Raw genomic sequence first — 115,343 nt, 5'->3', positions numbered from 1 at the left:
CAGGTAGACCGCCTGCGCGACGAGTTCGCGATCTACGCCGTCGGCACCGGCCGCATCTGCGTGGCCGCACTGAGCCAGCGCAACCTGGACTACGTGGCCCAGGCCGTGGCCACTGTCAGCCGGGTGTAATGCAGCGCGGAGCGCCATCGGCGACAGCGGCTGAAGTCATAAGCCGGGAGCGCGCAAGCCTCCCGGCTTTTTTGTGCTTGCTGCTGCACCCTCGCCCCGACGACGCACGGCGTGCTGGATGCGGTAGCGCGGGACAACCCCCCGCTTATCACACGCCATCCGCACATATTCGATCACCGGCGATGCAAACCGCGCATCAAGTGATCGAAATCTAACGCGGCAATGGCGACAATGGCGGCCCACTTCCTACACAGGCTGCCCGTTCCCATGTCGCGTCCCTCGCTGACCCGCTTCCTGATCGAAGAGCAACACGCCGGCCGTATCGATGCGGAATTGCGCCAGCTGATCACCATCGTCTCGCGCGCCTGCAAGCGCATTTCCATCGCCGTGAGCAAGGGCGCCCTGGGCGGCGTGCTCGGCGATGCCGGCACCGGCAACGTACAGGGCGAAGCACAGAAAAAGCTCGATGTGCTCAGCAACGACATCCTGCTCGAAGCCAACGCCTGGGGCGGCCATCTGGCCGCGTGCGCGTCCGAAGAAATGGACCACAGCCAGCCGGTGCCCGACCAATACCCCAGCGGCGATTTCCTGCTGTTGTTCGATCCCTTGGACGGCAGTTCCAACATCGACGTCAATGTCTCGGTCGGCACCATCTTCTCGGTGCTGCGCGCACCCAAGGGCACCGAAAAGCCGGGCGATGAGCACTTCCTGCAGCCGGGCACCCAACAGGTCGCCGCCGGCTATTGCATCTACGGCCCCAGCACCATGCTGGTGCTCACGCTGGGCCACGGTACCCACGCCTTCACCCTGGAGCGCGAAGAAGGCAGCTTCCTGCTGACCCAGGCCAACATGCGCGTGCCCGAAGACACCGCCGAATACGCCATCAACATGTCCAACCAGCGCCACTGGGAACCGGCGATGCAGGCCTACGTGGGCGACCTGCTGGCCGGCAAGGACGGCGCACGCGGCAAGGATTTCAACATGCGCTGGATCGCCAGCATGGTGGCCGACGTGCACCGCATCCTCACCCGCGGCGGCATCTTCATCTACCCCTGGGACAAGAAGGATCCGGGCAAGCCGGGCAAGCTGCGCCTGATGTACGAAGCCAACCCGATGAGCATGCTGGTGGAACAGGCCGGCGGCGCCGCCACCACCGGACGCGAACGCATTCTGGACATCCAGCCGACACAACTGCACCAGCGCGTACCGGTGTTCCTGGGCTCGAAGAACGAAGTGGCCGAAGCGACGCGATATCACCTGGATGCCGATAAGGCGTAAGGCTGCGGGTGCAGCTTGCAAGGCACGCAAACTGGATTCCACAAGACACCCGCCTAGTGCGGGTGTCTTGGTTCATGGCGCCCGCTGATTGCGGCGCTCTTTAGACGATGGCAAACGAGGGCCGCCGGCGCGACATGTCTTCATGGGTCGTCATTTGACTCCACGTGTGGCAGCAGTGAGTATCGCCCTCGGGCCGGAGCCGGAGTGGGACGGTCTACGCGAAGTCGATTCCAATCGCACTGCCTTGCACCAGTCGGCCGACTGACCGCAAGGATCACGTCTGGATCAGGGAGTTCTCATGAAGACCGCACGCGTTGCACTGGTGGCTGCCGTCCTGTTGCAGGCCACCCCCGCCTTCTCCGCATCAACCACGCCATCGCCACTGGTCGGAACCTGGCTGCTGGACACCAGCAGCCTGCCGATGCCGGAAGCTGTACGCCCCAAACGTGTCGTCCTGCAGTTCAAGCAGGTTCCGGGTAACAAATGGGCAACCACTGCCGAAATCGTCGAACACGACGACACGAAGTTGCAGGCGCAATCCACGCTACTGCTGGACGGCACACCGGGTCAGGCGTCGGGCACCTACCTGGTGGACCGTGCCGCGGTCAAAATGCCCGAGCCCGGCGTGTTGGTGATGCAGTTGATGTATCAAGGCGTCCCGGCCTCCACCCGCACCTATACGGTCAGTGCCGACGGCAAGGTCATGACCGAAATCGAAGCGTATTTCAAGGACGGCAACCCGATGATGCGCACGGCCTATTTCAAGCGCGCGGCAAGCCAGTCCAAGTAAGCACAATCGAGCCGACGCCGCATCGCGGCGCGGCTCGATTTACTTGAGGAGCAACGGCAATTTGAAGGCAGGGAGCCTGTATGCGACATCTTTTGCCGATCGATATTCCAGCCACATTACGGCGCAGCACGTCGGTCGAGCAATTTCTCGGAAAAAGCCCAGTCGATGCAGCATACGTTCGCCATGTCGAGCTACGGCCGGCAAACGATTGCATCGAGGTATGGATGTATGACGTCGAGGACATTGGCAGCGAAGACTATTCGGATCTGCATGACTTCGCATATTTCGAGCCAGACGGGCCTTGTGCCCCTGCCGCCATCTTTGCGGACGCTGCCGCTGCCGTGAAGTATGCCAGCACATTCCTGGCGGCGGACCCTACTCGCTGGACTAACCTCGGGATTGCCGAGTCCGAATACCTTGACTACATTCGGGCAGGGCGGCCTTCCCGCTGGCCGGTTGCCATCTGACCCTTCATCTCGATGCCGACCAGCAAGTGATTGGGTTCAACCGCCGGCAATCGCCCCAAGTTGCCGGTGTGGCAACGCAAATCGCCCCGATACCGTGGTTGAGCCAACCAGAGCATCCATGACCGAGATCAAATTCAGCGAAGGCGAGCGGGCGGCAATCACGCGCAAGATCCAGCTGTATTTCACCGAGGAACTGAAGCGGCAGATAGGACGCATGGATGCGGAGTTTCTGCTGGATTTCTTCGCCGAAGAGGTGGGAGCTTATTTCTACAATCGGGGTATCTGCGATGCGCAGGCCATCGTTGCCAAGAAGCTGGACGACTTGGGCGAATCGATATTCCAGCTGGAACGACCCACCGATTTCATAAGGTAGGACCCTCTCCGGTTCACGCGCATGCGCTAGCGTTTCCTCTTGAACGACAGATAGGGAAGACTGCAATGACTTTAGCGAGTGCCCGCTTCCTGCTCGTGATCGCCGGCGTGGTGCTGCCGTATGCGGCACGCCTGCCATTCGGACTGGGGTGGTTGCGCCAGTACACGGATGTCGGCCTCGGTGGTTGGCTGTTGTTGGGTGGATTCAATGCGATCGCCTGGGGTGCGCTGCTGTGCATCAGCTTTTTGTACCGGCGGCCGATTGCATTGTTGGTGCCGTGCCTGCTTGGCTTTGGTGTGCTCGCCTGGGCGCATGCAACCCTCGATTTACGCGCCGATGCACAGTCGGCATTGGCGCTGATCTTCATTCCGATTTACGCGTTGCTGCCGATCACATTGGGCGGCGTACTCGGCTATGTACTGGACCGAAAGCTCCGCCGTAGCGGGACGCCCTGAGACTGCGCTGAAGTGCCGGCTTCAACATCCCGTCCGACACTGTCCGGTAGTGCGCCTGCGCCCAGATGCAGTGCAGTGCAGTGATTCGAGGGTGTCGTCGAATTTCCCTGCGTACGATAGACAGCGCACGCCCCGCTGGAGCGCTGGTACATCCGCAGCCGAGTCAAGGTTGCGTCGTCGCGGCCCACCGCCATGCGCACGATTCACGCTTGCTCGCGTTCGCTTATGCGGGCCACGTTCGGTTTGCATTGCAGGGAACTGTTTGGATCGAACACCGCTAGCACTTGACCAAATCGGTGTACGCGGTAACGCTCGGATGCCGGTGTGCGCCTCTCGCGCTGCACGCATCGATTGGAGAGACCGCACGTGGACCGTCGTACCTTCCTCACCCTGTCCGGCATCGGCGCCGCCGGGCTGCTACTCCCCAACACGCGGCTAATCGCCGCCGAGCAGCTGCTTGCCCCAGTGGATGCAGCACGCAACCGGCGCCTTTCAGATGCCGCACTCACCACCGCCAAGGCTGCCGGTGCCAGCTATTGCGACGTGCGCGTGGGGCGTTATCTGCGCCAGTTCGTGATCACCCGCGAGGCGCAGGTGGAAAACGTGGTCAATGCCGAATCCATCGGGGTGGGCGTGCGCGTGCTGGCCGATGGCGCCTGGGGGTTTGCGGCCACCAACACATTGACCAGCGATGGCGTGGCCACCGCCACGCGGCAGGCGTTGGCCATTGCCAAGGCGAATGCGCGCTTGGGCGGCACGCCGGTGCAGCTGGCGCCGGTGACGCCGGCCGGACAGGTCAGCTGGAAGACGCCGATCAGGAAGAACGCCATGGAAGTGCCGCTGCAGGACAAGGTGGCGCTGCTGATGGACGTCAATGCAGCTGCGCTCAATGCCGGGGCCACCTTCGTGGCCTCGCGCATGTTTGCGATCAATGAGCAAAAGTATTTCGCCAGCAGCGATGGCTCCTACATCGATCAGGACGTGCACCGGTTGTGGCTGCCCTTCACCGTCACTGCAGTGGACAAGGCCAGCGGCAAGTTCCGCACCCGCGATGGGCTGTCCTCGCCCATGGGCATGGGCTACGAATACCTGGATGGCGATGCCGGCCAGAAGCACCAGCTGCCAGGCGGGCTGATCGGTTACGGGCACAGCTACGATGCGCGCGAAGATGCGATCGCCGCGGCCAAGCAGGCGCGCGCCAAACTCACCGCGCCGTCGGTGAAGACAGGCAAGTACGATCTGGTGATCGACCCGAGCAATCTGTTCCTCACCATCCATGAGTCGGTCGGGCACCCGCTGGAGCTCGATCGCGTGCTGGGTTACGAGGCCAACTACGCCGGCACCAGTTTCGCCACCCTGGACAAGCGCGATGCAGGTTACCGCTGGGGCAGCGATGCGGTGACCTTCGTCGCCGACAAGACCCAGCCGGGCAGCCTGGGTGCGGTGGGGTACGACGATGAGGGCGTCAAGACCAAACAATGGGAGTTGGTGAAGGACGGCATCCTGGTCGACTACCAATGCACGCGCGATCAGGCGCACCTGCTTGGCAAGACTGCGTCCGATGGCTGTAGCTACGCCGATTCGTGGTCGAACGTGCAATTCCAGCGCATGCCCAATGTGTCGTTGGCGCCAGGCAGGACGCCGTTGGCGGTTGCCGACATGATCAGGAACGTGGAGCACGGCTTGTACATCCATGGGCGCGGTTCGTATTCGATCGACCAGCAGCGCTACAACGCGCAGTTCGGCGGGCAGCTGTTCTACGAGATCGAAAACGGCCAGGTCACCCGCTTGGTGGAAGACGGCGCCTACCAGATCCGCACGCCGGAATTCTGGAATGCCTGTAGCGCCGTGTGCGACCAGCGCGACTTCCGCCTGGGTGGCTCGTTCTTCGATGGCAAGGGCCAGCCGAGCCAGGTCTCGGCGGTGTCGCATGGCGCGTCCACCGCGCGCTTCGATGGCATCAACGTGATCAATACCGCGCGTTCGTTGGGTTGAGGGTTGGTGGATCGACTGCGTGGTGATTGAGTTGTCTGCGTTGGCTCAGCACATTTAGGCACTGAGATTGTGTTTGTTGCGGTCGCTTAACTATCTTCAAGCTTGGTCAGTCGAGCGCGCGGTGCCCTCACCGCTCGCGGGACACGCCGTGAACCCGTCCATGGGGGCTCGATGGCGGCATCCATGCCGCCAACGGTCCCGCAATCGGCGAGGACACTGCACCAGAAAGTCCGCTGGTTGCTTGTTGAAGAACAGAGAGCACCGCGCGAGACCATTGCTGTTTGCTTGCTGAAAACTTTGCACACCGACCAACTTGACTGGTCCTTGCCTGCTCACCGTCGCGGGACCCTTGGCGGCATGGATGCCGCCACGGAGCTTACAGGGACGTACTTGCAGCGTGTCCTGTGATGGTGGGCGGGCAAGGACCCTGCAGTGAGCGCGCAGAGCATGCGCTCTGCACCTGATTTAAGGAATGGATCTGCGCATCCAACGTGCAACGATAGTCATCGCACACCGCCAGCCGCGCTCGCCATCCACTCGATGCACGCCGGTTGTGCCACGCCATCGGCCTGCGCACAACGTTTGCACACGCACCCCTGCCGAAAGTCATTTGACGCAGCATTCATCGCCCGGCAAGAATCGGCCGATACCGCGCGCAGAGCCATGTGCGTGTCACCACACCACCTGCGCGCCGCGCGGGACTATTGGGGAGTTGCCCGTGCAGCGACGTGATTTCCTGGCCCTCACCGGGCTGACCATGGGCGGGCTGATCGTGCCTGCCTACTTCGGCAAGGCCATTGCCGCCGAGCAGTTGCTCACGCCCTTCGATGTGGGCCGCAAGAAGCGTCTGGCCGATGCCGGCTTGAACGCGGCGCGCCAGGCCGGAGCGAGCTATTGCGATGTGCGCATCGGCCGCTACCTGCGCCAGTTCGTGATCACCCGCGAAGACAAGGTGCAGAACGTGGTCAACACCGAGTCCATCGGCGCCGGCATCCGCGTCATCGTGGGCGGCGCGTGGGGCTTTGCCGCCACCAACGAGCTCACCGAGCAGGGCGTGGCCAAGGCCGCCGCGCAGGCGGCGGCGATCGCCAAGGCCAATGCCAAGGTGCAGGGCACGCCTGTGCAACTGGCGCCGACGCCGGGCGTGGGCGAGGTGAGCTGGAAGACGCCGATCAAGAAAAACGCCATGGAAGTGCCGATCAAGGACAAGGTGGACCTGCTGCTCGGCGTCAATGCCGCCGCCACGGCCGCCGGGGCCAATTTCGTCAACTCGATGCTGTTCGTGGTCAATGAGCAGAAGTATTTCGCCAGCACCGACGGCTCCTACATCGACCAGGACGTACACCGCATCTGGGCGCCGATGAGCGTGACGGCCATCGACAAGGCCAGCGGCAAGTTCCGCACCCGCGATGGGTTGTCCGCGCCGATGGGGCTGGGCTATGAATATCTCGATGGCGCCGCCTCCGGCAAGTTCGTCTCGCCCAACGGCGTGGTCAATTACGGCCTGTCCTACGACATGAAGGAAGATGCGATTGCGGCGGCCAAGCAGGCGCAGGAAAAGCTCAAGGCGCCGTCGGTCAAGCCGGGCAAGTACGACCTGGTGTTGGATCCCTCGCACACCTGGCTCACCATCCACGAGTCGGTGGGCCACCCGCTGGAGCTGGACCGCGTGCTTGGCTACGAAGCCAACTACGCAGGCACCAGTTTCGCCACGCTGGACAAGCTCAAGGCCGGTTTCCAGTACGGCAGCGACAAGGTGCATATCCTCGCCGACAAGACCCAACCCGGTAGCCTCGGTGCGGTGGGCTACGACGATGAAGGCGTCAAGACCAAGCAGTGGGACCTGATCCGCGACGGCAAGCTGGTGGACTACCAGGCCATCCGCGATCAGGCGCATATCCTGGGCAAGACCGCCTCCGATGGCTGCTGCTATGCAGACTCGTGGTCGAGCGTGCAGTTCCAGCGCATGGCCAATGTGTCGCTGGCCGCCGGCAAGACGCCGCTGAGCGTGAGCGATCTGATCAAGAACGTGGAAAACGGCATCTACATCATCGGCGACGGCTCGTTCTCCATCGACCAGCAGCGTTACAACGCGCAGTTCGGTGGCCAGCTGTTCTACGAAATCAAGAACGGCGCCATCACCCGCATGCTCGAGGACGTGGCCTACCAGATCCGCACCCCGGAGTTCTGGAATGCCTGCAGCGCCGTGGCCGATCAACGCGACTACCGCCTGGGCGGCTCGTTCTTCGACGGCAAGGGCCAGCCGAGCCAGGTCTCGGCGGTCTCGCACGGTTCGTCCACCGCCCGCTTCGATGGCATCAACGTCATCAGCACCGCCCGCTCGCTCGGCTGACAGGAGAAACCCACATGAGCATCCTTACCGAAGCGCAGGCCAAGGCCATCCTGGACAAGGTCATCAAGCTGTCCAAGGCCGACGAGTGCACCGCCACGCTCACCGGCTCGATCGACGGCAATATCCGTTTTGCGCTCAACAACGTGTCCACCAGCGGCATCGTCGACAACACCGACCTGCAGGTGCAGGTGGCGTTCGGCAAGCGCGTGGGCGTTGCCACCATCAACGCGTTCGACGACGCCTCGCTGGAGCGCGTGGTGCGCCGTGCCGAAGACCTCGCACGGCTGGCGCCGGAAAACCCGGAATTCATGCCGGCGGTCGACAAGCAGACCTACAGGCCCAGCCCAACCTTCAGCGAATCCACGGCAGCGGTCGATCCGGCGTTCCGCGCGCAGGTGGCGGCCGACTCGATCGCCCCATGCAAGGGCAAGGGGCTGATCGCCGCAGGCTTCCTCGAAGACGGCCAGAGCTTTACCGCATTCGCCAACAGCAAGGGCAACTTCGGCTATCAGCGCGGTGCGCGCTTCGACTACACCTGCACCGTGCGCACCGAAGATGGTCGCGGCTCGGGCTGGGTGGGCCGCAATCTGAAGGATGCAGCCGACTTCAAGGCCGAGCAGGACATCCGCATCGCGATGCGCAAGGCCAGCGATTCGGCCGAAGCCAAGGCGCTGGAGCCGGGCAAATACACGGTGATCCTGGAGCCGGCGGCGGCCGCAGGACTGATCTCGTTCATGATGAATTTCTTCGACGCGCGCATGGCCGATGAGGGGCGCAGCTTCCTGTCCAAGAAAGGTGGCGGCAACAAGCTCGGCGAACAGGTCTACGACCCGCGCGTGAACATCACCGCCGACCCGTGGGACCCGCGTGCGGCAGTGATGCCGTGGGACGAGGAAGGCCTGCCGCGCGAGAAGATGTCCATCGTGGAGAACGGCAAGATCGCCAACCTGCAGTATTCGCGCTTCTGGGCGCAGAAAAACGGCAAGCGTGCGGTCGGCGAGCCGGGCAACCTGCTGATGGCCGGCGGCGACAAGAACATCGCCGAGCTGGTGCGTGGTACCGAGAAGGGCATCCTGGTCACGCGCACCTGGTATATCCGCATGGTCGACCCGCAGACCGTGCTGCTGACCGGGCTCACCCGCGACGGCACGTTCTACATCGAGAACGGCCAGATCAAATACCCGGTGAAGAATTTCCGCTTCAACGAATCGCCGGTGATCATGCTCAACAACATCGACGAGCTGGGCAAGCCGGTGCGCGTGGCTGGCGATGAATCCAACTTCGTGATGATGATTCCGCCGATGCGGCTGCGGGACTTTACGTTTACCTCGTTGTCGGATGCGGTGTGAGTAGGAGCCGGGAATCGGGAGTCGGGATTCGAAAATGGGAGAGCACAGCAGGCTCTCTGCATCCTGATACTTTTCCTGCACCTTCCGTTTCCGGTCTACGTCACTTGGCGGCGCCTGCGACGCGCCGCCACTTTCTCGGCCTGTTGCTCGGTAGCGTCGCTGCGTTGGCGCTGCCGCAGCGCGTGCGGGCGGCTGGCAATTACGATTTCTGGTTCACCCGGTTGCGCTACGACTCCGGCGATTGGGATGTGGACGCGCGCATGCCGTCCAACCTGATCACCTCGCTGATCGACTACACCCAGCTGCGGGTGGACCCGCAGGAACATGTGCTGGATCTGGCCGACCCGCGCATGTTGCAGGCGCCGTTCTGCTATCTGTCCGGTCACAAGCTGGTGGAGTTCAACCCGGCCGAGCGGCGCAACTTCGAGCGCTATGTGCGTAACGGCGGCTTTGTGTTCGTGGACGATTGCAACCACGATATCGATGGTTTGTTCGCCACCTCGTTCGAAGCGCAGATGACCTCGATCTTCGGCAAGACGGCGTTGCAGAAACTGCCAAAGAACCATCGACTCTACAGCGCCTTCTTCACCTTCCCCGACGGCCCGCCAGCCACCGGTTTCGAACTCAATGGCTGGGGCGACGACCTGGTGCACGATTATCTCAAAGGCATCAGCATCGATGGCCGGCTCGGGGTGCTCTACAGCAACAAGGATTACGGTTGCGAATGGGATTACGACTGGCGCAACAAGCGTTTTCTGGCCGAAGACAACACCAAGTTCGGCGTCAACATCGTGATGTATGCATTGACCAATTGATCGCCGCAGGGTGCTCGCCATGTCGAACCAGGCTTGCGCAATCAAGAATCACCGCTGAGGCCTCGTGCGCAAGCGCGCCGCGCATCAGCAACCATCCAACGAGAATTCGCGCATGACCTCCCCCAACGACGACATCCTCACCGCGCAGCTCTCCCAGCTGGGCACGTTGCGCGCCGCCCTGGCCCGGGCCGTGGTGGGCCAGGACGCGGTGGTGGAGCAATTGCTGATCAGCCTGCTCGCCGGCGGCCATTGCCTGCTGGAAGGCGCGCCGGGCCTGGGCAAGACGCTGCTGGTGCGCTCGCTGGGGCAGGCGCTGGAACTGCAGTTTCGCCGCGTGCAATTCACCCCCGACCTGATGCCCAGCGACATCCTGGGCACCGAGTTGCTGGAAGAAGACCACGGCACCGGGCATCGGCATTTTCGCTTTCAGCAAGGGCCGATCTTTACCAATCTGCTGCTGGCCGACGAACTCAATCGCACCCCGCCCAAGACCCAGGCCGCATTGCTGGAAGCGATGAGCGAACGCACGGTGAGTTATGCCGGCACCACCTATGCGCTGCCGGCGCCGTTCTTCGTGCTGGCCACGCAAAACCCGATCGAACAGGCCGGCACCTACCCGTTGCCCGAAGCGCAGCTGGATCGCTTCCTGCTGCATGTGCGGGTGGATTATCCCAGCGAGCAGGAAGAGCGCGACATCCTTAGCCAGACCACCGGCAGCGCAATCGCGCAGGTACCCAAGGTGATGGACGCGGCCAGCGTGCAGGCGCTGCAACAGCATGTGCGGCAGGTGCATGTGGGCGCAGAGTTGCTGACCTGGATCAACCGTCTGGTGCGTGCCAGCCGTCCTGGCCCGCAGGCCAGCGACGAGGTGCGTCAGTGGATCAAATGGGGCGCCGGCCCGCGCGCCGGGCAGTCGCTGGTGCTGGCGTCCAAGGCGCGCGCACTGCTGCATGGACGCTTTGCAGCCACCCGCGAAGACGTGGTGGCGCTTGCGGCGCCGGTGATGCGCCACCGCCTGTTGCTCTCGTTCGCGGCCGAGGCCGAACAACGCACAGCCGACGACGTGGTCGCCGCATTGCTGCGCGCCGTGCCATTCCCTACCTGAGGCGTCGCGCGGCGTGAGTGTGGACGTGCCGGCATTGATTCCCAGCGACGTACGCAGCCGCCTGCGTGGCCTGCAGCTGCGTGCGCGTCATGCACAGGGTGCGCACGGCATCGGCCAACATGCCAGCCGTAGCCGCGGCGCCGGGCTGGAATTCGCGCAATACCGCGCCTATGAACCGGGCGATGCGCTGCGCCAGATCGACTGGAAGCTCTACGCGCGCTCGGACCGCTTCTTCGTGCGCGAAGCCGAGCGCGAAAGCCCGCTGACGCTGTGGTTGTTGCTCGATGCCACTGCCTCCGCCGGCCAGGCCGATCACGCGCGGCCCGGCAGTACGCGCCTGCAGGCGATGGCAACCCTGGCCGCCTGCGCTGCAGAAATCGCGCTGCAGCAGGGCGATCAGGTCGGCCTGTTCGCGGTACACGGCGGCGGGCTGGTGGCAGTGCCGGCCGGCGCCGGGCCGCGGCAACGCGACCGGCTATGGCTGGCCCTGCATGGCTTGCGCGCCGGGGGGCGTTGGCCGGGCATGGCCGCCGTGCGCCCGCTGTGGGAACGCATCGCCACGCATGCGCTGGTGCTGTCGATCGGCGATGGCTTCGACGAAGACCTCAACGCTGCACTGGAAAAACTCGCCGCCGCGCGCCGCGAGGTCATGCAACTGCAGGTGCTGACCTGCGACGAACGCGATTTCAGTTTCAGCGGCGGGCACCGGTTTCGCGACCCGGAAACCGGCGAACAATTGCTGGGCGATGGCGCGGCCATGCGCGCCGATTATCTGCACCGCTTCGGCGCGGCACAGCGCGCGCAGCAGGCGCGCTGGCAGGCCGCCGGCATCGCGCACGCAGTGCAGTATCTGGACGCAGCACCCGAGGCGGCACTACGCCAGTTGTTCGGGCAAGGCGCGCGGCGATGAGCTGGCAGGTCGGCTGCGCGCATGTCGCCAGGCGGGTGCCGCGATGAACCTGCTGTTGCTTTTCCCTGCGGGACTGGCCGCGTTGGCCGCGTTGCTGCTGCCGCTGCTGATCCATCTGGCCCGGCGCAGCGAACACCGGCCGACCGACTTCGCCGCGTTGCGCTGGTTGCGTGCGCTGCCGCGCCCACGCCACCGCGTGCGTCTGGACGAATGGCCGCTGCTGCTGGCGCGCTTGTTGCTGCTGGTTGCGGTGGCGCTGCTGCTGGCCGAACCGGCCGTGCGCGATCACGACGATGCACGCCCACGCATTGCGCTCAGCCCGGGAGTCGATGTGGCCGCCGCACGCCAGCTGCGCCACGTCGCGGACGCGCGGTGGGTATGGCTGGCGCCGGGCTTCCCGCCGGTCGATGCCGATGCCAATGCCAAGACCCCCAAGACTCTCGCCACGCCTGTGGGCGCGACGCAACCGGTCTCCAGCCTGTTGCGCGAGCTCGATGCCAGCCTGCCGCCAGATGCGGCGCTCAGCGTGATCGTGCCGGCCCAGTGGGGCCCGCTGGATGCGCAACGGCTGCAGCTGTCGCATCAGGTGCGGTGGCAGGTCGTGCCCGGCCAGTCGCCGCTTGCGGCGCCCGCCGCTGCCGCGCCGCTGCGCCTGCAGGCGATTGCCGACGACAGCGCCGCGCCGGCCCTGCGCTATCTGCGCGGCGTGCATGCCGCCTGGGCGCTGCCGGGCAGCTTGCCGATAAGCACGCCGGCCAACGCACAGCCTTCGCGCTGGGGTCCCGGCACCGTGGTGGCGTGGCTGTCGCGCAGTGCCCCGCCGGCGCCGGTGATGGCCTGGGTCGCAGCCGGTGGGCAGCTGCTGGTGGATGCGCAGACACCTCTCCCGCCCAACCTCGCCGCGCTGCTGCAGCCCGTGCAACAGACCGCCTCTGGCGCGCCATGGCTCGATGCCGCAGCGTTCGGCCGCGGACGCATGCTGCGCTGGGCCGCACCATTGCAACCGCAGCAACTGCCGGCGCTGCTGGATGCCGACTTCCCCACCCGTTTGCACGACGCCCTGCAACCAGCACCCACACCGCAGCGCGCACTGGCGCAGACCCAGCACCCGCAGCGCGGTGCCGCCGCCCGCCTGACGACCACGCCGCGACCGCTGGCGCCGTGGCTGATCGGCCTGGTGCTGCTGCTGTTCGCGCTCGAACGCTGGCTGGCCACCGCGCCGCGCCGGGCCACTCCCGCATGAGCACGCCGGCACTGCAGCGCGCGTGGCAGGCGGCACGGCGGCGACAGGCCGCAGGCGTGCTGGTTTTCGGGCTGCCGTGGGCAGCGCTGCCGGCGGCGCTGGCGTGGCGCGCCGGTGCGCAGGTCGCCATCGTGGTGCTGCTGCTTCTGGGCCTGCTGGCACTGGGCGGCGTGGCGCTGCTGGCCGCGCGGCGTCTTGACCAGGCCTGGCTGATCCGCCGGCTGGACCGCGATGCAGATCTGGAGGACAGCAGCGACTTACTGTTCGCGCCGATCGCTCAACTCGGTCCGCTGCAGACCCTGCAACGGCAACGACTGGAGCAGCGCCTGCGCAGCACCTCGCGCGATCTGCGCCCGGCCTGGCCGTGGCGCCGCGCCTGGCCCTGGAGCGTGCTGGGTGCGCTCGCCTGCGGTGCGCTGCTGCTGTGGCCGCAACCGGCCACCCAACGCACTCCGCCAACCGACCGCGTTGCCGCCGCGCGTGCCAGCAGTGGCGCCCCCACGCTGCGGCAGGCGCAGCTACGCAGCAGCCCGCCGGCCTACACCGGTCTGCCGGCCGCGCGCCTGCCCGGCCTGGATGCGAAGGTGCCGGCCGGCACCCGGCTGGACTGGCAACTGCAGGTCAGCCCGGCGCCGCGCAGCGTGGCCCTGCGGCTTACCGACGGCCGCACCGTCGCGCTGGCGCGAGAAGGCAGCAGCGAGACGTGGCAAGGCCATTGGGTCGCCGAGCGCGCCACCCTGTACCGCATCCTCATCGACGGCGCGCCGGCCGACCGCCAGCTGCATCGGCTGGACGTGCTGCCCGACCGCCCACCGCAGGTGCGTGTGCTTGCCCCCGAACAGAGCCTGGTGCTGTGGTCCCCGGCCAACCGCAGCTGGACGCTACGTTTCGAAGCCAGCGACGACTACGCCGTGGCCGCCAGCGCCGAGCTGCGCCTGACCCTGGCCCAGGGCAGCGGCGAGAACATCACCTTCAGCACCCAGCGCCGCACGCTCACCGGCAGCGGCCCGGCCCGGCAACGCGGCTTCGCCGCCACCGTGCAGCCGCAGGCGCTGGGCATGGCCGCGGGCGACGACCTGATTGCCCAGCTCATCGTCCACGACACCCGCCAGCCCGGCCCGCAGGAAGGCCGCAGCGCCAGTGTGATCCTGCGCTGGCCGCCGCCCGAACAGACCATGGCCGCCGGCCTGGAAGCCAGCGTCAAGCAGACCTTGCCGGCCTACTTCCGCAGCCAGCGCCAGATCATCATCGACGCGCAGGCACTGCTGAAGGAGAAACCGCGCCTGGACGCGGCCAGCTTCCTCAAGCGCTCCGATGCCATTGGGGTGGACCAGCGCCTGCTGCGGCTGCGCTATGGCCAATTCCTCGGCGAAGAGAGCGAAGGCGCGCCGCAAGGTCCGCCGACTGCCGACGCGCCACCCACCAGCGACGCCCCGGCCGATGATTTACCCACCGCCGATGCGCCAAGCGCGCCGGCCGCTGCTTCGGACACGCACGCCGCGCATGACCACGACGCTCACGATCACGATCACGATCACGACGCCCACGCCAGCGAGCCCGGCGCCGCCGCACTGGACGACCACGACCATGGCGGCAGCAACGGCCGGCCCGAGCGCAGCAGCTTCGGCCAAGCAGAGAACGTGCTGGCCGAATTCGGCCATACCCACGACCACGCCGAAGCCGCCACCCTGCTCGACCCGCAAACCCGCGCCCTGCTGCGCGCGGCGCTGGACCAGATGTGGCAATCCGAAGGCGAGCTGCGCCAGGGCCACCCCGAGCGCGCGCTGCCGTACGCCAATAAGGCGCTGGGCTTCATCAAACAGGTGCAGCAGGCCGAACGCATCTACCTGGCGCGCGTGGGTACGCAGTTGCCGCCGATCGACCCCAGCCGGCGGCTGAGCGGCGATCGCACCGGCCTGGGCGACCGTGCCGCCGGGTTGGACACCCGCCCGGCCCCGGACCCGTCCGCGCTGCAGCTGTGGGATGCGCTGGGCGAGGCAACCCCGGTGCCCGACGCCACCCTGGCCCGCTACGCGCAGTGGCTGCAGACCCAGCACGACCGCCTGCACGACCCGCTGGGCCTGGCCGCCGCCGTGGAAACCCTGCGCGCCGAACCCGATTGCGCCCGCTGCCGCACCCAGCTGCGCGTCCAGGTCTGGCGCACCCTGCTCGCCCCGTCGGCAGCACCGCATCGCCGCGCCGCGCCCGACGCTCGGGGCCAGCGCTACCTGGATGCGCTGCGACAGGAGATGCAGCCGTGAGTCCCGCACTGATCCGCCTGCTCCCGGTGCACCGCTCGATCGGACCGAGGTGGTCTTTAGACCTGGCAGCAGGCGGTCCGCGGTCGTGGGCGCGGACCGCATCGCCAAGGCTGTACGGCGGGCGCTTTCAGGATGCATTGCGCCCGGAGCACCAACCATGACGCCCTCCTTGCCCTGGTTGGTCGGTGCGGCATTGCTGCTGATCGCCGTCATCGGCTGCGTGCGGCTGGTGCGGGCGCACCACCGGCAGCCCTATGCGCGCACCCGGCTCTGGCTGCTGTTCGCCGCCCAACCGTTGCTCGCGGTACTGCTCTATCCGGTGCTGCTGCCCCCGCCGCGCGCCGGTACCGGTGGGGAACTGCATGTCGCCACCGCCAGCACCGCCGCCGGGCAGATCTCCACCGGCGACCTCGCGCGCTGGGTCGCCCTGCCCGAGGCGCCCGCATTACCCGGCGTGATGCGCGTGCCGGACCTGGCCACCGCACTGCGGCGCGCACCCGGCACCACGGCGCTGGTGGTACATGGCAGCGGCCTGCCCGCGCGCGACCGTGAGGGCCTGAACATTCCGCTGCGGCTGAAGCTCAGCCCCGCCCCACGCGGCGTGGTCGCGGTCTCGCCCCCACCGCCAGTCGCCCCGGGCGACACCATTGCGGTGTCTGCGCAGGTGCAGGGCCTTCCCGACGCGCGCGTGGAACTGCTCGATCCGGCCGGGCAGGTGGTGGACAGCGCCGTGGCCGACCGCGCCGGCCGCGTGCGCCTGCGCGGCCTGGCGCGCGCGCCGGGCCAGGTGCTGTTCGCCGTGCGTGCACGCGATGCCGCCGGTGCAGAACGCAGCCGCGTGGAGGTACCGGTGCTGATCGCTGCCATGGCGCCGATGCGCGTGCTGCTCCTGGCCGGCGCGCCGCAGCCGGAGCTGAAATACCTGCGCCGCTGGGCCAGCGATGCCGGGCTGGACGTGCGTAGCCAGATCGCGGTCGGCGCTGGCGTGCAACTCGGCGAGGGCGCCGCGCTGGATGCGGCCAGCCTGGACCGGCTGGACCTGCTGATCGTCGACCCGCGCCGCCTGGTCGCACTGGGTGCTGCGCAGCGCCAGACCTTACGCGCCGCGATCCAGCGCGGCCTGGGTGTCTTGGTGCGCACCGACGGGCCGCTGGACGCCAACACCCGCGCTGCGCTGGCCGCGCTCGGCCTCGGCGTCAGCGGCGGCAGCACCAGCAGCCCGGTGCCCGCACCGCAGCGACTCTCGCCGCCGGCCGCGCCCGCGAATCCTGCCGGCGGCCCCGGCGACGCCCTGACGCTGGCGCCGCTGCAACGTCGCGACCTGCAACCGCAAGCCACCGACGCCCTGGTCGCCGCCCGCGCCGACGATGGCAGCGCCCTGGGCTGGTGGCGGGCCCAGGGCCGCGGGCGCATCGGCATCGGCCTGGTGGAAGACAGCTTCGCGCTGGTGCTGGCCGGCCGCAGCGATCTGCACGCCGCGCTCTGGGCGCAGTTGTCCGGCGCCGTCGCCCGCCCAGGCGGCGCGCTGCCCACCCCGGTGCAGGAAGGCTGGTCGCAACACCGCATGCCGCTGTGCGACCTGCACGCCGACGCCTTGGTGACCGACCCTGACCGGGCTCGCCACCCATTACTGCCGGAACGCAACGGCAATGGGCCGCGTTGCGCCGGCTACTGGCCGGCAACCCCCGGCTGGCATCGCCTGGAGAGCGGCAACACCCAACGCTGGCTCCATGTCCGCGCGCCCAATGAAGCGCCGGCCCTGTACGCACAGCAAAGCCGCCTCGCCACCATCGCCCTGGCGGCCGGCGCTGCCTCCGCACCCATTGCACACCCTGCTACCCAACCCGGCGCGCGCTGGCCGTGGCTGCTGGTCTGGCTCGGCGCGGCCGCCGCGTTGTGGTGGTTTGAGCGAAAGCGACCTTCGCAACGGGTGCCGTAACAAGCGCTTGAACGACCTAGGAAAGGCGGCGTTGCAGATCGACGTTGCCAAGGGCGGAATGGCCCGCTGCACAGAGTCGCGCGTGGTCTTGAATCCCGCGGTGCGATTCGCAGCAGACGGCTCACCGGTGCGTCATTTGCGCCTCGCGACGCAGCACGCGTTGGATTCCACACGCAAATGCGCAGGCTTGTCGCTACACGGTGAGACTTCGCGCCGAACCAACAACATGCCCATCAAGTCCGCCCAGCAGTGCCGGTGATTAACTCGCCGCCGTCAGGCGCCGCCACACCCGGCAATGATTGTTCGCCGGCAAGGCCACGTCATCGATCAACTGCAACCCCACCGATGCCGCCAACGCATCCACCGCTTCGGCATCGCGAATACCCGAGGCAGGGTCGCGCTCGCGCAGCATGGTGTCGAAGGCGCGATTGCTGTCGCTGGTGAATTGCCCATCGCGGTTGAACGGCCCGTAGATCGCCAGCACCACATCGGGCGCCATCACCGCGGGCAATCCGGCGAACAAGGCCTGCACCTGCAGCCAGCCCATGATGTGCAAGGTATTGGCGCTGTAGATCGCATCGAAGCCGCGCTGGCCGCCACGCAGCACCGGCAGGCTGGGCGGCGGTGCGAGCCCGGGCGTGGGCGTGGGCACGGCCTGCAGTGCAATCGGTGGCGGCGTGTTCGGCAGCGCCGCCTCGTCCAGCCATTGCCGCATGCCGGCAAGATGATCGAGGTGATCGCTGGCCTGCCACTGCAACCATGGCATCGCCGCAGCGAAATGCACTGCGTGTTGCCCGGTGCCCGCACCGATCTCCAGCACCTGCTGCCGGTCGGCGAAATGCGTGCGCAGTACCTCGAGAATGGGGTCGCGGTTGCGCGCGGACGCTGGCGAAAACGGTTTGGGCATCATCGGCATCTGTCGTGGTTGCGGCGATTATCGCGCCCAGGCATCGCTTGGCGGCAACCGTTCGGTGAACCGGATGCCGCGGCCCTTCGCCCGCAGCGCGTTTCGTTGCGTTGCGTTGCGTTGGGCCAGCGTCACCCGTGGCTGCGACACCTACTGCACGATGACCTTGCAGTCATCTGCGACCTTCGCATGCAGCGGCACGCATCACCGCGGCGGCGGCAATGCCTCGTACGCGCGCCGCACCGCATCTTCGCCGAAGCGACGCTCCAGCCGACGCACGATGAAATGTCCGCGCGCCATCGCCTGGAAGTGGCGCATGAACACGGTATTGAGCGTGGCGCCGCTGACTGCGCCGACCAGCGGCACTGCCTGCACGGCGAGTTTTTCGCCCACGTTGACCGAAAATTTCGCCGCGATGCGCGAGACCAGCGAGACCAACGCCGGTGCGCCCTTGCTGGCAAAACCGTGTGCGGCCACGTAGCTGGCCGCCGCACTCAATTGCTGCGCCATCGCCGCACGTACTGCGAAGTAGCCGGATTCGGCGCCGTCGTCGCTGGCGCTGCGCCCGCCATGCGCCAGCACTTCCAGGCACGCCAGCGCGGTGTCCGGGTCGTGCAGCGATTCACCTTCGGCACGGGCGATATCGGCGATGGAGCGCAGCATCACCGTGGTGGTCACCGGCAGCTCCACCATCAAGCCCGGCAGGCCGAAAAACCCGCCTGCACCGCCGGAAACCGCCACCGCCAGCGTATGCCGCGTCGTGGATGCCGGTTGCTGCGCATCGGCCTTGCCGCGCAGGCTCAGCAACGCCGATTTCATCGCCACCTGCAGTGCGCGACGGGTCACGCCATCGATGCTGCGGGTCACTACCTTGGGAAGCCGTTTGGTGATCAGGCTCTCGATCGGCGCGCCCAGCGCATTGGCCAGTTGCGCTGCCACGCCGGGGTTTTCCAGCAATGCGTGGGCCGTGGCCAGATCGCGCTGCGCGGCAGCGTCCATCACCGGTATCGGAAGCGTCGTCATGCCTGCTCATCATGGTTGGGGCCTGGCCGATGGTACCCAGCGCGATGTGAGTGCCGCACAAGCGAACCGGACCCTGTTGGGCCTGCAGCGCAATTGGCTGTTAAAATGCGGCAATCATCGGCGTCCAAGCAGCGAATGCTCACCAGATGAATTGCGAGATCCGCCACAGCATCGTCATTGCCGCCGCGCCTGAAGTGGTCTGCGCTGCGTTGTCCGAGCCCAGGCAGCTTGCGCGTTGGTGGACCCGTGAAGTGAGCCTGGCCGACGATCTGGTGCGCCTGGACTGGAGCCGGCAGGGCTGGCGTGTGGAACTGAGCATCGACGAAGGCGCCGATCACCAACTGGTGTGCTGGCGCTGCCACGACTCCAACATGCTCGACACCGACGCCTGGAAAGGCACGGTGATGCGCTTTGAGCTGCGCTCCATCAGCCAGGGCACGCAGGTGGATTTCGTGCAGTCCGGGTATCGCGATTCGCCGTGCAAGGAGGCCTGCGCGCGTGGCTGGCGTTTCTTTCTCGGCAGCAGCCTCAAACGCTATGTGGAAACCGGCGAAGGCGCGCCATCGGCCGATATGCGCATGCCCGTGTTGCCAGAGCACAACCCGTACACCGCACGCTAAAGGCAGCAGCGGCGAACTGCAGCATCGTGCAACGCGCTGCGTCGATCACGGGCAACAGCATGTGGACCTGAAACTTGGCGAAGCGAAGTTTCCACCCATCCTGTGCGTGACGAACAAGCACAGCCAACACCGCTGCTACGCAAACCGCCAAGCGGTTGCTGGCGACGGTGTGCTAGCCCGCCGACCGTCACCTTCGAAGGTTCCGGCCGTCGCCTGCCTTCACATTGGCGGCGATGCGCAGCGTCATCGCCCGCATCGCCTCTGGCGTGATCTCACCGGTTGCTGCAACCGCACCACATGCGCCTGAAGCCACAAATGCATGCCATGCGAATCGCCGACAACTCACGCCGTGCGCGGTTGGCCCATCGACGCTGTGGTGGTGACCGGCAATTGCGCATCCACCGTCACCGGGCTGTCGGCCTGCAGCAAGGCGCGCGCTTCGGCATCGCTGGCCACCGCCGGCGGCGAGCCGCGTAGCGGCAATCCCGCGGTTTCGCGCACGAACAGCATCGTCACCAGGCCGATCGCTGCCGCACCCATCAGGTAGTACGCCGGCACCAGCGGGTCGCCGGTACGCTCCACCAGCCAGGCGGTGACCAGCGGCGTGGTGCCACCGAACAACGACACCGACACGTTGAAGGCAATCGACAACGCGCTGTAGCGCACCGGCGTGTAGAACAGCGCCGGCAAGGTGGACGGCATCGAGCTGGTGAAGCACACCAAGGCTAGGCCAAGCAGCATCAGCCCGGCGAAGATCAGCCCGTCGTTGCCGCTACCGACCAGCAACAGGCACGGGATCGCCAACGCAAACAGCGCGATGCAGGCACCGATGATCATCGGCCGCCGGCCCAGCTTGTCGCTGAATATGCCGCCGACGATGTTGAGCGGCATCATCACCAGCATCACCAGGATGATCAGCAACAAGCCCTTGCTCTCGGCGTAACCCATCGTGACGCTGAGATAGCTGGGCATGTAGGTCAGCAGCATGTAGTCGGTGACGTTGAACACCAGCACCAGGCCCACGCACTTGAGCAGTTGCGGCCAATGCAGGCGCAGCAGCGTGGTCAGGCCCTGCGCGGCGGTCTGCCGTTCGCGCTGCTCGGATTGTTCGGTATAGGCGCGAAATGCCGGGGTCTCTTCCAGCTTCATGCGCATGTACAGGCCCAGCAACCCCAACGGCCCGGCGATCAGGAACGGCACGCGCCAGCCCCAATCAAGCATCTGCGCCGGAGTCACGCTCATGTGCAAGGCGGTCACGGTGGCGGCGCCGGCGATGTAGCCACCCAGCGTGCCGAACTCCAGCCAGCTGCCCATCAGGCCGCGATTGCGGTCGGTGGCGTATTCGGCAATGAAGGTGGCCGCGCCGCCGTATTCGCCGCCGGTGGAAAATCCCTGCAGCAAACGCGCCAGCAACAGCAGTGCAGGCGCCCATAAGCCAATGCGCTCGTAAGCCGGAATCAGGCCGATACTGAAGGTGCCCAGCGCCATCAGGATCATCGTGGCGGCCAGGACTTTCTGGCGCCCGTAACGGTCGCCGAGCGGTCCGAAGACCATGCCGCCGATCGGCCGCACCAGAAAGGCCACGGTGAAGGTGGCGAAGGTCGCGATCAATTGTGCGGTGGGGCTACTTGCCGGGAAGAACACCTGGCCCAGCGTCACCGCCAAATAGCCGTATACGCCGAAGTCGAACCACTCCATTGCATTACCGAGCGCCGCAGCGCCGACGGCCTTGCGCAGCATGCTGCGGTCCACCACGGTGACGTCATCCAGTTGCAGCTGGCGGCGGCGTTTGAACCAGCCAAAGTGCGAACGCATCGCGCGGGCATCGTGCATCTATGGTCTCCGTAAGTTGCGCCCGGGATATCTCGTCGGGCGCAGGCCGTCGCTACCCACACGCCCTGGCAACGCACAGGACACGGCACATCACGCAAGTACGGCAACGCATTGCACTTAGATGACACCGGAGGCATTCCCGGACGGCCGCGTGGATTCAACGACGCTGCGGGACAGACGACCAAGGGATGGGCATTGCCCAAGGGCTTGATCAGTGCGCTATGTTACTACAGCCGGCCGATCGATGCAGGCGCGACGGCGCCAGGCGCGCAAAACACCTTGTTTTCTGGCCGATTCATCTGCACTGGTGCGCGATGCGTACGCGCCCGTCCGCTGTGTACGCATCCGCTGCGACGATGTCGCGCACGCCCTGCGTGACGCAGCACCTGCAGCAGCACGATGCATCGCAAGCCCGCTTTTTACAGAGAATGAAAACCTGCTGCGCCTGCGTCAGACGACCGCACGCCAACGTTCGTCAGCGATGCTCAGCGCCGTGCAAGCGCATCTCAAGGCGATGCGATGTTGCGTGCAATCAGGCTGCATCCAGCAGCGACAACAGGTCTTGCAGGTCCTCACGCGTTTGCGGTCTGACTGCGCGTGCCAGTTCCTGCCCGTCGCGCAGCAGGATAATGGTGGGCCACAGTTTGACGCGAAAAGAGCGGCCCAGCGGCCGCCCTTTCCCGTCTTCGATCTTGCGGTAGTCGATCGCTTCGTATCCGCCCAACAGCTTTTGCAGCAGCGGCTGCGCGGCAATGCAGTGGCCGCACCAGTCGGTACCGAATTCCAGAACCTGCAAACCGGTCTGTGCCTCCACTGCGCTGCGTTCCGGGGCCTGGGAGGCGTACTGGCGAACGAAGCCCATCGTCTGGATGCTCCGCTTGATTACGACAAGGCGCGCTGGATATCTTCCAGCGGCAGGTTGGTCAGATCCTTGGCCAGGTCGCCCACCAGGCGCTGCTGGGTTTCCTTGTGCAGCAACGGGCGCACGCGGCCCAAGGTGGTCGGGTCGGCCACCAGCACCAGGTGCGTGTACTCGTGCTTCAAGGCGCCATCGTTCAAGGCGTGCGAGAGCTGCTTGGCGAATGTCATTTCGTCCAGGTCTGTTTCGGTGAGATCTTGCGGCGCCTTGCCGGCCGGGCCGTCGTCATCGACGTTCTGCACGTCGGTGCGCGCGTGCTGGCGCAACACCACCTTGGATTCGTTGCCGGTGTTGGTGAACCAGCGGGCTTCGCCGCCGTCGGCCACCACTACCAAGGCGCCCTGAGGAATTTGCAGACTCATCCCATTTCTCCTGGTCGATGTTGACGCTGCCACTGCAGCGCCAGTCGATCTCAACCTAGGCGAGAAGATGTAAGGATTGCGCCTAGCCGGTGTCAGCAGCGCGTTAGGGCTGCGCGTCGAACTTCGGCAACGGCAGCTGCGCTGCCTGCTGAAAAAAACGCGATGGCGCGTAGCGCCTGCTGGCTTTTTCCGTGGGGCGTGGGAAATGGAAGCTGTGCCGCGGCCGGCCCGCACCCGCACGGCGGCGAGCGCAGGTGTTGTTCGTTGCTGGGCATCCGCTCGGCAACGCGGCGTCATCGCGTGCGCTACGCCGGCAGTGTCCGAGCGAGGGACGTGGCGCCCTCACCTGAGCGATTGCATCGTCGTACACCGGGCACTGCATCAGCCCAGATAGGGGCGCTCGCTGGCAAACAACAGCTGCTGGGCGCCACGCCGCCATGCATCCGGGCAGCGCTGGCCCAGTAGGACCGCCGCCATCGTGTAGGCCAGGCCGCGGCCGACCAGGCTCACGCCGCCCAACGCCGCTTCGGCCTGCTGCTGGCTGCCGCCGGCCTGTACCGCGTCGAAGAACCGGGCGATGTAGGCGCCATCTTCGCCGGTCCCTTGCAGGGTTGCCGCACGCAACGCATCCGTCTGCCAGCCCTCGCGCGCGGCCAGTGCCCAGGCGCTCGGTGCAGTGATCGGGTCGAGCCCGGCGCTTTCGGGTAGCACGCGTGCCTGCTGCAGCAATGCGGCGCTGGCGCCATGGGACGCGGCCGCGAGCCGGACGATGCGCGCCTGCACGTCGGCATCGGCGGCCGCCTCTGTCACTGCCGTGTCCAGTTGCCCGTGGGCCAGGGCGTAATAGCTGTGGTACGGCGTGCCCTGGGTGCGCTCACCGCCCTCCAGTGCCACGATCGATGCCAGTGATGGCGACTGCTGCGCCATGCCTGGCAGGTCCGTCGCCAGGCCGCGGTAGCGCTGCAAACGCGCCAGCAGCGGCAGCACTTCATCGGCCAGTGCCGGCGCGCGCGCTGCCTGTTCGTACAGCGCCTGGGCTTGCGGCAGATGCAGCTGACCGACCTGCACGGCCGCTGCAGCGCGCTGCAGCCACGGGTCATTCGGCCAGCGCGCCTGTGCGGCGACAAACGCCTGGTCGCGTTCGGGGGTATCGCTGCGGCAGCGGATCGCCGCGTACTGCAATGCAGGCGCATCCGGATGCGCCTGCGCAGCGGTAGTCTGCTGGCCGCACACCTGCGCCCGTTGCTCGGGCGTGGCGATGTCCTGCTGCATCCGCAGCGCCACCACGTCTTGCCGGTTGCGCTGCAGGCGCTCGGTCAAAATGGCGGGCAAGGCCTGTGGCGCTGCGCTGCGCAATTGCTCCATCCACTGCTCCAGATACGCCGAGTCCGCAGCGTCCCAGCGCGCATGCGCGGTGATCAGCGCCAGATCGCGCTCCGGTCCCAGCTCGCCCAACAGCTCGTGGGGCGAACGCCCGGACACGGCCGTGAGCACGTCGCGGTACTGGCCGCCCTTGCCGCTGACCTTCTGCGGCGGCTCGCTGAAGATGTCCTGCGCCTGGGTGCGTTCCCAGCGTGTGGTGCTCAGACTGCGCGTGGTGTCTTCGCTGGCCGAGCCGTAGCTGGCACGCCAGTTCAGCAGCAGCGCGGCACCGGCCACGTTGTAGGCGAACTGGCCGCCGTGGCCGCCGCTGGGCGCATCGAAACGTTCGATCGCCGCGCCGTCGGCGGTGCGGGTTTCCACGTGATGGGTCGAACGCTCTGACAGGCGAAACACATGGCGCTCATTGGCCGGGATGGTGGCCGACTGCCCGTCGATGGCCACCGTCACGGTCTGCTGCAAACCGTTGTAGGCGACCACTTCGGCCATGCCCACCGCGCCGCCGGCCCACAACACGCCAGCCACGATCGATGCGGCCACCGCCACCCGCGCCACCGACGGAAACACGCCGTCGGCGGCCAGAAAGCGCTGCCACAGGTTCTGCCGCAGATCGCGTTGGCGCATCTCGCCCGGCAGGCGGATCGGGTAGTCGGTCGGTGCCGCCGGAGGGGTGGCGTCGGTTGGCGAGGTGTCGCCGCTGCGCAGTCGCTCGGCCACGGCGTTTTCTGCACGCAGCAACTCTTCCAGGCTGGCATCGCGCAATGTGCCCAGGGCGTCCAGGGTGACTTGCACCCAGCTGCCGGCGGCCTTCATCCAGGCATTGATGTTGTTCTCGTCGGCCTCGACCAGACCAAATTCCGGCAGGCACTGCGACCACTGCGGCTTGCCCAGGGCCTGCGCCAGCGGCGCGTTCATCTGCACCTGGCCGGCTTGCGCATACACCTGACCCAGCGCGCGTTGCACCTGATTGCAGGCCGCCACCAGCTTGCGCAATTCCTTGGACGAGACGCGGCCATCGGCGATCACGCTCTGGAAGGTCTGCAGGTACAGCAGATTGGCGTCTTCCAGATCGGCGATGGTGTGGTCGGTGTAATGCAGCACGGCCAGATAGCCACGCAGCAGCGCCGGCCAGCCGCCGCCGATACGGTTGGCTGCCGCCAGGTGCACGCTGCGGCAACGTTGATCATGGCCGCTGACGCGCGCACGCAGCACCCGCAGCTCGTCGTCCAGCTCGGCGATCACCGCCGGCAGCTGCGTGCGCGACAACGTGGTGCCCTTCCAGGTCACCACCCCGCCGCCGGCGCGCAACCCGCCATCCATCAGGCCTTGCAAGGTGGCGCGTTGGCGCTCGCGCTCGCGCAGTTGTTCGATCGCCTGGCCATCGTCGGGCAGGTACAGGCCGTCCAGCGCCTGCAGCAGGTCGCCGGACGGCAGCGGCGTGGCATACAGCTCGTCCAGGGTGCGCGCGGTACGCGTGCACGAGCGCCCCAGGTACAGCCCTTGGTAGCGCCGCGACAACGACAACGCGGCGAAGTCGCGTTCCAACTGCTCCAGCGAAACGGCAGTGTCCACGCAGGTGGGCGCCTGGCCGTTGAACATGCCCAGCGAGACGCGTTCACGCAGCGCCTGGGCGTCATGCAGCAGCTCCATGGCCGGGCGCGCATCGATGGGGCAGGCGATGTAGCGGCGCTTGAGATTCTCCTCGCGTGCGGCGCTGGGCGGATGCGTGGCCCACATCTGCGAGGGCTGTGCGATTTCGCTATGAAACAGCCGGTGCGTCGGCGCTGTCTCGGTCGGTACCGCCGGCACCGCCCCATGGCCGGGGTCGTTCAACACCACGCGCATGTGTTCGATGATGCGCGACTGGATGGCGAACAGATCCTTGACCGGGCGGTCCTGGGCGAATTCGCGCGCGGCAAAGCGCAGCGCGCGCTGGAAGCCGTCATCGGCCGCTTCCAGCTTGTGCAGCGCATGCACCAGCGCATCGCTGCCGGTGAGCGATGCGGCGACCAGGTCGGCCTGGTATTCCATCTCGCGCGAAAGTGCGCGCTGTGCCAGCACCACGCCGCGGAAGGTGATTTCGACCAGCGAGCGGATCGACCACACGATCAACGACAGCCCCCAGCCGATCCACGCTACGCGCAGGTCGATGCGCGACAGCGTGGCCAGTATGCGGTCCAGCGCATCGCGCTTGCCCACGATGTGCGCGGCGATCTGCTGGGCGATATACACCCAACGGCCGACCGCCATGGTGCGCTGGGCGAAATGCCCGAATTCATGGGCCAGCACCGCCTTCAATTCGCCCAGGTTGAGCACATTGACCAGGCCCAGCCCGATATCCAGATTCTTGCGCGAGGGCAGCAGCAGATTGATCAGCGACAGGTCGTAGAACACCCCGGCGTTGACCTGCGCCGACAGGTACACCTTGTGCGGGCGCGGTGCCCCGGCATCGTCGGCCAGCCGGTACAGGAAGGCGAACAGCGCCGGCTGCTCGGCGGGGGTGAGTTCCAGCGCACGGGTGTCGCGTTCGGCGCGCTTGTTGAACACCAGCGCCTTGGCCATGAACACCGCCAGAAACGCCGCGCCGGCGGCCACCACCCAAAGCCAGAACGCTTGCTCGCCGCCGGAACCCTGCAGCAAGCCGGCGACCAGCCGGTAGGCGGTCCAGCCGAACCACACCAGCAGGCCCAGGTACACGGCGATGAAACCGCCCAGGCCGAGCATGGCCAGCCAGGCGTTGCGACGATAGTTGCTGCTGGGCGCAGTGAGCTGTTCCGGCACCACGGCCGGGCCTTGCGGATAGAGCGATTCCATTCGTGTCCCCTGATGAGTGGCCGGGCGCCACGCAGTCGTTCGGCATCCCGGCCGTGCGATTCGATCCGCCGGGCGCGCTGTCCCCTCGCCCCGGCAGCGCAGAAAATAGCCGAGCGCGGCGACAAAATCCATGTGACCTGCGCGGCGGCGCACATGCCGCCGCAGGAGAGCCGCAGCGCGGCTGTCAGGCAGTCATGCCCGGGCTGCGGCGCGCTCGGCCTGCACCTGCTGCACCGCCTGCATGGCCGAGCGGGTCAGTGGCGTGGGCAGGGCATCGAGTGCGAACCAGCCGAGTTCCAGCAGCACCTGCGGTTCGCGCAGCACCGCCTGTTCCGGGCCCTGGATGCTGGCTAGATACACCGGCGCCACCCAATGCTGCGGCGGGTCCATGTCCGGCTCGAAGTGGCTGACCACGCAGAGCACGCGTTGCGGGTGCACCTGCAGGCCGGTTTCTTCGAGCACTTCGCGCACCACCGTGGCTTCCACGGTTTCCATCCAGTCCACCTTGCCGCCGGGCAGCCCCCAATGGCCTTGCTCGGGCGCACGCCCGCGCAGCACCAGCAACAGGCGGCCATCGGCGCGCTGGATGAAGGCACCGCAGCCAACGCGCGGGCGTAACTCGGAAGACATCGGCATCAGCAACTCTCGCAGACTCTGGCCCGTCAGTGTCCTAGATGTGGTGGCTGCGGGGAATGCTGGCCGGCATGTTCGATCGCCACGCCTGGCACTGAGGAGCACCACCCAGGAAGCAACGGCGGCAGCGCGCAACTGCGGAGGGCATGCGCCTGTCGCGGTATGGCGGTGCCGGCGCGCGATTACACCGCCTTAGCACCGCATTGGCGAGGATGGCCGCCTTTCCGCGCCATGTCGGCGCGCAGCTGTTGGAGAGGTGCATGTCTCGAATTCTCGTCATCGGTGGCCACGGCAAGGTGGCGCGCCTGCTCACGCCGCTGTTGGTGCAAGGCGGGCATCAGGTCACCGCGCTGTTCCGCAACCCTGCACACGAAGACGACGTGATGGCCGATGGCGCCACGCCGGTGGTGTTCGATATCGAACACGCACAGACCGATGCCATCGCCGCGCAACTGGCCGGTCACGATGCGGTGGTGTGGTCGGCCGGGGCGGGCGGCGGCGAGGCGGCGCGCACCTACGCGGTGGATCGCGATGCGGCCATTCGCTCCATGCATGCGGCCGAGCAGGCGCGCGTGCGGCGCTATGTGATGGTGTCCTATCTCGGCGCAGGGCTGGAACACGGCATCGGGCCGGACGATGCCTTCTTCGCCTATGCGCAGGCCAAGGCCGCTGCCGATGCGCACCTGCGCAGTACCACGCTGGACTGGACCGTGCTCGGCCCCGGCCGGCTCACCCTGGACCCACCCTCGGGCCGCATCACCCGCGACCCGGGCAGCGATGCCGAAGGCGGCGTCTCGCGTGCCAACGTGGCGCAGGTGATCGCCGCCGCACTGGCAACGCCGGGCAGCATCGGCAAAACGATCGGCTTCATCGACGGGCAGACCCCCATTGCGCAGGCGCTGTCGCAGCTGGAATGAACGCAACACCCCATGCGATCCGCACTGCACGCGGCCACCGGCGCCGGCTAACGAATTCCTAAAGCCGGCGCCCGCATAGTCGCTGGCGCAGCCATTGTGGAGGTCGCTTATGTCCGCGTTTGTCAGCGCGCGCCGCGCCGGGATCCTGCCGCCGTACCTGCTCGAACATGTGGCGCAGGCTGCGCCCGCACACGCGCGCCAGTGCGCGCTGCTGTCGCGGCAAATCACCGCCCAGCTACGGCAGCAGCGCGCACTGGGGCTGCTGGCACGCGCCGATGCGCCGGCGGCAGATGCCAAGGCGCAACAGACCGCCCCGGCGGTGCAGCGGCGCATCTACGATGCCCAGCGAGGCACCGCCCTGCCCGGCACCCTGGTGCGTGACGAAGGTGCCGCCGCCACCCAGGACGTGGCGGTGACCGAAGCCTACGACTACCTGGGCGCGACCCACGATTTTTTCCAGACCGTGTATGGGCGCAATTCGATCGACGCGGCGGGCATGCCGCTGATCGGCAGCGTGCATTACGAGCGCGGCTACGACAACGCGTTCTGGAACGGCGAGCAGATGGTGTTCGGCGACGGCGACGGCGAGGTGTTCAACCGCTTCACCATCGCCCTGGACGTGGTCGGGCACGAGCTCACCCACGGCGTCACCGAGCGCACCGCCAACCTGATCTATCAAGGCCAGTCCGGTGCCTTGAACGAATCGATTTCGGACGTGTTCGGCGTGCTGATCAAGCAGTACACGCTGCGCCAGAGCGCCGACCAGGCCGACTGGATCATCGGCGCCGGCTTGCTGATGCCCGGCATCAAGGGCGTGGGCCTGCGCTCGATGCAGGCGCCCGGCAGCGCGTACGATGACCCGGCCCTGGGCAAGGACCCGCAGCCGGCGACCATGGCCGGCTATGTCGACACGCAAGAGGACGATGGCGGCGTGCACTACAACTCCGGCATTCCCAATCACGCGTTCTATCGGGCCGCCGTCGCGATCGGTGGGGCGGCGTGGGAGAAGACCGGGCGCATCTGGTATCGCGCGCTCACCGGTGGCGAGCTGGCCGCCAGCGCGGACTTCGCCACCTTCGCCGCGCTGACCGTCGAGGTGGCCAGCGCCGACTACGGCGCCAACAGCAGCGAAACCGCAGCAGTGCAGCAAGCCTGGCGCGACGTGGGCGTGCTCGCATGAGCCCACAACGGCCACCGGTGGAAACCGGCGTGACCTTGCGACTGGCGCGCGAAGGCGGGGTGGCGGCGTTTCCGGCCATGCGCCGCGAGCGCCAGTTGGCGATGGATGCGCTGGACGATGCGCAGCGGGTGCGACTGCGCAGCGTGCTGGATCAGTGCATGGCGCACGCGTTGCCGGCGCCGCAGGCCGGCGGTGGCGATCGCCGCTATTTCAGCATCGTCTGGGATGGCGCCAGCGAGCCGCTGCGCATCCCCGAAGAACATGCACCTGCGGAAATCGTGCAGCTGTGGAAGCAGGGCACGCTGTAGCGCAGGTCGACGGCCGCGGTGTGACCTGGAAGGCACCGCCTTACAGCGGCGCGTGCGACGCGCGGCATTGGCTTCTTACCCAAACGAAGACACCGCGCGGTGCGCGGTGTCTGTCGGTGAGCGAATGTGGTCCAACTGCGGATGCCTGCACCCTTTAAGCTGCCTAGATGCTCTAGGGCTGCACAGCTGGTGATGCATAGTGGCGCGCACCGCGTTAGCGCGACGTGCAGCGCAGCGGTCAGTCTGAAGACATGCCCCTCATCGCTGCACTGCACCAAGCACGCGGTGCGCGGCAGCCGATCAATTCTCCGGATGCGCTTCCACCAGATGCGCCAACAGCATCAACGAATCCTGCCAACCCAGGTAGCAGGCGTGTAGCGGAATCTGCGCGGGAATGCCTTCCTGCACCACGTGCAGATCGGTACCGCACGGCAGCGTATGCAACTGCACCGTGGTGACCATGGTGCCAGGCAGCGAGGGGTCGTCGAACGCATCGTCGTAGCGCAACAGCACGTTGGGTTGCAGCTCGCGGTAGGTGCCGCCGAACGCATGGCGCTGGCCATTGGCGAAATTGGTGAACGCCATGCGGAAGGTGCCGCCGACATGCGCATGCAAATGCTCCACGGTGCAGGTGAAGCCATTGGGCGGCAGCCACTTGGCCACCGCATCGGCTTGGAGGAAGGCGCGATAGATCCGCTCGGGGCTGGCACGTATGACGCGGTGGAGCGTGACGGTGGACATGGGCACTCGCTTGGGCAGAGAACGTCTCTGCATGCTAGCCATGAACCGGCCGTTGCACATCATCGGCAGGCCATGGCCCGCGTGCGCCACTATCGCGCCCGGGCGGCGGCGGCTCGGCGAGGTATGAGCTGCTGCCTGCTGCACGCACTGCGTTGCCCCAGCCCGCAACGACGCGACGTTGGCCTTGCTACATGTGCGCGCCAGCCTGGCCGAGAGTCCGACGGCAATGCCCAGCGACACACGCTCGCATTGCCGCCGCGACCGGCTTCGCGGATAGTCGCCGCACTGATCGGACGATTTTTCCATGATGCTCGTCACTGTGTTGCTGCTCGCCGCCGGACTGCTAGGTGCCGTTGTGCTCGCCGGAGGTCTGTGGTGGTTGCTGGCGCGACGCCGCGACGCCAAGGCCGATGACATCGCGCCGCCGTCGGCAAGCAATGCGTCCACAGCACATGCGTCGCCCTCGCCGATTGCACCGGCACCATCGCCTGTCGCGCCGCTGCAGCAGCCCGTGCCGCCGCCCGCTGCGCAGACGTTGCAAATCGAACCGCCGCCGATGCGCCCGCTGTTGCGGCGCATGTATGCGGCGGTGATGGCCACGCCATCGCTGGCCGAGGGCACGCTGCCCACCGACCCCGCCCAGGCCGAGGTGTTGGCCGCCGTCGCCGCCGCGCTCGAACAAGTCGACCTGCGGCCGCAATTGCTGCCGCGTCGCCCGCACCTGTTGCCGCAGCTGATGCGTGCGGTAAACGACCCCGATGCCTCCGGCCGCGGCATCGCCGCGATCATTGCGCAGGACCCCGCGTTGGCAGCCAACTTGCTGCGCATCGCCAACAGTGCGCTGTACCGCCCGCAAGGCGGCCCGCTGGAAAGCCTGGAGCGCGCGGTCGTGCATATCGGCACCGAAGGCGTGCGCCAGATCGTCGCCGCCGCCGTCATGCAGCCGGTGCTGAGCCTGGATGGCGGGCTGTACTCACGCCTGCCTGCCGCCGTGTGGGATTACGCCCTGCGCACCGCCACCGCCGCAGCCGCCTATCTGCGCGAACGCGGCGGCGACACCTTGTCCGGTCAACTCGCCGGCTTGCTGCAGGGCCTGGGCGCGATCGTGATCCTGCGCGTCCTGCGCGACACCTACGCCGAGCGCCGCGGCGTGCCCTACAACCTGGAGGTAGCCGCCGCCCTGGTCGAACGCCATACCGCCGCCGTGGCCAAGACCATTGCCACCGCCTGGGACCTGCCGCCACAACTCGGCACCGCGCTGGACGAACAGCGCCCCGAACACGACACCAGCCTGCTCGCCACCCCGCTCGGCCTGGCATTGCGCTACGGCCGCCTCGCCGCCGCCCTGGCCATGCTCGCCCGCCACGGTGCCGAGCACGAAGACCACGCGCTCGGCATCCTGGCCACCCTGCAGCCGGACAGCGACGCCAACGCCGCACTGTGGCAGCGGCTGGTGGCCGCGAGCGTGGAGTGAGTTGCAGTAACGCTACGGCCGTTGCTTACCGCAGCATCCCAGCGTCAATCAGCCGATGACCATGTCCACTGCATGCCTTGAAGATTCGGCTCAGCCAGGCCCTGCTGGCTGAATGCGGCTGGCGCGAATGTAGTAACGCAACTAGTGCATTCGCAACCGGGGCATCCGGACGCAAGCGCACATCATGCTCACGCCGGCACGCACAGACTGGACGGGTTCCCCAAACGACGAGAAACATCCATGGATAAGAATCGTATCGACGGTGCCGCCAAGCAGGTCAAGGGCTCGGTCAAGGAAGCCATCGGCCGCGTCACTGGCGACAAGAGCACCGAACTGGAAGGCGCCGCCGAAAAGAATGTTGGCAAGGTGCAGCGCAAGGCCGGCGAAGTTGCCGATGACGTGCGCGACGCTGTCAAATCGAATAAGTAAATCGGGTGCATGATCGGTAGGCGGATGCCTGCCGTGCTGTAAACCGCATCAGGACTATGCGTCGCGTACATCGCACGCAGTGATGTAGCGCAAGCAGCGCTCGATCACCAACGCCCCGACCTGGTCGGGGCGTTGGCGTTTTGGCACGCGGCGCTGACGCTGTATCGCGCGTATAGAACAGCAGGCTGGCGTGCATACCGAACCGGGTCTGAAGGTGGGTATGCATATTGGCGAGCGCCTTGCCAGCACCGGGACTATGGGGGCTACTCACTGATGGCAGCGCCTGGCGTGACGGATGCGAGACGGAAGGTAACCATCTCATCACCCGCGGCCGCAGCTTCGCTGCCTCACGCCAGCTGCTACACGGTGCAGCACGCGGCAATGCGAACCGCACCAATGCAGCAGCCTGGGCGAAGGCTTCCGCATTGCAGAAGACATCGGCACCTGCACCTACAAGCCCATGTACCGATGCCGATGCAGGATTCGTGGCGGCGCTGGAAGCGGCGCAGCGGCATGAGCGCGACAGGCATGCCGTCGAGGCGACGCGATGAGTGGTGACGTCGGCTGCTTTGAAGGGCATGAGTTAGAGCAAGCGATACCGTTTGGAAGCCACGCTTTTCGAAGAATCTGCCTGTTGACAACAAGAGTTAGTATCCCTAACTTCACCAGCATCCGAAAGACATCGGAGCTGTGGTTGATGGAAGACAGCAGAGAGGAACGCGTAGTGTTCCCGCAGGTGACGTGGCTGCTCAAGATCATCGCGACTTCGACCCGGGCCGATTACGTTATGTCTGCGACGTCCCCCCAATTTTGAGTAGCACCTCAGTTTGGAGTCCAATTCCCTACCCCAAGGAGATTGGACGTGAAGAAGCGTTTTTCTGAAGAACAGATCATCGGCTTCCTGCGCGAAGCTGATGCCGGTGTGGCGATCAAGGATCTGTGCCGGCGGCATGGCTTCAGCGAGGCCTCGTATTACCTGTGGCGCAGCAAGTTCGGCGGAATGAGCGTGCCCGACGCCAAGCGGCTCAAGGATCTTGAGGCCGAGAACGCGCGGCTAAAGAAGTTGCTGGCCGAGCAGTTGTTCGAGAACGACCTGATCAAGGATGCGTTGCGAAAAAAGTGGTGAGCGCACCGGCGCGTCGTGCGCTGGTGCGCGAGTGGATCGGGCGTGGTGCCAGCGAGCGTCGCGCCTTGGCGGCGATCGGCATGAGCGCCAGCGCGCTGCGCTATTGCCCACGCCAAGACCGCAATGGCGAACTGCGCGAGCGCATTCTTGCGTTGGCGCATCGCCATCGCCGCTACGGCGTGGGGATGATCTATCTCAAGCTGCGACAGGAAGGACGCCTGGTGAACTACAAGCGCGTGGAGCGGTTGTATCGCGAGCAGCAGCTACAAGTGCGGCGCCGCAAGCGCAAGAAGGTGCCGGTTGGCGAGCGTCAGCCGCTGCTGCGGCCAGCGCAGGCCAACCAGGTGTGGTCGATGGACTTCGTGTTCGACCGCTCCGCCGACGGCCGAGTGATCAAGTGTCTGGTGATCGTGGACGACGCAACGCACGAAGCGGTCGCCATCGAGGTGGAACGCGCGATCTCCGGGCACGGCGTTGCGCGCGTGCTGGATCGGTTGGCACACAGTCGCGGTTTACCGAAGGTGATCCGCACCGACAACGGCAAGGAGTTTTGCGGCAAAGCGATGGTCGTCTGGGCACATGCCCGTGGTGTGCAACTACGGCTAATCCAACCCGGCAAGCCAAATCAAAACGCCTATGTTGAATCGTTCAACGGCCGACTACGCGACGAATGCCTCAACGAGCACTGGTTCCCGACGTTGCTGCACGCGCGCACCGAGATCGAACGCTGGCGACGCGAATACAACGAGGACCGACCGAAGAAAGCAATTGGCGGCATGACGCCGTCCGCTTATGCCCAACATCTGGCAAACACCGATATCATCAACCCCGGACTCTAAACCCGACCGCTACTCAGGGCGGGGGGACGTCGTCTGGACGGATTCGAGATGGTATGCGTGCACCGATCTGCCGCTGAGTCACATGCTCAGTGGAGCAGCGATGCTATGAGTGAATCCTTTGCGCGGAAGTGATCCCGCGACCTGCCTTGCTCAAGTACGATGACCTGCCTACGTGTACGGATCGCGTATGAGACCCACCAAGGTTGCAATGTTCTCAGTTGCCATCCTCTGCGTAACTTCGCTATGTGCATGCGCACATACACTTGTTAAACCTACTTCGCCACTTCCAAAAAAGCCGCGTGCAATGACGACGCCTGATACTTCAATGGTCAACCCTACGCTCAGCGCTGTTGAGATTGGCGAAAGATTTTTGAAACTGCTGGGCGGGTTGGACTCCAGGAAAGATCTGACAGTCGATCGGGTCCGCGAAGTCACTGGCATTTCTCTGAAAAAAGTTTCCTTCCCCTCTGAGGCTCTTGAGTCGTATATCCACGGCCAAGCGCTTAGTAATGGCTGGAGCTACTTATTGGAGCTTACTCCCGAGTCTCGTGCTCTCAAGCAGGGCATTGGTCTGTCTTTTGTCAACGAGGATGAAGGATCTTCAAGTCTTCAAGATAACTGCGTCGATTTTGAGGAATACAAAAGTTCGCTTATTGAGTTGGGATTTGTGGATTCGCCCGTGCATGGTGAGATCGGCCAACTACAAAGCTGGCGGTTTGCTAGGTTCGCGAAAGACGGAAGCGGAAACGACATTGTGATTTCGCTCCTTCCTCAAAATGAAGTGCCAGGTTCTCCCGGCAGGCTATGTGTCAAATCAATTGGAACACTGAACTAACCAAGGACGGAAGCTGATGGCAACGCCTAGCCCGCAACTCGAAGCAGCTCTCGCCAGCTTTTCTACGTATGAATTCACACATTGTATGCTGCGTCTGTCACCCCTTAGGATCTGCCAATGCGCTTCCCCCGAGCAGCCCTGCTCTTCCTAACCGCACTCTGCGCACCTGCACTAAGTGCTTGTGCCCATGGACCACTGAAGCCGCTTCCGAAGGAGCACGCTGACATGACTTTGCCAGAGGCTGTCACCGCCAACAAAATTACGCTTAGCGCTGAAGAAATAGGCAATCGGTTCTTGAAACTGATCGAGGGGCTAGAGTCCCGTGATGACCTGAGTCCCGAACGTATTCGGGAAGTTATGGGGATCACTCTTAAGAAACCAGATCCAGCAGAGCTGTCAGTGGCGTACTGGAGCATCGATCTGCAAGATGGGTGGCGCTATGCATTTACCTATGTTCCAGAATCGCCCTCGCTTTTAAAAGGCGTGGACTTGACTTTTCAAAACGATAAAGACGATTGGTCTAATATGTCTCCTGTCTGCGGGCTTGATTTTGATCATTATGACAAGGCACTTAAAGCAATGGGCTTTAATGCCTCACCCACTTACGGACCGATTGGTCAGCTTGAGGATTGGCGTTACACAAAATTTGCAAAAGATGGAGTTGGTGGGGATATCGTTATTTCCGTTGTCCCGAGGAACATTGTGGTCCGTGAGCCTGGTCGACTTTGCGTCAAATCTATCGGTACGTTGAACTAATCAACAAGGAACGAAAGATGGCAGCCGTCAGCCCCCAACTCGAAGCAGCGCTTGCCCGTTTCTCAACTGATCCAAGTGTGACGCGGGATCAAGCACAGCAACTGCGCACGGCAATTATCTCCAACACAACGCTTCTTAAAGAGTTCGAGAAAGAGGCTAAACAAGGGCATTTGCAGGGATTTTCCTTACAGTCATCAGCTAATAGAGCCCCAAATTTAGTGGGCAGTTACGACATGCAAAGCGGAGTTATCACGCTCCCGACGGCAAGCTTTCAGCCAGCAGGCACAACTCCTAGTAGTGATTTAAAGGCTACGCTGCAAGTCCAACATATGACTCTGGTGTTTGCTCGGAGCACGTATCAAGATGTGGCCAGAGTCAGTCATCCTGTGACGCAGGATATGGTGGACAACTTGCAGTCCACGCTAAACAGATCACCGTTCCTTGCTGATCAGCTTAAGAAAGCGGCAACCACCGTCGATCCTTCGGATACATCAAGCCCGAAACGTGCACAACTTGAGAGCTTTGGATTTGTTGGACCGGGTGTCTCCGCCGGCGGGACCTATAATGGCAACAACAAGGTTATGAATTTGCCGCCGATTGGCTTGCAGACAGCATCTGCCAACAACCCTCAGGGCAGATTCTCTGAGAAAGATATGGTGTTCGTACTTGGGCATGAAATTCAACACAGCTTTAATCATGCGGATAAAACAAAAGCTACCGCCAACTTTCTGAATGATGTAAGGAGTCAGGCAATCGCCAAGACTCCTGTGCACGACTACACCAACGAGCTGCGTTCATATATCCAGTCGGGACGCGAGGACGAAGCGAAAGCAGAAATCGCGGGTTGGAATGCGTTACTCAGCCACGAAAGACAGTCTAATCCGACTGCCAATGGCCTTGATCTCATGTTAAACACCAAGAATGCGAGGACGCTAGATTTCGTACACAGGGATCCGCTTACCACTAAGGCAGTGGCAAATCCTGGCCTCGGCTTCAATCAGGATGGCAGTTTGTCTCCAACGGTCAGCAACATCGCCGCAATGGGCCAGCATTACTTCGACCGTCCATCTCCCCTCTACGCGCAGCCAGGCCAGCACCCGGTAGGCCTCGGCGAGCACCGCAATCAAGCTGGCCAGCTGCAGCCCACTGCGGATTACACCAATTACTACGGCACCTGGGCTGTAGAGCAGATTCTGCAGGCCGAAGACCGTGCGAACGTGATGTATCAAGGTGCCCGGCCGCAGGTGACCATCGATATGGCAGCGCTGGGGCTCAAAGAACATTTGATCGAGAACGAAGGGCTCGACCGAGGCGTCAACAAGTCACCGTTTCCGTATCAGGACACAAGTACCAGGCCGTCCACGCTGCATCATTTCGACCATACCCAGGATGGAAGCGTCAGTCCCGCGCACGACCATACCTATGTTCCGGTCGTGCCCAGTGCGCCTGCTGCAACGGGTTCGCTTGGGCCGGACGATCCTGCGCACCCGGATCACCGCATGCTGGAGCAGATTCGCAGTGGCGTCCGCAAGATCGACGATAGCGTGGGCAAGCCGTACGACGACATGAGCGAGCGCGTCAGCCGTAGCCTGCTGGCCGTGTGCAAGGACAACCGCGAGGCCTACCCGGCTGCGGGGGATCGCTCGCTGGCAGACAATGCGTTGAGCCGCGTGGACCATGTTGTGATGGGCAAGACCGGCAACGTGTTTGCGGTAGAAGGGCGGCTGGATGACCCTGGGCACAAGCGTGTGCACGTGGAGATCGACCAGGCAATTCGCACCCCGGTGGAACAGTCGGACCAGAAACTCCTGGCGGCCAACCAAGCCATCGCGCAAGAAAGAGCCCTGACACAGCAGCAAGAGCTGGCACGTGGAATGAACGAGCCTAGCCAGGGCAGCCTGTCCCGCTAGATCGCACGCTTCCGGAGCGCTACGACACCATCGGAGCCGGATTACGGTCTGCGTTGCATCACCTCACGTCGCTCGATACACGCCCAACACGCAGTACGCGTATGCCAGTTGCGCACCGGCGCAGGGCGAGTGTTGCAACTTGCCCCTAGCCACCACCGCCCGCACACTCCCGTTCGGAGCCTAGAACTCCACACAGACAGCGGCACCCACCTCCGCGAATTTGGTGGGTTTTTTGTGTCCGGCCAAAAGGCCTGGTACTGCTCGGCGTTCTTGCGCCGGGAGGGCGACGAACACTACACCAAGCCCGCCAGCTGTCTGCGGTTCCTAGCCTCCCGGCATCCCGCTGCGTTGTGCAGCGGGAGCCACGCCATGGCAAGGAGAGCGGCATGCACGACGAACCCGCTACTGGATGTCCGAAGGCACGCAATACCGCCTGCTATGCGTATGCGACCAGCTGCGCCTGCTCGCTACCTTGGCCACACCGCGTTCGTGCGACGAAAGCACCATGGGCGTGCCGGCCATTCCACTACGGCAGTGGGCGCATTGCATGCAGCAGTTGGCTAAGCAGGTGGACGACGTATTGGACGCCTTGGGCACTGCTGGATAGTGCGCCTCCTTCGACGCACGCGAGGCGCCATGTGAGCGTGGTCGGGCGACGTCGCTGGCTTTGCTCGCTGACTGACCACATCACCTTTCGTGTTGACAGCGCTTTTGCAACGGGTCGTTAGCATTCTGTCGCGTTGATGCGGCTGCAGGTAAAGCCGTGCTTGTCTTCTCCCTGGAGTGATTACCTACATGCATGCCCTGATTGTTGTTGCACATCCCGAGCCGCGCTCGCTGACGCACGCCATTGCCGCGCAGGTGAGCGCTGGGCTGGAGGCGGCCGGCGGCGGCCACACGGTCGAGGTTGCTGACCTGGCGCAGGAGGGTTTCGACCCGCGCTTCAACCAGGCTGACATCGCGCTCTTTCAGCAGCGCGCGGCACCTGCGCCAGATGTAGCGGCCGAACACGCGCGGCTGGACCGGGCCAATGCGCTGGTGCTGGTGTTCCCGATTTACTGGTGGTCGTTTCCGGCGTTGCTGAAAGGTTGGATCGACCGGGTGTTTACGCTGGGCTGGGCGTTCGACGAAAGCGCCGACGGCAAGATCATGAAGAAGCTACAGCACCTGGACGTCCACATGCTGGCCATCGGCGGCGCAGACGAGCGCACCTACGCGCGGCACGGCTACTTCGGTGCGATGAAGACACAGATCAATCACGGCATCTTCGATTTCTGCGGTGCGCCGGTACGCACCTCGGAACTGCTGACAGTGCCGGATGCGGGCTTTCCGCAATCGCACTTCGACACAGCGCGCGCAATTGGTGCGCGGTTGTTTGCCGCAAAAGCAGCTGCATGTAGATGACCCGGCGCACACCAGGCTACGGCTGCCGCGTCATTGTGATTGGCAGGTCTGCAAGCTGCCTGCGTGCCTGCGTGCCTGTGTGCCGATGATGCGCGCGCGTCATGACCTCGCTTGCATGATGCCGCGCTGGTCATGACGTGCAACCGCACCAGCGTTTGCTGGCCGCGCATGCACCCTGCGCGGCCGCGCGTCCGGGGTCGTGCAGCAACCTGTCGCCCGCCATCACGCATCACTCAAACGGCCGCGGAGACGGGCGCGAGGAGTTGACAAAGGTCTGGTACAGCGCTGCCGCACGCTCATCTGCAACGACGCTTTCGATACCGCTCAAACCTCTTTGTGCGATGGCCGCCGATGCCTTGCGATCGCCGAGCAGATAGGCGAGCCGCAGATACGCTGCGCTCTCGACCAGGCTCTTTTGCAGGGTGTCGCCGTTGTAGACCTCGGACAGCCCATAGTAGGCGTAGATATTTCCGGTGGCTGCGGCCTTTCGCAATGTGGCCACGCCGCTCTCGAAACGGCCGCCAAGTGCGGTCTTGCTGCCGTAGAGCACAGTGGCCGCCGGATTGCCCGCCTGCGATTCGGCCTGCAACTGGGCCAGATCCAGCTTGCTCAAGCGTGCGTGCTCGGTCGGCGACGGGTAGCCGTGGGCAATCAGCCAGTGCGCTTCTGCCTGCGAGCTGGCCAGCAATGGGCCGCCAGCGATGCAGGCGCCTGAGCCGGGATTGCAGAGATACGGCGTTGTGGCGGCATGGGTCTGCGCTACACGCGTAGCCGGTGACCGCGAGACGTTGTTCGGTGCGGCACTGCCGCTGGCGGTGCGCGCGTGGGCCGTGGGCGCGATGGCCGAGGGTGTGTGCACTGGCGGCGGCGCGTCGGTGCAGCTGCTGAGTGCCACGACGGGGAGCGCGATCAGTGCGGTGCTAACGACGTTCATAGGGCTGTCCTGATGCATGCAAGATGTGCGGGGTGCACATGCCGCAGCTGCGTTGCTCCTTGAGCCTGCACCTTGCGCGGCAGCGATGGCGCGGTCAAGTCCGCTGCACGCTGCTGCCGCTTTTTATCTCAGCCATGCCATTGACCCGCTGCGCGTGGCGAAGGCGCAGCAAATACATGCCTGCATAGCAGCGTTCGCTGGCGGCGAGGCGGGCTGGCAGCAGACGGGCGCATGGCATTGCACTGGCAGGCGTTTGGACTTTGGCCGCGCGCAATGCATGGCTCATGGCTTTGGGTCTGATCGACCGCCGGTGGATGTCCCCAGGTTTTGGCGGTGGCGCCTGCACCTGCTTCCGCAACGCATCAAAGCAGACCCAACAGCCGGCAATTTCGGCATTTCTGGACCGAAAACACAGCGATGTTTGCGTAATTGGGCTGCTTGAGACAATGCGTGACGTTTGTCGTTCTTTTCTCGTATACCGTGGCGAACAACACACGAAAGTGTGATGGGTGTCTCATATTCGAGGAGGGAGCTGGCCATGGGCGAGAACGGAACGGGGCTGCACACGCGGCCGGTGGGTGCAGAGCGGGCGTCGGCCCAGCCATGGGCTGCACTGCTGCCGGGGTTGGCACGGCCAGCAGGGATTGGCCCCCCGGCCGCGCCGACGCGCACCACGGCAGACGCAGCCAACCTCAAGCGTCTGCTACGCAAGGGCGCGCGCAGCCTTGTACGCACCTTGCCCTGGCGGCACCAGGACCGGCTGTACTTCCTGCATACGTTTGGACGCCTGCCCGATCTGTACGCACCGAAATGCTTCAACGAGAAGATCCTCTACCGCAAGTGTGTGCACGGTGATTACCCGCAATACCAGCGGCTGGCCGACAAGTTCGCGGTGCGGCCGTATGTGGCGGCCAGGATCGGCCAGGCGCATTTGATCCCGCTATTGCTGGATACCACCGACCCGCAAGATTTGCTGCGCTTGCCGCAGTGGCAGCAGACGGTGATCAAGGCCAACCACGGCGCGGCCATGGTGGAGGTAGTGCGCGATGAGCCGGACGCGCAGCAGAAACGCCGCATCATCGCGCGTTGCGGCCAATGGATGCGCACCGATTTTTCCGACATGGTGCGCGAGATCCATTACCGCGATATTCCGCCGCGCATTCTGGTGGAAAAATATATCGGCGATGCGCAGCAGGTGCCGGTGGACTACAAGTTCCACATGTTTGGCCAGGCCGATGGCACGTTCAAATACGTGTTGCAGGTGATCTACGGCCGCTTCGACACGCCGAAATTGTCGATGACGTTTTTCGTCGGCAACTTGCACGATGCGTTCCATCGCATCCGCGACGACGGCCGCGCACCGCCATGTGCGCCGGAGTTGCTTGAGCAAGCGCTGGAACTGAGCAAGGTGCTGGCCAGCGACTTCGATTACGTGCGGGTGGATTGGTATATCCAGCACGGGCAGGTGTATTTCGGCGAACTCACCTTTACCCCAGGCGCCGGGTTGGTGACCGGATTGGGCCGCGGGCTGGACCGCATGATGGGCGATATGTGGGTGCAGCGGCGCGCGCCTGAAGAGCCGGGTCTGCCGATGCAGGGGTTTGGTGTGGGTGTGCGCGTGCCACAGCGGTGAAGCGTCAACGCAGGTGCCCTGCCCAGCCCATGCCGATGCAGCGCTCCAGCGCGACTACCCGACTGGCTGCGTCACGCCGGCCTGTTTGGCAAATTCGCCAGCGGCCCAGTCCAGAAACACGCGCACGCGTGGCGACGGCTGGCGGGCGCGGGAATACAGCAGCGACACCGGGTTGGACGGCGGCGGGGTATCGCGCAGGATCTCCACCAGAGTGCCTTGCTGCAGGTCGTGCGCCACATGGAAGCGCGGCACCTGCGCGATGCCCAGGCCAAGCCGGATGCCGGCCAGATAGCTTTCGGTCCCGGTGACGCTGAGCGGGCTGGGCAATGCGAAGGTACGCAGCCCCAGGGCGGTCTGGAATTCCAGCGGTGTGACCACGCCGGTGGTGATCGAACGCAAGCCAACCATGCGGTGGTGTTCCAGCGCTTCCAGCTGCGCAGGCATGCCGAAACGTTGCAGGTATTGCGGCGTGGCGCAGGTGAGGCGTTCGAGCATGGCCATGCGGCGTGCAACCAGTTCGCTGTCGCGCAGCGGGCCATAGCGCAGTACGCAGTCGATGCCTTCTTCCACCAGATCCACCCAGCGGTCGCTCTCGCTCATCACCAGCTGGATCTGCGGGTAGTGCGCAAAGAACGCCGGCAATCCGGGCAGCAGGAAGTGCCGCGCCAGCGTGCCCTGCACTTCCACCCGCAGCAGCCCCTTGGGTGCCACGCCACGGAAGCTGCCTTCGGCATCGTCCACGTCGTCGAGGATGCGCATGCAGCGTTGATGGAAGAGCTCGCCATCGAGCGTGGGCCGCACCACGCGCGTGGTGCGCTGTAACAGGCGCACGCCCAGGCGCGCTTCCATCTCGGCGATGACCTTGGTGGCGGTGGAGCGCGGAATTTCCATGTCGTTGGCCGCTGCAGTGAAGCTGCGCCGCTCCACGATCCGCACGAACAACCGCATGGCGTCGAACCGATCCATGACACTCCTTGCCCACTGTTCGGGCGCTGGAAACAGTGCTGTGCAGTTTAGTGTGATGATTATCGTGTCATTGCAGTGGATAGTTCCGCAACGCCGCAGCCCGCGGCATAACGGAAGAACATGCATGACTCAGCAGCACACTGTTGCAGTGATTACCGGGGCCTCCCGCGGTATTGGCGCTGCCATCGCGCAGCGATTGGCCGGCGATGGCTTTGCCGTCGTGCTCAACTATGCCGGCCATGCGGATGAGGCCGATCAACTGGTGCGCAGCATCGAAGCGGCCGGTGGCCGCGCGATCAGCGTGCAGGCCGATGTCAGCGACCCGGTCGCCGTCGAGCGCCTGTTTGCCGCGGCCGAGACTGCGTTCGGCGGCGTGGATGTGCTGGTCAACAACGCCGGCATCATGCAGCTGGCCACGCTGGCCGACAGCGACGATGCCTTGTTCGACAAACACATCGCGATCAATCTGAAAGGCACCTTCAACACGCTGCGCCAGGCCGCACGACGGCTGCGCGACGGCGGCCGCATCGTCAACCTGTCCACCAGCGTGGTCGGCCTGAAGCTGGAAACCTACGGGGTGTATGCGGCCACCAAGGCGGCGGTGGAAACGCTGACGGCGATCCTGTCCAAGGAATTGCGCGGGCGTGCCATCACCGTCAACGCGGTGGCGCCTGGCCCGACCGGCACGGCGCTGTTCCTGGACGGCAAGTCGCCGGAATTGATCGAACGCTTGTCCAAGGCCAACCCGCTGGAACGTCTTGGCTGCCCGGACGACATCGCGGCAGCGGTGGCGTTCCTGGTCGGCCCGGATGGCGGCTGGATCAACGGCCAGGTCCTGCGCGCCAACGGCGGCATGGTCTGACCCGCTGTGGCGCGCGGCAGTGCGCACGCTGCTGGCTTTCCCTCTCAAGGAGCAATGACATGCGCAAACGCATTCTGGTGACTGGCGCGTCCAGCGGCTTTGGCCGATTGGCCGCACAAGCGCTGGCCGCCGCCGGCCACACCGTCTACGCCTCCATGCGCGATACCGCCGGCCGCAATGCCGGCGTGGTGCAGGAGATGGCCGACTTGGCGGGCAAGCAGCAGCTGGCCTTGCACACGGTCGAGCTGGACGTGCAATCGCAGGCCTCGGCCGACGCGGCGGTGGCATCCATCGTGGCGCAGGCCGGTGGGCTGGACGTGGTGGTGCACAACGCCGGGCACATGGTGTTCGGCCCGGCCGAAGCGTTCACCGCCGAACAGCTGGCGCAGGTCTACGACATCAACGTGCTGGGCACCCAGCGGGTCAACCGCGCGGCACTGCCGCACTTGCGGGCACAGCAGCAGGGCCTGTTGGTGTGGGTGTCCAGCAGCAGCTCGGCAGGCGGCACACCGCCGTATCTGGGCCCTTACTTCGCGGCCAAGGCGGCGATGGATGCCTTGGCGGTGCAGTACGCACGCGAGTTGGCACGCTGGGGCGTCGAGACCTCGATCGTCGTGCCCGGCGCCTTCACCAGGGGCACCAACCACTTTGCCCATGCCGGTACGCCCGACGATGCCGCGCGCGCCGCTGCGTACGAGGCCGGCCCGTATGCGGGCTTTGGCGAACAGGTGCAGCAGGCATTTGCGCGCCTGGTGCCCGAAGACGCCGACGTGGCCGAGGTGGCGCAGGCGATCGTGCAGGTGGTGAACGCACCGTTCGGCAAGCGGCCGTTCCGGGTGCATATCGACCCGGCGGGCGATGGCGCGGACGTGGGCTTTGCGGTCCTCGATCGCCTGCGCGCAGAGATGCTGCACCGTGTGGGATTGGATGATCTGTTGGCACCGCGCGTGGTGGAATGATGGGATGCGGCAGTCGCTTGGAGTGCCTGCCGGCCGTAGAGCGGCTAACAGACGGTGGCGAGCAGTCGTCAGCTGGATGTGGACGGCGCACTCACAACCGACGTGTCGGCGCGGTGCATGCCGCACCGAGCACCGGCCGCGCCCGCCTGGTGGCTGTGCCGTGGTTTTGTTGGCCGCTCTTCTTAGCGTGAAAGACGGTTCCTGCGAAGCGCGCGCTCCCACCGCATGACGTGCACCAGCACAATGTGCTGCCCATCCACGCGGTAGAACACGCGGCAAGGTGGTTCGACAATCTGGCGATAGCGCGAGCGCTTGAGTTCCTGTGGCCGGCTTCCGCTGTCGGGGTGTTCAATTAATTGCTCAACCTGCGGCAACACCCATTTGACCAGCGCCGCCGCTGCAGCGGGTGCGTTATCGATTGCGATGTCGTCGGCAATTGCGTCCAGATCAGCCAATGCCGGCACCGACCAGATTATTTCAGCCATCGCGCCATGTGTTGCTGTGCCTGTTCATGGCGCAGCGTACGGCCTTGCGCGACTGCCATTTCTCCACGGGCGATTCCTTCCAGGAGCGCAATGCGCTGCTGCATGCGCTCATCGCTGGCAACATCCACCACATAGGCTCTGGGTAAACCGTGCTGTGTGATCAGGATTGGCTCCTTGTCGCGCTCTGCAGCTGCAAGGGGTTCGGTCGCCTGACGCTTGAGCGTGGTGACAAGTTCGGTGCGCATGCAGTGACATTAAGTATCACTTCGGGCGGGGCAAGCGGCCGGCCCGAGGACGCCACACTGCGTGGTCACCCCTCGCCCAACGGCCGCAGGCACAGCCAGATGGCGCACCAGTGCGACAGCGCGCCGCCCAGCACATGGGCGTGCCAGATGGCGCGGTTGTAGACCATGGATTTGCGCACGTAGAACGCCACGCCCACGGTGTAGAAGGCGCCGCCGGCAACGATGAGCCACAGCACCGCGCTGTCCAGCCCGGCGATCATCTGGTTGATCACCACGATGCCGGCCCAGCCCAGCAGCAGATAGATCGCCACCCAGAAGCCCTTGGCGATGCCGGGCAGGCACAACTTGGCGAACACGCCGAACAGGGCCACGCACCAGACGCTGAGGATCATCACCCAGCGCCAGGTGCCGTCCAGCGCCACCAGGAAAAACGGCGTGTAGGAGCCGGCAATCATGACGAAGATGCCGGCGTGGTCGAACTTGCGCAGCATCGGCTGGCGCTGCGGCGGTGCGAAGTTGTAGGCCGCCGAACAGGCGAACATCACCAGCAGCCCCAGCGCGTAGATGCAGGTGGCCAGCAGCATGGTCTGGTTGGCGTGCGCGCGCACCACCATCCAGGCGCCGCCGACGATGGCCAGCAACAGGCCGGCGGCATGCACCGCGATATCGGCGCGGCGGGCAGAAACGGACTTGTAATGCGGAGCAGTGACGTTGGCAGGCACGGGCACGGCGTTTCTTCGGTGTGGGGGATCCCACAGCGTGCAAGGCAGCCGTGACGCTGTGGGGGCGACAGGATACCCGGCTTGCTGAATCCGCTCAGTGAGGCAGGCTGGGCGCGGGCGCGCCGGTCTCATACCCTGAGACATCCTTTTCGTTTGATCTCCCTCTTTGGGAGCCCTTGCCGTATGCCTCCGTTTGCCCTCGCTCCCCGCACCGAAACCGCCGAACGCGCGCTGGCCACCACCGACGGCCGGCCCAGCCGCGACGGCGCGTTGCTCACGCAGCGCCTGGAACGGCGTTACCACGACCGCATCACCGGCAGCTTCACCATTCCCGGGCGCGCGGGCTGCTATGCGCCGATCCCCGATGATGTGCCCAGCGCACTGGCCGATGCGCTGCAGGCGCGCGGCATCAGCCAGCTCTACAGCCACCAGGCCGATGCCTGGGCAGCGACACAGCGCGGCGAGCATGTGGCGATCGTGACGCCCACCGCCTCGGGCAAATCGCTGTGCTACACGCTGCCGGTGGTGAGCGCGGCGATGACCAGCGGCGCCAAGGCCTTGTACCTGTTCCCGACCAAGGCGCTGGCGCAGGACCAGGTGGCCGAGCTGCTGGAGTTGAACCGCGCCGGCGAGCTGGGGGTCAAGGCCTTCACCTTCGACGGCGACACGCCCGGCGATGCGCGCCAGGCGATCCGGCTGCATGGCGACATCGTGGTGAGCAACCCGGACATGCTGCATCAGGCGATCCTGCCGCATCACACCAAGTGGGCGCAGTTCTTCGAGAACCTGCGCTATGTGGTGATCGACGAGATCCACACCTATCGCGGCGTGTTCGGCAGCCACGTCACCAATGTGCTGCGCCGGCTCAAGCGCATCTGCGCATTCTATGGCGCCACCCCGCAATTCATCCTGTGCTCGGCCACCATCGGCAACCCGCATGCGCACGCGCAGGCCTTGATCGAAGAGCAGGTGCATGCCATCACCGAATCGGGCGCGCCCACCGGCGACAAGCATGTGCTGTTGTGGAACCCGCCGGTGGTCAATGCGGATCTGGGCCTGCGTGCCTCGGCGCGTTCGCAGAGCAACCGCATCGCGCGCATTGCCATCAAGAGCGGCCTGAAGACGCTGGTGTTTGCGCAGACGCGCCTGATGGTGGAAGTGCTGACCAAGTATCTGAAGGACATCTTCGACCACGACCCGCGCAAGCCGGCACGCATTCGCGCCTACCGCGGCGGCTATCTGCCCACCGAGCGGCGCGAGGTGGAGCGTGCAATGCGTGCCGGCACGATCGACGGCATCATTTCCACCTCGGCGCTGGAACTGGGCGTGGATATCGGCGCACTGGACGTGGTGATCCTCAACGGCTACCCCGGCAGCGTGGCGGCCACCTGGCAGCGCTTCGGCCGTGCCGGGCGTCGCCAGCAACCGGCGCTGGGCGTGCTGGTGGCCAGCTCGCAACCGCTGGACCAATACGTGGTGCGACACCCGGATTTCTTTGCCGATGCCTCGCCCGAACATGCGCGTACCGCACCGGACCAACCGCTGATCCTGTTCGATCACATCCGTTGCGCGGCCTTCGAGCTGCCGTTCATTGCCGACGAGCCATTCGGCCCGATCGACCCGCTGGTGTTCCTGGAAGCGCTGGCCGAAAGCGAGGTGATCCACCAGGAAGGCGACCGCTGGGAATGGATCGCCGACAGCTACCCGGCCAATGCGGTGAGCCTGCGCTCGGTGGCCGATGGCAACTTTGTGGTGGTGGACAAGAGCGACGGCAAGCAGCAGATCATCGCCGAGGTGGATTATTCGGCCGCTGCACTCACCTTGTACGAAGGCGCCATCCACATGGTGCAGAGCACGCCCTACCAGGTGGAGCGGCTGGATTGGGAAGGCCGCAAGGCGTACGTGACGCGCACGCATGTGGACTACTACACCGACAGCATCGACTACACCAAGTTGAAGGTGCTGGACCGCTTCGACGGCGGCGTGGCCGGCCGTGGCGATTGCCACCACGGCGAAGTGCACGTGGTGCGGCGCGTGTCCGGCTACAAGAAGATCCGCTACTACACGCACGAAAACATCGGCTACGGGCCGGTGAATCTGCCCGACCAGGAATTGCACACCACCGCGGTGTGGTGGCAGTTGCCGCAGGCCACGCTGGGCAAAGCCTTTGCATCCAAGCAGGATGCGCTGGATGGATTTCTGGGCGCTGCCTATGCACTGCACGTGGTCGCCACGGTCGCCGTGATGGCCGATGCGCGCGATCTGCAAAAGGCGGTGGGCAATGGCGACGGCGCCTGGTTTGCAGTGGCCGACCAGACCGGGCGTGGGCAACTGCGCGGCGTGGAAGAAGGCGATGCGGCCACGGTGGAATTGCAGCAGGCCTTCGTGCCCACGGTGTATCTGTACGACAACTTCCCTGGCGGGGTGGGCTTGAGCGAGCCGCTGTGGCTGCGCCAGGCCGAGCTGCTGCAGCGCGCGGACGAATTGGTGCGGCGGTGCGATTGCAGCGCCGGCTGCCCGGCCTGCGTGGGCCCGGTGCTGGCCGCACATGAAGCCGCCAAAGGCGAATCGCCCAAGTCGCTGGCGCTGACGGTGCTGGCGTTGTTGTTCGATGCCGATGCGCCATTGCGGCATGCCACACAGGTGGACGAGGACCTGGCGCTGGACGTGCTTGCATGAGTGTGAGTGCGGACCGGCTGCGTTTGTTGCGGCGTCAGGCCGGGCAGGCGGATGTGCCTGCGCCGGCGAAGGCTGACGATGGCGATGGCGATGCGCTGCACGATGCGCCGGCGGTCGATGCGCAGGCTGCGGATGCCTCGCCTGTCGATGAGGCCGCGCAGCCAGCTTCCGGCGCCCACACGCAGGGCACGACGCCTGCGCCTGGTCATGCCACGGGCGTCAGCGCCGAACGTCTGCGCTTGCTGCGCCGTCAGGTTGGCGGCCTGACGCCGGCAGCGCGCAAGGACGATGCGGTCATGCCGACACGTGCACGGCGGGCCGCGGTCTCCAGCGCCGCGTTACCTACTGCGGGCTTGCCGCTGCGAGAGAACGCGGCTGCACGTCATGGCGCCGTGGCCGGTCGCCCCAACGAGGCGCGCGACGCATCAACACGCACGCGCCGCGCCTTGCAGGCGCCCATGCCTGCACCGCCTGCGCGCGAGGCATCGGTATTTGCGTGGGTGGAGCACGATGTGCGCCACAAGCCGGCGCTGCCTTCGAATGTCGATGCAATCATCGCCGCGAATACGGATAGCGCGCGCCCTTGGCCCACAGCGCGCAGCACAGCGACAACATCGCCCGCATCGATGTCGCCGGCACCACCGGTACAGCGCCGCACCGATATCGCCGGCCTGCGCAAGATGATCGGCCTGCGCGAACGCGCGGTTTCGGCGCATGCACCCATCCACGCGCCATCCACCGACCGATCTCTGCCTGGCAACGAGATCGCGCCCGGCCTGCATCTGATCCAGGCGTTCCTGCCACAGGCGATTCCCACCGAGGCACTCTCGCTGGCCTTCGCCAAACGCGACGATGCCGTCGACCCGATGGACCTGCTGTTCTTCGATACCGAAACCACCGGCCTGGCCGGCGGTACCGGCACCCGCGCCTTCATGATCGGCGTGGCCGATTGGGTGGTCGATGCCGTGCAGGGCAACGGCCTGCGCGTGCGTCAATTGATGATGTCCACGATGGCGGCCGAAAGCGCGATGCTGGATCTGTTCCGCACCTGGCTGACACCGCGCACCGTCCTGTCCAGCTACAACGGCCGCTGCTACGACGCCCCGCTGCTGAAGACGCGCTACCGCCTGGCACGTCGCGGCGACCCGATTTCTGCACTGGACCATGTGGATCTGCTGTTCCCCACGCGCCGGCGCTATCGCGGCACCTGGGAGAACTGCAAGCTGTCCACCATCGAACGGCGACTGCTGCGCGTGGTGCGCGAAGACGACCTGCCCGGCTCCGAGGCCCCGGCCGCCTGGTTGAGTTACCTGCGCGGCGGCAGCGCGCGCAACCTGCGCCGCGTGGCCGAACACAACCACCAGGATGTGGTGACGCTGTCGCTACTGATGCAACGGCTGGTGGCAGTGGACGCGCAGGAGCGCAATGCGCTGACGTTGGCGCGCACGCCTTGACCGGTCATGCGATTTGGGTGAGGAGTTGGTGCGGGGCAGGAGGTTGGCCGGACTTGCCCCACGACAGGGCGCTTGACGCACGCTGCGTGCACTCCACGACCACCCGTCCGGCCATTCATTGCGGCGTGTTGAGCCACGTGGCGCGCCAGCCATGGGTGGATGCTTGCGGTGGACGACATGCAACGCCGTGATGGCGCACCGCAGGCGTCTGCGGGTCATTCCGATCAGGCCACGCAGTCGCCTCCACCGATGAATCGATGGGAGGCAACGGCGGATGCGTATGCAGGTAACGCGGCAGCGCACGCCGCGGCACCTGCACGCAGGGCACTGCAACGCGGCTGATCGGCCGCCCCACCGCTCCCGGCGCCGGCTTGCCGGTACAGGCGCGTGATCTCTCCCAATCCCTGACGCTGCCCGAGCGTGGCTTGGAGCATCTGCATGCTGCCCCACACGCTCGACCTGCCAACCGAAGCCGTGATTGGAAGGTTCAATCCGTCTCCGTCTGCCTGGCCTGCTCATTGAGATAGTGGGTCACAGGCGCGCCACGGTATTTGTCGGTCAGCAAACCAAGCGCTTTGGCGCGCTTGTCCAGCGCACGCGTTGCCGCAGGGTCATTGACCATGTCTGCGGTGTGATCGTGTTGCTTGCCTTCGCGAACCGCGGAGATGTGGTTCGGGTCAGCGGGGATGGAGCTGGCCTGAAATTGCTGGGTTCGCTGCTTCACGATCTCGGCATCCCGGTTGATATCGATGGGCGTTTCCGGCGGCACGTCGAGTTCATTGCCGGTATGGCCCCGGGCCAGCGCGCGGTTTTCCAGGATGGCGAGCAATTCGGCCTCGGGCTGATCGGTCAACAGGCTTTCGCCATCGTCGCGAAACGCGCCGGCCGTGGTGCGCTTGACGCCGAAGGCCTCGTTGGTGAGCTTTTGCAGTTCACCGAAGTTGCGGTAAACGTAGTAGTCCTTGTCGTGATTGGCGCGCGGCACGGAAAAGTCCTCATACCGGTAGCTCACCGAATACGCGGCCTTCGCGTAGGCCGAGTCCGGCTGGCGCATCCGCGTCCGAGCCATTTCCATGGCCTTGCCGGCATCGCTGTCGTCGGTGGCTACCGCCTCCACGATCACCGGGCGCATCTTGGTCCAGCTGTCCAGCCACTGCATTGCGGTGTCTGCGAGCCCCGCGGCGCCCTGCTCATTGCTTCGAAAGAAGCCGCGCAAGCGCTCGTCGTTCAACATGCCCTGGCTCAAGACCGGCACCACGTTGATCTTGGCCAGCAAGCGATCCAGCGCGGCGCGGCGCGGCGCATCCTGCGAGTGCAACGGGTTGATCTGGTAGTGCTTGTACAAATTGGACAGGAATTGGTCAAAGCCGCCCGTGTAGTACTTGGCATAGACCTTGATCGCCGCAGCCTTGCGCAGGTCCGGCCGGCGCATCAGCAGCATCGCCACCGCTTCGCCGGTATTTTCCTTGCAATCCAGCGCCACCGACATCGGCTCGGGCTTTTTGAGCACGTGCTCCAGCATCTGCTCCACACCGGCGATGGTCTGGTCGGTCTTGACGTAGTTTCCATCAGACGGGTTGCGAATCACCAACGGCATTTCACGCAGCTCGGCAAACGGCACCTGCGACACCAATCGGTTCTGCGGGTCGCCTGCCATGCGGCCGATGCTGAAATCGTGCATCAACACCGGCACGCCATCGGAACTGACTTCGACGTCCAGCTCCAGATTGCGGTAGCCCTGCTCGTAGGCATGATCGATGGACGCCAGCGAGTTTTCCGGAATGCCGGCGTGATTATCGAACAGCCCGCGATGCACCATGACGTCCTTTCCGAACGCACGCGTGCTGGGTGCCTCGAAGTAGTGGTCGTGCACGAGCGATTTTCGATGATTGCGCAACAGCGCTTGCTTGCCTTCCAGCAGGCGATGGTCGTTGGCCTTGAAGAACCCGGCGCCACCGTCGCGGGCCGGCACCTCGTGGCCGTGATAGCGCGCGGCTTGCTGCAGCTTGCGCCGCCCCGGCGTGCCTGCGGCAGGCTGCAGCCAGTTCGGCGTTGCCAGCCCGTGGCCGGAGAGATTCAACTGCTTGCCAAGCGCGGCAAGCGCCGCGTCGCTGAAGGTGTCGCCAGGGGCAAACGCGCGCTGCAGATTGAAGATGATGCGACCTTGTTGTGCATCGATCAGCACCGGGCCTGCGGCCGCACGTGCGCGTGCGGGCAGCCCGCGCGACATGGCATTGAAGGCGGCGGTATCCAGATACACCGGCTCCAGTGTGCCGGCGGCAAAGCGTGCGGCAATGCTGTCGGGTTTGAGCGCCGTGCCGGCCTGCGCAAGATGCGTGGCAAGCTTGGCTTGCAGTGTCTGCACGGTGATCTGGCGCGCCTGCACTTCGGCCAGACGCTGCTCTGAGAATTCGCTGTCGAGCGCCACCAGGGCCGGCTTGCCGGTCATCGCGCTGTCGTTCAACGGCACCAGCGGGGGCATATTGGTGGCGCGGCGACGCGGCCTTTCTCGCAGTGGCGGAGTGTTGCCCGGCATGTGCGGCACCTGCGTCGGGCTGATCGCACTGGTGTGCGTCGGTAGTGCCGGCGCGGCAGTGTGCGCGATAGAAGGTTGCAGAGGACCGATACGCATGATGACCTCGAAAACGCGGCGGGCGGCCAGTAAAGCGCGTGGCATATGACAATTGGCAAATTAGGCGAAAAGTACCGCCCGGATGCGAAACGATGCCTGCGTTGCGCGCGCTGGCAGGCGTGCGGCGCAGGCCTTGTTTGGACGCGTTGCCAGCACTTGGCGCGCATATCGCCGCGCATGCGGTGCGCTAGAAAAGCGTTTCCTTGAACGGCAGCATGGCCGCGCCCAGCACGGTGGCATGCGCCGTCACCTGCCCGACCTGCAGCGTGGGATACGGCAATGCAACGCCACGCCGCGGCGCAGGTTCGAAGGCGATGCGGGCGATCAGCCGTTGCGCAAGATCGGTGGGCAGGCGCGCGCCAAAAACAATCACACGCGGATCGATCAACGCAATGATCGCCGCCACCGCAAGCGTCACGGTCGGCTCCACTGCATCCAGCCACGCATCGATCTGCGGCCACGCCGCATCGTAGTGCTGCAGCATGGTGTGCAGGTCCGGCAGCGCGTGGCCATCGGCGGCCAGCGCCTGGCGCAGGCTTTCCAGGGTTGGCCGCGCCATGCAGGTGATGGCCGAGATGCGCCCCAGTTCGCCCCCATTGCCGTGCGCGCCGCGGCGCACGTTGCCGGCCGCAATCACGCCGGCAGCAAAGCCGTCGGAGATCGACAGATACACCAGGTCCGGCGATTGGCGGCCAATGCCGTACACGGCCTCGGCCAGGGCGGCGCAATGGGCGTCGTTGTCCATCCAGACCGGTAGCTGCAGGCAATCGGCGACAAACCGGTCCAGCTCCACCTGCATCCATTCCGCTGCCAGCGACAAGGGCGGATTGACCCGGGTGCCGTCGCCGATGCGCGGGCCGGTCATGCTTAGACCGACGCCGAACACATGCTGCCGATCCACGCCGGCCGCCGTTAGCAGCGCCTCCACCAGGGTCGGCAGTTGTGCACGCACCACCGCCAGCGTCAGCGGGAAGGCCGTGAGCTGGCGCATGCCGCGGACCTGGCCGGCGAAGTCGATCAGCACCACCGCAAAGCCATCGACCATCACCGACACCCCCACGCTGTATGCATACCCCGGCACCAGGCTCACCTGCGCGCTGGGTTGGCCACGGCCACGCCGCAACGAGGGCCGCAGCTGCAGCAGGCCGTGCGCCACCAGCGGGTCGACGATGCCCTTGATGCCGGGCACGCTGAGCCCGCTGGCGCGCGGCAGATCCGCACGCTCGAATTGCCCTGCCCTGCGGATCAGATCCAGCAGCAGGCGCTCGCTGGAACCGGCGGCCTGCCCATCGCTGCGGCGGCGGTAATGCGAACGAATGGCTGCGTTTACGAACAAAGAGGGCATGCAGGGCGAAACGTCCGTCGTTGTCATAATTGCTTTAATTAAGCAGCTTAATTTAATCCGTCCGCGGCCCTGCGTTGGGGCCACCGACGTTGATATCGTGCCATGCGCCTGTTGCATCCCCCTTCCCGCCCCACTCGCATTGCCCCGTCTTGGCCACAGCCTCCGCATGCGCTGTCGCTTGCGCTGGGGCTGGCCTTGATCGGCTGGCTTCCCTCGCACGCCACCGCCGCCGACATGTCCGGCGGAGGCGACGCGCTGACCATGGACGCGGTGCAGGTGCGCAACCCGTTCCAGTCGCAGAACACGCGCGCCATCGCCACCAAGCAGGCGGCGCCCACCATCGTCGATTCGGTCGCCGCCGACAGCATCGGGCAACTGCCGGACTTCAATGTGGGCGATGCGCTGCGCCGGGTCACCGGCGTGAGCACGGTCGAGTACCAGGGCGAACCACGCTATGTGACGGTGCGCGGCCTCAACGGCAACTACAACAGCATGCTGATCGATGGCTTTGCCTTCGCCAGCAACGACATCGGTAGCCGCCAGGCGCTGATGGATGTGCTGCCGGCCAACTTCGTGGACCGCATCGATGTGGTGAAGTCGCTGCTGCCGGAGAACGATGGCGGCGCGATCGGTGGTGTCACCAATCTGGTCACCGCCACCGGCTTTGCCCGGCCCGACGGCCTGCTGACCGCCTCGGCCAAGGGCGGCGCCAACCTCATGGGAAGCCGCTATGGCGGCCGCACGCCGGTGGGCGAAGGCGAGCTGAAATGGGGCAAGCGCTTCGGGCGTGACGGCCAGTTCGCGTTTTTGGGGGCGGCCAGTGTCTGGCGCCGTGAGATTTCGGTGCCGCAGCAGGAAAATGGCGGCGCCCTCAATTGGTACAACGCCGACGGCACGCGCGCGTCTTCGGCCTATGGCGGCACCGGCGCGGCGGTGCCCAGCGAACGGCGCTGGTACAACTACGACAACACCCGCGAACGGCGCAGCGTGACCGCACGCGTGGATTGGCAGCCGGATGGTCCGCTCAGCGGCCATGTGTCCGGCTACACGTTCGACCAGCACGAATCTTCCGACCGCAATGCCCAGGTCGCCCAGGTGCAGAACAGCGCGCGCCTGACCCGCAGCGGCCCGCAAAGCGGCACGCTGGACAATCTCAACCAGCTCGTCGAGTTGGGGCAGCTGCGCTGGAAGCGCGGGCTGTCCGGCATCAACGGCGAACTGCTGGCCGAGCTGCCTGACCAGTGGCGCGGCGCGCTGCGCGCTAGCACCTCGCGCGCCACGGTGGACAACCCGCAGACCTGGGACCGGTTCCAGCAGAATGGCCTGGCTTACGGCTTCGATTGGAATGGCACCCTGCCGGCATTCACGGCCCTGGACCCGGCCCTGGCCGAGGACCCGACCCGTTACGCCAACCTCAACCACCAGCAGGAGCGCACGACCTACGCCGAACGGGTGAGCGACCTGCAACTGGAACTCCGTCGCAACATGGACGAAGACAGCCAGGGGCTGGGACTGGCCTTTGGCCTGCGACAGGTGCGCACGCACATGCAGACCGCGTTCCAGCGCACGACCTGGAGCGGGTTGCCTTATTCGCTGGCCGATGTGCTGGGCAACGCCACCTGCGCCCTGGGTTGCAATGCGCCCATGTTGATCATCGACCCGGACCTGGCCGACGCGCGCTGGGATGCGGTGTCCGGCCAGGCGCGCGGCGTGGCGGACATCACCGCGCAGAACAGCGGCACCTACAGCGTGGATGAGCAGGTGCGCGCCGGCTTCGCACAAGCACAGTGGCGCGGCGAGCGCTGGCGGTTGGCCGGCGGCGTGCGCCTGGAGCAGACCCGCTTCGGCAGCAGCGGCCAGCAATTGAGCGGCACCGTCTGGGCGCCTGTCAGTGCGCAACGCACCTACCGCAACTGGTTGCCATCGCTGGCCGGCCAGGTGCAGACCAGTGCCAACGGCACGTTACGCTTCGGCGCCTCGCGCTCGATCGGGCGACCGCGCCTGGACCAGATGGCGTTGAACGGCGGCGTGCTCACGCTGGGCAGCAACCCGCCCACGCTCAACCAGGGCAACCCGGACCTGCAGCCGCGTCGCTCGCAGAATCTGGACCTTGGCCACGACTGGACGTTCGACGACGGTGGCAGCCTGCTGTCGATCGCGCTGTTCCACAAGACCATCGACAACGAGATTTTCCGTTACGGCCAGCTGCAGAGCATCGACGGCGAGCAGGTGCTGGTCACCCAACCGCGCAATACCGACCGGCCGGTCCGCATGCGCGGCGCCGAACTCGGCGCGATCAAGGAACTGGGCCCGTGGCTGCCCGCGCTGGCCGGACTGTCGGTCGGTGCCAATGTCACCTTCCTGGACGTGGACTACCCGGTGGTGCTCGGCGATGGCAGCCGCACCACCTTGTCGGTGCTGCCGCAGCAGCCCAAGCAGCTGTGGAATCTGACCCTGAACTACGCCCGTGGGCCGCTGCGCAGCACCCTGGCCTGGAGCCGTACCGGCGAGCTGTGGGACGACCGCTACCCCAACTACACCAACCAGCAGGAGTTCTATCGCAACCGCTACCAACAACCGCTGGACCGTCTCGACCTGAAACTGGCCTGGGATGTCTCGCCGGCAGTGGCAGTGAGCCTGGATGTGCTCAACCTGACCGGCCAGGGCTACGAATACCGCATCGGCCGCCATCAGGAATACGTGCAATCGGCCTGGAAAATGGCACCCACCGTGATGCTCGGCGTCAACGTCAAACTCTGAGGGTTTTCCCATGTCGTCGTTTCTGGACACACGCATCAGCCGCCGTCGCCTGATGGCTGCCGCCGGCACCTCGCTGCTGGCCACCAGTCTCGCCACACCGGCCATGACGCCACCGCCCTCGGATGTGGGCCGCAAGTTTCTGCGCTCGCGACGGCCGATGCCGTTTGCCGGCAATACCTTCGTGGGTCATCTGGAACAACAGGGCGATGGCTACGACAGCTTCGACCGCGTGCTGAACATCTACCGCCAATTCCCCGAGCAGCGCTTTGCCCACAAGTTCGCCGTGCTGCCGCCGAGCAGCTACCACGTGACCTTGCTGGGCGGGGTCAACGAGATCGATCGTGCGCGTGGGCCCTGGCCGAGCGATCTGCCGCGCGACCATGCCTTGGCGGATATCAACGCGGCCTATCTGGCGCGGTTGAAGGAGCGCGCCGCACCGCCGCTGGGCGCTTGCCGCTTCCTGGTCAACCCGACGGCAGCCAGGACCGGCAATAACGACAATCTGCTGATTCCGTTGAAGCCGGCCGACACGCAAACCGCGCAGCGCCTGGAAGCTGCGCGCCAGGCGCTGATGCAACTGACACGCTTGCAGCGCCCCGACTACACCAACTTCCAGTTTCATATTTCGCTGGCTTACCTGTGCGACACGCTGGATGCGGCAGAACAGACGGCGTATCGCTCCGCGGTGCGCGGCTGGCTCACACAGCTGGCAGCCGCGGGGCCGATCACGGTGCCACGCTTTCATTTTTGTACGTTCAACGACATGGACGCGTTTCGCACGGTGCAAGAGGTCTGAGGTTGCGTGGAGTCGGCGGCGCAGCGATGTGCGCCGGCCACGTGGTTTCAGAACTCCCCGCCGCGCACAGAGCGCTTGGTTTTCTGCCTGGCGTGCTCGGCAAAGGCCTGGCGCTGCGCTCGTCTTGCGCATCGCCCGCTACCGGTGCGCTTGCGTCACCGCCGTGGTCATCTGCCACGCGGCACACTCCTGCTCGAACTCGGCCAGCGTCAGCAGCCCCATGCAGGCATGCGCACCGATCGGCAACCGATGCCCGGCGGCAAGTTTGCGTATCAGCAAGACCGCGGCGAAACACGGAATTTCCGGGCCGTGCAGCATCGCGGCGGTGAGGTCCCAGTGCAGCACCAGCGGGCGGCTTGCCCCGTCCGTGCCATCGCAGGTGCCGCGCAGCTCCACGCGCATGCCGCCCAGATCGGTGCCGAAGCGGTCGAACCAGCGCCCGGCGTTGGCAAACACATCGGCCAGGCGCTGCATCGGTAGCGGCACGCCGCGTCGACGTAGCCAGGCGACGCCGGCCAGGCAGCGCTGCAGGAACGGCACTTCCAGCGCCGCACGAAATTGCACGGTCTGCACGCCGGGATAGCGCTGCGGCAACAGGTCGTGATCGGGCACATCGCACGGCGAGGCCAGGCGTGGGGCGAGCTGCGCGAAGTGCACGCGCGTGGGGCGCGCCCAGCCCACCACCTGCTGCCAGCGGCCGGCGTGCCACCAGTGGAAGGGCGTGCCGCAATACGACAGCACCGCACGCACCGTGGCCAGGCCCAATGGCGTGCCCTGTGCGGGCGCGATGACGATGCCGATCTCGTGCAATGCCGAAAAGCGCGGCAACAGCGCATCGATCACCGCGCTGGACAACGCCGGCAAGGTACTGGCGCCGCTGATCGCCACGCGCTGGGCCTGCCGCGCGGCGGCATCCATCGCCGCGGGGAAATCGCGGACGAAGGCGCGGCCATCGGCCAGATCGATGTAGTGCATGCCGGCCTGCAGGCAACAGCGGGCCACCGCGTACTCCTGTCCCTGGAACGGCCCGGCGGTATGCACCACCGCATCGGCACCGGTGGCCGCCAGCTGCGCAGGGAAGTCGCTGGCATCGATATCCAGGCGACAGGTGGAGATGCGACCGGGTGCGGCACCCGGCCATTTGGTCGCGACATCGCCCGGATGCCGCCCTGCCGCGATGACATGGATCTGCGCCGTTGCCGCCAGCGCACGCACGATGCGTGCGCCGAAATGACCGAAGCCGCCCAACACCACTACCCGATACGTCATGGCCTGCTCGCCGCCTGTGTCTGTGCACAGTATCGGCGAGCGCACCGTCATCTGCGCTTGTGCTGTTGCGCGGCCGGCACTCTGCCACTAACCGTCGATACGCGTCGCGCGCCCGCTTCTCAGTGCTTCGCGCAATACCTTCAATGCCTGCTGCGTGGCCAGGCGGGATGCACCGGCCTGCTTGCTCGCCAACACGGCCTGCCGTTGCGCCAGTGCCTGTTGCTGCCTGGACAACGCCTGCAGCGCATCGGGGGTTGCAGGCGGCTGCGCCGAGGTGGAGGTCGTGGCCGATGCGGTGCGTGTCGAGGCCTGCAGCAGGCGCGGAGCGGCATGCGCAGACAGCTGCGCGGCGAGTGCGGCCTGCCGTTCGCTCAAGGCCTGCTGACGTGCGGCCAACCCGGCTTGCGCGTCGGCCAATTGCCGGCTGCGCAGATGCGCCACGGCCAGCTGATGGAGCAACGTCGGGTCGCGCACCAGGTACTGCTTGCCATCGGCGCGAAACCACAACACCCGTCTTCCATCGCCAGCGTAGCGGCGCGCCGTCTGCAGATCATCGGGCGTGCCGTGCATCACTTCGCGATCGCCATGTATCAGCACGTAGGCATCGCCTTGGCTCTGCGTGTTTGCAATGGCATGGCCGCAGGATGTCGGCATGCCCATGCGCGGCCGTGCCGGCACAGTAACTGCAGTCGGTGCAGCGGGAGCGACCGGTGGCGCTGGAGAAATGGCAGGCGCAGCGGGCGCTGCTGGTGCCGTCCGGGCACCGGCGACGGCAAGCGCAGGCGTCATCGAGACGGCCGGCGCTAGCGGAGCGATCGCAGGCGCGCGCCGTGCCGCGACAACCGGCACGGTTCGCGCAACGGTACTCTCCGGCGTGACTGGCGCAACCGTTGCAATGCCATCCACAGGCAAGACATCGGCAATGGATGCAAGCTGCGTTGTTGCTGACGCAGCAGAACCAGCAAATACCGGTGCAGCAGGTGAGCTGCGCACACCGGCAACTGCAGGCACGGCAGAGGCGTGTGCGATGGCCGCGCCGCCGGCAACTGCGGCAAGGGCCAACAGCAACGCCGAGCGCAGGCACAGCACGGGGGAAGTGGTCTGGATCATGTGAGATCTCCACGAAAGGCACAGCGAGTTGAGTGCCGCCTGCGCAGGGCACGCAGGCGGATGGAAACAGCGATCACGCGGCCACGGCGTTGCCGACGCTGCAGGCGTCGTGACGCAGGAGTGCCGGGCTGTGGCGGGCCCGTGGTGATGCAGGTGCTGCCGTTACCCAGGCGATGCCAATGCAGTGCGCCGGCCGCTGCTTGGCGTCGGGACCTGCGCCGAAAAGCAGCGAAAGGTGACTCCACTCACCGCCCGGTGGGTGCCGGGCGGTGCTCTGAAACGGCATGTACCGCGCCTACACTGCGATTCCGATCGCGCTGGCCACGCCCACCCGACGACTGCTCGCGACGCTCTGTTCTCCGCTGTTACTGCGGCCGCGCGTGTGCCGGCCGTGCACGGCCGGATGTGCAGCGGGCTGCATGCCATGCGTTGCTGCTCCGTGGCCAACGGAACCCCATCGCCGCGGTAACGTGCGGTCTACCGCGAGCCGCGCTGGTTCTCCTTACTGGACTGCTGCGGCAGCCGGCAAACCGGTGCGAACAGCTGTCGGCGATGGCGATCGGCTGGCGTAATGCGCGCGCCAAGAAGCGATGCGTTCCCGAACCTGCACGTGGTGCATGCCAACTGCTGGTACCGACCATGCGCCCCTGACGGTGAGCGCAGCCGTCTGGTCGATCGCGCCTAGTTGTTCTTCGCCCGCTCTGCTTCTGCTTGCGCTTGGTCTGCCTCTGCTTGCGCTTTTTCGGCCTCGACCTGCGCTTGCGCTGCCTCGCGTTGCGCTTGCGCCGCTTCCCGTTGCCCACGTTCGGCCTCGGCGCGGCCCTGAAGAGCGGCCTGCTTGGCCATTTCGACCTGGTGCCGCGACAGCGCGTCCGCCTGCCGCACCGCGGCCGCATACGCGTATTGCGCCTGACGATGCTGTTGCGTCATTTCGCGAATCTGCTGCTCGGCTTGCCGCGCTTGCTGTTGCGCTTCCTGTTTGGCCTGCGCCAGTTCCGGGCCTAACGAGGCCAGTTGTTCGCGTGCGTCCTGCAATGCGTCCTGCGCGGCCTGCATGCGGTCTTGCTGCAGTTCAAGGTCGTGGTTGTCGGCAGCGAGCGCATCGTGCACGGCGGCTTGCGCGTCACGGCGGGCATCGCGGCGGATGCGGTCCAGGTCGAGATTCCAGCCGCTGTCTATCGGGTCTGCGTCCTCGTCATGCAGCGGTTCGGCGCCCAGCACATCGGCGATGACACCGTGCGTGGCAGGGGCGGCCACTTGCGCCGGCGCAGCTGGCAGCGCCGGCAACGCGCGCATCGGCGCTGCGGCGTCGGCAGGCTCCGCCGTGCTGCTGACCTGTGCACGCGGCGCTGCCGGGGCCGTCACCACGACCGGCTGCATGCCGGCAGACGTCACCGGTGCCGGCACCGGCATGGCCACCAGGCGCAGCGGCAGCACACCGCAGACCGCCACCGCGGCCAGAATCATCGCGGCAGCCAGCCGCGGAAACGCGTGGGTGTCCTGCAACATCGACAGCCTGCGCTTCAAGCTGATGAACGAAGGCGAGGCACTTGCCACGCCACCGCGCGGGCGCGGCGCCACACCCAGTTGCAGCAACAAGCGGCCGTAGTCGTGGCGGCAATGGCGGTGCCCGGCGACCACGGCGGCATCGCAGGCGGCTTCGCGGGCGATTGCATATTCGCGCGCGGCCAGATGCACCAGCGGGTGGAAGAAGAACAGGTGCTGCGCCAGCGCCGGCAGCAAGCCCCACCACAGATCGCCACGACGCAGATGGATCAGCTCATGGGTCAGCGCCATGTCCAGATCGTCATCGGCCATGTGCGGCAAGCGTGCAGCGGGCAACAGCAACACCGGTTGCCACGGGCCGATCAACTGGGGCGAATCGATCTGCGCCGACAGCCGCAGCGCCGGCGGGCGCGACAAGCCATGCGCTTCAGCAGCCATCTGCAACGCCTGCACCAGGGCGCGGTCGTTGCAGGGCTGCGCGGCGCGCACCAATGCACGGCTGCGCAGATAGGCGCGCGCCGTGCCGGCAGCCAGCACCAGCACGCCGGCCGCCCACAGTGCCAGCAATGCCACCGGCCAGGTCGACCAGGCGCCAACCTGCATGGCCTGCGCGGTGACGCCTGCATGCGCGGCCGTGGATGCCGCGGCGGTGGCGTTTGCCAGTGGCGCCAGGCTGTCGGCCGAGCCCAGCGCCGTGGTCACGCTGTGCGCCGGCAGCACCGGCAACTGCACCGGGTTGCTCCACACCAGGCCCACCACCGCCTGCACGCCCACCAGCCACCACAACCAGGTCTGCGTGGCTGCCGGCAGGCGGCGCACGCCGCGGCACAGCGCCCACACCACCAACACCAGCACCGCGGTCTGCACGCTGGTGGCGCCAAGCTTCCATAACACCGCTTCGATCAGGGGCGACATGACTCAATCCTCCTTGCGCTGCGATTGCAGCTTGGCAACCAATGCTTCGAGTTCGGCCAGTTCGGTATCGCTGACTTCGGCGCGTTGCGACATCCACGCCACGAACGGCGACACCGAGCCCTGCAGGGTCTTCTCGACGAACTGCCCCACCGCCCCGCGCACCACATCGTCCTGGCCGGCGGTGGCGCTGTAGCGGTACACACCCTCGACCTGCTTGCGGCGCAGGAAGCCCTTGGCCCGCAGCCGCTCCATCATGGTCAGCACGGTGGAGCGGGCGAGCCCGCGCGGCTCGCCGAACGCCCCCGCCACTTCGCCCACGCTGGCATGCCGCTGTTCTTCGATGTATTGCAGCAGGGCCAGCTCCTGGTCCCCGATGGTCTTGCCGCGCATGGCGCTCTCCATGACTACAGTTGTCGCTACCGTAGGCCTGACGACAGCTGTAGTCAATAGGTCGGATGGCAGGGGGGCGTGTGGGTGGCCGTGGTGTCTGTGTGCCTTTGCCAAGGCCCGATGGCACGGGCAACCGCTTGCGCGCAGAAGTTCGCCACGCGCTGGCGGACCTGGCGCACGTTCAACAGAACCGCGCCACCGCCCTACCCCTTCAACACCAACGACGCGTCCGGATAGCGGGCGCAGATGAAATCCACGAAGGCGCGCACCTTCGGCGCTGCCAGGCGCCGGGAGGTGTGCAATACCCACAACGCCGGCGCCACGCCGGAGATCGTTCCCCACTGCAGCAATTGGCCGCGTGCGAGTTGCTGCCACGCGATCGACTGCGGAATCAACGCAACGCCGCCACCGGCAATCACCGCATCGCGCACCATCAGAAACGAGGAAAACCGCATCCGCGGAATCGGCTCCAGGACCAGGCGCCCACCATCCAGCGTCCAGGTCGTGGGCTCGAAGCTGGACATCACCACGCCGGGCACCGGATGCACCGCATCGCCAGACGGCATGGCGATGGACGGTGCGGCCACCACCACCAACCGGTCCTTGGCAAAGCAACGCCCGACCAGGCGGCTGTCCGGGCTTGGGTTGATGCGGATGGCGACATCGAACTGCTCTTCCATCAGATCGACAGTGCGGTCCTCGGCCACCACCTCCAGCGTGATCTCCGGATAGGCCGCACAGAAGTCGGCGCCGATGTGCCCCATCGCCAGTTGGGAGAACAACACCGGGGACGCCACGCGCAAGCGGCCGCGCGGCGATGACAACCCCTCGCGCGCGGCTGTCATCGCCTCGGCCACCTCGCTCAGCGGCACCTGGGTGCGCTCCATCAACTGCTGTCCTGCCTCGGTGAGCTTGAGTCCACGGGCACTGCGCTCGACCAGGCGCACCCCTAGCTGTTCCTCCAGCTCGGTGATGCGCCGCGACAAGGTCGCCTTCGATCTGCCGCTCGCGCGGCTGGCCTTGCCCAGCCCCTGGTTGGCGGCCACCAGCGAGAAATCGATCAGGGCATTGAGGTCCATGCTGTTCCACATCTGAAACGGGATGTCTACATCCTGGCGTCTTCGTACTGGCAGTGCAACGGCATATCGTTGCCCTACCCACCGGGCGGCCGCACCGGCAGCAGCACCACCGCACCGGCCGCTTCGCTCCGATCCAACCGTCCATCCAACGCAGGAGATTCACCATGAGCATTCTCGTCACCGGTGCCACCGGCACCGTCGGTTCCCTGGTCACCCAAGGCCTTGCCGACGCCGGCGCGCAGGTCAAGGCGCTGGTCCGCCAGCAAGGCAAACGCTCCTTTCCGGCAGGTGTCACCGAAGTGGTGGCCGACCTCACCGACGTCGCATCGATGCGCGCCGCACTGGCATCGGTGCGCACGCTGTTCCTGTTGAATGCGGTCACCCCCGACGAAGTGACCCAGGCGCTGATCGCATTGAATCTGGCCAAGGAAGCCGGCATCGAGCGCATCGTGTATCTGTCGGTGATCCATGCCGACACGTACACCAACGTGCCGCACTTCACCGGCAAGCACACCGTCGAGCGCATGATCGAAAGCCTGGAAATTCCGGCAACGATCCTGCGGCCGGCGTACTTCATGCAGAACGAAGGCATGGTGCAGCAGACGATCACCGAATACGGCCTCTACCCGATGCCGATCGGCGCACAGGGCATCGCGATGATCGATGCGCGCGACATCGCCGATATCGCAGTGGTCGAGCTGCTGCGCCGCGACCGTGCGGACGGTCCGTTGCCACGCGTCACGCTCGACTTGGTCGGCCCGCAGGCACTGACCGGGGTGGATGCGGCCAAGGTCTGGAGCGCAGCGCTTGGGCGCGAGATCGCCTACGCCGGCGATGACGTGGCCGCCTTCGAAGCACAGCTGGCGGCGTACGGCCCGTCGTGGCTGGCCTATGACATGCGCCTGATGATGGCCGGCATCCAGCGCCTGGGGATGCACGCGGCAGAGGGCACGGTGGCGCAGTTGCAGGCGCTGCTGGGACGTCCGCTGCGCACCTATGAAGCCTTCGTGCGCGAGGCGACTGCGCCGGCGTGAGCGCAGGCGGCGTAGCAAACGCGGGGATTCTCGCGCTTGCTACGCGATGTGCGCGGCGTCCGGTCGGTTCGCGGTTGCGTTAGTGCGCCTGCGCAGGCACCAGGTCGAAGATCTGTTCGGTTGCCGCATCTACCGCAGCGCGCGTGTACAGCAGCGGGAAATAGCTTCCATTGAGCCATAGCGGTGCGAGGTCGCGGTAATGCGGGCTGGCCGGGTCGCCGGACTGGCCGGGGTAATTCATGGCGCGAGAGTTATCCCAATTGCCCAGGTCGATGATCAATCGTGCAGAAGGACCGATCGTCTGGCGAAAATCGGCAGGGTCGTAGCTGGACTGATTCGGCGTATAAGGGCTGCCGCCCTTGGCGAACGGACCGACATCAAGCAGCGCGCGATCGGCCCCGGCCACCGCGCTCATCGCATGCGAGATCTTGTTGGTATGCAGTTTGCCCCATTGCCACTGCGAGGCATCGGGGCCTTGCAGCGAGACAAGCGCCTGGTAGGCACTGCGCAACGACTGCAGCAGCAACTGGTCGCGGCGTGCGGCCGGCGTTGCGCCGAACGCGGCGCCGGGATGTTCCAGCGCATCCAGCATGGCCGCGGCATCGGGCGCGCCGAAGCTGTCGGCCTCCGACGGCTGCAATCGCAACGCTTTGTATGCATTGCCCAGATAGCGACTGAACCAGACCTCTTCCAGCGCTGCGGCGGGCGACGTAGCGCTGACCTCGCCATTCCATGGCCGCAGCAGCGTCAGTGCGGCGCTGATATCAGGGTCCTGCGAACGCAGCGGTCGCAATAATGCGGCCAGGCGTTGCGCGGGCAACGAGACCTGATCGTTCTGCAGTCTTTCCGAATCCTCCAGCGTCACCTTGGGCAGCTGCGAGAGCACCTGGGTGATGCGGGCATGGCGAGCCTCATTGGCCCACTCAAAGCCAAGTTTGCGCTGCGCAACCGGGTAGCCGGCGGGCAGGTTCATCTCGTTGGAGGTGGTGATGAAGCCGGCTTTGGGATTCTTCGACCAGGGCAACACCGTGCTGTCCCAGAAGCCGTTCCATTCGTAGCGGCCATCGCCGGGCACGGGCAGCAATCCATCGCCGTGATCGCGGCGCGGGGTCATGCCGGCGGTGGCCCAGCCGATGGTTCCGCCGACATCTGCATAGACCTGGTTGACCGACGGCGCTCCCCAATGGGCGAGTGCGGCCTTGAACTGCACGAACGCGTTGCTGCGCAGGTAGCGTAGCGAGCCCAGATAGGGCGCCGCGCCGGGCTGGCTCCATACCGACCGCAGCGCATACGCCACATGTTGTTCGACATCGACATAGATCACCGGCCCGTGACGGGTGAATTGCAGCTCTGTTGTCACCGGCGCGGCGCCGCGCACGGCGATCTGTTCGTGCTCGCTGCGCAGCGGCTCCCATTTGCCCTGGTACCAGTACGCCGCGTTGTCGTCTGGACGCAACCGATACACGTATAAATCTTCCTGATCGATGTTGAAGATGGTCAGGCCGAACGCGCTGGTTCGGTTATGCCCGATCGCGATGCCAGGCGCGGTGGGCTCGCCGGCACCGATGATGTCCAGACCAGGGCTGTTGAGATGCACGAAGTAGCGAAGACTGGGCACGTTGTAGGCCCGATGCGGGTCGTCCGCCAGCACCGCGTGACCGGTGGCGGATTTCTGCGACGCGATGACCCAGTTGTTGCTGCCTTCGGCAGAGGCGTCATCGTCAATGGCCGATAACGTCGATGCGATTGCCGCAAGTTGCGTGCTTGCGCTCAGCTTGGGGCTTTGCGTCGCCAGCTCGTAGACCTTCAGCACGTCTTTCGGCAGACACGGGTCCAGCCCGTCCGGCAGCGTGGTGGTCCAGGCCGGCTGCAGTCTCAGGCGTATCGCATCGACAGCCAGCGAGGCCTTGCAGGCGACGTTCGCACGCGCCACTTCGCTTTTGACATTACGGCTCAGGCCGGTGGTGCGGATGCGCAGCACATCCTCCGGCGCCCAGCGTTCGGGGCGATACCCCAGCTTGTCGAATTCGTAGGGCAGTGCCTGCGGGTGACTGTCCAGCCATGCGATATACGCATTGATGCCGGCGACGAATCGGCCCACGTCGCGCCGGGCAGTGGGCCCGTAACTGCTCCATTCCTGTGCCATGTCGCCGCGATACAGAAACAGCCGCGCGGCACGGTCCTGTTCCACATAGGTTGGCCCGAACGCATCGGAGAGATGGCCCAGCCCTTTGCGGCGAAGTAGATCCAGCTGAAACAAACGGTCTCGCGCCACATTGAAACCCTGCACGAAGAACGCGTCGTCGTCGGTCTGCGCGTAGATATGTGCCAGGCCCCACCTGTCCACGCGGATCTGCGCCGGCCGTTGGAGACCTGCCACCGTCATGGTGGCTTGGCTGGGCGCGGGCGCTGCACGTGCAACCGAAGGCGGCAGCGCCGCGCAGGCAACGAATGCAAGCAGCAGCGGTTTGATGGTCATGCTACTGATCGTCTGGGTTGGAAGCAGGAGTCTGCACCTCTCGCGCTGCTGGGCGAGGCGCTGTCCGGAAACACTGGATTGGCAAGCGAATCCAGGTAGCCCAGCGTTGGCGCAGCGTGTCCGGCGCGCTGACGATCACCGGCAGACACGGGTGAGGCCCGTCTCTGACACGGTGCCGCGCAGCATCTTCATGCCATCCCGACAACGCCACCTTCACGCTTGCGGCATTCTTGCCCTGGAGCTTCCCGATGATCCGTATCCTCGCCCCACTCGCTGCCGCTGCGTTGTTGTCGGCCTGTGCCTCCAACCAGGTGGCACAGGTGCAGCCCATCGACGGCGCCATCTCCGGCCAGTGCCATAGCGACAAGGTGCGTGGTGCGGTGGGTCTGGCGGCGGCCGCGCAGACCATCGAACGTGCACGCGTGGATAGCGACAGCCAGCGCGTCATCGTGCGCCGCGGCGAGCGCGCGACCGGCGGCACCACCGCCAGCGGCCTGGCCGACCCGGCCCAGGGCGCCAGCGAAAGCGGCGGCGATCAGCTCACCATCGAAACCGGCCCGAACAACAGCATCACGGCCATCTATTGCGGCTGAGGATTCGGGATTCGGGAATCGAAATTCGGGATTCGGTACGGCACTCGCTGCTGTCTGCGTCCCGAGGCGCCACCTGGAATGGTTGACACCGCGTCGCTGATCGTCGCCAGGCGGACATGAGCGACGCGCAGGAACCGGCGTGCGCGCGGTACGTGATGCCCGCACACGCCGACACCCTGGCTGTGGCGAATGCCGTGGGTGTCAGCCTCGGGCGCTTAGGCCGACTTGCGCCTTGCCGCAGACGTCGACTGCGTCTTGAGCCTGCTGCGCGAAGCGCTCAAAAACTTCAGCGTGGCCGCTTCCCACTGGCGCTCGCCACGCACACCGGTTGCCATGGCCTGCAGCTGGCCCGCACGCCAGCCTTCGAAGACGCATGGGTCGATGTAGGCCTTGCGACACACCGAGGGCGTGTTGCCCAAGGCATCGGCCACTTCGCGGATGACATCGTTCTGCACTTGCTTGAGCGCACGTTCGCTGCTGCGCTCCGGCAGCGGCAGCCGGGCCAGGCGTTGCAGCGCGGCCAATGTGCCGCCCCAGGTGCGGAAATCCTTGGCGGTGAAGTCTTCGCCCATGGCCTCGCGCAGATAGTCGTTGACCTGCCCCGAATCCACCGGCTGCAATTGGCCATCGTCGTCGCGGTACTGGAACAGCGACTGCCCCGGCAGCTGCTGGCATTGCCGGATCAGTTTGACCAGTTGCTTGTCGTCCACTTCGATATCGTGGTCCTGGCCGCTCTTGCCGCGGAATTTCAGCCGCGCGCGTCCGCCCTTCAGAAATTCCATGTGCCGGTTGCGCAGCGTGGTCAGCCCGTAGGAGCGATTGCTGCGCGCGTATTCGGCATTGCCGACGCGTACCAGGGTGTCGGCCAGCAACGCCACCACGATCGCCAGCACCTTTTCGCGCGGGAATCCCGGCAGCACCAGATCGCGACGCAACCGCCGCCGCAACTTGGGCAGCGCAGTACCGAAGGCGATCACGCGTTCGAACTTGCCTTCGCCGCGGACCTGCGCCCAGTCGGCGTGATAACGGTATTGCTTGCGCCGCCGCGCATCGCGCCCGGTCGCCTGCAGGTGGCCATTGGGCTTGGCGCAGATCCACACGTCGGTATAGGCCGGCGGAATCGCCAGCGAACGGATGCGCTGCAAGGTGTCGGCATCGGCGATGCGTTGCCCGTCGGCATCGCGGTAACTGAAGCTCTTGCCGGCCTTGCGGCGACTGATGCCGGGCTGTTGGTCGTTGACATAGGTCAGCCCGGCCGCACGCGCGGTCGCCTTGGCCTGCGCCACAGCGGCTGCGCTTGCCACAGCGGCCGTGGCGACGGCGGCGCCGGTGGCGACCGCCGCGAGCTTGCCGGCGGTACTGACGGCGACTGCGGCATTGCGAACAACACGTTTGGCTTTCATTGCGCACAGGTCGAGGGACTGGCCGCGATTGTTGGCCGCAGCAAGACTAGGCTGCGTCAACGCTACGACAACGCCGTGTGCGCAAGCCATGCCCGTCGCGTGACTTTGTGCTTATGCTTGGGCATCCCCCCTTTGCTGGAGTGATCGATGCGCGCTGTTCTACCTGTTGCTCGCCTGACCTGCACCCTGGTGATGCTGGCTGCATTGACTGCCTGCAACAAACCGCAACCCGATGAGCAGGAAGCCGTCACCGCCAAGGCCCAGCACGCGGCCGAACAAGCCGCTGCGCCCGCACCGGATGCAGCGCCGGAAGCGCCGCCGATCGGCACTTGCGATGCCACCCAGGTGCAATCGCTGGTGGGCCAGCCGTTGACCGATGCGGTGGGCGAACAGGCACGCAGCGATGCCGGCGCCAAGTCGGTGCGTGTGCTCAAACCCGGCCAGATGACCACCATGGAATTCAATGGCGAACGGCTCAATCTGGAAGTGGACGCCAAGAACGTGATCACCTCGGTGCGCTGCGGCTGAGACGGCCTTGGCGCCTGTCGCAAGACCGGCGCCAAGCCTGCTGGCACAAGGGGTTACAGCGGTTCTCGTTGCAGCTGTAACGGTGTATTGCGGCACCGCATCAACTGTGGTCTAGTCGATCATCCGGTGACCTCTTCGAACGCTCCACGGATCGAGCGCTGCGACGTCGTCGCCGCTCTCCTAAGATCGCAAAGAGGCAGACATGGCCCCCCGCACTCGCCAAGGGCTCAACGACTACGGTCTCTACAACAGCGTGCGCGACGAGCGCGACGCGTGTGGTTTTGGCATGGTCGCCCAGTTGGACGACCAACCCTCCCGCGCGCTGGTGGATACCGCGATTGCGGCGCTCTCGCGCATGACCCACCGCGGCGGTGTCGCCGCCGACGGGCTCACCGGCGATGGCTGCGGCCTGCTGATTCGCAAACCCGATGCATTCCTGCGCGGGCTCGCGCGCGATGCCGGCATCCCCCTGGGCACGCGCTACGCGGCCGGTGTGGTGTTCCTGCCGCTGGACGAAAGTGAGGCCGCGCGATGTCGCGCCGAACTGGAAGCGCAGCTGCAGGCCGCCGGCGTGCAGCTGCGCGGCTGGCGCGTGGTGCCCACCGACGACAGCGTGTGCGGCCAGCTGGCGCGCGACACCTTGCCGCGCATCGAGCAGCTATTCGTCGATGCCGGTGCGGAGCAGACCGAAGACGGCTTTACCCTGGCGCTGTTCCTGGCGCGCCGTCGCGCCGAGCAGCAGCTGCAGGGCGTGCCGGACTTCTACGTCACCACCCTCTCGCCCAACGGCATCAGCTACAAGGGCATGGTGCTGCCGGACAAGCTGAGCACGTTCTACCCGGATCTGCAGCGCAGCGACCTGTCCTCCAGCGCAATTGTCTTTCACCAGCGCTTTTCCACCAACACGCTGCCGCGCTGGCCGTTGGCGCACCCGTTCCGGCTGCTCGCGCACAACGGGGAAATCAACACCATCGAAGGCAACCGGCGCTGGGCGCAGGCGCGCAGCAAGGTGTGGCAGACCCCGCGCTTTGACATTGCCGAATTCGATCCGGTGATCTCCATGCACGGCTCCGATTCGCAGAGCCTGGACAACATGCTGGAGCTGCTGATCGCCGGTGGCATGGACCTGCTGCAGGCGCTGCGCATCCTGGTGCCGCCGGCGACCCAGTCGCTGGAGTTCAAGGACGCCGACCTGGCTGCGTTCTACGAGTTCTACGGCCTCAACACCGAACCCTGGGACGGCCCGGCCGGCATCGTGGCCTGCGACAGCCGCTACGCGGCCTGCATGCTCGACCGCAACGGCCTGCGCCCGGCGCGCTGGATGCTGACCTCCGACCGCCACTTCCTGGTCGCTTCCGAAGCCGGCGTGTGGGAATTGCCGGCCGAGCGCATCACCCGCAAGGGCAAGCTGGGCCCGGGCGAGATGATGGCCATCGACCTCAAGCGCGGCGACCTGCTCGATTCCGATGCCATCGACCGCATCAACCGCGCGCGCGCCCCGTACAAGCAATGGCTGCAGCAGGGCGTGACCTACCTGCAGACCGAGTTGATCGACCCCTCGCTGGTGGAAGAACCCTTCAGCGAGCAGACCCTGCGCAGCTATCACAAGCTGTTCCAGCTCAGCACCGAGGAAGTGGAACAGGTGCTGCGCCCGCTGGCCGAGACCGAGCAGGAAGCCACCGGCTCGATGGGCGACGACACCCCGATGGCGGTGCTCAGCCGCCAGACCCGGCCACTGTACGACTACTTCCGCCAGGCGTTCGCGCAGGTCACCAACCCGCCGATCGACCCGCTGCGCGAAGGCATCGCGATGTCGCTCACCACCCAGCTCGGCAGGGAGACCAATATCTTCCATGCCGGTGCGGAGACGGTGAACCACGTCATCCTCAACTCGCCGGTGCTCAGCCAGCGCAAGCTGCGCCAGCTGCTGAAGATGGAGCAGTACGTCGAGCGCAACCGCCTGATCGACCTGTCCTACAGCCTGGAAGAAGGCCTCAAGGCCGGGCTGGAGCGCATCTGCCAGGAGGTGGAAGCCGCCGCGCGCGACGGCGCGGTGATGCTGCTGCTGTCCGACCGTTACCCGGTGCCGGACCGGCCGATGGCGCATGCGCTGCTGGCCACCGGCGCGGTGCATCACCACCTGTGCAAGGTGGGCCTGCGCTGCGACGTCAACCTGATCATCGAGACCGGCACCGCGCGCGACCCGCACCACATGGCCTGCCTGCTCGGCGTCGGCGCCACCGCGGTGTATCCGTACCTGGCTTACCAGACGCTGTTCGACCTGGGTCGGCGCGGCATCCTGCAGCTGAGCAAGGGTGGCGAGCAGTCGCAGATCGGCCGCCGCTATCGCAAAGGCATCTACAAGGGCCTGTCCAAGATCATCTCCAAGATGGGCATCTGCACCATCGCCAGCTATCGCGGTGCGCAGCTGTTCGAGATCGTCGGGCTGGACCCGGACGTGGTGGACCTGTGCTTTGCCGACACCCCGGCGCGTATCGGCGGCGTGGATCTGGCACGGCTGGACACCGAGGCGCGCGAGCTGACCGTGCGCGCCTGGAACGACCAGCTCAAGCCGGAAGTGGGCGGGCTGCTGAAGTACGTGCACGGCGGCGAGTACCACATGTACAACCCCGACGTGGTCATGACGCTGCAGCGCGCCACCCGCACCGGCGATGCCGGCGACTGGCAGAAGTACGTGGACGCGGTGCATGCGCGCCCGGCCTCCACGCTGCGCGACCTGGTGCAGCTCAAGCGTGCCGACACCCCGACGCCACTGGATCAGGTCGCCCCGGCCGAAGATGTGCTGCGGCGCTTCGACAGCGCCGCCATCAGCCTGGGCGCGTTGTCGCCCGAGGCGCACGAAGCGCTGGCCATTGCGATGAACCGCCTGGGCGGGCGCAGCAACTCCGGCGAAGGCGGCGAAGATCCGGCCCGCTACGGTACCGAGAAGCGCTCCAAGATCAAGCAGGTGGCCTCCGGCCGCTTCGGCGTCACCCCGGAATACCTGGTCAATGCCGAGGTGCTGCAGATCAAGGTCGCCCAGGGCGCCAAGCCCGGCGAGGGCGGCCAGCTGCCCGGCCACAAGGTCAACGAACTGATCGCCCGGCTGCGCTACGCCAAGCCCGGCATCGGCCTGATCAGCCCGCCGCCGCATCACGACATCTATTCCATCGAAGACCTGGCGCAGCTGATCTACGACCTCAAGCAGGTCAACCCGACCGCGCTGGTCTCGGTGAAGCTGGTGGCGCATGCCGGCGTCGGCACGATTGCCGCCGGCGTGGTCAAGGCCGGCGCCGACCTGATCACCGTGTCCGGCCATGACGGCGGCACCGGTGCCAGCCCGGTCAGCTCGATCCGCTATGCCGGCGTGCCGTGGGAACTGGGCGTGGCCGAGTCGCACCAGGCGCTGGTGGCCAACGATCTGCGCGAGCGCACCATCCTGCAGACCGATGGCGGCCTGAAGACCGGCCTGGACGTGGTCAAGGCCGCGCTGCTCGGCGCCGACAGCTTTGGCTTCGGCACCGCGCCGATGATCGTGCTGGGCTGCAAGTACCTGCGCATCTGCCACCTCAACAACTGCGCCACCGGCGTGGCCACCCAGGACGAGCGCCTGCGCGCCGGCTACTTCACCGGCCTGCCGGAGCGGGTGGAGCACTTCTTCCGCCTGCTGGCCGAAGAAGTGCGCCAGTGGCTGTCGTACCTGGGCGTGCGCTCGCTGGACGAGATCGTCGGCCGCACCGACCTGCTGGAACAGCTGGAGGTTTCGCCGCGCCCCGGCGTCAAGGTCGACCTCTCGCGCCTGCTCACGCATGCCCGCTACGACGGCAGCCACTGCGCCGCCCAGCGCCTGTACGAATCGCCGGACAGCCTGGCCACGCAGATGGACGGCCTGCTCGCCGATGCAATCGCCAACAAGCGCGGTGGCGACCATCGCTTCCTGATCCACAACACCGACCGCTCGATCGGCGCACGCCTGTCCGGCGCCATTGCGCGCGTGCACGGCAATCACGGCATGAGCGATGCGCCACTGAATCTGCGCTTCCGCGGCACCGCCGGGCAGAGCTTCGGCGCGTTCAACGCCGGTGGCCTGCAGCTGGAGCTGGAAGGCGAAGCCAACGACTACGTCGGCAAGGGCATGGCCGGCGGGCGATTGGTGGTGCGTCCGCCACGCGGCGCGCGCTTCGAGGCACGCAACACGCCGATCGTCGGCAACACCTGCCTGTACGGCGCCACCGGCGGCGAGCTGTTCGCGGCCGGGCGGGCGGGCGAGCGCTTTGCGGTGCGCAACTCCGGCGCGCTGGCGGTGGTGGAAGGCGCCGGCGACCACTGCTGCGAATACATGACCGATGGCATCGTGCTGGTGCTGGGCAAGGTGGGCCTGAACTTCGGCGCCGGCTTCACCGGTGGCCTGGCCTACGTGCTGGATATCGAACGCGACTTCGTGGACCGCTACAACCACGAGCTCATCGACATCCACCGCGTCTCGGCCGAAGGCTTCGAGAACCATCGCCAGCATCTGCATACGCTGATCAGCCGCCACCGCGAGCTGACCGGCAGCATCTGGGCGCAGCAGATCCTGGACGAGTTCCGCGACTACATCGGCAAGTTCTGGCTGGTCAAACCCAAGGCCGCCAGCATCGAGTCGCTGACGGAGTCACTCAGGCGGGCGGCCTGAGTGACGGGATTGGGGATTCGGGATTGGGGATTCGCTCAAGCCATGCGACCTGTCGTCGCCTTGGCAAATCCCGATGTCCGAATCTCCACTCCCTGCTCTCACGCGTCGATTGCTGTTCGAGATTCGCACTGCGTCAGACCCATGTCGCCCGCTGTTGCGAATCCCCAATCCCAACTCCCGAATCCCAGCCCCTATGAGCCGCAAGCAAGCCTTCCAATTCCTCGACCTGCCCCGGACCATGCCCACGCGCATTCCGGTGGAACTGCGCACCTCCGGCGACTGGGGCGAGTTGTACGGCAAGTTCGACAAGGCCGATGCGCAATACCAGGCCGGCCGTTGCCTGGACTGCGGTAACCCGTATTGCAGCTGGAAATGCCCGGTACACAACGCCATCCCGCAGTGGCTGCAGCTGGTGCAGGAAAACCGCATCGAGGAAGCCGCCGCGCTATGCCATTCCACCAACCCGCTGCCGGAAGTGTGCGGGCGGGTGTGTCCGCAGGACCGCCTGTGCGAAGGCAGCTGCACGCTGGAGGAATTCGGCGCAGTCACCATCGGCGCGGTGGAGAAGTACATCGTCGACACCGCCTTCAAGATGGGCTGGCGCCCGGATCTGGGCAACGTGCAGCCGACCGGCCACCGCGTGGCGGTGATCGGCGCCGGCCCGGCTGGGCTGGCGTGTGCGGACCGGCTGGCGCGTGCCGGCATCGAGGCGGTGGTCTACGACCGCTATGAGCAGATCGGCGGGCTGCTGCAGTTCGGCATCCCCAGCTTCAAGCTGGACAAGTCGGTGATCGGCAAGCGCCGCGAGATCCTCGAAGGCATGGGCGTGCAGTTCCGCCTGGGCGTGGAGATCGGTAAGGACGTCAGCATCGAGCAGTTGCTGGGCGAATACGATGCGGTGTTCTTAGGGACCGGCGCCTATCGCTACACCGACGGCGGCCTGCCCGGGCAAGACCTGAAGAACGTGCTGCCGGCGCTGCCGTTCCTGGTGCAGAACAGCCGCATCGTCAGCGGCAACGACCCGCACGGCCGGCCGATCGCCGGCTGGGAAGACCAGCTCGCCCTGCCCGACCTCAGCGGCAAGCGCGTGGTGGTGCTGGGCGGCGGCGATACCGGCATGGACTGCGTGCGCAGCGCCATTCGCCTGGGCGCGGCCAAGGTCACCTGCGCCTACCGCCGCGACGAAGCCAGCATGCCCGGCTCGGCGCGCGAGGTGGCTAACGCGCGCGAAGAAGGCGTGCGCTTTTTGTTCAACCGCCAGCCGCTGTCGATCGAATCCGGCGCCGACGACGAAGCCATCGGCGTGACCGTGGTGGAAACCAGATTAGGTGAGCCCGATGCCAGCGGCCGCCGCAATGCGGTGCCGGTGGAAGGCAGCGAATCGCTGCTGGAAGCGGACGTGGTAATCATCGCCTTCGGCTTCTCGCCCACCCTGCCCGACTGGTTGTCCTCGCAGGGCGTGGAAGCCGGCAGCAACGGCCGCATCGTCGCCCCGGCCGACGGCAACGGCCGCCTGCCCTACCAGACCAGCAACCCGCGCCTGTTCGCCGGCGGCGACTGCGTGCGCGGTGCGGACCTGGTGGTCACCGCAGTGGCCGAAGGCCGCGATGCGGCGGGAAGCATCGTGCAGCTGCTGGGGGTGAACGCGCAGGTCAAGGAGCCGGCTGCGGCATGAGGGTGATGAGGAGCATATGGATCGCGCCTAGCTCAGCAAGGCGAAGAATCTTTCCTACAGAGACCCCGAAGTCGCGCCTCAAGAGCTACGTGAGATAGAACTAGCAATACCTGAGCTGGACGTTGCGCCTCGCATTCGACATCTAAAGATCAACGAACTCAATGATGCCCGAGGGTACAGGCAAGCTGCGCTCTTAGCTTGGGCATGTCACATAACCTTGCGCTGCCCGTACGCTTCTCTCCGTCGAAGCGTGTGGCAGCCTGGTGAGAGAGTAGTGCACGGCACTTTGCATCGATTCATCTGAAGGAACTCGTTTCGGAATCACTCAACAGCCCGACCACTATTCAGGCGATTATTGCTGGTTTTGCGAAATCAACGTCTTGTTTTGCCGGGTTCTACACGTTCGGCTTCAACGAGAATCACTACAAGCCAAACCGAGACTCGGGTCGATTAGACGTAGACATGAAGAAATTAACCTTGCGGAGCCTGCCTAGCTCAGTTTTACCTGAGTACACATCAGTTTCGAAAATCGTTTATGAAAAAAACTGCTGCGTCGTACACTTGACCGCCCATGCCTCTAATAGGACTGTCCAAATCATTTTTAGCGATGTGGTCGGCGTAAAGATACTGGACGAACGCGATTTCTCTGAATTCTGGCGCTGCAATATGGAATCATTTGATGAGATAGAGGGAGCAACCGTCTCACAGGTTCTCTTTGGCGGTTGGAGCCAGCACGATGAAGTACTTGAGTCGTATATTCCAACAGGATTCTACGGCGAAGTTATGGAGTTTTTCATCGCTGACCACTCTGAGTGCATCAACGTTCTATGCACAAAGGAACCCTCTATCCACATCGTTGATTAGCTCGCCAGCAGAGTAGCGAGGTGTATTACCGTCCGCATCGACAGCGACGCAGACGGCAACATTACAGCGTGACGTAACAACTACTCAGGCCGCCTTATCCAGCGTGGCCATATCGATCACAAAGCGGTACTTCACGTCGCTCTTGAGCATGCGCTCGTAGGCCTCGTTGATCTGGTCGGCGCGGATGGTTTCGATGTCCGAGACGATGTTGTGCTTGGCGCAGAAATCCAGCATTTCCTGGGTCTGGCGGATGCCGCCAATCAGCGAGCCGGCCAGGGTGCGGCGCTTCATCACCAGGTTGAACACCGCCGGCGACGGGTGCGACTGCTCGGGCACGCCCACCAGCACCATGGCGCCGTCGCGCTTGAGCGCGTTGAGGAACGGGTCCAAGTTGTGCGGCGCGGCCACGGTGTTGAGGATGAAGTCCAGGGTGTTGTACTGCGCGGCCATCTGCGCTTCGTCCTTGGAGATCACCACTTCGCTGGCGCCCAGGCGCATCGCATCGGCGCGCTTGCTCTCGGAGGTGGTGAACAACACCACGGTGGCGCCCATCGCCTTGGCGATCTTCACCGCCATGTGGCCCAGGCCGCCCAGGCCGACCACGCCCACCTTCTGGCCCGGACCCACCTTCCAGTGTGCCAGCGGCGAATAGGTGGTGATGCCGGCGCACAGCAACGGTGCCACCGCGGCCAGGTTGTCGCTGTGGGTGATGCGCAGCACGTATTTCTGGTCGACCACGATATGGTCGGAATAGCCGCCGTAGGTGTTCTCGCCGCCGCCGAACATCGGCCCGTTGTAGGTGCCGGTGAACCCCTGTTCGCAATACTGTTCTTCGCCTTCCTGGCAGGAGGCGCAGCTGCGGCAGCTGTCGACCATGCAGCCGACACCGGCCAGGTCGCCGACCTTGAAGCCGGTGACCGCATTGCCGACGGCGGTCACGCGGCCGACGATCTCGTGGCCGGGCACCGAGGGGTACAGCGTGTTGTGCCATTCGTTGCGTGCGGTATGCAGGTCCGAGTGACACACGCCGCAGTAGGCGATGTCGATCTGCACGTCGTTGGGGCCGGGCGCGCGGCGTTCGAACACGAACGGGGCAAGTGGTTGATCGGCGGCCTGGGCAGCGTAGGCGTGGGCTGTGCTCATGGGAAAACTCCGGGGGGTGTTGCGTCGTCGGCAAGGCGCGCCAACAACGGGAAGAATGGGTCGGTAGCTTAAAACGCGCAGATGTCGCACTCCTGCGACAGTGCGTCTTACCTGGTCTCTTGCGAACGCGAGCGCAGCGGCATGATGCGCCTTGCGCGTGTTCGCACGCGGTCAAATCCGCGCCATGCGCGTGAATGGCGCACTAACGTGCGAGCTCCCAGACTCACGCAGCAGCAGATGGCGCTGCACCATCTGCGCTGGCCGTGCCCTCCCCCGCGGCCGCCCACGTAGATGCCGAAGGAGACTCCCATGTTCCGCACTCCCCCGCACTTTCCCCGCTTGCGCATCGCCGCGCTCGCGTTGACCTTGCTCGCCGCCACCCCACTGGTCCAGGCCAAGGAGCCGCCCGGCCCGAAGAAGGACACCGCCGGCCTGAAGTATGTCGGAGTTAATCTGTCCGGCGCCGAGTTCAACTCGCGCAAGAAGCCCGGCACCTTGTTCAAGGATTACACCTACCCTGCCGCCTCGGATTTCAGCTATTTCGCCGGCAAAGGCATGAATACGATCCGCCTGCCGTTTCTGTGGGAACGCGTGCAGCCCGAGCTCAATGGTCAGCTGGACCAGGCCCAATTGGGGCTGATCAAGAAGTCGCTTGAAGCAGCCAAGGCCAACAAGCAATACCTGATCCTGGATCTGCACAACTACGCCACGTACAACGGCAAGCGCATCGGCACCAGCGATGTGCCGGCCGGCGCGTTGGCCGATCTGTGGCGCCGGCTGGCGCTGGAGTTCAAGGACGACAAGGCGGTGATCTTCGGGCTGATGAACGAGCCCAATGGCATTTCCGCACCCGACTGGGCCAATGCCGCGCAGGGGGCGATCAACGCGATCCGCAAGACCGGCGCGAAGAACCTGATCCTGGTGCCGGGCACCGCCTACACCGGCGCACACAGCTGGCGCAGCACCAGCTACGGCGTCTCCAACGCAAAGGCGCTGGAAATCCTCAAGGACCCGGGCAACAACCTGGCCTTCGAAGCGCATCAGTACCTGGACAAGGACTACAGCGGCACCAAGCCGGTGTGCACCAGCGACTCGGTAGGCCAAGAAAAGCTGCAGGGCTTCACTTCGTGGTTGCGCGAGAACAAGCAGAAGGGTTTTCTGGGCGAATTCGCCACGGCCAACAATCCGGTCTGCGACAAGGCGCTGGAAGGCATGCTGACCTACATGGAAAAGAACAGCGACGTGTGGCTGGGCTGGACCTGGTGGGCGGCGGGCGCCTGGTGGAAGCCGGACTATCCCTTCAACGTGCAACCGGGCAAGGACGGCAGCGACAAGCCGCAGATGGCGATCCTGAGCAAGTACGCACGCCGCGCCGGCAAGTAAGCAGCGGCGCAACCAGAGGTGGTCGCAACCAGTGTTGCGGCCACTTTTTTGTCATTGCCGCAGCGCGTGGGGCCGCCTGCTTCGGAGAAGGGCAGACCGCCGCTGGCTCGCTGCGGGCAGCAGAAGGCAGAGGCAATCGCGCGCCAGCTCACGCGCTGCGTGTTGCCGATGTGCGCTGTTCGATCGCATGCAACAGCCCGGTATCGAGCGCTGGCCATATCGTCCATGCGCTGGTGCAACTTGCAGTGCGAGGCTGCCGTCTCGGCGACGCCCTGATGCGACGCCTGCGCGCCACGATGCATGGACGACGCGCGAGCGATCTCATCCAATCCGCGCTATCGCGTCGACGTCCGCACTAAACCTGCGCACTGTCTGCCGCTGTGGCTGGCATTGCCCGGCGACAGCATCGCCAATCAGGCAACCCATCGTGATGGACAGATAGGCGCTGCAGCGCAAAGGCATTGCACGAATGCAGCTGCATTCGCCCGCGATGTACAGCACGCCATCGCGCAGGCGATGCGCGCCACTGTTCGAAGCGTGTGCAAACGGTGCGGTACGTTCGCGCCATGCGTGCGCGCTCTAACACAAGAACTGCGGGTCACTGCACAGCTTGGCCGATTGATCCCTCTCAACCGTGGTTTGTGCGGGCGTATACGCCTAGTCTGGTGATGGACGCGTTGCTGTCTTACATCGAACGAGCTCATACCCGCATCAGCGCGCCGTCCTTGCACAGGTCTTTCGCACGCAGAAGTCTCAGGAGTTCCCCCATGAAATCCCTCACCACGCGTACGCGCCGGCCGCGTTGCCGCGCGCTGTCTTTGCTATTGCTTGCCCTCATGCCGCTCGCGCAGGCGCAAAGCACTTCCGGCCTGAAGTATGCAGGCATCAATCTATCCGGCGCCGAGATCAAATCCTCGCAAAAACCCGGCGTGCTCAACATCGATTATCACTATCCGGCGGCCGACGAATACGCCTACTTCGCCGGCAAGCACATGAACACGGTTCGCCTGCCGATCCTGTGGGAACGGCTGCAGCCAAAAGCGGGCGGCGAGCTGGATCCGGCGCAGCTGGCGTTGATCCGGCAGGCGGTCGCCAACGCCAAGGCGGCCAACATGTACGTGATCGTGGATGTGCACAACTACGCCAAGTATTACGGCCACACCATCGGCAGCACGAAAGTGCCGATCAGCACCTTCAACGATCTATGGCGACGGCTGGCGATCGCCTTCAAGAGCGACAACGCCGTGATCTTCGGGCTGATGAACGAGCCTTACGACATCGATCCGCAAGCGTGGGCAAGAGCCGCGCAGGCGTCGATCGACACCATTCGTAAAACCGGTGCAAACAATCTGATTCTGGTGCCGGGTGCGTTATGGACAGGCGCGCATAGCTGGTACTCCACAGTGGCCGGGCAATCCAATGCAGTGGCGATGGCATCCATTCGCGACCCGCTCAATCGGTATGCCATCGAAGCGCATCAATATCTGGATGCCGATTCCAGCGGCACCAGCGGCGGGTGCGTCAGTGCCACGATCGGAGTCGAGCGCCTGCGTAGCTTCACCGAATGGCTGCGCCTGAACAAAAAACGCGGGTTTCTTGCCGAATTCGGTACCGGCAACACGGCCACCTGCAATCTCGCGCTCAACGGCATGCTGGGCTACATGGAATCCAACAGCGATGTGTGGATGGGCTGGTCCTGGTGGGCGGCAGGCGCGTGGTGGAGCAGGGCGTATCCGTTCAACGTGCAACCGGATGCGCAGGGGCGCGACAAGCCGCAGATGTCGATATTGGGCCCACGTGCGCGCCGGATTACCGATTAAGCGCGACCAACGCGCCTAGCAAATAGTCGTCAGCTGGGCGCGGATGGCACGCAAACCACACCGTAGGTGATCCACGCCAAGCGCCTGCCGCGCCCGCCTGACGCCTGCACGTGGGTGCTGTCGCTGCTGTTCGCAACGACAGCGCCAGTGCAGGCACGTGCGGGTGCCGCAGGCAATCGTCATCACACGTCGCTCTTCCATCCGGTAGCGAGCGCGCTTTCTACCGGGCTGAGCATTGCCGCGATTGGCCACTTTTCCTGGTCTTTTCGCGGAAAGATCGAGGCAGCCTATGCCTGCAACCTCGGTGGCACTTCAATGTGGCATGGCGTCATGGACATGACGTCATGCCACTGACGGCAGGCGCTTCTATACGACGCAAAGTCGACAGCACGGACGAACCCACGCCGCACTTGCGCAAATACCGGCCCATATCTCGCGCTTTTGTGCGGCCTATCAATCTCGACAACGCACTTTGCAGAGTGTGACTGCGATGCAGTTCGCATATTGGCGCTGAACTGGCCACCGGCAGCAATTGGGCACGGCTGATGCATTGACTTAGACCGATGCAGTGCATCGCACGTAACGCGCATGCACTTACCCGCATCGCCCCCGTCTGAGGAGTTGTGTCATGTCTGCTGTCTGCTTTTCGTTGCGCGCGCTACTGTGCTCTACGCTGCTTTTCATCGTGTTCGGTAGCCTGTCGCTGGCCCACGCGCAGACGCGCGCGCTCACCTATGCCGGCGTCAATCTTTCAGGTGCCGAGTACGCATCGTCCAAGAAGCCCGGAGTCCTCAACAAGGACTATATGTACCCCGCGACCAACGATTACACCTATTTCGCCGGTGTCGGCATGAATACCATCCGCCTGCCCATCCTGTGGGAGCGGCTGCAGCCCAGCGCGAACGGCGAACTGGACCCGGCACAGCTCGCGTTGCTGCAGCAGGCGGTGGCACGCGCCAAGGCAGCCGGCATGTATCTGCTCATCGATATCCACAACTACGCCAAGTATTACGGCTACAAGATCGGCGGCCCGGAAGTACCGGTGGCCACGTTTACCGATCTCTGGCGTCGTCTGGCACTGGCATTCAACAGCGACAACGCGGTGATGTTCGGGCTGATGAATGAGCCCAACAATATTTCGGCCAGCGAATGGGCCGGCGCAGCGCAGGCCGCCATCGATGCCATCCGCAGGACCGGTGCCAATAACCTGATCCTGGTGCCCGGCGCATTGTGGACCGGCGCGCACAGTTGGTATTCCCCCACGAACGATGGCTATTCCAACGCCACCGCGCTGACCGCCATCTACGACCCGCTCAATCGCTACGCCTTCGAAGTGCACCAGTATCTGGATGCCGATTCCAGCGGCACCAGCAGCACCTGTGTCAGCAGCACCATCGGCGCCGAGCGCCTACGCAACTTCACGCAGTGGCTGCGCACCAACCGCAAGCGCGGCTTTCTGGGCGAATTCGGCACCGCCAACAATGCGGTGTGCAACCAGGCGCTGCAAGGCATGTTGGCACACATGGAAACCAATGCAGACGTGTGGCTGGGCTGGACCTGGTGGGCGGCCGGTTCGTGGTGGAACCTCAGTTACGCGTACAACGTGCACCCCAACAAGGACGGCACCGACAAGCCGCAGATGGCGATCCTGTCGCCACAGGCCGCACTCGCCACGCGTGCGCCGGTTGCGACTGCCGCAGCGCGCAGCTCCGCTGCATCGACCTCGGCAACAAGCACATCCGCTGCACGCACGACACGCTGATGCCAAGCAAAGCCGCCGCAAGGCGGCTTTTCCAGCGCACGCAGCGCGCGGGCACACGGCGTTGGCAAGGTGAGAAGCACACGCACGTTGCTGCGATTGCGATCGTGGATAACACACGATGCGTGCTCAGCCGCGACATCCGCGTCGATGTAAACATCGCGTGCATCGCAGGTGAGCAAGCACCTCGGCGTTTCAGCTAACTGAACTTTCGTTGCGGCCGCTTGCCCGTTTTTCACCTGATGGCGATAGGCCGCCCTCCAGCATGAGCGCACTTCACTGCAGGAGCATTCCCATGACACAGCGATTGATGAAGACCGCACTGATCGGCGCCCTTGCCTTGCTGTCGCAGGGTGCGTTAGCACAGGCGGCCGACAAGCCGGCCAAGGCGCTCACCTCCGGTGAGGTCACCAGCATGCTCACCGCAAAGGGCTACACCAAGGTGCACGACGTCAAGTTCGAGCATGGCGTCTGGACGGCAGACGCGCGTAGCGGCGACGGCAAGGACGTGGACGTGCACATCGATCCGGTGACCGGCCGCGTCTATGGCGACCAGACCACCTCCAAGCTCAGCGAAGCCGACGTGCGCGCATCGCTCTCCACCGGCGGCTATGCCGATGTGCACGACCTCAAGTTCAAGGATGGCCTGTGGAAGGCCGATGCCAAGCGCAACGGGCAGAAGGTCGAACTGCACGTGGATCCGGAAGACGGTCACGTGGTGAGCGTGGAGAACGACTGAGTGGCGCACGTCTCGTTCGTCTGCAGGCGGGTAGGGTAGATCGAGCGTCGCAGAGCATGCGCGCTTGCCCCATGGCCATGCGTCCCATCCATGGGCTGAGATGTAAGGTCAGTGCAGCAAGCCCCTGATCGCGCAAGATCGCAGCTGCGCGATGTGGCGTGGCTGATCGCCAGATGCCTCATATGAGGCAACAATGCAAAAGGCCTCCGGTGGGAGGCCTTTTGCGTAACAGATTGGTTTCCAGCGATGGTCGCGCAAGGCAGGCCGCTGATGCAGTCGTGCCACACCGTGCGGCAATGACGGCGCGGCGGCCTCAGCGTGGAGATTGGGCCTTGTGCGTCTGCGTGGCCGCGCTGTCAGCGTCGGCCGGCTGCGCGCTCGCCGCGCTCGCGCCAGGCTTGCCGGCCATCATGCGATCGCGCGCGGCCTTGAACGGGTTGCCGGGGTACCAGTTGGGCCAACGTTCGCCGGCAGCGACCTCCTTGCCCACGCCATAGACCACCTGCAGGTCTTCGATGGTGCCATCGAGCTTCCAGGTGGCGGCGTCGTATTCGTCGCCCGGGGCGTGATAACGATGGCGTCCGTAGTCCTCGGCCGCGGCACGTCCGGCGGCAGTGCCGCCCTCGCGCAGGTCTTCGCCGCCATCGGCATACAACGCCGGCACGCCGGCCTTGGCGAAGTTGAAGTGATCCGAGCGGAAGTACGAGCCGCTTTGCGGGGTGGCTTCTGCGTGCAGGGTGCGCCCCTGCATGGCGGCGATCGGCTTGAGGATGTCCTCCAGCTCCGAGCTGCCCATGCCCACCACGGTGACATCGCGTGCGCGCCCGGCCACCGACATCGCATCCAGATTGATCACCGCCGCGATCTTGTCCAGCGGGAAGCTCGGGTTGGCCACGTAATACTTGGAACCGAGCAGGCCCGATTCTTCCAGCGTGACCGCCAGGAACACCACCGAGCGCGCCGGCTTGGGATCCTGGTGCGCGAATGCATCGGCGATTTCCAGGATGCCGGCCACGCCGGTGGCGTTGTCCACCGCGCCGTTGTAGATGTTGTCGCCGCGTTCGCCCGGATGCTTGCCCAGGTGGTCCCAGTGCGCCATGTACAGCACCGCCTCGTCGGCGTGGCTGGTGCCCGGCAGCACGCCGACCACATTACGCGAGGTCTTGGCCGCGATGGTGCTCTTGAGATCGACCGACCAGCTGGCCTTCAACGGCACCGGCTTGAAGCCGCGCTTACTGGCGTCCTTGTAGGCCTGCGCCAGGTCCAATCCGGCGTTGGCGAACAATTGCTTGGCGGTTTCGGCGCTGATCCAGCCCTGCACCGGCAGACGCGGGTCGGGGTCGTCCTTGGCCGGCAAGTCGTATTGCGGGCCGGACCAGGAATTTTTCACCACGTCCCAGCCGTAGCTGGCGCCGGGCGTGTCGTGCACGATCAACGCCGCAGCCGCGCCCTTGCGTGCGGCTTCTTCGAACTTGTAAGTCCAGCGCCCGTAGTAGGTCATGCGCTTGCCATCGAACAACTTGGCATCGTCGGTGTGGAAGCCCGGGTCGTTGACGAACATCACCACCGTCTTGCCCTTCCACTCCTGGCCGGCATAGTCGTTCCACTGCTGCTCGGGTGCGTCCACGCCGTATCCGACGAACACCAGCTCGCTGTTGTCCAGCTTGACCTCGGCCTGGCCGGAGCGCGTGCCGACCACGATGTCGGTGCCGAAGGCGAGGGTGCGGGTCTGCTCGCCGCTGCGCAGGCTGGGCGCGGTGGATGCATCGGCGGTGGTTTCCACCATCGGCACTTCCTGGAACCAGCTGTCGCCATTGCCCGGCTGCAGCCCGATGCGCTGCATCTGGTCGCGGATGTAGGTCACGGTCTTTTCTTCGCCCGGCGTCCCCGGGCCGCGGCCTTCGAAGTCGTCCGACGCCAGTGTCTTGACCAGTTCGGCGAAGTCGCCCGTGGTCATTTCCGGGGAGAAGGTGTGGCGGCTGACCGGCGCGGTGGGCGCGCGCTCGGTCGGCGTCTGCGCGGCAGGCGCACCGGGCGCAGCGGCGGGTTCGCGTTTGCAGCCGGCCAGGGCCAGCGTCGCGGCCAGGCACAACAGGATCTTGCGGGGCATCGGAACTCCTCGTGCGGCGGAATCCCGATCTTAGAGCGTGCGTCGGACGGCGGGGTGAGCGCGCGGCTGCGTGTACTGCGGTTGCATGGCGGGCCGGGCAGGGCGCCTGGAGCGGGCGCCCTGGATCCGGCGCACGCACCGGCAGGTGCACGCTGCGTTGGTCAGTCCTTCGGTGCGACGTCGCTGTCGAAGCTGCGCGCGGTGGCGCCGCTCACCGCGCCGATCTTGGCGCTGCGGTGCACGTACAGGTTGACCTCGCGCTCGAAGTGCAACGGCCCATCGACCACCGCATCCGGGCCGATCACCACGCGCGGCTTGCGCGAGGGCTGGAACGAAAAACCGAAGCTCGGCTTGCTCACTTCGATGCCGCCGCGCACATGCGACCCCACCCCGACAGTGATGTCGCCGTTGACCGTCTCGATGCCCTTGCCGAGCTCGGTTCCCACCAGCCCGATGCTGCCATTGACCGTTTCCACGCCGCCGCTGATCTGGCTGCCACGCTCGGCCAGGATGCTGCCGTTGACCGTCTCCAGCCCGCCGGACACGGTGACTTTCTGGCCCAGCGTGATCGAGCCGTTGACCGTTTCCACGCCACCGGTGCGCGCGTTGTCGCCGATGCGGATGCCGCCATTGACGGTTTCCACGTTCTTGGTTTGCGCACCGGCACCGATCTCGATGGAGCCGTTGACCGTTTCCAGGGCGCCGTAGGTCTTGCCGGCATCTGCGCTGATCTTGCCGTTGACCTTGCTGACGTCCTCCTCGGCCCAGGCGCTCGTGCAGACCAGGGACAGTGCCAGGAGGAGAATTTGGGGCTTCATGCTGAACCTCGCGCGGCGGCGGTAGTCTGGGGCGTGGCGGCGATCACATCATGCTTGGCTACAATCGCGCACCTGCCTGAAGTCACTGGATCTTTCGTTGCCCCCTTCGTCCGCACCGCTGCCGCGCCTGCCGCTCGCTCCCGCCACCGGCCGTGGGTGGATGTGGCTGGCGGCGGGTGTGCTGGCCTGCACGTTGCTGGGCAGCGTGGGCGCAAGCGCGCAGAGCCAGCGCGAGACCGAGCGCAAACTGCAGCAGCTGCGCGATGAGCTCAAGACCATCAGCGCCGATCGGCGCGAACTGGAAGGCAAACGCGGCACTGCTGCGCAACAGCTACGCCAGGCCGACGAGAAAGTGGCCAAGACCGCACGCGCCTTGAGCGAAACCGAAGCGGCGATGCGCGCGCAGGAACAGCATCTGTCCACCCTGCAGCAGGAACGCGCGCAGTTGCAGCGCGGCCTGCAGAGCCAGCGCACGCAGCTGGCGGCATTGTTGCGCGCTGCCGATCAGGTGGGCCGCAATGCACCGTTGAAGGTGCTGCTGTCGCAGGACACGGTGGGCGATGCCACGCGCATGCTGGCCGATCACCGCTATGTGCAAAACGCACGTGCGCAACGCATCCACGCCCTGACCACGCAACTGGATACCCTGGCGAAAGTGGAACAGGACATCGCCACCCGGCGCCAGGCGCTGGATGCCGCACGCGCGCAGCAGAAGGCGCAGGCGGCCACGCTGCAGAAGGACCGCTCGCAACAGGCGGCCACCGTCGCGCAGCTGGACGATCGCTACAAGCAGCGCGCCGAGCGCGAAAAGGCAATCGGCCAGGACGCCAAGGCGCTGGAACAACTGCTCGCCAATCTGCGCGCAGCGGCCGCCAAGGCCGAAGCCGAACGGCGCGCTGCCGCAAAACGCGCTGCCGCCGAAGCCGCCGCGCAGGCCAAACGCAGCAAAACCGAGCGTTCCGATCGCCCCGGCAAGACCCCGCCCAAGGTGGTCGCCAACGCACCGGCCCCCAAGGTCGGTGGGCTCAGCTGGCCAGTGGCGGGCAATCTGCTGGCGCGCTTCAACGCCACCTTGCCCGATGGCCACACCAGCAAGGGCGTGCTGATCGGCGCGCCCAAGGGCACCACCGTGACCGCAGTGGCCGATGGCACGGTGGTGTTTTCCGACTGGATGACCGGCTACGGCATGATCCTGATCGTGGACCACGGCAACGGCTACATGAGCCTGTACGCGCATAACGACACCTTGCTGCGCGATGCCGGCGCATCGATCAAACGTGGCGACGCGGTCGCCAAGGTCGGCAGTTCGGGCGGGCAGGGCGTGCCGGCGCTGTACTTCGAATTGCGACGCAACGGGCAGCCGGTGGATCCATCGAGCTGGCTGCAACGCCGCTGAGCGCCGCGCACCGCCCGCGATTCAACGCGGATTTACCGCTGCTTCGCGCATAATCCGGTCAGCTCCGCGCTGCGGGGCGCCTTATCTCTTTGTCGGAGTGCTTCATGCGCGTAGCCGTCCTGTCCGTTGCCCTGTCGCTGGCCCTGTTCGCGTCGCCTGGTTGGGCGCAGAAGGCCGGCCCCGCCGCCGCCCAGGCCAGCGCGGACGATCCGGAAGCCAATGAAGCCGCTGTTTCCAAGGTGCCGCTGGATGAGATCCGCCGTTTCGTGGCGGTCTACAACGCGGTCAAGCAGGCCTACGTCGACCCGGTCGAAGACAAGAAGCTGATGCACTCCGCCGTGCGCGGCCTGCTCTCGGACCTGGACCCGCACAGCACCTATTTCGACAAGGAAGATGCCGAAGCCTTCGACGAACAGGCCACCGGCGCCTACGACGGCATCGGCGTGGAATTGCTACAGCAGCAGGACAACACCCTCAAGGTGATCGCGCCGATCGACGACACCCCGGCCGCGCGCGCCGGCATCCGCGCCGGCGATGTGATCGTGGCCATCGACGGCAAGCCGATCGATGCCAGCAAGGCGATGGAGCCGCTGCGCGGCGAATCCGGCAGCAAGGTCGTGTTGACCATCATGCGCGACAAGACGCCCAAGCCGTTCGATGTGACCCTTCAGCGCGAAACCATCCGCGTGGCCAGCGTGCGCAGCAAGCTGCTGGAGCCGGGCTACGGCTACATCCGCATCAGCACCTTCCAGGCCGACACCGGTGCCGATTTCCAGAAGAACCTCAAGCAGCTGCAGGCCGGCGGCAAGTTGCGCGGGCTGGTGCTGGACCTGCGCAGCAACCCCGGCGGTCTGCTGACCTCGGCGGTGCAGGTGGCCGACGATCTGCTGGACAAGGGCAATATCGTCAGCACGCGCGGGCGCATCTCGATCAGCGATGCCAAGTTCGACGCCACTCCGGGCGATCTGCTGAGCGGCGCACCGGTCGTGGTGCTGGTGGATGCCGGTTCGGCCAGTGCGTCGGAAGTGCTGGCCGGCGCGCTGCGCGATAACAAGCGCGCACGCATCATCGGCAGTCGCACCTTCGGCAAGGGCTCGGTGCAGACCGTGCTGCCGCTGGATAACGGCGACTCGGTCAAGCTCACCACCGCGCGCTATTACACCCCCAGCGGCAAGTCGATCCAGGCCAGCGGCATCGTGCCGGACGTACTGCTCACCCCCGAACCGCAGCCCGGCGATGCCGATGTGCCGGCCAGCCTGACCGACTACAGCGAAGCCACCTTGCCGGGCCACCTGCGCGGCGACGACGAAGGCGAAGAGGGCTACAGCGCCGGCGACGTGCTGCCGGGCGACGGCCCGATCGCCGAAGCCCTGGCCGAACTCAAGCAACCCGGCTCCGTCGCCAAGGCGCAGGCTGCACGCAAAGCCAAGGCGCAGGCCGCGCAGAAGGCCAAGCCAGCCACGACCGGTGCCGATCCCAAGCCCGCCGCAGCCCGCCCGGCGACCACGGACAAGCCCACATCGGCCGAACCGGCAGGCAAGGCCAAGCCGGCCACTGCACCCGCAGCGCCAGCCGAACCGGTGCAGCCGGGGCCGCCAAAGGACACGCCAGCGTCCACCGAACCGGGCAACTAAGAGCGGCCCATGCAACGTCGTGGCCCGTCGTCAGGCGGGTTTGGTCGTCTCGCAGAGGATTGGTGTGGGAGTGGTGCATGCGGCACCCAACATCAATCGCCGCTCACCTGGCAGCAGCGCGCGCGGCTGGTCGGCTGCTTCCAGGCCGCGCTCACCCAGCGGGGAATCACACCCGCTGCGTTGTTGCCAACACCTCAGGATTGACCAGGTTGCGCGGTGTGCCCGCCGCGAACGCCAGCACGTTATCGAACGCCGCGGCGAAATACAGCGCGTAGCTGTCGCGCTCCACGTACCCCAGATGCGGTGTCGCCAGCACGCGCGCATGCCGCAGCAGCGGATCGCGCGGGTCCAGCACCGGCTCGTGCTCGAACACATCCAGCGCGGCCTGCGCCGGCCGGCCCGCGTCCAACGCAGCGAGCAGGGCGCCAGGGGCGATCAACTCGGCACGACTGGTGTTGACCAGCAACGCGTCGGCGCGCATGCGCGCCAGATCCTGTGCGGTGATGTCATGACGTGTCTGCGCAGTCAGGCGCCGATGCAGCGACAGCACGTCGCTGCGTTCGAACAGTTCCTCGCGGCTGCCCGCAACCGCGAACCCATCGCGCGCTGCCTGCGCACAGGATGCCGGCCCGCCCCACACCAGCACCTGCATGCCGAACGCGCGCCCGAAGCTGGCCACGCGTTGGCCAATCCGCCCATAACTCCAGATCCCCAGCGTGCGCCCATGCAGCACGCGGCCCAGGCCGGGATCGCCAAGCGCCTGCCAGCGTCCCTGCTGCAATGCATGCTGGTAGTCGGTCAGCCGACGGCTGGCCGACAGGATCAGCGCCCAGGTCAGCTCGGCCGGCGCCACCGGCGAGCCGACGCCTTCGGCCACCGCCACACCCGATGCGGTGCACGCCGCCACATCCACATGCGCGCCAACGCGCCCGGTCTGGCTGATCAGTTTCAACCGCGGCAGCCGTTGCAGCAGCGCCGCATCCACGCGCGTGCGTTCGCGGATCAATACCAATGCGTCGGCGTCGGCCAGAGATGCGGCACGCGCGTCGAGCTCCGCGCCCAACGCGCCCAGCACCTGCACCGGGTGGCCCTGCATCTGCTGCAGGCAGGGCAGCTGAGCGACGGCGCCCTGGTAGTCGTCGGGCACCACAATGCGCATCAGCGTGGCTTGATCGGCGAGGGGAACGGGGTGACCACCTTGTCGCCGGTGGTGGCATCGCGAATCACCGACTGGCCTTTTTTCTCCACTTCTTCGATCCGCACGATGCTCTGCATCGGCAGGTGCAAGGTCTTGGTATTGCCGAATTCCTCGCGCAGGCGTTCTTCGGTGGGGTCCACCACCAGCCCGTCGTGCACGTCGAACACCAGCTCGCCGATCTGGTTGAAGCCCCACAGATGGCTGCCGGTGACCTCACGCGCGTAGAGCTCGTACACCTTGCCGTGATTGAGGAAGGTGACTTTGTACAGAGACTTGGACATGCACACGATTATAGGCGCACGCCTGGACAGCGACGTGCGCGGCATCGTGCCGGTAACTCGGCCACGCATGGGGTGCGGCCTGCCGCTACAGCCCGGATGCTGCGCGGCTCAGAAACCGTGGCGCTTGCGCAGCCGCCGCGCGATTGCCGCGCGCACGTACAGGCCGTACACGATGCCGTACACGATGCCGAACACGAAGCCGGCGATGTGTGCCGACCACGCCACCATGCCGAACGCCGGGCCGATATAGGCGAACACCACCTGCAGCAGTGCCCAGGCGCCGATCAACAGCGGCGCCGGCACACGAATGAATTCCAGAAACACGCCCAGCGGCAGCACCACGCCCAGCTTGGCGCCCGGAAACAGCGCCAGGTACGTGCCGATCAACGCCGACACCGCACCCGAGGCGCCGATGATCACCCGGTCCGGCGTGCCGATGGCAAAGATCGCCGCCAGGTTGGAGGCCGCGCCGCCGACCAGAAACAGCAGCAACAACCGCCACGGGCCCAGGATGCGTTCGGCCGGCAGCCCGAAGATCAGCAGGAACACCAGGTTGCCGAGCAGATGCGACCAGTCCGCGTGCAGGAACAGCGCCGTGAACAGGCGCAGCACGCTGCCGTCGCGCAAGGTGGCCCACCAGTCGCCCAGATTGGAGACCCCGCTGGAGAGCGCGCCCCAGTCCAGCCACAACGTATTGCGCGCCTCGCCCGGCCGGCTGATCGACCACAGATACGCCAGCCACACCGTGGCGAACAGCAACGGCACTGCCCAGCGCGGGGTGGGTTTCTTGCGGGAAGGAAGAGAGACGAACATCGGACGGCGACAATAGCCGGTCCACGCTGCTGAACCCAGCCCTAACCTGACGGCACGTTCAGCGCGCGCCTCGTTATTGTTCGGTTAATCGTCATGGGTATACTGCGTACGGCGTCGTATGTCGGGGGGGGGTCTCCGGCGCGCTCCGGGCACTGGATTGGTGCTGGACGCGGGCGCTGAACCGACCATTGCAGTCCTTATCCGGAGAGCTACAACTTATGTCTACCGCTTCCACTCTCAGCCGCGCCACCCTGTTGGCCGTCGGTATCGCTGGCGTGCTGGCCGTTGGTCAGGCGCACGGCGCCGCGTTCCAGCTGAAGGAAAACAGCGCCAAGGGCCTTGGCCGCGCATTCGCAGGTTCGGGCAGCGCCCCGGATGATGCCTCCATCATCGCCAACAACCCGGCAGGCATGCGCCAGCTGGACGGTCGCCTGTTCCAGGCCGACGTCAGCGCCATCAGCTTCTCGGCCAAGTTCCAGCCCGACACCGCGGCCTACGCCAACGGCGCTCCGGTCTCCGGCGGCAACGGCGGCGACGCCGGCATGATCGCGCCGGTCCCGGCGATGTACTTCCACGTGCCGTTCGGCGAGAACGACAACATGCACCTGGGCACCTCGCTGACCGTGCCGTTCGGCTTCAAGACCGAATACGACCGCGACTGGGTCGGCCGCTACCACGGCACCAAGACCGAGCTGCAGGCGATCGACTTCAACGTCGCGTTCTCCTATGACGTGAACCCGTACGTGTCCTTCGGTGCCTCGGTGTTCGCCGAGCGTCTGGATATCGACCTGGCCAACGCCGTGGATTTCGGCAGCGTGCTGGCTGCGCGCCGCGTGCCGGGCTTCGCGCCGGGCAGCGCCGATGGCTACTCGCGCATCAAGGGCGACAGCACCGAAGTGGGCTTCACCCTGGGCGGCTTGTTCAGCATCGACGAGAACACCCACATCGGCTTCAGCTACCGCTCGCAGGTGGAACACAAGATCACCGACGGCACCGCCGACTTCACCGTGCCGGGCAGTGCTGCCGCCGTGCTGGGCGTAGCCGCGCCGGGTACCTTCGTCGACACCAAGGGCCGCGCCACCGTGAAGCTGCCGGCCAGCGCCACCGCCAGCTTCACGCATAACGTGAACGAGCAGTGGTCGATCATGGCCGACGTCACCCGCACCGCCTGGAGCAAGTTCGACCAGGTGACCGTGGACTTCGCCTCCAACCAGCCCGACAGCGTGCTGGACTTCTCCTACCGCGACACCACCTTCGCCTCGATCGGTGCCGACTACCGCATGAGCGACACGGTGACCCTGCGCGGCGGCCTGGCGTACGACCAGACCCCGACCACGGCCGAACACCGCGACGTGCGCGTGCCGGACGCGAGCCGCAAGTGGGTTTCGCTGGGCATGAGCTGGCGTCCGTCGGCGCAGACCGAGTACAACTTCGGCTACACCCACCTGTTCACCAGCGACCCGACCAGCGACACCCGCAGCGCCACCGGCGACCGTCTGGCCGGCAGCTACGACGTGAAGGGCGACGTGCTGGCCGCTTCGATCAACTACAAGTTCTGATCGCCGCAGCACGCGTTGCGTGACGAAAAACACCGCTTCGGCGGGGTTTTTCTTTGGCGCCTTGCATGCTCCACCCACGATACGGGCAACGGGCAACAAGCAACAAGCAAAGCAGGCAGGACACATCGCCTCGGCACCGCGCTTGCCCACCGTGTGCGGTGGCGCCACCTGGCCACGCACGGGTGATCCCGACAACCTCGCGTGCTGATCCCCCGGCACGCACCGCCTGTCGCACGCTGCAGCCGGCGCGCCGGATTGCTATGGTCAGGCGCATGAGCCAACCCGACTTCATCCAGATCACCGACAACGCCATCGCGCGCGAAGAGTGCGCGGCCATCGTGCACCGCATGCGCCAGAGCCAGCAGCTGCATCCCGGCCGCATCGGTGGCGGCGTCTTTCCCGACCTCAAACACAGCCGCGACCTGCGCATCAGTGGGATGGCCGAGTGGGCGGAAGTGGAAAACCGCCTGCAACAGGCCGTGTTCGATGGCGTGCTCACGTATCTGCGGCAGTATCCGCAGGCGTTGATTTCACCGCTGATGCTGCAGGTCACCACCGCCGATGGCACAGCGCATCGCCTGGTGGCCGAGGATATCGTGCAGATGAGCGACCAGGCGCTGGGCGATCTGGCACGCACCTGCCTGCGCCCGGGTGCGATCAATCTGCAGTGGTATACCGCCGACCAGGGCGGCTACCCGTACTGGCATTGCGAGCTGTATCCGCGCGATGCCAATGCCGACACGCTGCATCGGCATCTGCTGTGGACGCTGTATCTCAACGAGGAATTCGAGCAGGGCGAAACCGAATTCCTGTTCCAGCAACGCAAGGCGCGCCCACGCACCGGCAGCCTGCTGATCGCTCCCACCGCCTTCACCCACACCCACCGCGGCAACCGCCCGCTCGGCGGCGACAAGTTCATTGCCACCAGCTGGATTCTGTTTCAGTCGGCGCAGGCGCTTTACGGCGGGGAATAGGGAATCGGGAATCGGGAATGGGGAATCGCAACGGCGGCGCTTTCTGCTGTTGCTGTTGCTGTTGCTGTTGCTGTTGCTGTTGCTGTTGCTGTTGCTTTCCCGTTTCCCGTTTCCCGATTCTCCATTCTCCAGCTGCGACTGCGCCCTGCACTGCGTCGTAGCGGTTGTGCTCGTTCCTCGGACCGGTGCACGTCGCTTGCACCAGGCTTCGTTAGTAAGAATACTAACGGCATGCAGAAGAACTCTTTCCCTGGCGCGAGCGCGGCAGCTGAGCGCGATGTCCGCAGCTCGCGTACGGTCATCAAGGGGCGCGGCACCACCGCCTACGTGCCCGGCCGCTTCGCGGTCACCACCGCCGTCGAGATAGACGATGGCTGGGGCGCGCTCGATGCCGACGGCGAGGCCGCCATGCGTCCCAAGACCGTGGTGGCCGAGGAAATCGCGCGCAGCATCATCAGCCGCAACAACTCGCCCGACATCGGCTTCTCGCAGTCGGTGAACCCGTACCGGGGATGTGAGCACGGCTGCGTGTACTGCTTTGCCAGGCCCTCGCACGCGTATCTGGATCTGTCGCCAGGGCTGGATTTCGAAACGCGGATCTTCGCCAAGCCGAATGCGGCAGCGCTGCTGCGCGCAGAGATCGCACGCCCGTCCTACCAGTGCTCGCCGATCGCGTTGGGGATCAATACCGACGCCTACCAGCCCACCGAGCGGCGCCTGCACATTTCCCGTCAATGCCTGCAAGTGCTTGCGCAGGCCCGTCACCCGGTCAGCTTCGTGACCAAGGCAGCGTTGATCGAACGCGACATCGATGTGCTGGCCGAGATGGCGCAGCACAACCTGGTGTCGGTGTATTTCTCGGTCACCACGCTCGACAATCGCCTCGCGGCCAAGATGGAGCCGCGCGCCGCCGCGCCGCACGCGCGACTGCGCGCGATGCAGGCGCTGCACGCTGCCGGCGTACCGGTGGGCGTGCTGGTCGCTCCGGTCATCCCGATGATCAACGACAAGGAACTGGAGCGCATCCTGGACGCAGCCGCAGCCCACGGCGCACGTTCGGCCGGCTACGTGTTGCTGCGCCTGCCGCACGAGCTCACCCAGTTATGGCGCGAGTGGCTCGAGCTGCACTATCCCGATCGTGCCAAGCATGTCATGAGCCTGATCCAGCAGATGCGCGGCGGCAAGGACTACGACAGCCGCTTCGGCAAGCGCATGGTCGGCGAAGGCCCGTTTGCAGAACTGATCGCGCAGCGGTTTTCCATCGCGTATCGGCGCCTTGGATTCGGGCGGCTGCCCAGGCTCGATACCACGCAGTTCCGTCCACCCAGACCGGACACGCCGCAGCTGGACTTGTTTTGATCCTGTCGGGTCCACGCTGCCTGCAGTGGCCTTGGCCCCGACGCGCAGGCAACGCGTTCGGCAGCAGGACCAATGCGCCAGCGCCGGCAAACGTGCTGCAACGCGTCCAGCAGAGGGCTACAGCGTGATGCCGTGGAAGGGTTGCAGCACGATCTCGGCAATTGCCGAACGTCCCACCTCGAAGGCGTGCTGATACTCCGCATCGGCAATCATCTGCTTGAAGGCGGATCGACCCGGATACTGCACCAGCGTGACCGCATCCCACGGCTGTGCCTGGCCTGCGGTCAGCACCGGCAGGCCATCGCCACTGAAGACAATGTGCGCGCCGAACCGGGCCAGGATGGGCGTGGCCAACCGTAGATACTGGTGATAGCGCTCGCGGCCACCATCGGCCTGGAAGCGAATCAGGTTCAACATGACGATTGCCGAGGTGTCCTCGTCATCCAGGAACGCACCGAGCGCATCGGGTAAAAACGCAACCATGTCAGTCTCCTTGGTCTGGCTTCCTCGCAGTGGAAGCGGCCAACACACGCTAGCGTTGCGGCCTGTCAGAAACTGTCAGTAGCGAACGCCAGTCGCGGTCCTGCTGTCGCCATTGCTTCACCAACGCCTGGCGCGAGTGCGGGTAACGCGTTTGCAGCAGTGCCCGCACCTGCAACCGATCGACACGAAAATGCCGGAACGCGCAGCGGCGCTCGCACCAGGCCGCCAGGACGCGTACGTCGTCGAAATACACCAGGGCGATCGGCCAGACGATGCGCTCGGAGGGCGTGTCGTGCGCATCGACATAGCCGATCGCCAGTTTGCATTGCCGCCGAATGGCCTCGCGCAACACGGCGGTCTGCGGATGATCGACCGACTCGGATGTGGAAGCGGCGGTCAGAATCGCCGCTGGCGCCATGTCTGTGCCGGCGCCATCGCCGTGCCTTCTGGCAGACAAGATCTTCGCCAGGGCGCTTTCACCACATCTGGCCAAGGCAGGATCGGCGCGTTGTTTGACCCAATCCAGGCCCAGCATGACCGCATCCAGTTCCTCCTGCGAAAACGCCAGCGATGGCAGGAAGAATCCCGGCTTCAGGTAATAGCCAACGCCGGCTTGGCCCTCCAACGGCGCACCGAGCGCGCGCAAGGTGTCGATATCCCGGTAGACGCTTCGCTGCGATACCCCCAACTCGGACGCCAGCGCAGCTGCCGACACCGGCCGTCTGTGCGCGCGCAGCAGGCCAAGCAGTTCAAACAGGCGGGTTGTCCTGGACATCCATCAGCCTTCGCGCGACAGCCTTGCATTCCGGCGCTCATCCTAGAGCGTGTCATGTACTTTGAGGTGAGTGCGAAGCGTCCTATGGCGCGTGGAGACACCGCGTGCGCTGCGGCCCAGGCTTGCCGCCTGGGCACGGCGCGCAGCGCGGTATCGGCGCCCCACACGGCGCTTCCCCGGCAGGTTGGCCGCCAGCGCTGCAGTGCGCTCTGGCGAATGCCATCCAGGGCTGGAAGCGCCCGGGCACGCGACCGACGCCTGCAGAACGGGCAGGTCTTGCCGGCTCGAGGGCACCGGCGCGTGCAGGCCGGTATCGGCAGCGTTTGCGTGACGCCGCCGCCATCGCCACTTCGCTCACGCGGGCAGTGATCATCGCAACACCGCATGCGCCCCGTAGAATCCGCGCATGCTCGCACTTGCACAGGGCGCGTGGGAGTGGCTGGCCACCATTCCCCACCTCGAAGCGCTCCTCCTGGCCGCCTATGTGGTGTATCTGCTGTGGATCGCCGGCTGGATCGTGCTGCAGAAGCGCGAACCGGTGGCCACGCTGAGCTGGGTGTTGTCGCTGGCGGCGCTGCCGTACCTGGGGCTGCTGATCTACTACTGGCTGGGCCCGCAAAAGGTCAAACGGCAGCGGCTGCGGCGCGGGCGCTCGCGCTCGGGCATGGAGAGCTACAGCAGCGTCTGCCCGCCGGATGCCGACTGTACCGAGCTGGCCAAGATCGCCCAGTCCACCACCGGGCTGGCGCCCAGCAGCGCCACCGAAGTGCACTGGCTGGTGGATGGCGCTGCCACGTATGCCGCCATCATCGAAGCGATCCGGGGCGCACGCGACCATATCCATCTGGAGTACTACATCTTCCAGCCCGACCACAGCGGTACCGCGATCTGCGCTGCGCTGATGGAACGTGCCCGTGCCGGAGTCAAGGTGCGGCTGCTGATGGATGCGATCGGCTCATCGGCAATGACCCGACGCGCACTGCGCACGCTGCGCGAGGCCGGGGTGGAAACCGCCTGGTTCCATCCCTCGCAATTGCTCAAGCCATTCAAGCGGCCGTGGTTGAACCTGCGCACCCACCGCAAGGTGATCGTCATCGATGGCCGCGTGGGTTTCACCGGCGGCATCAACGTCACCGACGACGAGAACGAACAGGTGCGCAAGCAGGCGTATCGCGATCTGCACGTGCGCCTGCAAGGCCATGTGGTGCGCAGTCTGCAGCTGGTGTTCCTGGAGGACTGGCTCTATGCCACCGGCCAGGGCCGCGCGGCCTTCCACGGCCAGCAGCTGTGGCCGGACGATGTGCCCACCCGCGCGCAAGGCACGGTGGATGCGCAGGTGCTGGTGTCCGGGCCGGATTCGTCGTGGGAAGCGATCCACCGCCTGATGGTCGCCGCCATCCATGAAGCCAAGCACCGCGTGTGGCTGGTCACTCCGTACTTCGTGCCCGGCGAAGCAGCGCGCATGGCGCTGACCTCGGCCGCGCTCGGCGGGCTGGACGTGCGCCTGCTGGTGCCGCGGGTCAGCGATTCGCGCCTGGTCACCTACGCGGCACGCTCGTATTTCGACGAGTTGCTGGAAGCCGGTGTCCGCATCTACGAGTACGGCCCGCGCATGCTGCACACCAAGGCGCTGCTGGCCGACGACGATGTCTGCATCGTCGGCAGCGCCAATTTCGACAGCCGCAGCTTCCGGCTGAATTTCGAGTTGTCGATGCTGTTCCGCGACCAGGCGGTGGCGGCAGAGATGGCCGGGCTGATCGGCACCGATCTGCAGCAGGCGCAGGAGGTGCAATTCGCGCGGCATCGGCCGTTATGGCGCTCGCGCCTGCCGGAGGCCTTCGCCCGGCTGTTGTCGCCGCTGCTCTGACCAACGGTGAGGCGCCCACGTGGAACCGCGCCGGGCGCGGCGCTACACTGCCGCCACTCAACGGGGGAGCGCGTCATGCACTGGCTGTTTCTGCTTATGGCACTGGGTGCGCTGGTGCTGGCTTTCAGCACGCCGCACGTGTGGTTGCTGGTGGTCTCGCTGCTGGTGGCGTTGGTGCTGCTGCTGTTGTGGACGCGCGGTTGGTTCGCCTCGCGCATGGGCGACACCCAACGCGATACCAGCAGCATGATCGATCCGGCCGAGCTGCGCCGCCTGCGCGAGCTGGCAGAAGCACGCAAGTCGGCCGCCCTGGCCGCCGCACGTGACAGCGAACCGCAGGCCTGATCACCGCATGACCACCCAGCTCAGCGTCAACGTCAACAAGATTGCAGTCCTGCGCAACTCGCGCGGCGGCACCGACCCGGACGTGGTGCAGGCCGCACGCGCCTGCATTGCCGCCGGCGCACACGGCATCACCGTGCATCCGCGCCCGGACCAGCGGCATATCCGCGCCGACGACGTGCTGGCGCTCAGTGCGCTCACGCGTGCGCAGGCGGTGGAATTCAATATCGAAGGCAACCCCTTCGCGCCGCCGCGCACAGGCTACCCGGGGTTGCTGGAATTGTGCCGTGCCACGCGCCCGCAGCAGATCACTCTGGTGCCGGACGGCGACGGGCAGCTGACCTCCGATCACGGTTTCGATTTTGCGCAGGACACCGCGCAGCTCGCCGAGCTGATCACCGCGTTCAAGCAGCTGGGCAGCCGGGTCAGCCTGTTCGTCGATGCGGGTAACCCGGACATCGCCCGCGCAGCCGCGCTCGGTGCGGACCGTATCGAGTTGTACACCGGCCCCTATGCGCACGCGCACGCCAGCGGCCAGGCCGATGCCACGTTGGCGCTGTTCGCCGATGCCGCGCAGCGCGCCAGTGCCGCAGGCCTGGGCATCAATGCCGGGCACGATTTGTCGCAAGCCAACCTGGGCGATTTTCTCGCCGCTGTGCCGGGGGTGCTGGAAGTATCCATCGGCCACGCCTTGATCAGCGAGGCCTTGTACCAGGGATTGGATGCAAGCGTGCGCGCGTACGTCGGCATCCTGCGTGGCAGCAACGTTGGCGCTTGAGTCCATCGGTAAATGATCGATGCCCGGGTTGGCGACAACCACGTTCGCGTAGTGGATGCTACGCAGGAACATCACGACGAGCGCCTGGTTAGCGGCGGCCAGCTGCTGCCGGTGAGAAACAACCTCGATTAACTCCCCATACCTGTCGCGTCCGAAGCCGCGATGCGGCGCCTGGGCGACCGCATCGTGCGTTGTTGCATGCACTGCACGTGGCCAAGCGCAATACGCGCTTGCAGAAACACTACTGCACAAAGGCGATGCGCTGCACTTACGCGTTCTTCGCTGCCGCCAGCACGCTGGCCATCACGGCATACTCGGCGTCCACACTGGCGGCGATGCGCAGTTCCGGCTGATGTCCTGCAGTTGCCTGCATCTGCTCGATCAACCTGGACTGGAGTTGCTGCAAGGTCACCGGGTTGGCGTTCCAGAACAGCTGTGCGTCGGCATCCACACGCAAGGCGATTGGTGCAGGCGGCTCCGGCCGTGTGGTCACTTGCGAAATGTGCTGCGGCAGATCCACCGCGATTGTCCGCGTCACCATCGGTGCGGTGACGATGAAGATAATCAACAACACCAACATGACATCCACCAGCGGCGTGACATTGATCTCCGCCAGCGGTCCCCGATCCCCTGTCGTACTGAAAGCCATGACTGCCTCCCGTGCTGTGATCGTGGGTGCTGCACGGCCGAGCACACACCTGCGACCTGCACCGGCAACTCGACGCGGGTACGGGCGCGCTGGCGGCACGGCATCGGCTCGGCAATGGGTGCTTGACGCTGAAGGGTCTACAAGCGCTGCCATTAACGCGCTTGGGTCGAAGCACACATAAAAAAACGCCACCGTTTCCGGTGGCGTTGCAGTCGCGTCATGACTGTTGTGTTGCGGTCTTGCAGATACGTTTACTGCTGCATGAAGCCGATTTTCTTCATCTGCGAGTTCTTCGCAGCGGCCAGCACCTTGGCCATCACCTCGTACTCCGCATCCGGATTTGCATCGATGCGCAGTTCCGGCTGATTGGTCGGATCGGCCTGCACCACTTCTTCCATCTTCTGTTGCAACACATCGACCGGAGTCGGGCTGTTGTTCCAGAACACCTGGTTGCTGGCGTCGATACGCAACTCGATCGGCGGCGGCGGTTCGGTCGTCTGCGGTGGCGGGTTGAGCACCCGCTGCGGCAGATCCACGGCGATCGGGTAGGTCATGATCGGCGCGGTGACGATGAAGATGATCAGCAGCACCAGCATCACGTCCACGAGGGGCGTGACGTTGATGTCGGCCATCGGCCCACGGCTTCCACCAGTACTAAATGCCATGGCTTACTGCCCCTTCACTTTGGTTGCAACGAAACCGACGTCCAGCATGCCCTGACCCTGCGCGATCTTGGTGATCTCGTTGATCGTACGCATCTTGGTCGTGCGGTCGCCACGCAGGTTGAGCGGCGGCTGCGGGGTCTGCTGTGCGGCTGTGGACAGGCGCGACTCCAGGGCTTCCTTGGAAATCGGCTCGTCGTTCCAGTACAGCGACCCATCTTCCTTGACGGCCAGAGTGATCGGCGCGGCGCGTTTCTCCGCATCTTCCTTCTGGATCAAGTTGGCCTCTGGCAGCTCCACCTTGACCTTATGGGACATCAGCGGTGCCGTAATGATGAAGATGATCAGCAGCACCAGCATGACGTCCACGAGGGGCGTCACGTTGATGTCGGCCATCGGGCCACCGCTGTTTCCACTACTGAAGGCCATAACGGGCTCCGTCTAAATCGTTGCGAAGGCGTTCTTGACGACCGGATTAGCGAACGCGCGAACCGGTGGCGAAGAAGTCGTGCAGGTCGTGGGCAAAGGTGTCGAACTTGGCGATCACCGAGCTGTTGACCTTGGAGAAGAAGTTGAACGCGAACACGGCCGGGATTGCGACGAACAGGCCGATCGCGGTCATGATCAGCGCTTCACCCACCGGGCCGGCAACGGCGTCGATGGAGGCCGAACCGGTTGCACCGATCTTGATCAGCGCGCCGTAGATGCCCCACACGGTACCGAGCAGACCGACGAACGGCGCGGTCGCACCAACGGTGGCCAGCAGGGTCATGCCCGACTGCAGCTTGGTGCTTTCGCGGGTCACGGCCTGACGCAGGGCGCGGTCGACGAACTCCGAACGGCTCAGGCTCTCGCCCAGGCCACCGGTGCTGCCTTCGGCACGCTGGTGGTGCGCAGCAGCCTGGGCGGCGTCCAGCGCGATCTTCGAGAACGGCTCGGAAGCCGGCTGTTCTTCCATGGCGCGGATGGCGTCCTGTGCATTCGGGGCATCCCAGAACGCGGTGGTGACGCGGTCAGCCGCGCTCTTCAGGCGGGTGGCACGGAAGATGTTGATGACAGTCCAGTACCAGGAGGCAGCGGACATGGCGATCAGGGTGATCAACACGACCCAGGACACGGCGAAGTCGCCGGGGCTGGAAGTCATTTCGGTGATCAAGTGCTCGAAGCCCATCTGCGACAGAGCGGCCGACGGATTGGAGCCCCCTGCAGCGGCGGCGATAAAGAATTCCTGCAGCATGACGCTTACCTTTGTTGTGTGTGGTGATGAAGGGTGGAGCGAAAGGAAGACAGGATCCTGGGCCGACCGTGGCCGGCCCGTGGGATCAGTTCAGAGCAAAGTTGACCGGGACGCGGACACGTCCGGCGGCTTTCTGCCCGTTGACGGTGGAGGCGTTGAACTTCCACTTGCGTGCTGCGTCCATCGCGGCACGGTCAAGGTCGCGGTTGCGGCTGGACTTTTCGACCGACACGTTGGTCACGTTGCCGCTAGCATCCACATCCACGATCAGGATGACCTCACCTTGGACACCGGCACGGAATGCAGCCGGCGGGTACTTCGGCGGGTTCATGTTCTTGGACGAGATATCGACGCTGGCGCCAATGTCACTCGGCGGAGCCGGCGGGCTCGGCGGGCTCGGCGGCGTGACGATATCGCTCGGACGCGGTTCGGGAACGTCGACCACCGGAGCTTCCGGCGGCGGCGGAACCGGTGACGGCTTCGGCGGCGACAGATTCTTGACCGGCGGCGGCGGCTTGTCTTCCGGCGGCGGCGGCGGCGGCGGCGGCGGGGGAGGAGGCGGTGCATCCACCAAGGTGACCATGGTGGTGCGCTCCTTCTCTGCCGGAGCCTTCGGCGCCACTGCAGGGATCAGCAACATCATCAGTGCAGTGAGGTGCAAAGCAATTACAAAAGCAATGCCGATAATGCGGGCCCAGCTCAGACCCTGGTTCCCGGCATCGTAGTCATGCCTGTGGATAACGAGTTGTTCCGTCATGCGCCAATGGCTCTTTCAGTGGGGGCCCGGATCACTGTGATGATCCCCAGGTTTTCGGACGGCTTTGACACCGCAGGAACTCCCAAGCTTATACCAATCCCGAGTCCTGTAACCACTAAAAACACAGGGATTTCGGGGGTTTATTTTCTTTTTTTACTTCAGGTTGATGATCTTCTTGGCGTCTTCGGGTTTTTTAACACCCTTGGCGATCGCCTGCTGTGCGGCCTGCTTGGCCTCGGGGATGCGACCTTCCGAATGCAGCACCTTGGCCAGATTCAAATAGGTCTCGCCATCCTTGGAAAGCGGTGCGGCCTTCTGCCAGTTTTCGATCGCCTTCGGGACATCGTCGCTGTAGTAATACGACTGGGCCAGGGCAAGGTATGTCTGATAATCAGGCTTGAGGATGCCTTTTTGCATACCCTCATTGATGACGGCAATGACGTCCTTTTCTTTGTTCTCGGTGTTGGCGTAGATGGAATACAACTGCTTGTATTCCTTTTCTTCGGTCAACTGGCCGGAGGCACGCAGCTTGTCCATCACGCCTGCGGCCTTGTCCATCTGGTCGGCCTGCATGTACATGTTGGCCAGGTTGAGCTGCGCCTTTTTGTCGTTGGGCGTCTTGGCGGCCAGCGCCTCGGCGGCCGCAACGGCCTCACCGGTCTGGCCAGCTTCGGCGTAGGACGCCATCAGCAGCTGGTTCCAGCTGTCTTTGGGCTCGGGCGAGGCAGCGATGGCCTGCTTCAACACCGGAATGGCTTCCTTGTAGCGCTCGGTCTGGTACAGCGCCTGGCCCTTGAGGATCAGGTCTTCCGGACGCTGCGACTTGCTCTCTTCCAGATATTTGTCCAGCGTGGCCAGACCCTCGGCCTGCTGGTCGTCCTGCATCTGCAACTGCGCCAGCATCAGCATCGACTGGAACTGGCCGTTGTTGTCCAGCGCGTTCAGGCCGATGGCCTGCTGCAGGTACTTCTTGGCAGCGGCGGTGTCGTCCAGGTTGTAGGCAGCCTGCGCGGCCAGCTGGGCCGCCAGCGCCTTGTCGGCGTCGTTGGCAGCGCTGTTGGCCAGGATCTCATCGGCCTGGGTGCGCACGCCTTGGTAGTCCTCGCCCTTGTTGAAGGTTTCGATCAGCTTCTGCAGCTTGCTGCTCAACTTGGAGGACGGCTTGATCGTCGGTGCCTGGCGGGTCGACTGCGGGTACAGCTCTTCGGCCTTGCCACTCTTGGATTTGCGGCTGGCGCGTTCGGAGGAACGGTCCGACTGCGCGACCGCATCGGTGACGACAGCCCCACCCAGCGACGCGGCGATGAACAGGGACAACAGGGCTTGCTTGCGGTTGAGCAGTTTCATGTTTCACCTCGGACGATCCGCCGTCGGGCGGTACGAAAAGCGGAATGGGCGCTGTACGAAAAATCTGAGCCGGCAAACTTAGCAGAAAGTCTCAGTTCCCGAAAACGGTTTCCATGTTGTGTTGCGGCAATCAGAAGCGGGAAACCGATGTCTAAGCGTCGCTAACAGGCCTTGACCGGTGGAGCGACGCGTGCGCCACGCGGGGAGGCGGGCAAGCGCCGCATCGAATCGGTGTTCGTCCAGGTTGACGGCGGCCGCACGGATGTCGTCAGCAGCACTAGCCACAACGCGGCACGCGCCCGCTCTGCCTGGCCTGCTGGTACACCGGTTCGAGCTGGGCAACGTCGGCCTGCAGTTCGCGGATGCGGTTGGCAGGGTCGGGGTGGGTCGACAGCCACTGCGGTTGGCGATTGCCGCTGGCGGCCATCATGTTCTGCCACAGCGTCACCGCCTGTGCCGGATCGAAGCCGGCCTGGGCCATCAGACGTTGGCCGACCACATCGGCTTCGCTTTCCTGGGTCCGCGAGCCGGGCAGCAGGAACACTGTCTGGGCAGTCATACCGCCGACCTGATTGACCGCGCTGGCCGCCCCGTCGCCATAGGCGGCGCCGGCGAGTGCGCCGATGATGCCCAGGCCCGTCTGCGCGCCGAGCTGACGGGTGATGCGCTCTTCGTGATGGCGCGAAATGACATGGCCGATCTCATGCCCGAGCACGGCGGCGAGCTGATCCTGGGTCTTGGCGACAGTGAAAATGCCCGTGTTGACACCGACCTTGCCACCAGGCAGGGCGAAAGCATTGGCTTCGTTGTCCACGAACAGCGCGGTTTCCCACTTGGTTTCACGCCATTGCGGCGGCAGTTGCGCCACCAGCGCGTTGACCACGCACTGCACGTAGGCGTTCTGCTTGCCGTCGGTGCTGACTTTTTCCTTGGCCTTGGTCTGCGCAAAGGATTGCGCGCCCAACTGGTCCAATTGCTGTTGCGATACCCCGCCCACCACCTGTCGGCGGCCGGTTGGCGAAGTTGTGGTGGCACACGCCGTCAGTGCAAGCACGGCAACAACGATCAACAGCCTAGCTTTCATTCGATCCCCCTAGAACCATGAGGGCATTCTGGCAGGCTCGTCTTAACTTTTCGTCAAACGGTTCCGTGCGGCCGATGACGCGTGCCCGGCCGGGGCGATCGGCTGTCCAAAGCGTGCGGATTTATCCGGTGCCCAGGCGCCACGCCGCTGCGGCTGGGTTCTCGCATCTGACCGCTTGTGGACTCAGCCAAGCCCGAAAAAGTACAGCGCTGCCAGGGCCGTGGCGTTGTTGATGCCATGCGCGGCAATTGGCGCCCACAGCGTACCGGTGCGCCAGTACAGCCATGCGAACGCCGCGCCCATGCTGCCATACACCAGCCACAGCTGCGCGATCGCGGCCGGGCCGTTGCCGCTGATGCCGGGTACTTCGTGCACCAGCGCGAAAATCGCCCCGCTCAGCACGATGCCCAGCCAGGGGCGGCCGGCAGCGAGCAGGCGCCCGAACAGCACGCGACGAAACAGCAGTTCTTCGTAAGCCGGCGCGATGACCACCGCAAACAGCGTCAGTGCCAGCGGCCACTGCTGGAGCGCGTCTTCCATCAACGGCAGGTTGGTGGGCACCGGCTTGATGCCTAACGCCGAAGCCGCCACGCTGACCAGGTTGCTGAGCAGGAACACTGCGGCGGCGACCAGCGCGGTCCAGCCCCAGGTGGAGGCGCGACGCGCGGCAGCCCGCGAGGCGGTCTGTTCGGCAGCGGTGGCGCGGCGGCGCCAGTAGTACAACAGCAGCGCCGGCGTGGCCGTGCTGACCAAGGCGGTGAGCAGCTGCACCATCACACCGGGTTGGCCAATGGCGGCCATGACCTCGGTGGGCGAGGGGGTCAGCCCCTGCGCCTTGGCCGCCTGTACGTGGCCAAAGCCACGCACTGCGCCCCACAACGCAAAGCCGGCCACGCTGAGGGTCAACAGCAGGCCGGCGGCGATGAGCACGTCGACCCAGAAACCCACGAGCACGGGCAGCAGCGGCGGCTTGCCGGCAACCGTGCATGGTGCCGGGGGCGGTGGAAGATCGGTGCGCATCATCAATCCTGCGAACACCGCACCGGCCACCACGCCGCGGTTGCGACGTGTCGGCCGATGCGGGTGCCTCAGATATCCAGGTTGGACACCTTCAGCGCGTTGTCCTCGATGAAGTCGCGGCGTGGCTCGACCACATCGCCCATTAAGGTGCTGAAGATCTGGTCGGCGGCCACCGCGTCCTCGATGCGCACCTGCAACAGGCGACGCGTGTCGGGGTTGACCGTGGTTTCCCACAGCTGCTCGGCATTCATTTCGCCTAGGCCCTTGAAGCGCTGCACCTGGCGGCCCTTCTTGGCCTCGTCCAGCAACCAGGCATGGGCCTGCGCGAAGCTGGTGATCGGGTGGCTCTTGTTGCCGCGCACGATCTGGGCACCTTCGCGCACCAGGTCGTGCAAGGCCAGCGAGACCTCACGCAGCGGACGCAGCTCGCCGCTTTCGAACGCACCCATCGGCAGCACCTGGGTGAACTCTTCGCCCATGTGGCGGCGGATGGCCACCAGGGTGGCAGGCGCGTTCTCGCTGCCGGGGTCGAAGCGCAACTGGTAGCGCGCGGTACCCAGGGTGCCGCGGTTGAGCACTGCCTGCAGTGCATCCAGGGTCGGATGCTGGTCGCCTTCGGCCTGCAGTTTTTCCACATCCAGTGGCGGCAGGTCGATCAGCGCGGTGAGCAGGGCCGGGTCGTAGCGGTGTGCGTTGCGCGCGATCGCTTCGTTGGCGCTGGTGAACAGCATCAACAATTTCTCCAGCGCTTCGCCGGTGATCGGCGGTTCGTCGGTGGCCGGAATCAGCGCCGCACCCTCGACCGCATTGCTGGCCAGGTAGGCGTTGAGCGCCGCGTCGTCCTTCAGATACAGCTCGCTCTTGCCCTGCTTGAGCTTGTACAGCGGCGGCAGGCCGATGTAGATGTAGCCGCGCTCGATCAACTCCGGCATCTGCCGGTAGAAGAAGGTCAGCAGCAGGGTGCGGATGTGCGAGCCGTCCACGTCGGCGTCGGTCATCAGGATGATGCGGTGGTAGCGCAGCTTGTCCGGGTTGTATTCGTCGCGGCCGATGCCGGTGCCCAGCGCGGTGATCAGCGTGCCGACCTGGTCGGAGGCCAGCATGCGGTCGAAGCGGGCACGTTCGACATTGAGGATCTTGCCGCGCAGCGGCAGCACGGCCTGGTTCTTGCGGTTGCGTCCCTGCTTGGCCGAACCGCCCGCCGAGTCACCCTCGACGATGAACAGTTCGGACAGCGCCGGGTCCTTTTCCTGGCAATCGGCCAGCTTGCCCGGCAGGCCGGCGATGTCCAGCGCACCCTTGCGGCGGGTCAGGTCGCGTGCCTTGCGGGCGGCTTCGCGCGCGCGCGCGGCATCGACGATCTTGCCGGTGATGGCCTTGGCTTCGTTCGGGTTCTCCTGCAGGAACTCCTGCAGGCGCGCGCCGAAGGCGTTCTCCACCGCCGGGCGCACGTCCGAGCTGACCAGCTTTTCCTTGGTCTGCGAAGAGAAGCTGGGGTCGGGCACCTTGACCGAAAGCACCGCGATCATGCCTTCGCGCATGTCATCGCCGGTCAGCGCGACCTTGGCCTGCTTGGCGATGCCGTTCTGTTCGATGTAGGTGCTGAGCACACGCGTCAGCGCCGCACGGAAACCGGCCAGGTGGGTGCCGCCGTCCTTCTGCGGGATATTGTTGGTGAAGCAGTACATGGTTTCCTGGTAGGCGTCGGTCCATTGCAGGGCCACGTCCACCATGATGCCGTTGTGCTCGCCGGTCACCGAGATCACATTCGGGTGCAGCGGCGACTTCAACTGCGCCAGATGCTCCACGAAGCTGCGGATACCGCCTTCGTAATGGAAATCGTCGCGACGGCCTTCGCCGCGCTCGTCGATCAAGGTGATCTTGACGCCGGAATTGAGGAAGGACAGCTCGCGCAGGCGCCGCGCCAGGATGTCGTAATGGAACTCGACGTCGCTGAAGATGGCCACGGACGGCTTGAAGCGCAGCGTGGTGCCGCGCTTGGTCGAGGCTTCCAGCTGCTTGAGCGGGTACTGCGGCTCGCCCAGCGCGTATTCCTGCTGGTAGTGGAAGCCGTCGCGCCAGATATCCAGCCACAAGTGCTCGGACAATGCGTTGACCACCGAGACGCCTACGCCATGCAGGCCGCCGGAGACCTTGTAGCTGTTGTCGTCGAACTTGCCGCCGGCGTGCAGCACGGTGAGGATCACCTCGGCCGCCGAGACGCCTTCTTCCTTGTGGATGTCGACCGGCACGCCGCGCCCGTTGTCGGAGACCGCCACCGAGCCATCGGCCAGGATCTTCACCACGATGTCGTCCGCATGCCCGGCCAGGGCTTCGTCGACCGAGTTGTCGACCACCTCGAACACCATGTGATGCAGACCGGTGCCGTCATGGACGTCGCCGATATACATGCCGGGGCGCTTGCGGACGGCCTCCAGGCCACGCAGCACGGTGATCTTGCTGGAGTCGTAGGTGCCGTTGGGTGTTGGCGGGGTGTTTTGTTCGTCGGTCATGCGCGTGCCGTTGGCTCCACAACACGGGCGAAGGCGGCGATAGCCGCTCCGCACCGTGGGAAAAGGGGGATAGCGGACAAATTATACCAGCCGGCATGAGCCGGCCGTCGCGGCTCAGTGGGCCGCTGCCTGTCGCGTAATGTGGCCGTGTTCCACGTGGAACTGCTGCAATAGTGCGCCGGCATCTGCAAGGCCAGGCGGGGTTTCGGTTGCGGTGATGAGCACCTGTGCCGGCGCGCACGCGAGCCGCTGCAGCACACGCCCCTGATGGTGCCGGTCCAGCTCCGAGCCCAGATCATCCAGGGCGATGACCGGCCACTCGCCGCGTTCGTACGCGAAGTCCTCCGCCTGTGCGAGCAGGCAGGCGAGGGCGGTGAGCTTGGCCTGTCCCCGGGAAAGCGCGTCCCGTCCAGGGAGTGCCTGAAAGCTGGGCACCCAATCTGCCCGGTGCGGGCCTTGCGAGGTGTAGCCATTCTGACGATCGCGTTCGCGCGCAAGCAGCAGGGCGTCTGCCAGCGAGACCTCGTGCCGCTTCCAACCGGGAGCGAACGTCAGCGCAGACAGTCCCAGCGCGGGCGCGATCGCATCTGCCACGGGAACCAGCCGCTCCTGCAGGCGTTCCAGGTAGCGCGTGCGCCGAGACGTCAGGCTCTCGCCGGATTCGGCAAGTTCGTGGTCCCAAGCGTCCAACATGCGTGGCTGCGCGCCCTGTTTCAGCAACGCATTACGTTGCTTGAGCGCCCGGGCGTAGCGGCGCCACATAGTGAGAAAATCGGGTTCCACGTGGAACAGGCCCCAATCCAGGAAGCGGCGGCGAGGTTCGCCACCGCCACTGATCAGCACGTGGCTGCCGGGCTCGAACGTCACCACTGCCAGCGCAGCGCAAAGCGCGCCAAGCTGCGCCACGTCTTCACCATCCAGACGTCCCGTCCATTCCTGCCCGCTATGACGCAGGCCGGCTCGACGCGTCCGTTCGCCCGCAGCGCCGTTGCCTTCTTTCCATTCCACGAAAACTTCAAGGTCGTTGGCGCCTTGTTGGATCAGGCCGTCACGGACGCGCCCGCGGAAGCTGCGGCCGTAGGCCATCAGATGCAGCGCTTCGAGCACGCTGGTCTTCCCCGCACCGTTGTCGCCGGTCAGCAGATTCAAGGTACTGGAGGGATGAAGCTCGACCGTGTGAAACCGGCGAAGCCGATGAATGGACAACCGCACTACATGCATCGATCGGTGTGCTCCGGGCTGTAATCCGGCATGCCGGTCGGGTCGAAGGATACGGGATCGGCATGAAACGCGCGCCGTTGTGGCCGGCAACAACGGCGGGATAGGCAGGGGATAACATGTGGATAAAAAAGGGGCCGAGGGCGGTGTTTTTGCTTATCCACAGCTTGTAAGCCGTAAAACAGGTCGATAAACACAGGGTTTCGACCCGCTAATTTCCTTTAAGAACAATCACTTGAGGTGTTTTTACGCGAAATCTGCGCCTACCATCACCACAAAGCTCTTAAGTTATTTATAGATTTAAAAGCAAAGCGCGATGTGCATAAGTCAAAAACAGTAGGGAGCTGAACAGCTGAACGCTAGATCTCGCCGACATGGTGCGATAGCAAATCAGTCGGTTCACCTTGGACTGAATTTGTTCAGGTTGAACGAGCAGAGTTTTAAACCCAACGGCGCATGAGAGAGAAGATGTCTTGTTCTCTGCCTGCTTTCGCTGTGTCCCGGACCAGGCCAGCTCGACGGCCAAAGACAGGGCGCATGAATCAGGCTCGGCTCCGGCCACGTTGAGACTTTCGGACCTCGCTGAGTCGCCAGGTGCCAGGCCAGTCCAAAATTTCAGGACACTGCTGACGTAACGCGAAGAGGCGTGGCGACGGCAACAGGCCGTAAAGGACCCACGTACGCGCCGCGGTGAGTCTTGTCCTGACGTTCGACCAAGTCGGAGCTGGATCCGCGGCCGTCCCATGTGGATTCTGAAACTCGATGTGTACCGCGTCTCAACCCTGGCACCGATGTCCAGCCAACACAGCAGCGCCGTGGCAAGCGCGTGGAGCGCGTTTGGTCGATCGATCGGATCGAAGGCATAGCTCCCACGCTTACGTCAGCGCTTTATCCCTTCAGATCATGCACAGGCGCCATAGCTCGACCCACGCCCCATTTGGTCGCCACAGACGACTTGGCCGCGATGCTTATCTACACACAACAAGCCCCCGAATGGCGCAAACAAAAAGCCCGGCAGATGCCGGGCTTTTGCGTGTTCCACGTGGAACGAAGCGTTAGAGACGCAATGGCATCACCACATGGCGCGACTTCTCGCTGCTAGCCTCACGCACCAATGCAGACGAATTGGCGTCACGCAGCTGGATCACCACGTGCTCGTCGCGCAGTGCCGACAGAGCGTCGAGCAAATAGTTGACGTTGAAGCCGATAGCCAGGTCGTCGACCTTGGTATCGGCCTCGATCTCTTCCTGCGCCTCTTCCTGCTCGGGGTTATGCGCGCTGATCTTCAGCTGACCCGGCGACACTTCCACACGGACGCCGCGGTACTTCTCGTTGGACAGGATGGCGGCACGCTGTAGCGACGCGCGCAGCGCTTCACGATCCACCTTGACCTCACGATCGGCACCAATCGGAATCACTGCCTCGTAGTCCGGGAACCGGCCGTCGATCAGCTTCGACGTAAAGGTCACATCACCGCGCTTGACGCGGATATGGCTACGTCCCACTTCCAGCTCGACCTCGCGATCGGCACCTTCCAGCAAACGCTGCAGCTCGGTCACGCCCTTGCGCGGCACGATGATCTGGCGCTTGGCGCCGCCGGCTTTCTCCAGCTCCATCTCGCACAGTGCCAGACGGTGACCGTCGGTGGCCACGCAGCGCAGCAAGCCGTCGCGCAGGTCGAACAACAGGCCATTGAGGTAGTAGCGCACGTCCTGCTGGGCCATGGCGAACGCGGTGCGCTCGATCAGCTCCTTAAGCCCGGCTTCGGGCACCACGACGCGCTCGGTCGCCTCGACCTCGTCCACGGACGGGAAGTCATTGGACGGCAAGGTCGCCAGGGTGAAGCGGCTTCGCCCGGCCTGCACGGTGACCTTGTCGCCGGTCTGCGAAATGGTGACGCGGCTGCCGTCGGGCAGGGCGCGCAGGATGTCGAACAGCTTGCGCGCCGGAATCGTGGTTTCGCCGTCCTGCGCGTCCTCCACCAGCGTGCGCGAGATCATTTCCACTTCCAGGTCGGTGCCGGTCAACGAGACCTGTCCGTCCTTGACCTGGACCAGCAAGTTGGCCAGGACGGGCAGGGTTTGACGGCGTTCGACCACATTGACCACTTGTGCCAATGGTTTGAGGAAGGCTTCGCGCTGCAGTGTAAAACGCATGTGGTTCCGTGCCCCTATGCTTTAAAAGATATGGAATAAATCAAAAGCTTGGTGGTGATGGTAGGGCCGTTTTCAGCGGATAACCACCGTAACTATTTGTTTCCAAAGACATTTCAGCACCTGAAACGCGTTGGACTAGTACGCCTGAGCTGGTCGGAAAACCTGTGGATAGTTTTCCAGCCGGACTGCGGTGCAACGTTATCCACAGATTCTCCCGCATTTGACCCCAACGTTTCCACGCTTTTTTCCAGCCTGGCGCCGATGGCAGCCGATGGCCTACTCGCTGAGCTTGCGAATCAGCTTTTCCCAGTCCTCGCGGAGCTTGCCGTCGGCCTCCATCAACGTGCGGATCTGCCGGCAGGCATGCAGCACGGTGGTGTGGTCGCGGCCGGCGAACGCGTCGCCGATCTCCGGCAGGCTGTGCTCGGTGAGCTCCTTGGCCAACGCCATCGCCACCTGGCGCGGGCGCGCCAGCGAGCGGGTGCGCCGCTTGGACAGCAGGTCCTTCATCTGCAGGCCGTAGTAATCGGCCACGGTCTTCTGGATATTGGGAATGCCGATCGCCTGTTGCTGGGCGCGCAGCAAATCGCGCAGCGTCTCCTGGGCAAATTCCACCGTGATCGAGCGGCCGGTGAAGTTGGCACGCGCCACCAGGGTGTTGAGCGCGCCTTCCAGGTCGCGCACGTTGGAGCGCATCTTCTTGGCGATCAGGAATGCCACGTCGTCGGGAATCTCGGCGCCGCGCTCGCGTGCCTTGGCCAGCACGATGGCCGCGCGGGTTTCGAAGTCCGGCGGATCGATCGCCACCGACAGGCCCCAGGCCAGGCGCGACTTCAGGCGCGGCTCCAGGCCTTCCACTTCGCGCGGGTAGCGGTCGCAGGTCAGGATGATCTGCTGGCGGCCATCGAACAGCGCGTTGAAGGTGTGGAAGAACTCTTCCTGGGTGCGGTCCTTGCCGGCGAAGAACTGGATGTCGTCGATCAGCAGCGCATCGATCTGCTGGAACTGGCGCTTGAACTGGTCCATCGCCTTGTCCTGCAGCGCCCGGATCATCGCGCTGAAGAACTGTTCCGAACGCAGGTACATCACCTTGGCGGCCGGATTGGCCTGACGCAGCGCATTGCCGGCCGCGAACATCAGGTGGGTCTTGCCCAGACCGGTGCTGCCGTACAGCAGCAACGGGTTGTGCGCACGGTCGCCGGGCTTCTGCGCCGCCTGGATCGCGGCGGCCAGACCCAGCTGGTTGCTGCGGCCTTCGACGAAGTTGGCGAAGGTGTAATGCGAATCCAGGTTGCCGGCGAACGGCACCATCGGTGCAGACTGCGGCGCACTTGGCACCGCCGCCGCTGCGGGGGCCGGCTCGGGTGCACGTGGACGCGAACCGACCGCCAGCGCGACTTCGCCGTTGCCGGCGAAATACGCCAGCAATTCGCGGATGCGCGGCAGGTACCGTTCGCGAACCTGGTCGACGATGAAGGCGTTCGGGGCGTACAGCACGATGCTGTCGCCGCGATCTTCGGCTTGCAGGGGTTTCAACCAGGTGTGGACATCTTCGGGCGGGAATTCGGCTTCGAGACGTTCCAGACAGCGGGGCCAAGCATCCAT

95 protein-coding genes, 2 other RNA genes and 2 pseudogenes (1 of these 99 running past the window's edge) are annotated in these 115,343 nt (G+C 65.3%); 55 read left to right on the top strand and 44 right to left on the bottom strand.

The window, feature by feature from the left end; all coding sequences use genetic code 11:
• From ACCQ15_RS00495 to ACCQ15_RS00425, 15 genes are all read left to right on the top strand, one after another.
• Window positions 1-129, top strand: partial view of an amino acid aminotransferase gene (locus ACCQ15_RS00495; RefSeq protein WP_014088932.1) — the final stretch only. It extends 1,074 nt beyond the left edge of the window; 129 of the gene's 1,203 nt are visible here — the last part of the coding sequence; its start codon lies off the left edge, out of view; the stop codon is at window positions 127-129.
• A gap of 267 nt (window positions 130-396) precedes the next feature.
• Window positions 397-1,407 (top strand): class 1 fructose-bisphosphatase, encoded by a 1,011-nt coding sequence (locus tag ACCQ15_RS00490; RefSeq protein WP_008573980.1) that lies wholly within the window; start codon window positions 397-399, stop codon window positions 1,405-1,407.
• A 322-nt stretch (window positions 1,408-1,729) separates the two neighbouring features.
• Window positions 1,730-2,197: a hypothetical protein gene (locus tag ACCQ15_RS00485; protein ID WP_029818163.1), complete on the top strand. Its 468-nt coding sequence runs from the start codon at window positions 1,730-1,732 to the stop codon at window positions 2,195-2,197.
• Window positions 2,198-2,277: 80 nt separating this feature from the next.
• A complete protein-coding gene (locus ACCQ15_RS00480; RefSeq protein WP_029818162.1) occupies window positions 2,278-2,664 on the top strand; it encodes a hypothetical protein in 387 nt (128 codons plus the stop codon).
• A 118-nt stretch (window positions 2,665-2,782) separates the two neighbouring features.
• A complete protein-coding gene (locus tag ACCQ15_RS00475) occupies window positions 2,783-3,037 on the top strand; it encodes a DUF2164 domain-containing protein (protein ID WP_372381083.1) in 255 nt (84 codons plus the stop codon).
• A gap of 65 nt (window positions 3,038-3,102) precedes the next feature.
• Window positions 3,103-3,492 carry a hypothetical protein gene (locus tag ACCQ15_RS00470; RefSeq protein WP_011345843.1) on the top strand — a complete coding sequence of 130 codons (390 nt, stop codon included), beginning with the start codon at window positions 3,103-3,105 and terminating at the stop codon, window positions 3,490-3,492.
• A 366-nt stretch (window positions 3,493-3,858) separates the two neighbouring features.
• Window positions 3,859-5,487, top strand: a complete 1,629-nt coding sequence (locus ACCQ15_RS00465; protein ID WP_372381082.1) for a TldD/PmbA family protein — start codon at window positions 3,859-3,861, stop codon at window positions 5,485-5,487.
• Between the two features lie 718 nt (window positions 5,488-6,205).
• Window positions 6,206-7,840, top strand: coding sequence for a TldD/PmbA family protein (locus ACCQ15_RS00460; protein WP_031420524.1), 1,635 nt, complete (start codon window positions 6,206-6,208; stop codon window positions 7,838-7,840).
• A 14-nt stretch (window positions 7,841-7,854) separates the two neighbouring features.
• Entirely contained in the window at window positions 7,855-9,189 is a 1,335-nt protein-coding gene (locus ACCQ15_RS00455; RefSeq protein WP_008573991.1) for a TldD/PmbA family protein, read from the top strand.
• Complete coding sequence (locus ACCQ15_RS00450; RefSeq protein ID WP_029818157.1) at window positions 9,186-10,004, top strand: DUF4159 domain-containing protein; 819 nt, start codon at window positions 9,186-9,188, stop codon at window positions 10,002-10,004. Before ACCQ15_RS00455 ends, ACCQ15_RS00450 begins: the two co-directional genes overlap by 4 nt.
• Before the next feature lie 112 nt (window positions 10,005-10,116).
• The gene (locus tag ACCQ15_RS00445) at window positions 10,117-11,109 is read left to right on the top strand and encodes an AAA family ATPase (RefSeq protein WP_372356615.1); all 993 of its coding nucleotides are present in this window, start codon (window positions 10,117-10,119) and stop codon (window positions 11,107-11,109) included.
• 13 nt (window positions 11,110-11,122) lie between these two features.
• The gene (locus ACCQ15_RS00440) at window positions 11,123-12,019 is read left to right on the top strand and encodes a DUF58 domain-containing protein (protein ID WP_372381081.1); all 897 of its coding nucleotides are present in this window, start codon (window positions 11,123-11,125) and stop codon (window positions 12,017-12,019) included.
• A gap of 43 nt (window positions 12,020-12,062) precedes the next feature.
• Window positions 12,063-13,262 carry a BatA domain-containing protein gene (locus ACCQ15_RS00435; RefSeq protein ID WP_372381080.1) on the top strand — a complete coding sequence of 400 codons (1,200 nt, stop codon included), beginning with the start codon at window positions 12,063-12,065 and terminating at the stop codon, window positions 13,260-13,262.
• Window positions 13,259-15,523 carry a hypothetical protein gene (locus ACCQ15_RS00430; protein WP_372381079.1) on the top strand — a complete coding sequence of 755 codons (2,265 nt, stop codon included), beginning with the start codon at window positions 13,259-13,261 and terminating at the stop codon, window positions 15,521-15,523. Before ACCQ15_RS00435 ends, ACCQ15_RS00430 begins: the two co-directional genes overlap by 4 nt.
• Window positions 15,524-15,680: 157 nt before the next feature.
• The gene (locus tag ACCQ15_RS00425; RefSeq protein WP_277573438.1) at window positions 15,681-17,462 is read left to right on the top strand and encodes a carboxypeptidase-like regulatory domain-containing protein; all 1,782 of its coding nucleotides are present in this window, start codon (window positions 15,681-15,683) and stop codon (window positions 17,460-17,462) included.
• Between the two features lie 259 nt (window positions 17,463-17,721).
• Here ACCQ15_RS00425 and ACCQ15_RS00420 read toward each other — a convergent pair whose 3' ends face one another.
• Window positions 17,722-18,378, bottom strand: coding sequence for a DUF938 domain-containing protein (locus ACCQ15_RS00420; protein WP_122272045.1), 657 nt, complete (start codon window positions 18,376-18,378; stop codon window positions 17,722-17,724).
• A gap of 195 nt (window positions 18,379-18,573) precedes the next feature.
• Complete coding sequence (locus ACCQ15_RS00415; protein WP_017157982.1) at window positions 18,574-19,368, bottom strand: EcsC family protein; 795 nt, start codon at window positions 19,366-19,368, stop codon at window positions 18,574-18,576.
• 170 nt (window positions 19,369-19,538) lie between these two features.
• On the opposite strand from ACCQ15_RS00415, the gene ACCQ15_RS00410 reads away from it, so the two are divergent.
• Window positions 19,539-20,012: an SRPBCC family protein gene (locus ACCQ15_RS00410; RefSeq protein WP_008577858.1), complete on the top strand. Its 474-nt coding sequence runs from the start codon at window positions 19,539-19,541 to the stop codon at window positions 20,010-20,012.
• 342 nt (window positions 20,013-20,354) lie between these two features.
• Here the strand turns inward: ACCQ15_RS00410 and proP are convergent, their stop codons facing one another.
• From proP to ACCQ15_RS00385, 5 genes are all read right to left on the bottom strand, one after another.
• Window positions 20,355-21,845: a glycine betaine/L-proline transporter ProP gene (gene proP / locus ACCQ15_RS00405; RefSeq protein ID WP_372381078.1), complete on the bottom strand. Its 1,491-nt coding sequence runs from the start codon at window positions 21,843-21,845 to the stop codon at window positions 20,355-20,357.
• Between the two features lie 532 nt (window positions 21,846-22,377).
• Entirely contained in the window at window positions 22,378-22,707 is a 330-nt protein-coding gene (locus ACCQ15_RS00400; protein WP_008577855.1) for a thioredoxin family protein, read from the bottom strand.
• A gap of 20 nt (window positions 22,708-22,727) precedes the next feature.
• The gene (locus ACCQ15_RS00395) at window positions 22,728-23,126 is read right to left on the bottom strand and encodes a host attachment family protein (protein ID WP_008577854.1); all 399 of its coding nucleotides are present in this window, start codon (window positions 23,124-23,126) and stop codon (window positions 22,728-22,730) included.
• 381 nt (window positions 23,127-23,507) lie between these two features.
• The gene (locus ACCQ15_RS00390) at window positions 23,508-27,230 is read right to left on the bottom strand and encodes a M48 family metallopeptidase (RefSeq protein WP_372381522.1); all 3,723 of its coding nucleotides are present in this window, start codon (window positions 27,228-27,230) and stop codon (window positions 23,508-23,510) included.
• A 282-nt stretch (window positions 27,231-27,512) separates the two neighbouring features.
• Entirely contained in the window at window positions 27,513-27,956 is a 444-nt protein-coding gene (locus ACCQ15_RS00385) for an NUDIX domain-containing protein (RefSeq protein WP_057682005.1), read from the bottom strand.
• Between the two features lie 257 nt (window positions 27,957-28,213).
• Here ACCQ15_RS00385 and ACCQ15_RS00380 point away from each other — a divergent pair, with 257 nt between their 5' ends.
• From ACCQ15_RS00380 to ACCQ15_RS00370, 3 genes are all read left to right on the top strand, one after another.
• Window positions 28,214-28,870, top strand: coding sequence for an SDR family oxidoreductase (locus tag ACCQ15_RS00380; protein WP_031420512.1), 657 nt, complete (start codon window positions 28,214-28,216; stop codon window positions 28,868-28,870).
• A gap of 109 nt (window positions 28,871-28,979) precedes the next feature.
• Window positions 28,980-30,050: a M4 family metallopeptidase gene (locus ACCQ15_RS00375; protein ID WP_014088916.1), complete on the top strand. Its 1,071-nt coding sequence runs from the start codon at window positions 28,980-28,982 to the stop codon at window positions 30,048-30,050.
• Entirely contained in the window at window positions 30,047-30,358 is a 312-nt protein-coding gene (locus ACCQ15_RS00370; RefSeq protein ID WP_005917446.1) for a protealysin inhibitor emfourin, read from the top strand. The genes ACCQ15_RS00375 and ACCQ15_RS00370 overlap by 4 nt, the downstream gene beginning before the upstream one ends.
• 300 nt (window positions 30,359-30,658) lie before the next feature.
• On the opposite strand, the gene ACCQ15_RS00365 is transcribed toward ACCQ15_RS00370, so the two are convergent.
• Complete coding sequence (locus ACCQ15_RS00365; protein ID WP_041469199.1) at window positions 30,659-31,189, bottom strand: SRPBCC family protein; 531 nt, start codon at window positions 31,187-31,189, stop codon at window positions 30,659-30,661.
• Between the two features lie 214 nt (window positions 31,190-31,403).
• On the opposite strand from ACCQ15_RS00365, the gene ACCQ15_RS00360 reads away from it, so the two are divergent.
• The 8 genes and pseudogenes from ACCQ15_RS00360 (at window position 31,404) to ACCQ15_RS00325 (ending at window position 39,872) form a co-directional block, all read left to right on the top strand.
• Window positions 31,404-32,573 carry an HDOD domain-containing protein gene (locus tag ACCQ15_RS00360; protein WP_029818134.1) on the top strand — a complete coding sequence of 390 codons (1,170 nt, stop codon included), beginning with the start codon at window positions 31,404-31,406 and terminating at the stop codon, window positions 32,571-32,573.
• 240 nt (window positions 32,574-32,813) lie between these two features.
• Complete coding sequence (locus tag ACCQ15_RS00355) at window positions 32,814-33,002, top strand: CsbD family protein (protein WP_008575250.1); 189 nt, start codon at window positions 32,814-32,816, stop codon at window positions 33,000-33,002.
• Window positions 33,003-33,864: 862 nt separating this feature from the next.
• Window positions 33,865-34,967 (top strand): IS3 family transposase gene (locus ACCQ15_RS00350; protein WP_372166127.1). Its coding sequence is split into 2 segments (ribosomal slippage): window positions 33,865-34,123 and window positions 34,123-34,967, totalling 1,104 coding nucleotides; the frame shifts between segments, so codons are not numbered across the junction.
• A 187-nt stretch (window positions 34,968-35,154) separates the two neighbouring features.
• Complete coding sequence (locus tag ACCQ15_RS00345; protein ID WP_031420505.1) at window positions 35,155-35,802, top strand: hypothetical protein; 648 nt, start codon at window positions 35,155-35,157, stop codon at window positions 35,800-35,802.
• 117 nt (window positions 35,803-35,919) lie between these two features.
• Window positions 35,920-36,558 carry a hypothetical protein gene (locus ACCQ15_RS00340; protein ID WP_372381077.1) on the top strand — a complete coding sequence of 213 codons (639 nt, stop codon included), beginning with the start codon at window positions 35,920-35,922 and terminating at the stop codon, window positions 36,556-36,558.
• Window positions 36,559-36,635: 77 nt separating this feature from the next.
• Window positions 36,636-38,468 (top strand): XVIPCD domain-containing protein, encoded by a 1,833-nt coding sequence (locus ACCQ15_RS00335; protein ID WP_372381521.1) that lies wholly within the window; start codon window positions 36,636-36,638, stop codon window positions 38,466-38,468.
• 386 nt (window positions 38,469-38,854) lie between these two features.
• Window positions 38,855-39,075: pseudogene (locus ACCQ15_RS00330) on the top strand (XAC0095 family protein).
• A 188-nt stretch (window positions 39,076-39,263) separates the two neighbouring features.
• On the top strand, window positions 39,264-39,872 hold the full coding sequence (locus ACCQ15_RS00325) for an NAD(P)H-dependent oxidoreductase (RefSeq protein WP_014088904.1): 609 nt from the start codon (window positions 39,264-39,266) through the stop codon (window positions 39,870-39,872).
• A gap of 229 nt (window positions 39,873-40,101) precedes the next feature.
• Here ACCQ15_RS00325 and ACCQ15_RS00320 read toward each other — a convergent pair whose 3' ends face one another.
• The gene (locus ACCQ15_RS00320) at window positions 40,102-40,785 is read right to left on the bottom strand and encodes an SEL1-like repeat protein (protein WP_218196703.1); all 684 of its coding nucleotides are present in this window, start codon (window positions 40,783-40,785) and stop codon (window positions 40,102-40,104) included.
• 115 nt (window positions 40,786-40,900) lie between these two features.
• Window positions 40,901-41,092 (bottom strand): hypothetical protein, encoded by a 192-nt coding sequence (locus ACCQ15_RS00315; protein WP_031420501.1) that lies wholly within the window; start codon window positions 41,090-41,092, stop codon window positions 40,901-40,903.
• 252 nt (window positions 41,093-41,344) lie between these two features.
• Here ACCQ15_RS00315 and ACCQ15_RS00310 point away from each other — a divergent pair, with 252 nt between their 5' ends.
• Complete coding sequence (locus ACCQ15_RS00310; protein WP_071117541.1) at window positions 41,345-42,439, top strand: ATP-grasp fold amidoligase family protein; 1,095 nt, start codon at window positions 41,345-41,347, stop codon at window positions 42,437-42,439.
• 54 nt (window positions 42,440-42,493) lie between these two features.
• On the opposite strand, the gene ACCQ15_RS00305 is transcribed toward ACCQ15_RS00310, so the two are convergent.
• The gene (locus ACCQ15_RS00305) at window positions 42,494-43,405 is read right to left on the bottom strand and encodes a LysR family transcriptional regulator (protein WP_372381076.1); all 912 of its coding nucleotides are present in this window, start codon (window positions 43,403-43,405) and stop codon (window positions 42,494-42,496) included.
• Between the two features lie 124 nt (window positions 43,406-43,529).
• Between ACCQ15_RS00305 and ACCQ15_RS00300 the strand changes: the two genes are divergently transcribed.
• Complete coding sequence (locus ACCQ15_RS00300; protein WP_008574050.1) at window positions 43,530-44,267, top strand: SDR family oxidoreductase; 738 nt, start codon at window positions 43,530-43,532, stop codon at window positions 44,265-44,267.
• A 59-nt stretch (window positions 44,268-44,326) separates the two neighbouring features.
• Window positions 44,327-45,226 carry an SDR family NAD(P)-dependent oxidoreductase gene (locus ACCQ15_RS00295; RefSeq protein WP_218488958.1) on the top strand — a complete coding sequence of 300 codons (900 nt, stop codon included), beginning with the start codon at window positions 44,327-44,329 and terminating at the stop codon, window positions 45,224-45,226.
• A gap of 42 nt (window positions 45,227-45,268) precedes the next feature.
• Here ACCQ15_RS00295 and ACCQ15_RS00290 read toward each other — a convergent pair.
• The 4 genes from ACCQ15_RS00290 to trhA form a co-directional block, all read right to left on the bottom strand.
• A non-coding RNA gene (locus ACCQ15_RS00290) (sX9 sRNA) lies at window positions 45,269-45,345 on the bottom strand.
• A gap of 63 nt (window positions 45,346-45,408) precedes the next feature.
• The gene (locus ACCQ15_RS00285) at window positions 45,409-45,711 is read right to left on the bottom strand and encodes a type II toxin-antitoxin system RelE/ParE family toxin (protein ID WP_218540448.1); all 303 of its coding nucleotides are present in this window, start codon (window positions 45,709-45,711) and stop codon (window positions 45,409-45,411) included.
• Window positions 45,699-45,956 (bottom strand): type II toxin-antitoxin system prevent-host-death family antitoxin, encoded by a 258-nt coding sequence (locus ACCQ15_RS00280; protein WP_008574056.1) that lies wholly within the window; start codon window positions 45,954-45,956, stop codon window positions 45,699-45,701. Before ACCQ15_RS00280 ends, ACCQ15_RS00285 begins: the two co-directional genes overlap by 13 nt.
• A gap of 65 nt (window positions 45,957-46,021) precedes the next feature.
• Window positions 46,022-46,684 carry a PAQR family membrane homeostasis protein TrhA gene (gene trhA / locus ACCQ15_RS00275; RefSeq protein ID WP_011345814.1) on the bottom strand — a complete coding sequence of 221 codons (663 nt, stop codon included), beginning with the start codon at window positions 46,682-46,684 and terminating at the stop codon, window positions 46,022-46,024.
• 177 nt (window positions 46,685-46,861) lie between these two features.
• Between trhA and ACCQ15_RS00270 the strand changes: the two genes are divergently transcribed.
• On the top strand, window positions 46,862-49,357 hold the full coding sequence (locus ACCQ15_RS00270; RefSeq protein WP_169306446.1) for a DEAD/DEAH box helicase: 2,496 nt from the start codon (window positions 46,862-46,864) through the stop codon (window positions 49,355-49,357).
• The gene (locus tag ACCQ15_RS00265) at window positions 49,354-50,811 is read left to right on the top strand and encodes a ribonuclease H-like domain-containing protein (RefSeq protein ID WP_372381075.1); all 1,458 of its coding nucleotides are present in this window, start codon (window positions 49,354-49,356) and stop codon (window positions 50,809-50,811) included. Before ACCQ15_RS00270 ends, ACCQ15_RS00265 begins: the two co-directional genes overlap by 4 nt.
• Before the next feature lie 487 nt (window positions 50,812-51,298).
• Here the strand turns inward: ACCQ15_RS00265 and avrBs2 are convergent, their stop codons facing one another.
• A complete protein-coding gene (avrBs2, locus tag ACCQ15_RS00260; protein ID WP_372381074.1) occupies window positions 51,299-53,488 on the bottom strand; it encodes a type III secretion system effector avirulence protein AvrBs2 in 2,190 nt (729 codons plus the stop codon).
• 142 nt (window positions 53,489-53,630) lie between these two features.
• On the bottom strand, window positions 53,631-54,788 hold the full coding sequence (locus ACCQ15_RS00255; RefSeq protein ID WP_372381073.1) for an ROK family protein: 1,158 nt from the start codon (window positions 54,786-54,788) through the stop codon (window positions 53,631-53,633).
• Between the two features lie 102 nt (window positions 54,789-54,890).
• Here ACCQ15_RS00255 and ACCQ15_RS00250 point away from each other — a divergent pair, with 102 nt between their 5' ends.
• Window positions 54,891-57,548: a TonB-dependent receptor gene (locus tag ACCQ15_RS00250; protein WP_372381072.1), complete on the top strand. Its 2,658-nt coding sequence runs from the start codon at window positions 54,891-54,893 to the stop codon at window positions 57,546-57,548.
• 10 nt (window positions 57,549-57,558) lie between these two features.
• Window positions 57,559-58,344: a DUF1868 domain-containing protein gene (locus tag ACCQ15_RS00245; RefSeq protein WP_008574064.1), complete on the top strand. Its 786-nt coding sequence runs from the start codon at window positions 57,559-57,561 to the stop codon at window positions 58,342-58,344.
• 138 nt (window positions 58,345-58,482) lie between these two features.
• Here ACCQ15_RS00245 and ACCQ15_RS00240 read toward each other — a convergent pair whose 3' ends face one another.
• Both ACCQ15_RS00240 and ACCQ15_RS00235 read right to left on the bottom strand, forming a co-directional pair.
• The gene (locus ACCQ15_RS00240) at window positions 58,483-59,664 is read right to left on the bottom strand and encodes a saccharopine dehydrogenase family protein (protein ID WP_338338962.1); all 1,182 of its coding nucleotides are present in this window, start codon (window positions 59,662-59,664) and stop codon (window positions 58,483-58,485) included.
• Window positions 59,665-59,700: 36 nt separating this feature from the next.
• On the bottom strand, window positions 59,701-60,267 hold the full coding sequence (locus ACCQ15_RS00235; protein ID WP_371886700.1) for a hypothetical protein: 567 nt from the start codon (window positions 60,265-60,267) through the stop codon (window positions 59,701-59,703).
• 740 nt (window positions 60,268-61,007) lie between these two features.
• Here ACCQ15_RS00235 and ACCQ15_RS00230 point away from each other — a divergent pair.
• Window positions 61,008-61,084, top strand: a non-coding RNA gene (locus tag ACCQ15_RS00230) — sX9 sRNA.
• Window positions 61,085-61,404: 320 nt separating this feature from the next.
• On the opposite strand, the gene ACCQ15_RS00225 is transcribed toward ACCQ15_RS00230, so the two are convergent.
• From ACCQ15_RS00225 to ACCQ15_RS00215, 3 genes are all read right to left on the bottom strand, one after another.
• Window positions 61,405-63,144 (bottom strand): M56 family metallopeptidase, encoded by a 1,740-nt coding sequence (locus tag ACCQ15_RS00225; RefSeq protein ID WP_338339576.1) that lies wholly within the window; start codon window positions 63,142-63,144, stop codon window positions 61,405-61,407.
• Between the two features lie 3 nt (window positions 63,145-63,147).
• Window positions 63,148-63,546, bottom strand: a complete 399-nt coding sequence (locus ACCQ15_RS00220) for a BlaI/MecI/CopY family transcriptional regulator (RefSeq protein ID WP_008572904.1) — start codon at window positions 63,544-63,546, stop codon at window positions 63,148-63,150.
• 191 nt (window positions 63,547-63,737) lie between these two features.
• Complete coding sequence (locus tag ACCQ15_RS00215) at window positions 63,738-64,613, bottom strand: LysR family transcriptional regulator (protein ID WP_014088886.1); 876 nt, start codon at window positions 64,611-64,613, stop codon at window positions 63,738-63,740.
• Between the two features lie 164 nt (window positions 64,614-64,777).
• Between ACCQ15_RS00215 and ACCQ15_RS00210 the strand changes: the two genes are divergently transcribed.
• Window positions 64,778-65,647 (top strand): NmrA family NAD(P)-binding protein, encoded by an 870-nt coding sequence (locus ACCQ15_RS00210; protein WP_057682023.1) that lies wholly within the window; start codon window positions 64,778-64,780, stop codon window positions 65,645-65,647.
• A gap of 79 nt (window positions 65,648-65,726) precedes the next feature.
• Here ACCQ15_RS00210 and ACCQ15_RS00205 read toward each other — a convergent pair whose 3' ends face one another.
• Window positions 65,727-68,126, bottom strand: coding sequence for a penicillin acylase family protein (locus ACCQ15_RS00205; protein ID WP_372381071.1), 2,400 nt, complete (start codon window positions 68,124-68,126; stop codon window positions 65,727-65,729).
• Between the two features lie 248 nt (window positions 68,127-68,374).
• Between ACCQ15_RS00205 and ACCQ15_RS00200 the strand changes: the two genes are divergently transcribed.
• Entirely contained in the window at window positions 68,375-68,719 is a 345-nt protein-coding gene (locus ACCQ15_RS00200) for a hypothetical protein (RefSeq protein WP_008572913.1), read from the top strand.
• 215 nt (window positions 68,720-68,934) lie between these two features.
• On the opposite strand, the gene ACCQ15_RS00195 is transcribed toward ACCQ15_RS00200, so the two are convergent.
• Window positions 68,935-70,212 carry a DNA topoisomerase IB gene (locus tag ACCQ15_RS00195; protein ID WP_014088883.1) on the bottom strand — a complete coding sequence of 426 codons (1,278 nt, stop codon included), beginning with the start codon at window positions 70,210-70,212 and terminating at the stop codon, window positions 68,935-68,937.
• Window positions 70,213-70,269: 57 nt separating this feature from the next.
• On the opposite strand from ACCQ15_RS00195, the gene ACCQ15_RS00190 reads away from it, so the two are divergent.
• The 4 genes from ACCQ15_RS00190 to ACCQ15_RS00175 all read left to right on the top strand — a co-directional run bounded on the left by ACCQ15_RS00190 (window position 70,270) and on the right by ACCQ15_RS00175 (window position 77,864).
• Window positions 70,270-70,650 carry an I78 family peptidase inhibitor gene (locus tag ACCQ15_RS00190; RefSeq protein ID WP_011345797.1) on the top strand — a complete coding sequence of 127 codons (381 nt, stop codon included), beginning with the start codon at window positions 70,270-70,272 and terminating at the stop codon, window positions 70,648-70,650.
• A gap of 202 nt (window positions 70,651-70,852) precedes the next feature.
• The gene (gltB, locus tag ACCQ15_RS00185; protein ID WP_011345796.1) at window positions 70,853-75,325 is read left to right on the top strand and encodes a glutamate synthase large subunit; all 4,473 of its coding nucleotides are present in this window, start codon (window positions 70,853-70,855) and stop codon (window positions 75,323-75,325) included.
• Between the two features lie 193 nt (window positions 75,326-75,518).
• Window positions 75,519-77,000 carry a glutamate synthase small subunit GltD family protein gene (locus ACCQ15_RS00180; protein WP_014088881.1) on the top strand — a complete coding sequence of 494 codons (1,482 nt, stop codon included), beginning with the start codon at window positions 75,519-75,521 and terminating at the stop codon, window positions 76,998-77,000.
• 462 nt (window positions 77,001-77,462) lie between these two features.
• Window positions 77,463-77,864 carry a hypothetical protein gene (locus ACCQ15_RS00175; protein WP_126952716.1) on the top strand — a complete coding sequence of 134 codons (402 nt, stop codon included), beginning with the start codon at window positions 77,463-77,465 and terminating at the stop codon, window positions 77,862-77,864.
• Between the two features lie 84 nt (window positions 77,865-77,948).
• Here the strand turns inward: ACCQ15_RS00175 and ACCQ15_RS00170 are convergent, their stop codons facing one another.
• Window positions 77,949-79,007 carry an NAD(P)-dependent alcohol dehydrogenase gene (locus tag ACCQ15_RS00170; protein ID WP_008572924.1) on the bottom strand — a complete coding sequence of 353 codons (1,059 nt, stop codon included), beginning with the start codon at window positions 79,005-79,007 and terminating at the stop codon, window positions 77,949-77,951.
• A gap of 309 nt (window positions 79,008-79,316) precedes the next feature.
• Between ACCQ15_RS00170 and ACCQ15_RS00165 the strand changes: the two genes are divergently transcribed.
• From ACCQ15_RS00165 to ACCQ15_RS00140, 6 genes and pseudogenes are all read left to right on the top strand, one after another.
• Entirely contained in the window at window positions 79,317-80,390 is a 1,074-nt protein-coding gene (locus tag ACCQ15_RS00165; protein WP_033837217.1) for a glycoside hydrolase family 5 protein, read from the top strand.
• 233 nt (window positions 80,391-80,623) lie between these two features.
• A pseudogene (locus tag ACCQ15_RS00160) lies at window positions 80,624-81,025 on the top strand (hypothetical protein); the annotation flags it as partial.
• 132 nt (window positions 81,026-81,157) lie between these two features.
• Window positions 81,158-82,210, top strand: a complete 1,053-nt coding sequence (locus tag ACCQ15_RS00155) for a glycoside hydrolase family 5 protein (protein ID WP_014088879.1) — start codon at window positions 81,158-81,160, stop codon at window positions 82,208-82,210.
• Window positions 82,211-82,276: 66 nt separating this feature from the next.
• Window positions 82,277-82,564 carry a hypothetical protein gene (locus ACCQ15_RS00150; RefSeq protein ID WP_162998367.1) on the top strand — a complete coding sequence of 96 codons (288 nt, stop codon included), beginning with the start codon at window positions 82,277-82,279 and terminating at the stop codon, window positions 82,562-82,564.
• 274 nt (window positions 82,565-82,838) lie between these two features.
• The gene (locus tag ACCQ15_RS00145) at window positions 82,839-83,972 is read left to right on the top strand and encodes a glycoside hydrolase family 5 protein (protein WP_372381070.1); all 1,134 of its coding nucleotides are present in this window, start codon (window positions 82,839-82,841) and stop codon (window positions 83,970-83,972) included.
• Window positions 83,973-84,264: 292 nt separating this feature from the next.
• Entirely contained in the window at window positions 84,265-84,708 is a 444-nt protein-coding gene (locus tag ACCQ15_RS00140; RefSeq protein ID WP_011345787.1) for a PepSY domain-containing protein, read from the top strand.
• A gap of 313 nt (window positions 84,709-85,021) precedes the next feature.
• On the opposite strand, the gene ACCQ15_RS00135 is transcribed toward ACCQ15_RS00140, so the two are convergent.
• Together ACCQ15_RS00135 and ACCQ15_RS00130 are read right to left on the bottom strand one after the other, a co-directional pair.
• Window positions 85,022-86,818 (bottom strand): M28 family metallopeptidase, encoded by a 1,797-nt coding sequence (locus tag ACCQ15_RS00135; RefSeq protein ID WP_071117565.1) that lies wholly within the window; start codon window positions 86,816-86,818, stop codon window positions 85,022-85,024.
• 161 nt (window positions 86,819-86,979) lie between these two features.
• Window positions 86,980-87,636 carry a DUF4097 family beta strand repeat-containing protein gene (locus ACCQ15_RS00130; RefSeq protein WP_008572935.1) on the bottom strand — a complete coding sequence of 219 codons (657 nt, stop codon included), beginning with the start codon at window positions 87,634-87,636 and terminating at the stop codon, window positions 86,980-86,982.
• Between the two features lie 97 nt (window positions 87,637-87,733).
• Here ACCQ15_RS00130 and ACCQ15_RS00125 point away from each other — a divergent pair, with 97 nt between their 5' ends.
• Entirely contained in the window at window positions 87,734-89,032 is a 1,299-nt protein-coding gene (locus ACCQ15_RS00125; RefSeq protein WP_209261948.1) for a murein hydrolase activator EnvC family protein, read from the top strand.
• Between the two features lie 104 nt (window positions 89,033-89,136).
• Complete coding sequence (locus ACCQ15_RS00120) at window positions 89,137-90,666, top strand: S41 family peptidase (protein WP_122272030.1); 1,530 nt, start codon at window positions 89,137-89,139, stop codon at window positions 90,664-90,666.
• Between the two features lie 166 nt (window positions 90,667-90,832).
• On the opposite strand, the gene ACCQ15_RS00115 is transcribed toward ACCQ15_RS00120, so the two are convergent.
• The 3 genes from ACCQ15_RS00115 to ACCQ15_RS00105 all read right to left on the bottom strand — a co-directional run bounded on the left by ACCQ15_RS00115 (window position 90,833) and on the right by ACCQ15_RS00105 (window position 92,958).
• Entirely contained in the window at window positions 90,833-91,825 is a 993-nt protein-coding gene (locus ACCQ15_RS00115; protein WP_011345784.1) for a D-2-hydroxyacid dehydrogenase family protein, read from the bottom strand.
• Complete coding sequence (locus ACCQ15_RS00110; protein WP_008572943.1) at window positions 91,825-92,145, bottom strand: DUF1820 family protein; 321 nt, start codon at window positions 92,143-92,145, stop codon at window positions 91,825-91,827. The genes ACCQ15_RS00115 and ACCQ15_RS00110 overlap by 1 nt, the downstream gene beginning before the upstream one ends.
• Window positions 92,146-92,253: 108 nt before the next feature.
• On the bottom strand, window positions 92,254-92,958 hold the full coding sequence (locus ACCQ15_RS00105; RefSeq protein WP_372381069.1) for a rhomboid family intramembrane serine protease: 705 nt from the start codon (window positions 92,956-92,958) through the stop codon (window positions 92,254-92,256).
• Window positions 92,959-93,176: 218 nt separating this feature from the next.
• Between ACCQ15_RS00105 and ACCQ15_RS00100 the strand changes: the two genes are divergently transcribed.
• The 3 genes from ACCQ15_RS00100 (at window position 93,177) to ACCQ15_RS00090 (ending at window position 96,850) form a co-directional block, all read left to right on the top strand.
• Window positions 93,177-94,517, top strand: a complete 1,341-nt coding sequence (locus ACCQ15_RS00100; protein ID WP_011345782.1) for an outer membrane protein transport protein — start codon at window positions 93,177-93,179, stop codon at window positions 94,515-94,517.
• A gap of 272 nt (window positions 94,518-94,789) precedes the next feature.
• Entirely contained in the window at window positions 94,790-95,491 is a 702-nt protein-coding gene (locus ACCQ15_RS00095; protein WP_372381068.1) for a 2OG-Fe(II) oxygenase family protein, read from the top strand.
• 231 nt (window positions 95,492-95,722) lie between these two features.
• The gene (locus ACCQ15_RS00090; RefSeq protein ID WP_218491623.1) at window positions 95,723-96,850 is read left to right on the top strand and encodes a PA0069 family radical SAM protein; all 1,128 of its coding nucleotides are present in this window, start codon (window positions 95,723-95,725) and stop codon (window positions 96,848-96,850) included.
• A gap of 117 nt (window positions 96,851-96,967) precedes the next feature.
• Here the strand turns inward: ACCQ15_RS00090 and ACCQ15_RS00085 are convergent, their stop codons facing one another.
• Entirely contained in the window at window positions 96,968-97,333 is a 366-nt protein-coding gene (locus ACCQ15_RS00085) for a DUF1330 domain-containing protein (protein WP_003482184.1), read from the bottom strand.
• Between the two features lie 49 nt (window positions 97,334-97,382).
• Window positions 97,383-98,108, bottom strand: a complete 726-nt coding sequence (locus tag ACCQ15_RS00080; protein ID WP_136733096.1) for a helix-turn-helix transcriptional regulator — start codon at window positions 98,106-98,108, stop codon at window positions 97,383-97,385.
• 406 nt (window positions 98,109-98,514) lie between these two features.
• On the opposite strand from ACCQ15_RS00080, the gene cls reads away from it, so the two are divergent.
• The 3 genes from cls (at window position 98,515) to ACCQ15_RS00065 (ending at window position 101,095) form a co-directional block, all read left to right on the top strand.
• The gene (gene cls, locus ACCQ15_RS00075) at window positions 98,515-99,975 is read left to right on the top strand and encodes a cardiolipin synthase (protein ID WP_372381067.1); all 1,461 of its coding nucleotides are present in this window, start codon (window positions 98,515-98,517) and stop codon (window positions 99,973-99,975) included.
• Window positions 99,976-100,050: 75 nt separating this feature from the next.
• Window positions 100,051-100,320: a hypothetical protein gene (locus ACCQ15_RS00070; protein ID WP_008572960.1), complete on the top strand. Its 270-nt coding sequence runs from the start codon at window positions 100,051-100,053 to the stop codon at window positions 100,318-100,320.
• Between the two features lie 7 nt (window positions 100,321-100,327).
• Window positions 100,328-101,095 (top strand): pyridoxine 5'-phosphate synthase, encoded by a 768-nt coding sequence (locus ACCQ15_RS00065; RefSeq protein WP_071117886.1) that lies wholly within the window; start codon window positions 100,328-100,330, stop codon window positions 101,093-101,095.
• Between the two features lie 268 nt (window positions 101,096-101,363).
• Here the strand turns inward: ACCQ15_RS00065 and ACCQ15_RS00060 are convergent, their stop codons facing one another.
• The 12 genes from ACCQ15_RS00060 to dnaA form a co-directional block, all read right to left on the bottom strand.
• On the bottom strand, window positions 101,364-101,744 hold the full coding sequence (locus ACCQ15_RS00060) for an ExbD/TolR family protein (protein ID WP_029818092.1): 381 nt from the start codon (window positions 101,742-101,744) through the stop codon (window positions 101,364-101,366).
• A gap of 251 nt (window positions 101,745-101,995) precedes the next feature.
• Window positions 101,996-102,409: an ExbD/TolR family protein gene (locus ACCQ15_RS00055; protein WP_005912449.1), complete on the bottom strand. Its 414-nt coding sequence runs from the start codon at window positions 102,407-102,409 to the stop codon at window positions 101,996-101,998.
• A 3-nt stretch (window positions 102,410-102,412) separates the two neighbouring features.
• Entirely contained in the window at window positions 102,413-102,835 is a 423-nt protein-coding gene (locus tag ACCQ15_RS00050; protein WP_005912447.1) for an ExbD/TolR family protein, read from the bottom strand.
• 46 nt (window positions 102,836-102,881) lie between these two features.
• Window positions 102,882-103,643, bottom strand: coding sequence for a TonB-system energizer ExbB (gene exbB, locus ACCQ15_RS00045; protein ID WP_005912445.1), 762 nt, complete (start codon window positions 103,641-103,643; stop codon window positions 102,882-102,884).
• An 85-nt stretch (window positions 103,644-103,728) separates the two neighbouring features.
• Window positions 103,729-104,400 carry an energy transducer TonB gene (locus tag ACCQ15_RS00040; protein WP_005912443.1) on the bottom strand — a complete coding sequence of 224 codons (672 nt, stop codon included), beginning with the start codon at window positions 104,398-104,400 and terminating at the stop codon, window positions 103,729-103,731.
• 153 nt (window positions 104,401-104,553) lie between these two features.
• Window positions 104,554-105,747 (bottom strand): tetratricopeptide repeat protein, encoded by a 1,194-nt coding sequence (locus ACCQ15_RS00035; protein WP_008572970.1) that lies wholly within the window; start codon window positions 105,745-105,747, stop codon window positions 104,554-104,556.
• A 277-nt stretch (window positions 105,748-106,024) separates the two neighbouring features.
• On the bottom strand, window positions 106,025-106,831 hold the full coding sequence (locus ACCQ15_RS00030) for a M48 family metallopeptidase (RefSeq protein ID WP_071117765.1): 807 nt from the start codon (window positions 106,829-106,831) through the stop codon (window positions 106,025-106,027).
• A 183-nt stretch (window positions 106,832-107,014) separates the two neighbouring features.
• Window positions 107,015-107,851, bottom strand: coding sequence for a CPBP family intramembrane glutamic endopeptidase (locus ACCQ15_RS00025; RefSeq protein WP_136733099.1), 837 nt, complete (start codon window positions 107,849-107,851; stop codon window positions 107,015-107,017).
• 68 nt (window positions 107,852-107,919) lie between these two features.
• Window positions 107,920-110,364, bottom strand: a complete 2,445-nt coding sequence (gene gyrB, locus ACCQ15_RS00020; protein WP_029818088.1) for a DNA topoisomerase (ATP-hydrolyzing) subunit B — start codon at window positions 110,362-110,364, stop codon at window positions 107,920-107,922.
• A 114-nt stretch (window positions 110,365-110,478) separates the two neighbouring features.
• The gene (recF, locus tag ACCQ15_RS00015) at window positions 110,479-111,585 is read right to left on the bottom strand and encodes a DNA replication/repair protein RecF (RefSeq protein WP_122272022.1); all 1,107 of its coding nucleotides are present in this window, start codon (window positions 111,583-111,585) and stop codon (window positions 110,479-110,481) included.
• A 1,052-nt stretch (window positions 111,586-112,637) separates the two neighbouring features.
• Window positions 112,638-113,738, bottom strand: coding sequence for a DNA polymerase III subunit beta (gene dnaN / locus ACCQ15_RS00010; protein ID WP_005912436.1), 1,101 nt, complete (start codon window positions 113,736-113,738; stop codon window positions 112,638-112,640).
• 276 nt (window positions 113,739-114,014) lie between these two features.
• Window positions 114,015-115,343: a chromosomal replication initiator protein DnaA gene (gene dnaA, locus ACCQ15_RS00005; protein WP_136733101.1), complete on the bottom strand. Its 1,329-nt coding sequence runs from the start codon at window positions 115,341-115,343 to the stop codon at window positions 114,015-114,017.

Source organism: Xanthomonas sp. NCPPB 1754 (assembly GCF_041475725.2).
GTDB classification, from domain to species: Bacteria; Pseudomonadota; Gammaproteobacteria; order Xanthomonadales; family Xanthomonadaceae; genus Xanthomonas; species Xanthomonas euvesicatoria.
This window is presented reverse-complemented; position numbering and strand designations above follow the sequence as displayed.

Bases quoted from the DNA above. Each gene is read 5' to 3' on its own strand.
- ACCQ15_RS00470 (WP_011345843.1), top strand. From the start codon at position 3,103: ATGACTTTAGCGAGTGCCCGCTTCCTGCTCGTGATCGCCGGCGTGGTG.
- ACCQ15_RS00300 (WP_008574050.1), top strand. From the start codon at position 43,530: ATGACTCAGCAGCACACTGTTGCAGTGATTACCGGGGCCTCCCGCGGT.
- ACCQ15_RS00240 (WP_338338962.1), bottom strand. From the start codon at position 59,664: ATGACGGTGCGCTCGCCGATACTGTGCACAGACACAGGCGGCGAGCAG.
- gyrB (WP_029818088.1), bottom strand. From the start codon at position 110,364: ATGACCGACGAACAAAACACCCCGCCAACACCCAACGGCACCTACGAC.
- ACCQ15_RS00400 (WP_008577855.1), bottom strand. From the start codon at position 22,707: ATGGGCTTCGTTCGCCAGTACGCCTCCCAGGCCCCGGAACGCAGCGCA.
- ACCQ15_RS00375 (WP_014088916.1), top strand. From the start codon at position 28,980: ATGTCCGCGTTTGTCAGCGCGCGCCGCGCCGGGATCCTGCCGCCGTAC.
- gltB (WP_011345796.1), top strand. From the start codon at position 70,853: ATGGCCCCCCGCACTCGCCAAGGGCTCAACGACTACGGTCTCTACAAC.
- ACCQ15_RS00235 (WP_371886700.1), bottom strand. From the start codon at position 60,267: ATGCCGACATCCTGCGGCCATGCCATTGCAAACACGCAGAGCCAAGGC.
- ACCQ15_RS00070 (WP_008572960.1), top strand. From the start codon at position 100,051: ATGCACTGGCTGTTTCTGCTTATGGCACTGGGTGCGCTGGTGCTGGCT.
- recF (WP_122272022.1), bottom strand. From the start codon at position 111,585: ATGCATGTAGTGCGGTTGTCCATTCATCGGCTTCGCCGGTTTCACACG.
- ACCQ15_RS00170 (WP_008572924.1), bottom strand. From the start codon at position 79,007: ATGAGCACAGCCCACGCCTACGCTGCCCAGGCCGCCGATCAACCACTT.
- ACCQ15_RS00340 (WP_372381077.1), top strand. From the start codon at position 35,920: ATGCGCTTCCCCCGAGCAGCCCTGCTCTTCCTAACCGCACTCTGCGCA.
- ACCQ15_RS00165 (WP_033837217.1), top strand. From the start codon at position 79,317: ATGTTCCGCACTCCCCCGCACTTTCCCCGCTTGCGCATCGCCGCGCTC.
- dnaA (WP_136733101.1), bottom strand. From the start codon at position 115,343: ATGGATGCTTGGCCCCGCTGTCTGGAACGTCTCGAAGCCGAATTCCCG.
- ACCQ15_RS00385 (WP_057682005.1), bottom strand. From the start codon at position 27,956: ATGCCGATGTCTTCCGAGTTACGCCCGCGCGTTGGCTGCGGTGCCTTC.
- ACCQ15_RS00360 (WP_029818134.1), top strand. From the start codon at position 31,404: ATGATGCTCGTCACTGTGTTGCTGCTCGCCGCCGGACTGCTAGGTGCC.
- ACCQ15_RS00140 (WP_011345787.1), top strand. From the start codon at position 84,265: ATGACACAGCGATTGATGAAGACCGCACTGATCGGCGCCCTTGCCTTG.
- ACCQ15_RS00025 (WP_136733099.1), bottom strand. From the start codon at position 107,851: ATGCGCACCGATCTTCCACCGCCCCCGGCACCATGCACGGTTGCCGGC.
- cls (WP_372381067.1), top strand. From the start codon at position 98,515: ATGCTCGCACTTGCACAGGGCGCGTGGGAGTGGCTGGCCACCATTCCC.
- ACCQ15_RS00370 (WP_005917446.1), top strand. From the start codon at position 30,047: ATGAGCCCACAACGGCCACCGGTGGAAACCGGCGTGACCTTGCGACTG.
- ACCQ15_RS00490 (WP_008573980.1), top strand. From the start codon at position 397: ATGTCGCGTCCCTCGCTGACCCGCTTCCTGATCGAAGAGCAACACGCC.
- ACCQ15_RS00415 (WP_017157982.1), bottom strand. From the start codon at position 19,368: ATGGACGCTGCCGCGCAGCGCGATCTGGCCACGGCCCACGCATTGCTG.
- ACCQ15_RS00420 (WP_122272045.1), bottom strand. From the start codon at position 18,378: ATGCCGATGATGCCCAAACCGTTTTCGCCAGCGTCCGCGCGCAACCGC.
- ACCQ15_RS00145 (WP_372381070.1), top strand. From the start codon at position 82,839: ATGTCTGCTGTCTGCTTTTCGTTGCGCGCGCTACTGTGCTCTACGCTG.
- ACCQ15_RS00310 (WP_071117541.1), top strand. From the start codon at position 41,345: ATGGGCGAGAACGGAACGGGGCTGCACACGCGGCCGGTGGGTGCAGAG.
- ACCQ15_RS00090 (WP_218491623.1), top strand. From the start codon at position 95,723: ATGCAGAAGAACTCTTTCCCTGGCGCGAGCGCGGCAGCTGAGCGCGAT.
- avrBs2 (WP_372381074.1), bottom strand. From the start codon at position 53,488: ATGCCACGCGCTTTACTGGCCGCCCGCCGCGTTTTCGAGGTCATCATG.
- ACCQ15_RS00130 (WP_008572935.1), bottom strand. From the start codon at position 87,636: ATGAAGCCCCAAATTCTCCTCCTGGCACTGTCCCTGGTCTGCACGAGC.
- ACCQ15_RS00475 (WP_372381083.1), top strand. From the start codon at position 2,783: ATGACCGAGATCAAATTCAGCGAAGGCGAGCGGGCGGCAATCACGCGC.
- ACCQ15_RS00445 (WP_372356615.1), top strand. From the start codon at position 10,117: ATGACCTCCCCCAACGACGACATCCTCACCGCGCAGCTCTCCCAGCTG.
- ACCQ15_RS00110 (WP_008572943.1), bottom strand. From the start codon at position 92,145: ATGTCCAAGTCTCTGTACAAAGTCACCTTCCTCAATCACGGCAAGGTG.
- ACCQ15_RS00265 (WP_372381075.1), top strand. From the start codon at position 49,354: ATGAGTGTGAGTGCGGACCGGCTGCGTTTGTTGCGGCGTCAGGCCGGG.
- dnaN (WP_005912436.1), bottom strand. From the start codon at position 113,738: ATGCGTTTTACACTGCAGCGCGAAGCCTTCCTCAAACCATTGGCACAA.
- exbB (WP_005912445.1), bottom strand. From the start codon at position 103,643: ATGCTGCAGGAATTCTTTATCGCCGCCGCTGCAGGGGGCTCCAATCCG.
- ACCQ15_RS00395 (WP_008577854.1), bottom strand. From the start codon at position 23,126: ATGAGTCTGCAAATTCCTCAGGGCGCCTTGGTAGTGGTGGCCGACGGC.
- ACCQ15_RS00085 (WP_003482184.1), bottom strand. From the start codon at position 97,333: ATGGTTGCGTTTTTACCCGATGCGCTCGGTGCGTTCCTGGATGACGAG.
- ACCQ15_RS00325 (WP_014088904.1), top strand. From the start codon at position 39,264: ATGCATGCCCTGATTGTTGTTGCACATCCCGAGCCGCGCTCGCTGACG.
- ACCQ15_RS00050 (WP_005912447.1), bottom strand. From the start codon at position 102,835: ATGGCCTTCAGTAGTGGAAACAGCGGTGGCCCGATGGCCGACATCAAC.
- ACCQ15_RS00225 (WP_338339576.1), bottom strand. From the start codon at position 63,144: ATGTCGCCCCTGATCGAAGCGGTGTTATGGAAGCTTGGCGCCACCAGC.
- ACCQ15_RS00205 (WP_372381071.1), bottom strand. From the start codon at position 68,126: ATGACCATCAAACCGCTGCTGCTTGCATTCGTTGCCTGCGCGGCGCTG.
- proP (WP_372381078.1), bottom strand. From the start codon at position 21,845: ATGCACGATGCCCGCGCGATGCGTTCGCACTTTGGCTGGTTCAAACGC.
- ACCQ15_RS00155 (WP_014088879.1), top strand. From the start codon at position 81,158: ATGAAATCCCTCACCACGCGTACGCGCCGGCCGCGTTGCCGCGCGCTG.
- ACCQ15_RS00345 (WP_031420505.1), top strand. From the start codon at position 35,155: ATGAGACCCACCAAGGTTGCAATGTTCTCAGTTGCCATCCTCTGCGTA.
- ACCQ15_RS00190 (WP_011345797.1), top strand. From the start codon at position 70,270: ATGCGCGCTGTTCTACCTGTTGCTCGCCTGACCTGCACCCTGGTGATG.
- ACCQ15_RS00200 (WP_008572913.1), top strand. From the start codon at position 68,375: ATGATCCGTATCCTCGCCCCACTCGCTGCCGCTGCGTTGTTGTCGGCC.
- ACCQ15_RS00180 (WP_014088881.1), top strand. From the start codon at position 75,519: ATGAGCCGCAAGCAAGCCTTCCAATTCCTCGACCTGCCCCGGACCATG.
- ACCQ15_RS00055 (WP_005912449.1), bottom strand. From the start codon at position 102,409: ATGGCATTTAGTACTGGTGGAAGCCGTGGGCCGATGGCCGACATCAAC.
- ACCQ15_RS00250 (WP_372381072.1), top strand. From the start codon at position 54,891: ATGCGCCTGTTGCATCCCCCTTCCCGCCCCACTCGCATTGCCCCGTCT.
- ACCQ15_RS00390 (WP_372381522.1), bottom strand. From the start codon at position 27,230: ATGCTCGGCCTGGGCGGTTTCATCGCCGTGTACCTGGGCCTGCTGGTG.
- ACCQ15_RS00480 (WP_029818162.1), top strand. From the start codon at position 2,278: ATGCGACATCTTTTGCCGATCGATATTCCAGCCACATTACGGCGCAGC.
- ACCQ15_RS00080 (WP_136733096.1), bottom strand. From the start codon at position 98,108: ATGTCCAGGACAACCCGCCTGTTTGAACTGCTTGGCCTGCTGCGCGCG.
- ACCQ15_RS00425 (WP_277573438.1), top strand. From the start codon at position 15,681: ATGACGCCCTCCTTGCCCTGGTTGGTCGGTGCGGCATTGCTGCTGATC.
- ACCQ15_RS00100 (WP_011345782.1), top strand. From the start codon at position 93,177: ATGTCTACCGCTTCCACTCTCAGCCGCGCCACCCTGTTGGCCGTCGGT.
- ACCQ15_RS00065 (WP_071117886.1), top strand. From the start codon at position 100,328: ATGACCACCCAGCTCAGCGTCAACGTCAACAAGATTGCAGTCCTGCGC.
- ACCQ15_RS00135 (WP_071117565.1), bottom strand. From the start codon at position 86,818: ATGCCCCGCAAGATCCTGTTGTGCCTGGCCGCGACGCTGGCCCTGGCC.
- ACCQ15_RS00215 (WP_014088886.1), bottom strand. From the start codon at position 64,613: ATGGACCTCAATGCCCTGATCGATTTCTCGCTGGTGGCCGCCAACCAG.
- ACCQ15_RS00270 (WP_169306446.1), top strand. From the start codon at position 46,862: ATGCCTCCGTTTGCCCTCGCTCCCCGCACCGAAACCGCCGAACGCGCG.
- ACCQ15_RS00435 (WP_372381080.1), top strand. From the start codon at position 12,063: ATGAACCTGCTGTTGCTTTTCCCTGCGGGACTGGCCGCGTTGGCCGCG.
- ACCQ15_RS00280 (WP_008574056.1), bottom strand. From the start codon at position 45,956: ATGCGCACCGAACTTGTCACCACGCTCAAGCGTCAGGCGACCGAACCC.
- ACCQ15_RS00040 (WP_005912443.1), bottom strand. From the start codon at position 104,400: ATGACGGAACAACTCGTTATCCACAGGCATGACTACGATGCCGGGAAC.
- ACCQ15_RS00210 (WP_057682023.1), top strand. From the start codon at position 64,778: ATGAGCATTCTCGTCACCGGTGCCACCGGCACCGTCGGTTCCCTGGTC.
- ACCQ15_RS00105 (WP_372381069.1), bottom strand. From the start codon at position 92,958: ATGTTCGTCTCTCTTCCTTCCCGCAAGAAACCCACCCCGCGCTGGGCA.
- ACCQ15_RS00060 (WP_029818092.1), bottom strand. From the start codon at position 101,744: ATGGCTTTCAGTACGACAGGGGATCGGGGACCGCTGGCGGAGATCAAT.
- ACCQ15_RS00095 (WP_372381068.1), top strand. From the start codon at position 94,790: ATGAGCCAACCCGACTTCATCCAGATCACCGACAACGCCATCGCGCGC.
- ACCQ15_RS00255 (WP_372381073.1), bottom strand. From the start codon at position 54,788: ATGCCCTCTTTGTTCGTAAACGCAGCCATTCGTTCGCATTACCGCCGC.
- ACCQ15_RS00410 (WP_008577858.1), top strand. From the start codon at position 19,539: ATGAATTGCGAGATCCGCCACAGCATCGTCATTGCCGCCGCGCCTGAA.
- ACCQ15_RS00030 (WP_071117765.1), bottom strand. From the start codon at position 106,831: ATGAAAGCTAGGCTGTTGATCGTTGTTGCCGTGCTTGCACTGACGGCG.
- ACCQ15_RS00430 (WP_372381079.1), top strand. From the start codon at position 13,259: ATGAGCACGCCGGCACTGCAGCGCGCGTGGCAGGCGGCACGGCGGCGA.
- ACCQ15_RS00355 (WP_008575250.1), top strand. From the start codon at position 32,814: ATGGATAAGAATCGTATCGACGGTGCCGCCAAGCAGGTCAAGGGCTCG.
- ACCQ15_RS00315 (WP_031420501.1), bottom strand. From the start codon at position 41,092: ATGAGCCATGCATTGCGCGCGGCCAAAGTCCAAACGCCTGCCAGTGCA.
- ACCQ15_RS00035 (WP_008572970.1), bottom strand. From the start codon at position 105,747: ATGAAACTGCTCAACCGCAAGCAAGCCCTGTTGTCCCTGTTCATCGCC.
- ACCQ15_RS00305 (WP_372381076.1), bottom strand. From the start codon at position 43,405: ATGGATCGGTTCGACGCCATGCGGTTGTTCGTGCGGATCGTGGAGCGG.
- ACCQ15_RS00455 (WP_008573991.1), top strand. From the start codon at position 7,855: ATGAGCATCCTTACCGAAGCGCAGGCCAAGGCCATCCTGGACAAGGTC.
- ACCQ15_RS00380 (WP_031420512.1), top strand. From the start codon at position 28,214: ATGTCTCGAATTCTCGTCATCGGTGGCCACGGCAAGGTGGCGCGCCTG.
- ACCQ15_RS00175 (WP_126952716.1), top strand. From the start codon at position 77,463: ATGAAGAAATTAACCTTGCGGAGCCTGCCTAGCTCAGTTTTACCTGAG.
- ACCQ15_RS00295 (WP_218488958.1), top strand. From the start codon at position 44,327: ATGCGCAAACGCATTCTGGTGACTGGCGCGTCCAGCGGCTTTGGCCGA.
- ACCQ15_RS00195 (WP_014088883.1), bottom strand. From the start codon at position 70,212: ATGGCTTGCGCACACGGCGTTGTCGTAGCGTTGACGCAGCCTAGTCTT.
- ACCQ15_RS00220 (WP_008572904.1), bottom strand. From the start codon at position 63,546: ATGGAGAGCGCCATGCGCGGCAAGACCATCGGGGACCAGGAGCTGGCC.
- ACCQ15_RS00245 (WP_008574064.1), top strand. From the start codon at position 57,559: ATGTCGTCGTTTCTGGACACACGCATCAGCCGCCGTCGCCTGATGGCT.
- ACCQ15_RS00120 (WP_122272030.1), top strand. From the start codon at position 89,137: ATGCGCGTAGCCGTCCTGTCCGTTGCCCTGTCGCTGGCCCTGTTCGCG.
- ACCQ15_RS00115 (WP_011345784.1), bottom strand. From the start codon at position 91,825: ATGCGCATTGTGGTGCCCGACGACTACCAGGGCGCCGTCGCTCAGCTG.
- ACCQ15_RS00285 (WP_218540448.1), bottom strand. From the start codon at position 45,711: ATGGCTGAAATAATCTGGTCGGTGCCGGCATTGGCTGATCTGGACGCA.